Raw genomic sequence first — 113,779 nt, forward strand, 5'->3', positions numbered from 1 at the left:
TAAAATAGGTAAAACAGTATGTTTTTATAGATTTAATCGGTTTTTTGAATTATTGAGGCTATTAATAAGTAAGATCAATAATTTATCTCTAAAATGTTCTTTTTTATGTTTTGTAGTGTTTTAAAGTGAAAGTATTTAAAAATTTATATATGTTATATGGCTGTAAAGATTTTATGTCATAACATTAAAAGGTACTTTCATGTCATTGCAACGCGGCATTTATCAGCATTATAAAGGTAATCTCTATCAAGTTTTTTCTGTAGCAAAACACAGCGAGACTGAAGAAGAGTTAGTCGTTTATCAGTGTCTTTATGGTGACTATTCAACTTGGGTACGTCCGCTAGAGATGTTTACTGAAACGGTGCAAATGGCTGATGGAAGTATCGTGCCGCGTTTTAAGTTAATTCAAAGCACTTAACGCAAACGACTTTTATATAAAATAACGATTTTAAAGGGTGAATATATGCCAAATACTTTTTTCTTACAAAGAGTTGCCGATTTATATGACACCTTTAAACGACATGATGCGCAGCAGACAGATCGTTTGCTGCGGTATCGTAATATTGAGGCGGAGTCTGCAAAATTACTATCGCAATTTATTCGGATGCAGCAAGCCAAATCAATTTTAGAAATCGGTACTTCAACAGGTTATTCTACTTTATGGCTTGCCGAGGCGGCACAAGCTACTCATGGAAAAGTAACCACGCTTGAAATTGATGCCAATCGTAGTAATGAGGCTAAACGCCATGTGACTGAACTGGCATTAGATGAATTGGTTGATTTTTGGGTTGGAGATGCAGCCGATTACCTAAAAGAAACTCAGGAAACTTTCGATTTTATTTTGTTAGATGCTGAGCGACCTGCTTACGAGAATTATTGGCCAGATTTAAAACGTTTAATGAAGCCAAAAGGTGGCGTACTCATTATTGATAATGTTATTTCACATGCGGCTGAAGTCAGTTCATTCTTAGCTTTAATTAAAAAAGATGAGAATTTTATGAGCAGTATTTTGCCTGTAGGCGCTGGTTTATGCATTGTAGTGGCAAGGTAAGCCATTTAAAAATCTGATTTATTCATTCATAAAGGCCTGTTCAAAGCAGGCCTTATTTCATTATGTTATGAAGCATTTACTAAAGATAGGCGAGTAAAGTGTAAGTCGAATTCTAAATATTTATGTACAAAAGCAGCTTTGTCTGTTGATCGTAATAAGTTGTCATAAATAAATTCTGGTACAGGATGATAAAGTTCGCCTGAACCATCGCTATAAAATATTTTTAGATGACGTGAAGTCGCATTGTATTTCCATGAAGTGACTGCCACAGTATTCGTCATAAATTTTTCCCCTTTTATTTCATATTACTTAAGCTCAAAAAACATCGGTTATTTATTCGACATTACTCAAACTTCATGTAATGGGGAAGGGCATAATTGTAAAAGTATCAGTAGAAAATGTGATGTGCTTATTCAAAACAAAAGAACCATCCGATGAGGGATGGTTCTTTGAGTTTTTAAAATCTAATAAGAGATTAGATTTTACCAACTAGGTCGATAGATGGAGCAAGAGTAGCTTCGCCTTCTTTCCATTTAGCTGGGCAAACTTCACCTGGGTGAGCGTGTACGTATTGAGCAGCTTTTACTTTACGAAGAAGTTCAGATGCGTCACGGCCGATACCACCAGCGTTGAGTTCAACGATTTGGATTTTACCTTCTGGATCGATAACGAAAGTACCACGGTCAGCTAAACCTTCAGATTCGATAAGAACGTCGAAGTTTTTAGAAAGAGTCCAAGTTGGGTCACCAACTAATGGATATTGGATTTTTTTGATTTCTTCAGAAGTGTCGTGCCAAGCTTTGTGAGTGAAGTGTGTATCAGTAGATACAGCATAAATTTCAACACCAAGTTTTTGGAATTCAGCGTAGTTGTCAGCTAAGTCACCAAGTTCAGTTGGACAAACGAAAGTGAAGTCAGCTGGATAGAAGAATACAACAGACCATTTACCTTTAAGGTTAGTTTCGTTAACTTCAACAAATTGGCCGTTGTGGTAAGCAGTTGCTTGGAATGGTTTAACTTCAGTATTAATCAAGCTCATCATTGTCTCCATGATTGAGGTTTATATTTAAACTTGTTTACGAGATGTAGAATAAATAAAAATTCTTTATTGGGGAAATAGTATTTTTACATGACTAAAATCGGAAAATCGAATAAGTGATAAATTTACGATTTTTAAGTCCCCAAACACTGTATTCGATTTGACTGCAAAAACATGTAAATCAAATGACAGTTATCGTAAAAGAAACTTGCCTAACAACATGAAGTCTCGTTAGTCAAAATTCAAGGGTAAAATTTTAAAAAATTAAAAATATATAAAAAACCAACTGTTTTACCTGAAGAGCATTAAAGCGTAAAATAGAGGATTGTTGTATTTTCAGGAAAATTTATCTGTGCTGAATGGTTTAAATATAGATCAATGGGTGATGGCAAGAGATCGTTACCGTTTAAATCGTTTGCGTAAAGATAAAAAAGCCGATACTTCAGAGATTGAAAAATTATTTGAACAGTCTAATGCAAAAGTTAGACAGCGTTTTGAACGTCTCCCTAAAATTAAACTGAATCAGGATTTACCTGTTTCGCAATATGCTGACCGTTTAATTGAAGCGATTCAAAAGCATCAAGTTATTATTGTGGCAGGTGAGACAGGTTCAGGTAAAACCACACAGCTTCCTCAGATTGCAATGTTAGCGGGACGTGGCTTAACGGGAATGATTGGTCATACCCAACCACGTCGTTTAGCTGCACGTAGTGTTTCTCAGCGTATTGCAGAAGAAGTCGGCGAAAAGCTTGGCGAGTCTATTGGTTTTAAAATCCGCTTTAATGAACAAGGTTCGCAAGATTCAATTGTACGGTTAATGACCGACGGTATTTTGCTTGCCGAGTTAGGTAATGACCGTTATTTGTCTAAATATGACACGATCATTATTGATGAAGCGCATGAACGCTCACTCAATATCGATTTTATTATGGGCTATTTAAAGCAGTTACTGCCAAAACGCCCAGATCTAAAAGTTATTGTGACTTCGGCAACTTTAGATGTAAATCGCTTTAGTAATTACTTTAATGATGCACCTATTTTTGAAGTAGAAGGGCGTAGTTATCCTGTCGAAGTGCTTTATCGCCCAATTTCAGAAATGAATATTGGCGGAAGTGATGACGATGAGTTTGATGATTTCGAAGAAAACTTACCTCGAGCAGTCGTACAGGCAGTAGAAGAATGCTTTGCTGACGCAGAAGCAAAAGGTCACCCCGAACATGCCGACATTTTAATTTTTTCAAGTACAGAACAAGAAATTCGTGAGTTGCAGGAAACCTTACAAAAGTACGGGCCAAGACATACCGAGATTTTACCTTTGTATGCGCGTTTAGCTGTTTCTGAACAACAGAAGATCTTTAGTCCGGGTGGAAAAGGCCGTCGTATTATTATTGCGACCAACGTAGCCGAAACTGCACTTACGGTTCCAAACATTCGTTATGTGATTGATAGCGGTTTTGCTCGTATATCGCGTTATAACTATCGTTCACGTGTACAACGCTTACCAATTGAAGCAATTTCTCAAGCCGCAGCCAATCAGCGTAAAGGGCGTTGTGGCCGTATTGCTCCGGGTGTGTGTATCCGTTTATATAGCGAAGAAGACTTTTTAAGTCGTCCTGAATTTACCGAACCTGAAATTAAAAGAACCAACTTAGCATCTGTTATTTTGCAAATGCAGAGTTTAGGGTTAGGTGAGTTAGAAAACTTCGATTTTATTGAGCCGCCAGATTTCCGCCTTGTAAATGATGGTCGTAAGTTGCTGATTGAGTTAGGCGCACTTAACGAGAAGAAAAATGAGCTGACTAAAGTCGGGCAAATGATGGCACGTATGCCAATTGACCCACGTTTGGCACGTATGATCGTGGGCGGTGCTCATTTTGGCGTACTCAAAGAAATCTTAATTGTGGTAAGTGCTTTAGCGGTTCAGGACCCGCGTGAGCGTCCAGCAGATAAACAAATGCAAGCTGACCAAAAGCATGCATTATTCAAAGAAGCTGATTCAGATTTTCTGTTTTATTTGAAACTTTGGGAGACTTTAAATCCTAAAGGCGAAGCAGGAATGTCTGAAAATAAACGGCGTCAATTTGCCAAGCAGCATTTCTTAAGCTGGTTGCGTTTACGTGAATGGAAACAGACACACCGGCAATTGGTTGAGTTAGCCGAAGGCTTAAAACTCAGTTTTAATGAAAAACCTGCGAATTATGAAAACTTGCATCGTGCATTGCTGACAGGTTTATTATCGTTCATTGCCAATAAAACTGATGAACGAAATACCTTTATGGCAGTGCGTCAGCAAAAGGCTAAAGTTTTCCCTGCGAGCACTTTGCATAAAACCAATACCTCTTGGGTGATGGCTTTTGAGATGGTCGAAACCTCTCAAGTGTACTTACGTACTTTAGCCAAAATTGATCCCGAATGGATTTTACTTGCTGCACGCGACTTGTTGAAATATCACTATTTCGAGCCACATTGGTCTAAGAAAGCGGGAATCGTAAATGCATATGCACAAATTTCCCTGTTTGGTTTAATTATTGAGCCAAAGCGGTTAATTAATTTTGAGAAAGTTGACCAACCTGCTGCCCATGAGATTTTCTTACGTGATGCATTAACCACGGGTAACTTGGGTACGATTCCGCCATTTTTAAAACACAATTTACTTAAGCTTGAAGAAGTAGAGCGAGTTGAAGATAAATTGCGTCGCCGTGATTTAGTGGTGGATGAAGAAACGATTTATCAGTTTTATGCTTCTAAGATTCCGGAAGAAATTGCGAGCCGCCGTAGTTTTGAAGACTGGCGTGCGACAGTAGAAGCAAATAATCCTCGTTATTTATTTATTGAGGATGATGCGCTCTGGCTCAATGACCGACCAACAACACAGCAATTCCCAGATCATTTACACAATGGGCAGCTGCGTTTAGCAACTACATATCATTTTGACCCGAGCCATGACGAAGATGGTGCTACTGTTCAAATTCCTGTACAGGCTTTACCTCAAGTGGATGAAAATATTTGGTCATGGGGAATTCCGGGTTGGCGCCAAGATTTAATTGAGGCTTTACTCAAAGCTTTACCTAAAGACAAGCGTCGTAATGTGGTGCCAATTCCTGATACAGCTCGTAAGCTCATGCAAGGGGTTGATGCAGTACATTTACGTGAACATATTTTTAGTTATTTAGCTTTTGCCTTACGTGGTGAGCAAATTACCGAAAAAGATTTCTCGTTTGAACGTATTGATCCATATCTGGTGCCTTTCATTAAAGTGATTGATGAAAAAGGCAAGCTTATTGCGAAAGGTCATGATTTACCTGAGTTAAAAGCACGTTGCCGAGTGGAAACACATCGTCCAGTTAAACAGCAAAAAGGCGAGTTTAAAGACTTTCCTGAAAACTTTACTTTTGAGGCTTCTCATAAAGTCACGGGCGTTGTAGTTAAACAATATCAGGCTTTAGTTCCGACCAAGGCTTTTGCTGACCTCGAAGCTAAAGATGAGTCAGGCATTGTTATTCAAACGTTTAACGATCAAGCTGAGGCGATTAAACAGCACCGCGAAGGTATTATTCGTCTGGTACATATGCAACTGGGTGACTTGGTCCGCCAGTTGAAAAAGCAGATTTCAAAACCGCTCGCATTGGCTTATTCACCTTTGGGCGATAAAGCTAAGCTTGAGCAGATGTTGGTCTATGCAACGTTGCAGATGGCAATTACGACTTTGCCAATTAACGCTGATGAATTTAATAAGCTGCTAGATCAGGTCAAAAAGCAATTTTTGAGTTATGGTCAGCAAGCACTTGAGCAATTAAGTGATATTTATATTCAGTGGCAACAAATTCGTCGTCAGCTTTTAGTACTTGATCCAGACGTATTTGGACGCAGTATTGATGATATTGAAGATCAGTTAGATTTAATGTCACTTGGCAATTTTGTTTACTGTCAACCAGTCGATCTTTGGCAGGAATACCCGCGTTATTTAAAAGCACTGCTATTGCGTTTAGATCGATTGCCAAATAATCTACAGCGAGATCATGCTGCAATTGACGATGTCGATCCATGGATGGACAAGGTATTTAAATTCAAAAACGATCCAAAAATCAAAGAATTGTATTTGATGTTGGAAGAATTCCGCATTTCTTTATTTTCTCAACCGACGAAAACCAAGATGCCTATTTCGCCAACTCGACTGCAAAAGTTATGGGATCGTTTGGGAATCAGTTAAGATAGATCGGGGTCTGTTTATGCTGTTGTTTAGCCTACAACGCAATTTATAAATGAAAGATTAACAGACCCTATTCATTTTTTTAGGAGTTTTACATGGGCATTCGTATCACAGGTACTGGGTTATTTCACCCAACAGAAATCATTTCTAATGAAGAACTGGCCGACAGTTTAAATGCTTATGTGGAACAATATAACCAAGAGAATGCAGAGAAAATTGCAGCAGGTGAGCTAGAAGAGTTACGTGGTTCTAGTGCTGAATTTATTGAAAAAGCGTCTGGTATTAAGCGCCGTTACGTGATTGAAAAATCGGGTATTCTCGATCCAAATCGTTTGCGTCCTCGTTTGTCTGAACGTTCAAATGATGAACTTTCACTTCAAGCAGAGTGGGGCGTCATTGCTGCGAAACAGGCAATGGAAAATGCAGGCGTAACTGCTGAAGATATCGATGTTGTGATTTTGGCATGTTCAAACATGCAGCGTGCTTATCCAGCAGTTGCAATTGAAATTCAGTCGGCACTTGGCATTCAAGGTTATGCCTACGACATGAACGTTGCATGTTCAGCTGCCACTTTTGGTTTGAAACAAGCAGCAGATGCAATTCGTTCGGGTGCTCGCCGTGTTTTATTGGTGAACGTTGAGATTACTTCTGGTCATTTGGACTATCGTAACCGTGACTGTCACTTCATTTTTGGTGATGTTGCAACGGCTTCTATTATTGAAGAAACCACTACTAAAACTGGTTTTGAAATTTTAGATATTCATTTATTTACTCAATTTTCAAACAACATTCGCAATAACTTTGGTTTCTTAAACCGTAGTGAAGATGCGGTAGTTGATGACAAATTATTCCGTCAAGATGGCCGCAAAGTATTTAAAGATGTTTGTCCACTTGTGGCAAAAATCATTAATGCGCAGTTAGAAAAAATGCAGTTAACTGCAAACGATATCAAGCGTTTTTGGTTACACCAAGCCAATGCCAACATGAATGAATTAATCTTGAAATATGTGGCTGGTAAAGAGGCAGATCTAAGCCGAGCGCCTATTATTTTAGATGAGTTTGCCAATACCTCATCAGCAGGTGTGATTATTGCTTTACATCGTACAGGCCACGAAGTGGATGATGGCGAATATGGCGTGATTTCATCTTTCGGCGCTGGTTATTCAGTAGGTTCGATTGTTGTACAAAAGCACGTTGCTTAAGTTGCAAAGTTAATAAAAAAACGCTCGTAAGAGCGTTTTTTTATGAGCGAAATAATATAAAAAAGAAGGCCAAAATTGACCCGCTTCAATTGAATCAAAAATGATTAAAACTTTTTGGTGTAGTTTACAAATAAGCGGTCTTCACCAAAGTCATTGCCGTGTTTAACGTTGTAATCAATACGAATATATTGCAGGGCAACACCCTTTAAGAATGGCTGTTGAAACGCATAGTTTAAAATTACATTCGACTCAGTTTCATAATTTTTTTCGCCATTGGCCGCTTTAAAATCATGGCCATAGACATATTTAACCATTGTATTTAAGCCCGGAACATAATCTTTAAAGTCATAGCCATACATCACATGGTAAGACTTTTCGTCTTCTTTAAAGAAACCAGTAGCATTCCAGTTAATGAAATAGGTCTCTGGTAAAAAGCCATCTGGTAGAGGGTAAGCCGACTCACCGATAATCTGTTGATAACCCAAACCAAAGGTATGATTTTTTACTTTAAGTGTTTCTAGCACTCCAATGTTTCGAGCATCAATATCAAAGGTGTTGCCGTCATCTTTTGCATTAAAGTACTTAAACTTAGAGGTCAGGGCAAAATTAGGTTGTTTCCAATTATGCTCAAGTCCAACATAGTGTTTGTTGTAGAGGTCTTCTAAATTACCAAAATAATATTCGCCCTTTAAAGACGGCGTAAATTGATAGCGCAGATCTATGTAATTTAAACCATTAGATTCTTTGGTAATGCCGTTCGCTGTAAAAGAAAACTTTTTAAAATCTTCTTCATTTCGTGGAGAGACTTTTTCAACCCGACCAATTTCTGCATAGAGCTGATCTGAAAGTTGCGACTTAAGATTGGTTCCCCAATAAGAGGCAAGTAATTGTCGGCTGGCATCCACAGCCGTTACAGGCAGGTCTAACCAGAGTTCACCGACACTTAAAAGGGTTTTATCATAACCTAGTTTTAAAGTTGCGCCGTATTTTAAAAAGTCAGATGCTTGTGATTGAGTTTCTTTATTAAAAGGCAAAACTGTGTCCGCAACATGTTTATCTGAACTCAAGCGCACAGCATATTGGACAGAAGCATCGGCACCAATGGTAATGGGCTTATCTGCAATTTGCAGCGGAGTGTCATGCATTTTCGATTTATAAAATAGCGATGCTGCCTGAGACCAACTGCCCGTATCTTTAAGGGCATCATTATCAAAATTACGATTGATATAGGCATTTTTTAGCGTGAATTTCCATTCATCTTCACTTTGTTGAGCCGTATCTGCTGCCCATAAACTTGAGCTAGTTAATAAACCTAATAATGTGGCTATTGCTAAATTACATGGTTTAAAACGGTGAAATAATTCCATAATCCATTTCCAAAAAAGATGCGCCAGTCCTCGGCGCATTTAATTTACTGCTGGGTAAGCGTGTTTTGAGGGTTAAAAGTTGATGGCGTTTGTGCAGCAACTGAGGCTTTGAGATTGACCATAAATATTGCAAGTGCAGCAATCACGCCAGGGATTGCAATCGCTAAGAAATTCATTTGGTGAGGAAGCTCAAGTGTGAGTAGGGCTCCAGTTAAAACTGGTCCAATAATCGCACCGATACGACCAATGCCAGATGCCCAGCCCATGCCAGTTGAACGAAGTGCTGTCGGATAGAACTGTGCAACGAAAGTGTAGAGTAAGATTTGCGAACCAATGGTGGCAGCACCAGCAATCGCAATCAGGCTATATAAAATAAATTGTGGACTATTAATGCCAAGCAGAATTAAAGCTGCTGATCCGACAATGAACATGATCGTAATAACAGGTTTTAAATGGAATCTGTCTGCTAAAGCACCGCCACCAATTGCACCGACCATGCCGCCAATATTGAGTGCAAACAGGAACAACATGCTTGCACCTAATGAGTAGCCCGCTTGTAGCATGAGTTTAGGTAACCAGCTTCCTAAGGCATACACCATGAGTAAGCACATAAAGAAAGCAATCCAGAACATAAATGTGCTGAAGGTACGGCCTTGCTGGAAAAGCGCACGGACAGGTGCATCTGTTGTTGTGCTTTCGTTTAATACCAGTTGAGTATTGGCGTTTACCTGAGTTTGAGGTGCAATTTTACTCACAATACTTTTTGCCTGTTCGCCATGGTTAGATTTCACTAAAAAGGCAAGAGATTCTGGCAAAAATTTCCAGATGAGTGGGAGCAGCAATAGGGGAATACCCGCAATTAAAAACATGATTTGCCAGCCCATATCTTTCACAAGCCATGCGCCGAGTAGTGCAGAGGTCATGCCACCAATTGCATAGCCACTAAACATGATTGCGACTAATGTACTGCGGATTTTTTTTGGTGCGTATTCAGTCATAAGTGCGACCACATTTGGCATAACGCCACCAATCCCAAGACCTGCGATAAAGCGCAAAATAGCAAACTCTGTTGGTCCTTTGGCAAAGGCACCCATAAAGGTAAATCCGCTAAATAAGGTGACACAAATCAGGATGGTTTTTTTTCGTCCCAGTTTGTCTGAAAGCGTGCCGAAAATCATGGCACCAAACATCATCCCGAATAGAGCAGCACTGGCGAGTAAACCAGCTTCTACCGCAGTTAATGACCATTGCTGCATTAACAGAGGAAGAGCAACCCCATAAATAACTAAATCATATCCATCAAAAATAATAATAAGTAAGCACCAGATTAAAACTTTCCAATGAAAAGATGTAAAACTGGCTTTATCAATTAACTCATTAATATTAACCTTGCTCGTATCCATTTTCTTCACCTCCAATTTGTGAAGCATCGCGTTATTTTTTAATAAACTATTTTGTTATTTGATTAGAGTCAAAAACCTAATTGATATATCTTTATGTCTTTAAGGTATTGTACTTTTATTGATTTAATTATTTGAAAATATGTATTTATTTTTATTGTTCTAGTTGGCTTTGTTGTGTCTTTAAAATAGGGTTAAATATTGTATAGTGAGAATTTTAAGGATTTTATAGATACTTTTTTATAGATTTTATTGATGAGAATCACGCTTGAAAATATTGCTAAATTTATATTAAAAATTGAGGTGGAAATATAAAAAAAATACTAAAGTCTATTATTTAATTATTTTGGAAATTGATCTTAAAAATGAAATTTAATTTATATTAAATAAAATCGCCAAATCAGGGTTAGCGAATTATTTGCATCCTGATGTGGCGGTTGAGGTTTTATTTTAGTGGCGGGCGCTTAGATAAAAAACTTAATTTGTAGTTGGCGTTGATCGTGGTGTGAGAATAAAATGTGCGATTACACCAATACAAATTCCCCAGAAAACTGAGCTTAATCCAAGGAAATGCATGCCTGATGCCGTGGCTAAAAAGGTAATAAGTGCAGCATCACGTTGATTGTCATTTTTCATGGCAACAGAAATATTGGTGGCAATTGCTCCAAGCAAGGCTAAACCTGCCAATGCTGCAACCAACTCTTTAGGAAGTAAGCTAAATAGCATGACAATACTGCCAGCAAATAAGCCTCCTAAAATATAAAAAATTCCATTGGCAATTCCTGCGATATAGCGTTTTTCTTTCAGTTCATGTGCATCTTTGCCCATACATAAAGCGGCGGTAATTGAGGCAAGCACAATGGTAATACCACCGACGCAGGCAACAGCTAAAGAGGCAATACTAGTGACAGTAATAATGGGTTTGGCTGGGGTATCGTAACCGCTGAGTTTCATAATCGCCATACCCGGTAAAAATTGGCCGGTTAGACTGACTAAAATGAGAGGAACGGCGAGGTTCAATGTTGAGTTCCATGTCCATTCTGGGCTAATCCACTGTGGAATAGCTAAACTAAAACTCACATCAACCGGATTCATTTTGCCCAAAATGAGGCTTAATAAAACTCCTGCAGCTAACACCCAAATCATGGTGTAGCGCGGCATTAAACGTTTGGCAATTAAAAAGACAATAAGCATGCTAAAGACAATAAAAGGCATGCTATCAGACGCGGTAAATAGACCAATACCAAATTGAAAAAGAATACCCGCCATCATGCCTGCAGCGACATCTTGCGGAATCCACTTTAGTAATTTGTCGAAGTAACCTGTAACACCAATTAAAAAAATAACAATGGCAGAAGTAATATAGGCGGCTACTGCTTCATTCAACGAGACGTTTGGAAATAGGGTAACTAATAGGGCAGTGCCCGGTGCAGACCATGCGGTTATGACAGGAGTTTTATATTTAATTGAAAGATAAATACCTGAAACGGCGGCACCAATTGAAATTCCCCAAATCCATGACACCATCATATCGGTGGACACATGAGCACGCTGAGCAGCTTGGAAAAAAATAATCAGTGGGCCTGAGTAAGAAATTAAAACCGCAAGAAAGCCAGCAACTGTTGCTGATATGGACCAGTCATTTTTTAACGTCTTTAACAGGGTTGCCATGTGTGATTGCCTCCATGCAAATCATGTTATTTACCCAATCATGCAAAAAGATCAGGGTTAACCCTGATCTCCACCTCCGACCGGAATGACCGATCCCGTCATATACGATGCGTCATCTGATGCAAGAAATAAAATTGCATTGACTTGTTCTTGAATTGTGCCATAACGGCTCATAAATGTTCGATCTATTGTTTGATCAACTACTTGCTGCATCCAGTCTTTTTCATTTTGACTTAATGGATTGGCATTGCGTGGTACTTTCCGAGGTGGTGCTTCGGTTCCACCAGTCGCAACAGCATTGACTCGAATTCCATCTTTAGCATGTTCAAAAGCAAGCGATGCCGTTAAAGCATTTACTCCACCTTTAGATGCCGAGTAGGGAATACGATTAATACCACGGGTTGCAATTGAAGACACATTTACAATCACCCCCGATTGTTGCTTAATCATGGCAGGTAACACAGCACGGCAACACCATAACGTTGGAAACAACGAGCGATTTACTTCCTTAATGATCTCTTCTTCGGAAAACTCTTCAAAAGGTTTCATCCAGATCGCACCACCCACATTATTAATCAGAATATCTATCCGACCATAATGTTCAATGGCTCTTGCAACTACTGCTTGCGCGCCTGCATAGGTTTCTAGGTCAGCATTAATCGTGACGGCATCACCACCTGCACTCCGAATTTCTTTAAGAACGTCTTCAACATATTCAGAGCGGTCAGCCATGACGACTTGTCCACCCTCAGCCGCTACTTGTAGTGCCACGCCACGACCAATGCCTTGAGCACTACCCGTAACAATCACGACCTTATCGGTAAATCTTTGACGGTTTGACATAGATAACTTCTCCACCTGTTAATTCGCAGAGAATTTTTCAAACAAGAAATTAGCAGGTTTGATATTTTCAGTTTCTAACCAGCCACGTACAGCTTCTACCATTGGTACCGGGCCACATAGATAAACATCAACATCGCCACCGTTTAACCATTCACTTTCAATATGACCAGTGACATAGCCTTTGCGTTCATGGTTACTTTCAGGGCTTGCAACCACAGTTCGATATTCAAACCATGGGAATTTCGCCTGTAACTCATTGAGTTTTTCTAGAGCAACCAAATCAAAGTCATTGGTGACGCCAAAGACTAAACGAACAGGTTGTTCTGAACCTTTTTCTTCAAGCACTTGTAACATCGACATAAATGGGGCAACGCCAGTACCGCCTGCAAGCATCAGCACTGGGCGCGCTACATTACGCAAATAGAAGCTACCGAATGGTCCGGTAAATGTCATCTTGTCACCGGCTTTAGCATTTTTACTTAAGAATTCACTCATTTTACCGTTCGGTACGTTACGGACCACAAAGCCCGTTAAGCGATTGCCCGGTTTTGAGCTAAATGAATATGAACGGGTTTCGCCAGTTTCAGGAATTGCAACATTCACATACTGACCTGCAAGGAAATGAATATCCGGTTGGCCTTCATCAAGTTGAATATCAAACGTGATGGTTGAATCTGATAAGTTTTCAACGCGAGCTAATGTACCTTGGAAGCTATGAATTTCTGTTTTGCAAACATCTGACGACGCCTGAATCTGGAATACCGCATCGGAAGTTGGGCGACATTGGCAAGCAAGAATATAACCTTGCTCAGCTTCTTCAGGGGTTAATGCATCTTCAATATAGGTTTCTTCTGGCATGTCATAACTACCGGACTCGCAAAATGCGCGGCAAGTTCCACATGCACCATCACGGCAATCCAAAGGAATATTAATTTTTTGGCGATAGGCTGCGTCAGATAGGGTTTCGCCTTGAGCTACGTTAATGAAACGTGTAACACCATCTTCAAATTGAAGTGCGATATTGTGGTTTGACATGGCATGTATCCTACAAAATATTTGAAACTTTTACCCTCAGCCAACAGTCCGTTTAGCTGAGGGGGTATGTCTTAAAGGTGGTAAATATCAATCACTTGATTGATGTAGTCATTTTTCAAAACGACATACTTGCTCAAGATTTTTGGTTGATCACCTGAAAAATCGATCACATAACGTGACATACCGAAATAGCTGTAATTTGTCTTGTAACGGAAACTCAAAGTATTCCAGTTAAAGCGAACAGTAACTTTGTCGCCGTCGCGATCGAGAACTTCAACGTTGGCAATATTGTGGCTTGTGCGTGTGTCCGGCATGGTTGCAGATGAGCGTTCAGTTTTGATACGGAACACCCGATCTTCTAAACCTTGACGGTCTGGATAATAAATAAGTGAAATTTCAGATTGCGGGTCTTCAGTTAATTTATCGTCGTCATCCCAAGCTGGCATCCAGAAAGAAGCTTCTGGTGCATAGCATTCAAGCCAGTCATCCCATTGTTCATCATCTAAAAAGCGAGCTTCACAATAGAGAAACTGAGCAATATTTTCTAAAGTTGCTTTGTCTTGAGTGCTCATGCTGTTTCTCCCTGATCAGCAATTTCTTTCTCTGATGCAATCGCGTGTTTCATGGTGTGTAACCAATATTGATGTTGGGCAAGATAAAGTCCCTCATCTTCAGTTTTAATCCCACTTAACATTGGTTTTAAACCGATTTCGTTCGCTGCATCGTCTGGTCCATAAATCCAGTGTTTTGAACCGCGGCACATGTCATTCCATTCAAGTGCAATCCCTGCATAGCCTGCCTGACAAGCACGGAATTCTTCTAAATCGTCTGGTGTTGCCATGCCTGAGGCATTAAAGAAATCTTCATATTGACGGATACGACGTGCACGAGCTTCAGGTGCTTCACCTTTAGGCGCGATACAGTAAATGGTGACTTCAGTTCGATTAACCGAAAGTGGGCGAAGTACACGAATTTGCGAACCAAACTGATCCATCAAATAAACATTTGGATAGAGACAAAGATTACGTGAGCGCTCAATCATCCATTTCGACATCGCTTCACCGTATTTTTCGGTGTATTCGTCTGCTTTCGGGAAGTTTGGACGGTCTTCTGGGTTTGCCCATTGTGTCCAAAGCAACATGTGGCCATTTTCAAAGCCATACGAGCCACCGCCTTGTTTACCCCAAGAACCTGCACTCATGGCACGAATGTTATCGGCAGCTTGAGTTTCTTTACGGTGTTGAGTTGTTGCTGCATAGTTCCAGTGAACAGCAGAAACATGATAACCATCGGCACCATTTTCAGCGGTGAGTTTCCAGTTGCCTTCATAAGTATACGTAGATGAACCACGTAAAACTTCTAAACCATGTTCAGACTGGTCAACAATCATGTCGATGATTTTGGTGGTTTCTCCCAAGAATTCTTCAAGTGAAGGAACATCGGGATTTAAGCTACCAAATAAGAAACCTTTGTAACTCTCAAAACGAGCCACTTTTTTAAGGTCGTGTGAGCCATCTTGGTTAAAACAGTCAGAATAGCCTGCTTCACTTGGATCTTTAACCTTAAGCAATTTACCTGAGTTGTTAAAAGTCCAGCCGTGGAAAGGGCAAGTATACGTTGCTTTATTACCACGTTTGTAACGGCAAAGTTGTGCTCCGCGGTGTGAACACGCATTGATCATGGCATTCAATTCACCGTTACGGTTGCGGGCAATAATGACCGGCTGACGACCAATGTGAGTGGTGTAGTAGTCATTATTATTTGGAATTTGGCTTTCGTGTGCTAAGTAAACCCAATTACCTTCGAAGATATATTTCATTTCGAGGTCAAATAGGGCTTCGTCAGTAAACACTGAGCGATGAAGTTTAAATTCACCTGTATCGATATTATCGACAAGTAATTCATCAATACGGTCAAGATGGCTAGTATTGATTACAGGAATACGTGGCATGTCCGTTCTCCGACTTTCCAAAAGTGTGGAAGTCACCAAGGCCTTAGCTACGGTCTAAAAGGTCTTGATATCCTAATATTGTCAATGAAGCGCATGAGTGCGCTGGGTGTTTAACCGTGAATTGATGAAGATGAATAACTGGAAGATTGGCAAGAAGGCTTGTTCACAAAGCAATTCATCACTTCATCGGTTTGTTGCTTGTATATACCTTAAAAGAATGGTTAAACTGTGTCTAAGACTGAATTTGCATTTTTTTATATCTTAAAGGTATGGAAGCCTTATGGAACTAAGACATTTACGGTATTTTGTGGCGGTTGTTGAAGAGCAGAGCTTTACAAAGGCAGCCGAAAAACTATTTATTGCTCAACCACCTTTGAGTCGACAGATTCAAAATCTGGAAAGCGAGCTTGGCATTCAACTGTTTGAGCGTGGAAGCCGTCCTTTACAAACTACACAAGCAGGGCATTTCTTTTACCAGCACGCCGTTAAACTTTTGTCGAATGCTGAAGAAATAAAAAGTATGACCAAGCGTATTGGTCTCATCGAAAGAAGTATGACCATTGGTTTTGTTGGGTCTTTACTCTATGGTTTGCTACCTCGAATCATTTATTTATTTCGCCAACAACAACCTCATTTGAATATTCAGCTTATGGAGTTAAGTACAACCGAACAGTTACAGGCATTAAAAGAAGGACGTATTGATGTCGGTTTCGGGCGTTTAAGAATTAGTGATCCTGCTGTGAGACGAATTCTTTTACGTAAAGAGCGTTTGGTAGTTGCTGCACATACCAGCCATCCAATTGCACAGCGCACGGAAGGGGTATATCTAGCTGACTTGATTGATGAAAAGATGTTTATGTATCCCACTTCACCGAAACCCAATTTTTCGACCCAGCTTTTAAATATTTTTGCCGAGCATAGTTTGGTTCCAAAAAATATGCATGAAATACGAGAAATTCAACTGGCTTTGGGCTTAGTGGCAGCGGGAGAAGGGATCTGTATTATTCCGGCAAGTGCCGATACCATTCGATTTCCACACTTAAACTATATTCCGATTTTAGATAACGGCGCGGTCAGCCCAATTTTTATTACAGCACGGGCAATGGACAGAAGTGAAGATTTACAGTCACTGTTTGATTGTATTTATCAGGTTTATGACTTAGAAGGGATACCTTATCAACGGACTGTCTTTACACTCGATCAGAACCCGATAGATGATTCAAATGGTATCGACTTTTAAATAAAGGAGGTGCATAGCCTCAAAGGATGAAGCTATGCAGTTTTATATTTTATTGCACTTTCGCTGGGAAACCATCTTCTTCAAGTGCTTCGGTAATTTTATCGACGCTTTCACTGCTTTCAACAGTCACGATTTTGGTCACTAAGTCTACATCTACTTTTGCATTTGGATCGACGTCCTGAATCGTTGCAGTCACACCACGAGCGCAGCCACCACAAGTCATATTTTCAATAAGTAGTTTCATGTTCATACTCCATCAAGAATGAGATGTTTGTTTGGATAACACTGAGTCTAAACCTTGTCATGATTGTAAGGTCAAGACCAAATTTTTAAAAAAATATGCTTGACCTTCCCATGATGGGAATCTGTATGCTCAATACAGAATATTAAATTTTGCAGATTTGTAGAGGTGTTTGATGGACTCAAAAACCACAAAATTGCCAGCATATAGTGAAACACTTCCAATCGAAGGCATGACTTGTGCCTCCTGTGTAGGACGTGTCGAAAAAGCACTTAAGAAAGTTGAAAATATTGAGATTGCCAACGTTAACTTGGCAACAGAAAAAGCGGTTGTTTATTCAAATCAACCGATTCAGCGTGAAGCACTGGTTAAAGCAGTTGAACGAGCAGGTTATGATGTTCCTAAAGCTTCGCCAGTTGAGTTATCTATTGAGGGTATGACCTGTGCATCTTGTGTTGCACGTGTAGAAAAAGCCCTTAAAAAAGTAGACGGCGTTCAACAAGCTACGGTTAACTTAGCAACAGAGCAGGCTTGGGTACAAGCAGATGCATCAGTCAATGTTGAAGACCTAATTCGTGCTGTTAAAAAAGCAGGTTATGACGCGAAAGCATCTGAAAAAAATCAAGATGAGCAGCTCGACAAAAAAGCGTCAGAATTAGATCAGCTTAAAAAAGATTTGATCATTTCGATTGTGTTAGCCTTACCTGTGTTTATCCTGGAAATGGGTTCACATCTCATTCCAGCTTTTCACATGTGGATCATGGACACGATTGGTCAATACAATAGCTGGCTTTTACAGTTTGCTTTGACTACATTAGTTCTCGTTTTTCCAGGTCGCCGTTTTTACCAAAAAGGGATTCCAGCCCTATGGCGTTTAGCGCCAGACATGAACTCTCTAGTGGCAGTTGGAACCTTGGCTGCCTACAGTTTCTCGGTCGTAGCAACCTTTATGCCGCATGTGTTACCACAAGGCACGGTCAATGTTTACTTTGAAGCGGCTGCCGTTATTGTCAGTTTAATTTTGCTCGGACGATATTTTGAAGCTAAAGCTAAAGGGCGTACTTCACAAGCGATTCAACATTTAGTGGGAATGCAGCCAAAAACTGCTCGTATTCAGCGTGACGGTCAAGTGGTGGAAGTTGCTGTTGCCGACGTGGTCAGTGGAACTATTGTAGAAATTCGTCCGGGTGAACGTGTACCTGTCGATGGTGAAGTGATTGAAGGGCATAGCTACATTGATGAATCTATGATTACGGGTGAACCTGTTCCTGTTGAAAAAATAGTAGGACATCAGGTGGTCGGTGGTACAGTCAACCAGAACGGTACTCTAAACATTCGGGCAACCGCAGTGGGTAGCTCATCTGTACTTTCACAAATTATTCGCATGGTTGAACAAGCCCAAGGTTCTAAACTTCCAATTCAGGGCTTGGTCGATAAAGTCACCATGTGGTTTGTACCGGCTGTCATGTTAATTGCTGCAATTACTTTCTTGGTCTGGTTTATCTTTGGGCCAGAGCCTGCGCTGACTTTTGGTTTGGTCAACGCCGTTGCAGTACTGATAATTGCTTGTCCTTGTGCGATGGGGCTTGCAACGCCAACTTCGATTATGGTCGGTACTGGACGTGGTGCTGAGCTCGGTATCTTGTTCCGTAAAGGCGAAGCTTTGCAGCTTTTACAAGAAGCGCAGGTGGTTGCTGTTGATAAAACTGGAACGCTCACTGAAGGCAAACCAACACTGACAGACTTTAATGTGCAATCTGGTTTTGAACGTGAGCAAGTACTTACTTTGGTTGCCTCGGTTGAAGCCAAATCTGAACACCCAATTGCTCTCGCTATTGTTCAGGCTGCTGAGGGCGAGGGAATAACTTTATTACCAGTAACAGCATTTAACTCGATTACAGGTTCAGGTATTGAAGCTGAAGTGTCAGGTCAAAAAGTACAAATTGGCGCAGACCGTTATATGCACCAACTTGGTTTAGACACCAACTCTTTCCAAGCGATTGCTGCTCAGTTAGGTGAAGAAGGCAAAACCCCGCTATACGTTGCTATTGATCAAAAACTTGCGGCAATTATTGCTGTGGCAGATCCAATTAAAGAAACAACCTATGCTGCGATTGAGGCCTTGCATCAATTAGGTCTCAAAGTTGCCATGATTACAGGAGACAACCGTCATACGGCGCAAGCAATTGCCAAAAAGCTGAACATTGACGAAGTTGTGGCAGAGGTTTTACCCGAGGGCAAAGTGGACACAGTCCGCCAACTGCAAAAACAGTATGGGCGCTTAGCTTTTGTTGGTGATGGTATTAACGATGCACCAGCCTTGGCACAAGCAGATGTTGGCTTGGCCATTGGTACAGGAACAGATGTTGCCATCGAAGCAGCTGATGTTGTGCTCATGTCAGGTAGTTTAAAAGGCGTACCGAATGCAATTGCATTAAGTAAAGCCACCATGCGAAACATACGTCAAAACCTGTTCTGGGCATTTGTATATAACGTAGCCCTAATTCCAATTGCAGCAGGTGCGCTATATCCAGCATTTGGCGTTTTACTCTCGCCAATGTTTGCAGCAGGGGCGATGGCACTTTCTTCGATTTTTGTTTTAGGCAATGCATTACGTTTAAAACGCTTTCATGCGCCAGTAGAGTAAGCGTGCTGAAAATCAACTTTTGGTTTAAGATCATGACAGCAGGTCTTAAACCAAATTTAATATTTGAGGTGTGAGATGAATATCGGTCAGGCATCCAAACATTCGGGCATTTCGGCGAAAATGATTCGCTACTATGAAGAAATCGGTTTACTTGAAGCAGCTCAGCGTTCTGCTTCTGGCTATCGTATTTATTCAGAAACAGACCTTAAAACTTTGAACTTTTTAAAACATGCTCGAGAGTTAGGTTTTTCATCTGAACAGATGAAAGAGCTTATTTCACTTTGGAAAAATACTGATCGGCATAGTGCAGAGGTGAAAGCCTTAACCGTCAAACACATTGCCGAATTAAAGCAAAAAATTGCCCACCTACAAGAAATGGTTAATATTTTGCAGGCTTCTGCCGATGATTGCTGTGGCGACCAACAGGCTTCTTGTGCCATTTTAGATCATATTGAAAAAGGGGTGGGTGTAAGCTAAATCCCATAAAAATAAAAAGGTAAAATCATGATTTATACAGCTTCTTGTCTTTGTAATGGTGTTCAACTCAGCATTAATGCTGAATTAAATCCCATTATGGTTTGTCATTGTAAGCAATGCCAAAAAGCACAAGGGGCTGCTTTTGCAGCTATTACACAGGTACAGAAAACTGATTTAAACATTGTACAGGGTGAAAATCTTTTGCAAGCGTATTTTGCTTCTCCAAACAAAAAGAGAGTGTTCTGTAAAACTTGCGGTTCACCGATCTGGAGTGAACGTTTAGATAAGCCAGAAGTGGTACGCCTGAGGGTCGGACTTATTAATGAAGAAATATCGATGCCAGTCATCTCTCATGCTTTTGTCAATTCACAAGTGAAGTGGTATCCAATTTGTGATGACGCTCGCCAATATCCAAATGGGGCAGAAAACCCTTAAATATTAAGGTTAGATCGTATTTTGTTCATTTGTAAAAAAACGTGAACAAGACTAGTCATGAATAAATAATGTGCTATAACTGTACCTAAGGTAATCGTAATATCTCCTCGCTCCACAGGGAAACTTGGGACAGGGCAAAAGATACGATAAGACCTTACATATAGCTAGCAAAGAGCAAACAAGAGTTGGATAGACACAACGCTTACATTGCTCACCGTTGCAGAAAAGCCCGTGAAACGGGCTTTTTTAATGCCTGTAAAAAAGATATTTCTTATTTGGAAATATCTTATACTTTTAAACTATTTATGAAAAAGTAATGTAAAAATAATAAAATATTTCAAATATACAGACTTTTCTGTATTGAAATTTGTTTTTATTAAGGGTACATTTGGTTAACGGTTTAAAGTTCAAGTTTAATAATGAACTCATGGTCGTTGTGGGAGATCTAAGAGCCTGCATTTTCCCCAAGATGCGGGTTTTTTTTATGCCTGTAAAAAAGTAAAAATTGTAATCAGCTTAAATAAAAAATATCTAATTTACTGTTATCTAAAATATTTTAATTAGCCTACGATCTAAAGATTGCGTAGGCTTAAAGTTGTGAATACCACTTAGGAACGATATGCCAGACAAGCTTGTGCGCAAGCAAGACATGCTTTAGCACAAACTTGGCAGTGTTCGTGGTCATGTTTACTGCATTCTGCTGCACAAAGTTGACAAGCGTTCGCACAAAGTTGCATGGCTGATTCTGCTAGTTCAGAGTTTCTTAGTTCTAAAGACGTACAAAGTTGGCAGGTTTCTACACATGTCATGCAATGCTTAATACATTCACGCATCATGTGCACATGTTCTTCTTGCAAACATGCAGCTGCACATGTTTTGCAGGCAATCATACATTCAATACATGCTTGAATTGCGGTAGAAGCATTACAAAATAAAGAAGAGTTGGTTTCTAGTTGAGTTTCCATAAAAGTTCTCCTGTCGAAGACTATTATTAAAAAACAGAATATTGTTATCTCTTTTCATTTTATAAAATCATTTCTTTGGTAGGTGAGTTTGAAATGAAAGGTCTACAAACGCTCAATAGGGTTTAACCTCGTATAAGAATGTTACATCTAGCTACTTCAGTTATAAATTTCAAAACTACTTGCCCAGCATTAGATTTAAAATTTGATTCGATATAATACTTTTGGCTAATTTCTTATTGTGTGAAAATTGTGCAAATTATCAGTGTGAACTTTAAGGGCACACGAAATGGAAAACGTTAATCAATTTGCTCACGGAGCTGAGCATGAAGTCCACATACATTGCAAACGATCATTAAGCACTTTAATACTGAGTATGCTCGTATTAATTACAACTGGTCGTTAAAAGAAAAAGCACCTAAGGGTGCTTTTTCTATATGAGTTTAAAGTGAAACCTTTACTTAAGAGTCTATAAAGCCACGCCGTTTTTTGTAGGCTTTACGGTCATAAGAAGGGATGTTTGATTGCTGGAGATCAATCGCAAGTTGTTTCTTGCGTTGAAACTGAACTTCACTTAGAAGAGCAGCATAAATTTTGGGGCGATCAGTTTTAAACTTTTCTACATCCAACGGAATCGTATCTTCGTTCTTAACAATGTACAGCACAGAGCCATTGCCATTCGTTTCATAAACCGTCCAACCTACTCGTACAATGTAGAGTCCGGTTTTCTGATTCTTACCTAAATAAGATTTAAAACCATCTGGATGAGGGCGAACATAAGCATTCATCATGCATCCTCCATCATCTGATTTATTTGATGAAAGCGACAATCAAAGAATTGATGGGGAACGGGACATCATATTCAGTAAAATCACGATTTCTAGTTGTTTATATATTGATCAATTTTCAAATTTCAAGTCAGAAAAAAGCGTTTATTAAATAAGCTAAATAAGGGGTAAATATTAAAAATAACGGCTTATTTTTCTGTGAAAAAAAGCTTGATTTAATTGTTTAGCGAGCATAAAAAATAGCGCTTATTCTATGTTTCTGTGATCGATTTTGCATATTTAAAATTATTGAAATAGTAAGTGAATTTGTAGTCAGGTGGAGTTAATTATTTGTTTTAAAATTAAAAAAATAAAATTCAATATTTCTTGTTACAACCATTATGTCGACAATAGATATTCCTTTTTGACATATTTCGCCTAGCATAACTAAAGAGTTCGTTGCCTATGGTGTCATTTATGTTTATTGGACTTGTGGTCACCATTTTGTTGACTCCAGGCCCAACAAATACATTGTTAGCCTCGGCTGGAATACAAGCAGGGGTGAAGCAGTCTCTTAAACTTATTCCTGCTGAAGTGATGGGTTATCTCATTGCAATTACTTCATGGGGTGTTTTGCTTGAGTCAGTTTCACATTTTATCCCTTGGCTTCCTGCCTTATTAAAGTTAATAAGTGCAACTTTTATTCTCTACCTTGCATTTAAACTTTGGATAACATCAACAAATGATATCAAATTAGACAGCCCACTAATTACGCCTAAGGCTTTATTTGTTGCAACACTTTTAAATCCTAAAGCTTTACTCTTTGCTTCTGCTATTTTTCCACATGCAGCATGGGAAGTGCTTCACGTTTATTTTGTGCATATTGCTATTTTTTTATCATTAATTACACCCATTGCATTTTTATGGATTGCTTTTGGAACCGTATTAATTTCAAACAAAGTAACTTGGTTAAACCAACGTAATTTACAACGTACGGCTGCATTTATTTTAACTTTTTTTGCGATGCCAATCGGCTATTCTGCGATTAGCTCATTTTAAACTTAACCCTTTATTTATATTAAAAAATTTAATTTTCAGGAGATTTTCATGACAAGATTAAAAGTAATTATCAAGGACCAGTTTGATAAAGAATCAATTGCTTTGGCAAAAGTTAGACCAATGAATGATCACGCGCTCGAACTTCATAAAAGTGTTGAACATATTGAAATTAATGACGATATTATTTTACCCAATATGGATTTGCTCTATGAAAACCCTAAAGACGGCAAAATTTATCAGTTAATTGGTCCATTCAGTGAGGAATAACTTTTAAATTAAATTTAACAATAACCATGAGCAGAGTTTGTGTTTCGTATGGTCTTACTAGAAGTCATTTAGTTAAGAGATGGTGAAAATTAAGTCAAACTAACGTATAGACACAATTAAAATATTGAACATCTAAAATGGTTATGGGACTATGCCTGTGTAAAAATGTGACCTAATCCACATTTTTGCATTTCAGGATTAAGTGGATTTCACTAAGCCCATTCCTTCAATGAGAAGTAGGAGTGGGCTTTTTTTATTCTTTAAATGTCTCATCTAAAGCCTGTTGAACGGCTTCAATACGTGATTTACACGCTTTATAAGCCGTAATAGATTCTTCAACAATTTTCATTAAATTATCGATATCCGGGCTTTCTTGAGATTCTAATAATTCGGCATTTTTCCTCAAAATGTCATGACCATCTTTAAACGTTAACTCTTCATTCTTCATTTGGAATTACCTGCGTAATGTTGGCTTCAAGCACACCATCTTGCATCTCAATAGCAATGGCGGGGCTTGAAATTTGATGTATAGAGCGAATCGCTTTTCCTTCTGATCTAACAATTGCATAGCCTTTGGCCTGAACCTGTTTTGGGTTTTGCAAAAGGATTTCTTTCATCAAAGATTCGATTTGGGCTAATGAAAATTTAACTTGTTGCTGTGAGCTAAATTGAATACGTTCTTTCATCTGATCAAGCAAACGATGCGCTGAGCTAAGTTGACTCTGTGCGGATGACTTAATGTGATGAAGCAGTTGATCATTTTTGCTTTGATAGGTTGTGATTTGATGCTGAGAAAGTAGCTTAATCGTTTGTAGGCTATCTACAGCTTCTTGGACGCGTTCAACAATGTGGTTTCGGATGCCAGCAATCACTTTACTTGGTGTATCAAATGAGCGATGGGCAATTTCATCAAGAATAGTACGGTCTTTTTCATGACCAATACCTACCCAAATCGGTACACTGCGTTTGCAAAGTAGGGCGGCAAGTTCATAATCATTTAAATAAGCTAAATCATTCACCGATCCACCACCGCGAATAATCACAATCAAATCAGGTGGAAAGTTAAATGTACTGGCCCATTGTCTTAAACCTGAACCTAAAGATTCAATCAAACTAGTTGCAGCCGTGTTTCCTTGAAAAGTAGCGGTCTGATACACAAAATGGCAAACCCCATTTCGCTCAAGTGCATCTGCATCTTTTTTAAAGTCACCAAGGCCCGCAGCATTTTGAGGAGCAATGACTAAAACATTTTGAATATCAAAAGGAGTGGGAAGAAGTTTATTTTTATGGATTAAACCTTCTTGAGTAAGTCGTTCAATAATTTGCTGATAACGTTTAGCAATTTCACCCAACGTAAAGCTTGAGTCAATCTCTTCGATGTTGACCGAAAATCCATATTGAGGATCAAAACGTGCTCTAATTTTGATGAGTACATTTAAGTCGCTCGAAATCTCAATACCAGTTTCACGTTCAAACTTTAAAACAATTTTACTCGCTGAAAATTTCCAGATCGTGGCTTTACAGCTGGCAATGACTTTATCAGTCTCTGCATCTTTTTCTGCAAGTTCTAAATAGTAATGGCCGCCCTTAATATTTAAATTTCGAATTTCTGCTTTTACCCAAACTGGCTCATCAAAAGCCACACGTATGACTTCCTGAACTGTGCCGAGATATTCACTAAGGGAAAACTGAGGTTCAGACATACGAACTAAAAATTAAAGGACCAATCTAGATAGTATAAAAGCCATCCAACCAAGGCAATTGTTGTCTATGAATATCGGGTTCTATTAAAAATAAATACAACAATTTAAAGAATTAAAAATTGAAATTGATAAGTGAATTTAGACTGAATGGTTAAAATGAAAAAATAATAAAAAGAGAATTGTTAATAATTACAACCGATTAAAAAATAAAGTTTGCTTTATAAAATATATGAGCGTATAAAGCTTACTTCCAATTGCGGGGTGGAGCAGTCTGGTAGCTCGTCGGGCTCATAACCCGAAGGTCGTTGGTTCAAATCCGACTCCCGCATCCAAAAATATTATGCTCTGTGATGTACCACTTTTCATAATACGAAAATTATGAAAAGCAATTAGCTTATAAATAACCCTATATAAAGCTAAATATTAAATTCTAGACGAACTGTCCATACCCTAAATCTAGCGTTCTAATTACATACCGTAAAATCACATGAGCTCAGTGATGAGTGAATGATTGTGAATATAGTAAATGAGTGGCACATTGCCACAGCCGTAAATGGCAACGAAATTAATGTGAGGATTGTTCCTCACGTGCGTAAACAAAACTCTCTCGTTGGATATCGTTGGGTCGAAGTTGGTAAAAAAATTCAACTTCAATCTGGTGAAGAAATTGAGTTAAACCAAGATGGTAAAAGCTTCTATACCGGGTTTAATCAACTTTATCGTTTAAATACATATTGTTGATAAAACCATGGTAATAAAGCGAGAGAACCTATCTCTTTTAAAGGAGATAGGTTTTTTTATGTCTACAGGTTATATAAATAATTAAAGTTATAAAAAGGCTGAAATGATTAAAACGCTCGTATTATTATTTTAATTATATTTAATAACTAAATTAACCTGCTCGCCAAAACTGGCGGCCCATAACCTTAAAGTTTTTACCGTTCTCTTCTGTTACACGTCGGTCTCTAAATTTTTCATTTAAGCTATGCAAAATTAAAGAGCCATCTGCCTCTTTAAAAATCTGTTTAATCATTCCTTCGCCAGCAAAGTAAACCGCATAAATCTCGCCATCAATGACTTCTGTTTGAGAGATATCAATACCCACCAAATCTCCGTCTTTAATGTAGTCGGTCATGCTATCGCCTTTAGCTTTAATAATACGCATGCATTCTTGAGCAACGCGTTTTTCTTTAAAGAATGAAGCAGGGAATGGAATTTTTCCATTAATAGCATCAAAGTGAAATTCAATAGATTCACCTGTCCCGCAAGAAAAGTTAGCTTCTACAACTTCAATCCAGACATATTGATCGGTAGCTTCTGCACTTACTACAGTCGGGCTAAATACATCACTTTCTCTAAAAGAATCTTCAGTATTCCCTGTCGTTAACCAATAACCATCCACTCCTAAAAATTGAGCAATTAAAGGAAGAAATGCAGATTTTAAATTTTTCCCTGACTCTAAAGCCTGATAGGCAGGTTGCGACATCTTTACAGCTTCTGCCACTTCAGCCTGAGTTTTTTTGGCTTTAATTCTAGAGTCTTTTAAACGGTCTTTAAGAGCCATAATGGTTACACCAGTAAACTTATAACAAATATATAACTTAAGTTATATAGAGTAAAACAACTATAGTTATTGACTAATAATAACTATAGTTATAATATCAGTTATATCTCAAGATGAATAGAGAAAATTTAAATGGTACCTAAGTCACTATTTATCGCTTTATCAAAGCTTTGAGATGGAAGCTAAATTTATTTTGTTTCTACAGGTAGCAGAATAAAAGGGAGATAGCTCAATTATTATTTGCAAACAGGCTATCAAAACAAAAATTGGAATAAAAAAAGCCCGATTCCGTGGATCAGGCTTAATGTTCGTCGATAAAGGGTATCAAGAACATGAAGAATTTAACAAAGATTGTGAGACCTAACAAAAGTTTCCGATATACGGCAAAGCTTTATATGAACTTTTTGGTCAAAAAATTAAGGCGTGTAAAAAGCTTAAATCCACAAAATTTAATACTTTTTTACATTTTTAGAAAAGGAAATATTTGTTTATAAATTAGTGGCTTAATTGCATATAGTTGGGCTCTTTATGATTGTTGTACCAGATGAAACGTTTTGAACACACATTTGTAGTCATAGCTTAGCTATATTGCTCAAAGAATGTATCAAAACCTCAAGAATAACAAACGATAAAGACGCCTTACTAACGAGTACATTGAGTTGGAGATAGTGAATGACTACAGCAATGCAGAACAGAGCTAAACAACTTAAAAATGCAAAACGTGGAGGGTATATCCCGACAATTGCCAAAGACGTAAACAAATATAAGGTACAAAAAATAAAAAGGGCACTTGAGGAGGCCAAGCAGATTGTAAATGAGCTTGAAGATGACGCATTCGAATTCGATGATCAAGTCTCTATGCAAAAAGCGATTGGTGCAATCACAGTGATTGAGTTGATTGAACAAGCCTTAAACGGTGCACACTAACAGACTTTAGCATACAAACATTCTTTCTCGGACCCCTGAAATAAATGGGGTCAAGGATAAGTTCGTCTTGCAATTTAGCGCTGCTTTAAAGCGTTAGTGTTTTTTATTGACTGTAATAAAGAAAACGAAGGAATTAATAAACATTGAAAACCACAAGCTGGTCAACGTGATGAGTTTTCAAGTTTTACCCTTTAGCGCAGGACAAAGTCATGGAAACAGTTTCTAGCAGTGGGTTAGCCACATTTTTAAATTTTTATAGTATTGCAATTATGGTGGCTTTGGCAGTCAGCTTAGTTGTCGCAGTTGTATTGATGATGCGTTTTCCTCGTTCTCCACAAGAATGGATTGTTGCTCTCATCTGTACAGTAGTTTCAAGCCTGACAGGCGGCTCATTCATTATTATGAAATGGAACCTGCATGAATGGGTATCCGATATTTGGGGAATGATCACCCTATCTGGATTTTTCTTCATCTGTGGTTTACCGGGCTGGGCTATTGTGAGATGGATATTTAACTTCATCAATAAACAAGAAGGTAAAACGATTGTAGAGGTCATTAAAGACCTAAAAAAAGCAAAAGATGATCTCCAAAATAGCTAAAGACAGCTTTAAATATAAAGGTAGAATAAAATGAATATTGATCAATACTTAGAAAAAGTTATCAGCCGAGAAGGCGGATATGTTAACCATCCATCAGATCATGGCCATGCGACTAAATTTGGCATTACAGAAGCAGTCGCTCGATCGAACGGATATCAAGGCAACATGCAAGACTTGCCCTTAAGTGTCGCCAAATCTATTTATAAGCAAAAATACTGGCTTGAACCACAGTTTGACCAGATTAATGCGATTAGCCCAGCTATTGCAGAAGAGTTACTGGATACAGCTATAAATTGTGGCATCAATTTTACAAAGCCTTTATTACAACGTGCTTTAAATCTGCTGAATAAGCAGGGGAAGGAAGGTTGGTCAAATCTTGTGGTAGATGGCCAGTACGGACCTCTTACTTTGCAAGCACTGGCTACGTACTTAAATAGACGTAATAAAGAGGGTGAAAAAGTACTCGTGCGCATTTTAAATATTATGCAAGGGCAGCATTATATTGAAATTACCGAGAACAACCCTAACTACGAAGATTTCTTTTATGGTTGGATATTAAACAGAGTAACACTCTAAAAATGTATTAGAAAAGAACATGCTTAAAGATCTAATGAGTTAAAAAGCCTAACCATGAGTTAAGGCTTTTTAACAAATAATAGGTCGAGCAATGCTTTATTGTGCGATAAGTAAAATGGCAAGTAGAAAGAAAATAGCACCACTAATTTTATTGAGTATCGTGAAATTATTTCCAGCTAACATTTTCTCTTTAAAAATTGAAGAGAAGTTTGCGTAAACTAAATGAATTAAAAAACCAATAAAACAAAAGGTTAAAGAAAGAATTAAAAATTGATTTAAAATCTCTTTCTTGATATCAATAAATTGAGGGAAGAGTGCGATAAAAAATACGATTGTTTTAGGATTAAGCAAAGATGCGAATAGGCCCTGATAAAACAATTTAGATTTACTTACAGCTTTATCTTTTTGTTGATCGGTCATTAACTCTTGGGTTGCAAGTTTTTTAGTAAAGTTTTTATATCCGAGATACATTAAATAAAATGCACCAATAAATTTTAAAACCGTAAAAATAGTAGGGTTACTAGTAATAATAAGTCCTACACCGCTGGCAGAAATTACAGCAATCACAAACATACCAATAATTAAACCACTTATTCCAAACAAAGCAGTTTTAACACCATAGTTAATTGAATTTGTGACAGTAAATAAAACTCCCGGTCCTGGGCTTAATAGGGTAAGAAATGCTATTGTTATAAATACTAAAAGACCGCTCACGCTGATATATCCTATTTATCAATTGAGGCAAGATTGTGCGGTTACTTTAAATGAGAAAATAATCGTTGTATACAGAAGGTTATGTATATTTAAGTCTTACATAGATTAAATATTTAAAATATAGATTTGTATAAATAAATAGGGCATATAAAACTATAAAAGTGAAAGCAACATAAACACACAACGTTAAAAATTGAGCATGTTAGTATACTAAGTCTATACCTCAAGAAATCTATAGTATGACGAAAAATGAACGGCAGTTTAAATCTGGCGAGTTTCAATTTTCCTTTTTAGCGTTTAAATATTGGGGTATATGGTTTTTAGCTTTTATTCTAATGTTATTTGCGATGTTACCTTGGGCTATTCAATGGCGCCTTGCTGACTTACTATCAAAAATAGCGTGGAAATCTTTAAGTTCTCGAAGAAAAACTACACTACGTAATTTACAAGCATGTTTCCCAGAAAAAACACCTTTGCAAATTGAGGCAAAAGCTAAACAGGTTTTTGTTGATACTTTAACGGGTGTATTTGAAGCTTTAAATGCTTGGTATTGCCCAAATTGGTTTAAAAGTCGTGTTCACATAGATGGTTTAGAAAATTTAACCAATAATCAGGAAAATGGCGTACTTTTATTAGGTACCCACAGTACGCTTTTAGATGCAGGTGGAGCGGCGTGTACTTTATTCTTTAATATGGACGTGGTTTACCGACCTCAAAACAATCCGTTTTTAGATTTTCTGATTCATCGTAGTCGTGCGCGAGTGTATAAAAACCAAATTGCTCGAGACAACATGCGTGGACTCATACAAAACCTTAAACATGGGCATGCGATATGGTATAGCCCAGATCAGGATTTTGGCTTAAAACAAGGCGTAATGGCATCATTTTTCGGTATTCAGGCAGCTACCGTTACAGCGCATCGCAGACTAATGGATATCTCAAAAGCAGCAGCCGTGCCTTTATATTTTTACCGTAGTGGTGATATTCGTAATCCGCAATATCATGTTTTAGTAGAACCTAAATTAGAAAATTTCCCGAGTGGCTGTGAAGTCAGTGACGCTGAAAGGGTAAACAAGATTATTGAAAACCAAATTCGCATTGCCCCTACACAATACATGTGGTTTCATCGACGCTTTAAAACACGTCCTGCTGGTGAACAGAAATTCTATTAATGGCGTCAGTAACTCAAGAATTAAAAGTACTTCTTTCAATTAAAATATAGAATATTAGATTTTTAATTGAAAGGATCTTTAATCAAATCAAGATGAAAGATGTAGAACCAGCAGTATAGAATTTTTCTTGCTTTAATTATTTTGAATATCGATTGCAAATGATTTTGAAGCGTGTATAGTCGAGCATAACTAACAAAATATTCTTGTCATCATAAATTTCTATTTCGCAGTTTTATTTATAAGTCTTCGGTTCATTCAGATATTTAAGTTTTCACGTCTATTTTTTAGTTAAATTGGTTTCCCCAATAATAAGTTATAATATTTTAAAATTTAGGATAAATATATGTCTACTTCTACTGGTACAGTAAAATGGTTCAATGAAACTAAAGGTTTTGGTTTTATTGCGGCTGATGAAGGTAAGGATATTTTCGCTCATTTTACCGATATTCAAACACAAGGTTTTAAGGTTCTCTTAGAAGGCCAACGTGTTGAGTTTACTGTAGTACAGGGTAAAAAAGGCCCACAAGCTTCAAATATTGTGATTCTTCAGAATTCATAATTTCATAGAGCGACTAGAGTTGTTTTAAATATATTATTTAAATAGAATGTGTTTAAGGCTAAAGCGCTTTAGAAGAGTTTAAAAACCCACTCTATCTTGTGGGTTTTTTATAAGTTTTAATTAAACTTATCTTTAAAAATAAAAAGCAGAATAAAAATATTCTCTTAAAAGTGCTTCTAAATTTTTTGTTAAAATATAAGTAATTAGGTGTATGGTACTAAAATGGATATTTGTATTGGCGGTATTTTAGACGGTCAAAAGATAGAAAATCATAATGATGTTTTTAAGATAGAAGAGCACTATTCAGACAATAGCTCTCAGTATGTTAAACAGCATTTCCACTTATTTGGAAAAATTTTTACCTTTTGGGTGTGCGAAGATATTGATTTACAACAGGCAATCAGAAAAGCCGAGAGAATTTTAGCGAATAAGAAAGAAACTCTTTAGTTGTTTGAACTAGAACACTTCCGTGCCTTAATTTGGTTTAAAGATTTTCTTATTAAGTAATAGATATTTTTTATATTAGCTTAATAGAATTCGTTACAGAATTTTTTACAATACTCTTGTATATGTTACACAGCTTAACATTTTTTTTGTGGTATTTACTAACAATAGTAATACATTAGGCTTAATCTAAAGTTGTTTTATTTATTGCGCGAATAAAACAAAACCCACTTTAATAATATATCTTATTAAAGTGGGTTCTTTATTCAGACGGTCATCATTAATTCAATATACATAATTAAATTATAGATAATATTTGTTGTTATAAACCTCTCTTAAGAAAGGAAAACATTTTAAATGTTAAGTGCAGTACAACCTAATATTTGTTTTATTGGCAGTAGTAATCTAGCTTTAGCGTTAATAGGAGGGTTGGTTTTAAAAGGATTTAAAAAAGAAAAAATACACCTCATTGAAGAGAAAAAGATTAATGATACAAATGCTTTAAAGCAAAAAGAAAATGGACTAAAAAAAGCTGAAATTGTTGTTTTGCTACTAGAGCCTAAACAGTTAAAAGAGACACTTATACCGCTAAAAAAATGGTTAGCTAGTAAAATTATAGTTTCTATGATGGCGGGAGTAGATATTGCAAACTTGACTCGTTTTACGGGTTCGAAAAAAATTGTTCGTGTAATTTCAAATCCACCTGTGCTTACGCATACCGGGACGCATGTGCTTATTGCTTCAGAGCAAATGGACCAGCTTGATAAAGACCTAATCGAAATGCTGTACTCTGCAACGGGTCAGACTTTTTGGGCGCCGTCTGAAACGCAGTCAGACGCAATTATTGCTTTGTCTGGTTCGGGACCTGCTTACTTTTTCTATATTTTAGACAGCATGATAAAGACAGGGGTTTCTTTAGGGCTCGATAAACAATTTGCTCTAGATTTAGCACTCCAAGCGGCTAGTGGTGCAGTTGAAATGGTCCGTAAAAGTAATGTCCCGCCAGCGGATCTGTGTGGCAAGGTGACGTTGGCTAACGGGATTACCGAATCAGCACTCAGAATGTTTGAGCTAGGAAATGTATCTGATGATATACGTTTAGCTATGAAGGCCGCATATCATCGTAGTAAAGAAATCACTTCAGAAATTATTACTGAGGTGAGTTAAGTATTCTTTAGCAAACTAGGCCTTTAAAAAGTATTCCCAAATAACGAAGCCTAAGCCAAACCCAATAAACGAGTAGAGAGTAATAATAAAGAATACAAAACTGGCCTTATTTTTTTTCTTCAAAATGTTCATGGCGATGCCTCCAATTCAGATTAATTACATTTTGAAGAAGTGAAGGCTGTAATCATAGATACAGAATTTTTTAAAAAAAATATAACAGAGCTATCATCTGTTATATTTGCTAGGTTTTCCCTTAATAAAGATTTTTAAATCAATAAATTAAAGAATTATCTCTAAGTGTTTAACTCTTCTATTCAATTAACATTAAATCGGCTGTATTAGCAGATTTGAGAGGGCGTAGGGCAAAGGTCGAACGAGTGTGGCGTATTCCTTTAATTGAATAAAGTTTTTTTCTTAAAAATCGCTCGTAATGATCAGCATCTTTGACTGCTACTTTAACCAGATAATCATAGTCACCTGTGACGAGATGCGCTTCCACTACTTCAGGTATATCTGCTAATGCTTCACTGAAATTTTCTAGCATTTCGTCATCATGGCGCTCTAAAGTAATTTCAATAAAAAAGACTTCATGAATGCCAATCGCTTTTTGGTTTACGTTTACCGTATATCCTTCAATAATTTTTAAAGTTTCCAGACGTTTCAGTCGAGTCCAGCACGGAGAAGATGAAAGCCCTACTTCTTCGGCCAGTTGAGCAACGGTTAAACGGCCATTTCCACGTAATGCAGATAAAATTTTCCGATCTATACGATCTAGTGTGTATTCTGTTCTGTTCAAAATATAAACCAAAGAAGAATCTTCTGATAAAAATCAATATACTTCATTTTTATGCTATGAATGTTTAAAAATTTTAAAAAATACAGGAAACATTTTGAGTCAAAGGTACATACACTATTTCTATGCATCGAACCTTTCTGGATAGAGGTTGGGATGGAGCAAAGAGCACTGTTTCAGTAAGGGTGACTAAACAGTGCTCTTTGCGGATTTCTTGTTAATCTTTAAATCTATTTTTATTAACTGGCATGATATGTCAAAACAAATCAAATAATAACTTTTATTTATCAATTGAAGAAAAACTAATCATTATTTTTTATCTAAATTTTCCTTTAATGTAATTCCATTACAAAGGAGGAGCAAGGTTATGATCACCCAGCATGATATAAATCAAAAACAATATCAAAATAAATCTCTCGACTATTTAAATAGCCAAGCTCATTCTGAAGGTATTGAATTTAATAAATTTATTAATGAAATTCAGAAAATTGAAAAGGCTGTAGTCCTTGATTTAGGCTGTGGTGGTGGGCATGTTTCCTACAATGTTGCTCCGCATGCGGACCTTGTTTTTGCTTACGATTTATCTCATGAAATGTTAGACACCGTGTCTAAGGCTGCCAGCCAACGCAAATTAAAAAATATCTTTGTGCAGCAGGGCATTGCTGAAGATATGCCTTTTAGTGATCAGCAGTTTGATGTAGTCATTAGCCGATATTCTGCGCATCACTGGCAACATGTTCCGACTGCCATGAAAGAAGTAAACCGTGTGCTTAAGCCAGATGGTATTGTTATTTTTGTAGACATTATTAGTTCTAGCTCGCCCATATTAGATACTTTTTTACAGACCATCGAAACGATTCGAGACCCAAGCCATGTACGAAACTATAGTGTGAAAGAGTGGGTCTATTTTATTGAAGATGCAGGCTTTGATTTGGTGGGTTTAGATAAACAAACGCTTGCGTTAGACTTTGATAGTTGGGTAAAGCGAATGAAAACGCCTGAAGATCAAATCAAAACTTTACGTTATTTGCAGGAAGGTTCATCTGACCTTGTGAAGAAATATTTTAAAATTCAAAATGACGGTAGCTTTGAAAGCCATGTGGGCTATTTTGTCTTTAAGAAATTAGGATTTTAAAGCGCTGAAATGAGTAAGGGGTTTAGTAGATTAGAAATGGATTAAATATCACTAAAACTCTTTTTCCGAATAACTCGAATAATATTAAAGATGGTTATAAAACAAATTTAATATCATTCACTTGATAAAAATTAATCACCCAATTTTATTAAGGTGATTAAGTATTCAAAAGAGAGGAGGGTTATCCCATTTTCTTTATTATTAATAGACACTTATAAATAATTATTATTTAATACGCCCGCAATATTATCACTAATACTTTTAATAACTTTGTCGGGGAAATAATGCGTAATATTTTAGTAACGATTTTCACTTTATTCTTAGCAACATCAATTTATGCTGCTCAAGAGTCTAGAAATCTTCTAGAGCAAACTCAGTGTGAGAAAGCAGTGGAACTACATGGTTTTTTAAGCCGTGCTCAGCTCGATTGTAATTATCACTATTACTCAGAAGAGTTAAAGGATGCTGCCGCAAAATGTACTAAACATGACCTTGGTGAAAAATACGGTAGAGAGGTTATGAAATTTGGTATGAAGGAATTTGAGGAACGCAAGAAAGAGGATACACAGGGCCACTTTTGTCATAAGGTTTTAAAAGAGTTCCCAAAATATATTAAACAATAAAAAATAAGGTTTTAAAAACCTCTTCTAGCAAGCCGATAAAATGGATTTAATTATTCATTTTATCGGTGTATCCCCACATATAATTCCCTAATTAAACTAGATAATTAAATTTAAGAATCCACCCAATATCCGATTGACACTTGAAATCTCTCTTATTATTCTCTGCGGCGGAACGGAGGCGGGACGCTTAGTGCGTGCCAGTTCCTAGATGACTGGTCTGTCAACCCACCTCCGTTCTTTCATCATGATTTCATAAATGAATTAATTGTTTTTAAAAATAGTCTGAATAGTATTTATAGCTTTTGAAAAGTTATTAAAAGGAATAGTCTTTTTAGAGAGTTGAGCATTACTACTCAGAAATTTTTCTAAACGTTTATCAAAACTATGTGAAAACCAAATCAGCTCTAATGTATTTTTTAGAGTTTCTTTGGGTTTCTTGCGTGTAACTATAGACTTTAAATAACGTTGTAAAAGCCTTATTGTTCTTAAATAAAAAGGAACTTCCATTTTTAAAATTAAAGAGCATTCAAGAAGTAATGGAAGTAAGCGTTTATCGTAAGCTCCTTCTACAATCCAGCTATCCTGTAAGGCGATTTCTTGAGTACCACTTGAGATTGCTTCTTCAGAATTCTTTATAAACTCAGTTCCACTTATATTCCAGTAGATCTCATCAAACTCATAAGTTGATATCTTTAATTCATCAGCTAATTTCTTAGTGATAGTTGTTTTACCAGCGCCAGAAGGGCCTACAATACAAATTTTCATGGTTTATCTTTTTAAAGGGATATTTCAATAAAATAGTTATAAATAGAAACTAGACTAAAGTTTATAAGTCACTCATCTGTTTTATCAAAGCTTAATAATTTTATTTTGTACAATAAAAACTCAATTATAATTCCGACTTGAAGGAAATAAACTCATGAAAAAACTTTTATTCATTTGTCTAATCGGTTTAGCAGTTACACAGGTTAATGCTCATTCTGGGGGTACAAACTCTAAAGGATGTCATACGAATAGCAAAACTGGTGACCATCATTGTCATTAAATAAGGGTATGAAAGAGTAAGCTGATTTCTGGTTTACTCTTTTTAATATCTTTAGTTTTATATTTTTTATGAATAATAAGAGGAAAAAGAATGGAAATGATATTGGGAGTATTTGGCTTATTGGTTTTATTTTTAATATTAAGTAAAAAACATAAGAAGAAAAATCTCACTAGTGAAAGATCAATAATCTATTTGGTTGATATTGTTGGGGAGCAATCCTATCAAGCAAATTTAAGAAAGATTGCTGGGCCTAAACAAGAAAAGTCAAAATATGTAGAAGTAATGGCTAGAGTTGTTTCTGAACCTTTTAATGCTTATGACAAGAACGCAGTTAAAATTGAAATTAACGGTTTAACAGTTGGCTATTTAAGTAGAAATGATGCCAAACTATTAGCTGGAAAAGTGATAAATAAGACTGTGCCAGCTTTAATTAATGGTGGTTGGCTTGATAACGATAGTGAAGGTAGCTATGGCGTAAAACTCGGTATTCAAAGTCTTAATGAATTAATATAACGAATTGCATTTTTAAGTTTTACTTAAATTTTAAAATCTAAAAAAATAAAAGCATTCTCTAAGGTATTAATAAATCTTTTTACTCATGTTTTTAAAGCTTTATTTGTAGCCAATATCACATTGACACCTAAAACCCCTCCGATTATCCTTTGCCTGCTGGCCACATTGCCAGTCGGTTTTAGCAGGCCGTATTTACCCAACGCACACGAAAAAGTCTCTCTTTTTTGTGGGCATCCCTACGTGTCTCCCTCTGCGGCGGAACGGGAGGGGGACATCTTCGGATGTGCTGATTTTTGGGTAAATCAGTCTGCTAACCCCTTTTCGTTTCGCCACCATAATCATTTAGCAGTGATGTGGCGAAACTTCTTTATTACCCAAAGGAGTCCGCTATGCGTACTATTTCTTCTTTATTGGCTTTTGCCAAAGTCTCTCTATTCATACCACTCGAGCAATCTATAAAGCGGTTCAATCGACTCTAGGTTTTCTACAACCTTAGCTCGTTACGACTAAAAAATCATAGCAACAATAAAACCTGAGATAGCTTAGGCACATTTTTGTGCTGCTTTTGCATGCCTGTTTTTAGCACTCATTTTAAGAGTGACGGCATTTCTATCTCTTTTAGATACAACAAAAAATTATTTAAACGGTATTCCTATGCCAAATTTAGAATCTTCATTTAGAGCACTCAGAGTGCTTCACACCGCAAAAGACTTATTTAATCAATATGGGTTTCATAAGGTCGGGGTCGACCAAATTATTGCAGAGGCCAAAGTTGCCAAGGCTACTTTTTACAACGACTTTCACTCAAAAGAACGGCTAATCGAGAGGTGTATCACTTTCCAAAAAGACACGCTAAAAGACAAAGTGTTTTCAATTCTCTATTCTTACAATGAACTCATGGTGCTGGATAAACTTAAGCAAATTTACTTTTTACATGCGAGTTTAGAAGGGCCATATCATTTACCCTTTAAGGCATTGTTTGAAATTAAAAGAGTCTATCCCAAGGCCTATGGCGTTACGATTGAGTACCGAACTTGGCTCATCAATGAAATTTATAAACTACTTTTAACTGTCAAAACTACCGCCTCAGTCGAAGACGCTTACATGTTTTTATGTATGATTGACGGGGCGATGTTCCGACTTTTTGAAAAAAACAGCATTGATGAAAGCGCGCTAGTTCGATTGTTTCTTTTTAATCTGTGTCGGTCTATATAACTCTTAAAGGAAAGAAAGCCTCTCAAAAAGAGGCTTTACTTTGTATTGAAATAAGCGCTTAGCTTGATTACACAGGTTTTGCGGCCTGCGCCATTCCTTCAAAATATTGAACCGCAGGCGAGCGAGCCATATAAGCTAAAGCTTGCTCGGTGTCTCCCTCATGAATTGGGTTAAATTTTGGAGAAACCCATCTTAAGGTCGCTTTCCACAAATATTTAATAGTCGGTAAGTTGTCTGAGCGAGTCGCGGTTTTTTCAAATTCACGAATAATTTTGAAGTAGCCACGGCGCATCAATTTTTGAATATCTTCGTGCTCTAAATCTTGCTTACCTAAACTACGGGCAAAGTCAGCAAGGAAATAAATAAACAGTGGGAAAACAGCAGCCATAATCACTTGGCGTGACACATAAAACCCAAACTTGTTTGTTAAAAGGTGCTCAAATAAATCGTAAGCAACACATCGATGTTCCACTTCTTCAGCCAAATGCCAACGGAACAAATCTGCCATAGCAGGGTCAGCTTGGTCCCAAGATTTACTGTCCAGTGTCCACTGACCAATGGTTCCCGTAAAGTGCTCGATTGCAGCAATCACGCCTACTCGGAAAAGTAACCAATATTCATCAAGCTTTTCGCCTTTTAAAAAGGGCATGCCTAGAGGTTTGTCACCCAACAAAATATTAAAAACAAAATGGGCACGGTTGAGTGTTTCTTGAATGTCGTAACCATTTTCACGTAAGAAGTCCTGTGCTTTTTCATGGGCACGTGCATGAGCAGCTTCTTGACGGACAAATCCAATCACTTCTTGTTTTAATGTTTCATCGGTAATTAAGGGCAGGGTTTTATTAAAGACACGGCAAAACCAAAATTCACCAGCCGGCAAGAGCATGTTGATGCCATTGGCGACATGCGAGCATAGAGGATCATTCGGCATCCAACAGACCGATGATTCGGTAAAATCGAAATGGACCTTTCTTGCTTTAAGCTGATGATTCCCTGTGATCATATACGTCACCCTATTCATAATTGTTCATTTAATGCGAATGGACAATTTTTAGCATTAAGTAAAATCGATCACCATGTGCTTAAGGGACAAAATGAGCCTCAAAAAGGTTTATAGAGATAAAAGCAGCTCTCTTAAAGATTGGATATATTTAACACAACACGAGGGTAAGCTTTTTTATTTTAAATATGAGGAGAATAAAAAAAGCTCCTTAATAAAAAGGAGCTTTGGTTTTTATAATTTAAATTTTTAATTATAAATTTATTTTATTTTAATCTAGCTAAAACTAGCTAGCTTAGAAGTTTAGATCGCTTGCCACTGATCTTTAACTTCTTCTGAGTTTTTATTCAAAATAACTTGGTCTTCTTTTACCTCCCCAATCCATCCAGTAGGAATGAGGTGATGTTGACCACTTTCGTCTCGGGTGAGTTTTAACTGGTTTTCACCTTCAAGATGATCGACAGTACCTACTTTAGTACCACAAGAAGCAATAACATCTGCGTGTTTTTTAATATCATTAATATTTAAAGTGTTCATTTTAGACCTCTTCTTTGGAAATAGAAAAACGGTAAGAACTAAACTACTTTAAATAATCGATTAAATGTTGAGTTTTTAATAAACCTTACATGATCGGATTATAAGTTCACTTAATCGTGATATTTGAGTAACAATGAAATAATTAGATATAAAACTAATAATATTTTTCTTTTTATTACAATTTACATGTTTATCTATACAGAAATCTTTAGTTATGGTTGGGTTAAGTCTTATAAATAATTATTTGCAATGAATATTAAAATACCTATAAACATGACGATACTGAGCAGTTTGAGTGAATTTGAAGCTGCCTTAGCTGAAGATAAAAGTAAGCTTCGTATAAATTTACTTTTTCAGCTTGTAAATTTAACTCAAAATTTGCCTCATCCAGCTTCGGGTCAAACCTATCAACGTTGGCAACTTTTCGCGCAGATTGCTGGAGTCGACTTAAGTCTAGCCAAGCTTTTTGAGTCTCATTGTGATGCTTTAAGCATTTTAAATGAATTGGGTTATCAGCAAGAAATAGATGACCAGACTTGGGCAGTTTGGGCAGCAGACGGTGGACCAGCACCATTGCAAATAAAAGATAATCTTTGTAATGGCATAAAACCTTGGTGCTCTGGCGCTGAGTTTATTCAAAAAGCCCTAATGAGTTATAAAGATCAACAAGGGCAGGCGCAGCTTTGTATTGTCGACTTAAGTCATCCATCCATTACAACCGACTTAAGCCACTGGCACGCTGTGGGCATGCATGTGACACAGACTGCGCAAGTAACTTTTAAAAATACACCTGTTAAATTGATTGGTCAGCCAAATAGTTATTTAAAACGCCCAGGTTTTTGGCATGGTGCAGCAGGTGTAGCGGCCTGTTGGTATGGTGCCGCCGTGCGTCTAGCTAACTTTTTGCAAGAAAGCTGTCAGGCAAATCCGAATCCTTATAAAAAATTGTATTTAGGTGAGGTCGCTCAGCAACTAGAAATCACTAAGCAGTATTTTCAATATGTGGCCAAGCTGATTGACCAGAAACCAACGCTAAGTCATGAGCGGGAAATTCGAATATTGCGTGCCCAAACAGAACAATGCTGCCTGAGCATTATTGAGCGAGTAGGGAAAGCTTTAGGCGCACGTCCTTTTTGTGAAGATGCAACATTTGCTCAGCTCATGGCTGATCTGCCTGTGTTTATTAGGCAAAGTCATGCTGCTTTTGACTATGAACAAATTGCGGAACTCTGTGTATCGGAGCAAAGCCTATGGGAACTTTAAAACATCCTTTGGTTGAAGACCGCGTTATTTTTGGTGAGGGTACGGCCAAAGAGCAATGGTTAAGGGCATTTAAAGAACAACCGTTAGCAGCTTTAGATCTTGAGCTATTTCGCTCAAAAAGAGTAGTAATTGTTGCGCCACATCCAGATGATGAAGTGCTTGGCTGTGGCGGATTAATGCAGCAGCTGATTGCACTGAACTGCAAGATTTTGGTGTTAGCGGTAAGTAACGGCACTCAAAGTCATCCTAACTCTACAAAATATTCTCCAGATCAGCTCAATATTCTTCGCCCGCAAGAAAGCTTGGCAGCCTTAAATTGTCTAGGCATAGCAAAGTTCACCGAGCATATAGAGCTTAATTTGTTAGATGGCCAGATTCATTTGCAAACCGAACAACTGTGGCAGAGTTTAGGCAAGTTAGTTCAAGCCGACGATATTCTAATTTGTAGTTATGAATTTGATGGTCACCCAGACCATGAAGCAGTAGGTAAAACCGTACAAGCCTATGCAACCTCAAAGCAACTCTTATGTTTACACGTATTAATTTGGGCTTGGCATTGGGCAGAGCCTTTAGACCCACGCATTGATTGGCACCGAGCAAAAGCATTTTCCTTAACACCCGAACAGCTAGCTAAAAAACATCAAGCAATTTTGCAGTTTAAAACCCAACTTGAAGCAGATGAAACTACGGGTAATGCCGCCGTTCTCTCTCCAAATGCGATTAAACGTCTTTTAATGCCTTATGAGGTTTATTTGAGTGATTCATTCTCGCGTGTACTTTGAAGATTTATATCGTCATAACTGTGACCCATGGGGCTATGACTTTCATTGGTATGAAGCTCGTAAAAGACAAATTTGTCTCGCGCTGCTGACAAAACCCCGCTACCCAAAAGTGTTAGAAGTGGGTTGTTCAAATGGACATTTAAGTTTTCATTTGGCGCAAAGAGCTGAGGAGTTAGTGTGTATAGATGTCTCTGAGTGTGCTGTTCGTTTAGCTTCCGAGCGGCTACAAGAGTTCGAGCATGTTGTGATTGAAAACAGAAAAATACCCGAAGACTACTCAATTCAAAAGTTTGATCTGATTTTAATTAGTGAGATGGCCTATTACTTATCCAAGGATGAATTACATCAGTTTATTGAAAAATTAAAGCATAGTTTAAATGATGACGGTGAGATTCTGTGTTGTCACTGGCGTCATGAAATTCAAGATTTTGAGTTAGACGCTGAGCAAGTCCATCAAGCATTTCAGCAACATTTCCCATTTCATCACTACCTCAGTTTAAACGATCCAGATTTTATGATTGATCTGTGGACGGCGAACACCTCCTCTTTAGCGCAGCAGGAAAAACTAAGATGAAAATAGGTATCGTTATTCCAGCGCATAACGAAGAGCACTATCTATCGGCCTGCCTGCAATCTATTCAGGTCGCCATAGATAACATCGGCGGTTATGAGGTAGAAGTGCTTGTTGTACTTGATAGCTGTACAGATCAGTCGCGGTTGATTGTACAAAGCCATCACATTAACTGGATTGAATGCAACTATGCATGTGTCGGCAAGGCGAGGGATTTGGGAATCCGTCATCTAATCGGGTGTGGTGTAACTTGGATTGCCTGTACCGATGCAGACACCGTAGTGAGTCCTGATTGGCTGCGCTATCAAATCCAGCACCAACCAACAGATGCAATTTGCGGTACTGTAACGCTAGACGATTTTAGTCATCTCTCTATAACGAAACAGCAAAAATATTTAGCGCACTATAAAGATCAGATGGACCACGCGCATATTCACGGGGCAAATTTAAGTTTTAGTGCAGAGGTCTATCTGTTGGTTGGTGGCTTTGAGCCTATTTCATGTCATGAGGACGTGTCTTTAATCAAAAAATTGATCAAGCATTGTTGTAATATTACTTGGAGTAATCTGGTACGAGTAACCACAAGTAGTCGTTTAAATGGACGCGCACCTCAAGGTTTATCGTACTTTTTAAATAATCTCTAATGACCTAAATCATCACTTCGCCCAATATCGAAATATTCTTTAAGTTTTTAGGGTCATATTTAATATTAATAATACTACCGACTTTATATTTATAGTGATCTTGCTTAGCAATAAGCACCTTTAGATTTTCAGTAATGACTTGGCCTTGCTCAGTTTGAAATTTCAATTTGACATAACATAAAGGGCGATATTGCACCTTAGCTAATGAGTCTTGAAAATATACGACCTCGGCAGAAGTCATCTTTCCTCGTTTATAAATTAAAAATCTTTGAACCTGATTTTTAAGAAAAAATGTCCAAGCAATATAGATAAACAATAAGCTGAACCAGACTGTTCCAATAAAAGTCAAAAAAACAGAAAATTTCACTCACTCAAACCAGAGTTATTCGTTTAACGGATTATTCTAAATGAACTGATAAGCCCGATCTAGCTTATATAATTGGTCTAAAACATAAGCAAATGAAGCTTTAAAATTAACGGATCATAATTAAACTTGGGCAGGGTATATAACTTAGTTGTTGTATTTATGACTACATATGTAAACAAACCTTATGAGAAACGTTCTTAACCCCTAAAATTCTACAAAAGAAATTTTAAAGGTGTATAGGTTTGGATTTTTTAAATTTTTTCCATGATATTCGGGGTGAGTTAAGTCAATATCCTTGGCTAGAAATGTTGGTTTCACTCACGATTTTGATTTTATTTGCTGCAATAGCAAATTTTATTGCCAAACGCATTATTGTTCGGGGCGTTCGACATTTAGTCACAAAACTCAAATCACCAAATCAGTCTATTTTCGCTCAGCATAGCGTTATAAAGAAATTTGCAAATATTGTTCCTGCCGTTGTGATTATGAACGGTATTGCAACGGTTCCTCATCTATCTCCGAAGTTTATTGCTTTTGTAGAAATGGCTGCGCAAGCATTCATTTTTCTTACACTCGCGCTTACGGTTAGCGAGCTGTTAAATATCTTTAATCTTATTTATCAGCGTAATCCAAAATCTAGAAACAAACCGATTAAAGGTTACTTGCAACTGGTTAAACTCATTTTATTTGTTGTCTGTGGCCTCATGATTTTGGGAACATTCCTTAAAAAGGATGTGTTCACTTTACTCGCTGGTTTTGGTGCAATGGCAGCGGTATTAATGCTGGTTTTCCAAAACACTATTCTGTCTTTGGTGGCGAGTGTACAAATTGCCTCTTATGACATGGTGCGTATTGGCGACTGGATTGAAATGCCATCACTCAATGCAGATGGTGATGTAATTGATATTTCACTGCATACCGTGACTGTTCAAAACTTCGATAAAACCTATACCACCATTCCGACCAATAAGCTCGTGACCGATACATTTAAAAACTGGCGTGGTATGAGCAATTCGGGTTGCCGTCGAATGAAGCGTTCACTTTTTATCGATCAAAGTAGCGTTCATTTCATGAGTGATGAAGAGCAACAAAAGCTCAAAGACTTTTTATTGCTAGATCAATACTTAAATGCAAAGAATTCTGAAATTGAAGAATTCAATAAGCATTTAAGCAATCAATCTCGTTACAACAAGCGCCGTCTAACCAATATTGGTACATTTAGAGCCTATGTTGAATTTTACTTACGTCAGCACAAGGGCATTGCTCAAAATCAAACTATTATTGTTCGTCAGTTACAACCGACAAGCCAAGGTTTGCCACTAGAGATTTATGCATTTACCAACACGATTGCGTGGGTTTCTTATGAGGCAATTCAGTCAGATATTTTTGACCATTTAATTGCGATTCTTCCCGAGTTTGGTTTACGTGTTTACCAAGCACCTTCGGGTCATGACTTGCAAAGATTGACGGCAGAAATTCACCCAAGTTAAGTTTTTAAGCTGTAAATAACAGCGCATAAACTATTTGGAAAAAGCTCCCAGACGGGGGCTTTTTTACTCATACTCTTCACAAAAGATTATCCTGCAAACCAAATATTCTGATGATCACACATGGGACTCAAATGTTTAATCCGTAGATTGTCTTGCTCAAAATTACCAATACCTCCAGCAATATCTAATATGCCCCCTAAGCCGATCTGCTGACCTTTATAACTTAAAGTGCTTTTTTCAGCATCCCACTGAGCACTATGTTCTGGAAAGACAATGAGTATATCTTTCACATAAAGACATCCTTGCTTTAACTCTAAGTTTCCTTTTAAGCGTGCTGAACCAGAGAAACCATCGTACTGATAGGCTGGGAGTTTCATAGCATTGGTACTGTCGTTTGCTTCTTGCTGGTGGCATCCTGCAACAAGGGCAAATACAGCCGTGTAAAGTAATTTATTATTAATACCCAATTTTGTTCCTATAGGGATTTGCATATATTTGATAGTAATTGTCTAAAGTTGCATATCAATCTTTAGATTGTTAATGAAGATTTCATTCTATTACCGTTCGAACTTAAGATTTAAAGACTAAACTTTCTTATTCATGGGCTTATAAAACTTTGGGTTATTATATTTTATTTATTTGTATATTGTTATCTTTTTCATGAGTGATTTGAGGCACGATATGACGGGTCATCCACCAAAATAATAATGCCAGAAGGCTAACACATGCACCGAGTGCACACACGCCAAGCCAACCAGCATAAGCATAAGTCGCTGTTGTGCTGATTGCACCCAATCCACTACCTACTGCATAAAAGAGCATGTATAGACCAACAAGACGGCTATGCGCTTCTGGACGAGTGCGAAAAATCATACTCTGGTTGGTCACATGCAAAGCTTGCCCACCTAAGTCTAGTAATACGATGCCAATCACAAGTGCCCAGAGCGAGTAGGCCATGAGTGAAAGCGGACCCCATGCGAGCAGTAATATTAACAGTGCTGCCAAGCTTGTACGCTGAGCATATCCACGGTCTACCCAGTAACCCGCACGTGCAGCAGCCAGAGCACCTACAACTCCGACGAGTCCAAAAGACCCAATTACAGTATGCGAGAAGCTATAAGGCGGGGCACTTAACGGCAGTACTAATGCGCTCCAGAAAATATTAAATGCCGAGAACATGAGTAAAGCTAACACACCGCGCACTTGTAGCACTTTTTCTTGGCGTAGTAGTTTTAACATAGAGGCTAGAAGCTGCGGGTAGCGCATGGCACTAGGTTGAATATTTAAATGAGGCAGACGTTTCCAAAGCGGCAATGCAATCATGAGCATGATGATAGCTGCGCAGAAGTACACGCCGCGCCAACCCGCCACATCACTAATTCCCCCTGAAAATACACGGGCAAGCAGTAAACCAATGAATACACCACTTTGTGCAGTACCGACTACATGTCCTTGCTCATGTGGGAGAGCAGCACTTGCAGCATAGGCAATAAGTCCTTGAGTCATGGCTGTACCGAGTAAACCCACCGCAAGCATTCCTGCCAAAAGAATAATCGTAGAATGGGCAAAGCCAACCACGAGCAATGCAGATATTAAGGCTAGTAACTGTAGGGCCATTAACCGACGCCGATTTACCAAATCACCCAAGGGCACTAAAAAGATTAAAGCTAGCGCACAACCTATTTGAGTGGCTGTCACTACACCACCAATAGCGGCATGACTAACATTAAAGTCACTCGCCAAAATGTCGAGCAAGGGCTGCGCATAATAGACATTTGCTACGCTTGCACCACTTGCTATAGCAAATAGCAAAATTACGCCACGAGGCATACTTGAAAGCGGTTTATCACTTTCGGCGGATGAAGTTGAAGATGCAAGAGAAGCTTTCATTGTCCTAAATCCAATTAATCTAGTTTTAAAATGCAACTGGTTGAATATTAAGTCTACTAGTTTTAAAATGCAACTAGGTGGCTTATTGCTGATGATTGGTAAGGAAACTCGATGGCGAACTCTACATTGTTAAAAGACGAGCCTTGTCCTGTTGCGCGTTGCGTCAATCTGATAGGAGACCGCTGGTCACTGCTGATTGTGCGCGATGCTTTTGATGGAATGCGCCGTTTTGGAGATTTTCAGCGGAGCTTGGGAGTGGCGCGAAATATTCTTTCAGATCGACTGAAAAAATTAGTTGATGCTGGTGTTCTTGAACTACAAGATGCTTCGGATGGCACGGCTTATCAAGAATATGTATTGACCGATAAAGGGGAGAGTCTGTTTCCAGTGATTGTGGCTTTACGACAATGGGGAGAGCAAAACCTATTTGAAAATGGTGAGCGCCATTCTCTGTTGATTGATAAAAATACAGGACAAGAAATTCCATTTATGGCACCAGTCGCGGCGGATGGAACAGTGCTGAGAGCTTCTAATACTCAAGTGCAAAAGGTGAAATAAAAGAAGAGAAAACAAAAATAACCGTTTTTAACTTAAATTTGGGCAGATTAGTTGGTACCCTTGCGCGTCAAATTAAGGTGAGATTATGAGATTTATATTCCTCTTTATCAGCGCAATTTCAATTCAATGTTATGCAGCATCAGAAGCAATGGAACTTCATTACTGTGAAACTGTGAAAAAAGCAGCGAGTGGAGTGATGGATGCAAGACAACATAAAGTGCCCGCTAAAGAGTTACACGACATAGCCAATCATCTTGAAGAGCAACAAGCCAAACAACTTTATCAAGAGCTTATCAAATCTGCATATTCTTCAAAGCTATTTGAAGACCCTCTCATTAAGTCAAAAGCTGTCGAGAACTTTCAAACCACGTGGCATGAACAATGTTTGGCAAAAGAATTAGCTAAAAATATTTGAGGGTGGTAATGGGAAATGTGGAAATCGATTATTAACCTATGAAAACATAATGAAACTAGGACTGCTATTCCATAAATCTGCTGATTTAAGAAAAGTTAGACATTGTGCTGAGGTATATAGACGACATGTGTTTGGAGGAAGCGCAGTAAGAATATTGTTAAATCTAGTAATGTCAAAAATTAGCAATTTTTAGTTGAGAATTGTTAAAAACAAATGAAAATCCAGCGGTTGTTACTTTTTAAGAGCTACAAAAGCTTGACAAATGGTTTCTATTTCTTATTGACAAAAATGTCATTAGTACATACCATCTTTACAGACCCTATTATCATTTGATAACAGGGTATTTTTGTCTATATAAGTTTCTGATTATGAAGATTTCAAATCTTTAATTTATAAAGCTATCCACAAAATTTTTTAGAAAGAAGAAAGTAATGAATATCCATCTATATTTTTAAATCTTAAATCCTATTTTTGACAGATTTAATGATTTATTAATTTTAGTTATGTGAGGTGGGTTATGAATAATTATAGTGCTATGGATGTTGCAAACTTTATCGTTTGGTATGCAAACAATGTTTTAAATAGAAAAAGTTTGACTCCATTAAAATTGCAAAAAATACTTTATTATGTGCAAGGGACTTTTTTAGCAGATCATAATCGCCCATTGTTTAATGAAGCTATACAAAAATGGCAATATGGACCTGTAGTCCCTTCTGTTTATTTCGAATTTAAAGATTACGGAATTAGTCATATAGATAGACCACGGAGTACATTTTCATTTCAACAAAGTGAAGAAGGTGGGTTGGGTTTTAAATTTGATGATTTTGACCATACTAAAATTGCTGTAGATTCATTGGTTTTTAATCATATAAGTAAAGTAGTAGAACTTTTAATTGATGAACGACCTTTTGATCTTGTAAATAAAACACATGCTGAAATTATGTGGTCGAGAGATCAAGAAAAAATTTTAAATGGTATAAGAGATATTGAATATTGTAATGAAGAAGTTGCACAATACTTTAAAGAGAATCCACTTTTTTAAAATATAAATGTCTCAATCACTTCCTAATGATGTTAAAACCGTAACACAGGTTATAATCACTGAGTTATTGAAAAATTTCAATAACTCAGCTGATAGTATTCGTTCGACAAACACAGTAGCTGATTTATTTATCCAATCTGTTTTAAAATTTAACTTATTTAAAGAAAATAATATTTTTCTCGTGAAATACAAATTGTTAGTGAAGAGGAGTTTTCTTCTGCAATTCTTAAAATGAGAAATGGAGATTTGGAAAGCGTAAAGTGTATTGCTGAATATATAAGTCTTTCAGAATCAAGAAGATTTGAGTTTGAAGTTCCTTATGAGTATATTACTGATTATGTTTATTCAAATGACTTACAAATCGAATATGTAGTCTTAGAAGATAGATTAAATCTTTTTGCTCAATGTATTGAAAGTAAAATTATTGACTATGATAATAATGATATAAAAACCTTAGAAAAGGTTTTTAGAAAGTTCAGAAGACATTTATTATTGGCTATCTTTCAAAAAAAATATATTGATGAAGTAACAAAAAAAGAAGCAAGAAAAGCAGGAGTTATTGCTAATAATGCTCAAACTATTGCTAATAATGCTCAACAAATCTCAAATAAAGCAAAGGATGACTCTGAAAGAGCAGAAAAGCTAGCAACTAAAGCTGAAGAGCTAGCAGGAAAAGCTGAAGACCTTGCGAGTGAAGCGGATGCTCAAGCTAAATCTACAATTGCTAATTATATCGCAATTTTGGGGATTTTTGCCTCAATTATTTTTACACTTTTTGGTGGCGTAAATTTAATTAGCGCAACTGTGAAGTTATTAGAGGCTAATTCAAGATGGCCTTATTTAACTTTTATTATCGCTTTGTTGATGATTTGCTTATTAACCTTACTTAATATGCTGATTAAATGGGTAAATTCTATTAATAATCTTAAAGAGGAATTAGAAAAGAGAGGAATTAATTCAACGTCTAAATCAAATAATCATAAACAAGGTAAAAATATTTTAGAAAAAAATTGGGGAGTAGATTTCTATACAAAATCGATAATTTGTTTCTCTGCAATTTTATTGATTAGTTTAGGGGGAATGTATAAAATTAAAAAGGAAAATTTCTTTAGTTTTTCTACTGAAACAACTTCAAAGCATTTGGAAAGTAATAGTGTTAAAAACTCAAAAAATACAGAAGATAAGTTAAATAGTAAAGATGATATAGGCAATATAGAAAAAACAGTATTTGAAAAGTACACTATTTCAAATAAACCTGATAATAATGAGCCTGATAAAGCTGAGCAGTCAGACTAATCTAAAGAACCCTCATTGGATGGTTTTTAGTTCTTGAAATGCTGAATTTTAATCATATATAACGATTAAAATAAGAGGTAGTTTACTTAAAAAATTCTTATAGGAGCATAGGGTGATAGGGTGGAAGTATAAAGGGCGGAATTATTATTTTAATCATTTTAATGCTCTAACATTCATTGGGATGTTTGTCGTATTACCTTTATTATATGGTTGGATAGAAGGAGTTATACCAGATATTTTTTACGATAACTATTTTTTAATCATTTTCAGTCTTACTATGCTTTTTTATAGTTATGCAATTTATAAGGTAAGTATTGATTCATATGAACCATATTACTATGACGAGAAGGGTAAAAAAATAGAGGGCGAAGAAACACTTGAACAAAGAGCTAAACGCTTAAGAAAGTTTAAAAAAAGTAAATAAAAATTAAAAGCACCCTAGGGTGCTTTAGCCAATCGATTTACTGCAGCTTGAATAATATCGGGTAAAAGCTCTTTTTTAGGACCTTCGCGGTCAGCAATAATTTTTACAATATTCTCACTAGTCAAAATCCAACAATCATTCGGAATGAATTGAAGCTGAGGTTTTCCATCAAAATGATTAATAGTTAAAAACATCCTTTGAGAGTGCATTATTCTAGTAATTATTGCTCTTACAATCTCTTCTTCAGGATAATTTGGCTTTTCTGGCACGTCACCACCTAACCGAGCGATCTGATCATGTAAACTCCAATAATAAGTCATGATTTGATTGTGAGTTTCCCTCTCAAGTAAATCAAAAGAAGAGGGAGTATTCGTTTGGATAGATACCTCATTTGTTCCTGTTGAATATACTGTTGGTGCACCACACTTAGGACATGCATAAGCAAGATTGCTAAATTTTTTCTTACATTCTTTACAATTAATTAAGGCCATTTTTTTCTTTCTATAAAGTGGTTCTAGAACCTATAAATTTACTTTGAAATAGTTTCAGATTAATTTTTTTGGTTATGTCAGAATAATTTTAAATATTAGTTATTAAGATCCATTAGATAAGAAACAATCAGATGTAGTCTGATTTTAGTTAATTGAAAAGCAATAAAAAAACCACCTAATTCTTTCGAATTAAGTGGTTTTTAAATTTTGGAGCGGGAAACGAGACTCGAACTCGCGACCCCAACCTTGGCAAGGTTATGCTCTACCAACTGAGCTATTCCCGCAATGTGAGCACATTATAGAGTGTTTCATTAAAGTGTCAACACTCTTGTGATCTAATTGAACGTTTAATCAGCACGACGCCAAACTGTACCTTGACGTGTATCTTCAAGTACCACACCTTGGTCGAGCAAAGACTGGCGAATACCATCTGCTTTCGCAAAGTCTTTTGCTTTTTTCGCATCCACACGTTGTTGAATAAAATCTTCAATTTCAGCATCAGACAAAGCAAGCGCTTCTTGTCCAATATCTGATTTTAAGAAATCATCTACATTGTGTTGTACCAAACCTAAAATGTTGGTGAGGTGACGTAATGTCGAATAAAGCACAGTCGCTTGGTCAGCTTGCTCTTCTTTTACAGCACGGTTTAACTCTTTGTTAAGTTCAAACAATACAGCCATTGCTTCAGCAGTATTGAAATCGTCACACATTGCATTGTTAAAACGTTCAATAAAGCTTTGATCAAGCGTTTCAGTTGTCGTTTGACCGTACACTTGTTGGTAAGCTTTAAATGAATGGTAGAAGCGAGTTAAAGAAGTTTTTGCTTCTTTAAGTGCCACATCAGAGAAGTTCACAGGACTACGATAGTGTGAAGACACAATAAAGTAGCGGATCACTTCAGGGTGGAATTTCTCCATCACGTCACGAATCGTAAAGAAGTTGCCTAAAGACTTAGACATCTTTTCACCATCAACGTTAATGAAGCCAACATGTATCCAGTAGTTTACATATTGCTCACCAGTCGAAGCTTCACTTTGCGCAATTTCATTTTCATGGTGCGGGAACATTAAATCTGAACCACCACCATGAATGTCAAAGTGATTGCCTAAGCAGCAAGTCGACATTGCAGAACACTCAATGTGCCAACCCGGACGGCCATTACCCCAAGGAGATGCCCAAGACGGTTCATTTTCTTTTGCATGTTTCCAAAGTACAAAGTCAAACGGATGTTTCTTTTCAACTTCTACATCAACACGCTCACTTGCGCCAGCTTGCATATCATCAAGCTTACGGCCAGAGAGGCGACCATATTTTTCAAATTTGGTCACTTCAAAATAAACATCGCCGTTTGAAGCAGGGTAAGCAGCGCCTTTATTAACCAAATTGCCAATCATATTTTGCATCTGGTCGATATATTCAGTCGCTTTAGGTGCTTCATCAGGTGCTAAACAGCCTAAGTTCGCTGCATCTTCATTCATTGCATCGATGAAACGAGTGGTGAGTTGTTGGATTGTTTCACCATTCTCATTCGCACGTTTGATGATTTTGTCGTCAATGTCGGTAATGTTGCGAATGTAGCGAACATTCCAGCCTTGACTACGTAAGAAACGAATAATGTAGTCAAATGCAACCATAACTCGAGCATGCCCGATATGACAGTAGTCGTAAACGGTCATACCGCAGACGTACATATCGATGTGACCTTCTTTGCGAGGTACAAATTCAACTTTTTTTCGTTGCTCAGAGTTATATAAAACAAACGGTTGCATAAGGGTTTTCAAACACTCAACAAAAACAGTGTTACATCATAACTGATGCATCATTTTTCACAAAGGTTTATGCAAGAATTTTATAAGCTTGTGAAATCTTATACATTTAAAAACGTGTAGATGATTGAGTTATGTTAGAATGCCCCCAAATCTTTTGATTAAAATCACCGATCTTCACAAGAGATCAGATCAATTATTTTGAGTCAAACTCGTATGCCCAATCCTACAGATTTCCAAAGCAGCGCATTAGCAACATTGCGTATTGAGCAACAAGCCTTAGACGTGTTAGCAACACAAATTGGTGACAGTTTTAACCGAGCTTGTGAAATATTGTTACAGTGTAAAGGTCGTGTTGTGATCACTGGCATGGGTAAGTCAGGGCATATTGGCCGTAAAATGGCTGCAACTTTCGCCTCAACTGGTACTCCATCGTTTTTTATGCATCCGGGCGAAGCTGGGCATGGCGATTTGGGAATGCTGGTTCGTGGTGATGTTTTAATTGCGATTTCCAACTCTGGAAAAAGTGATGAAATCATGATGTTGATGCCTTTAATCAAACATCTTGGCGTTCCTCTTATTACGATTAGCCGTGATGATAAAGGCCCAATGCCACAAAATGCTGACATCGCTTTAACTTTAGGTGAGTCTGACGAAGCGTGCCCATTAGGTTTGGCGCCTACGTCGAGTACGACAGCAACTTTAGTATTGGGTGATGCACTGGCCGTTGCTTTACTTGAAGCACGTGGTTTTACCGCAGATGATTTTGCTCGTTCGCATCCAGCAGGTGCGTTGGGTAAACGCTTACTTTTACATGTAAAACATCTGATGCATACAGGCGATGAACTGCCAAAAGTTTCACCAGATACACCAATGAATCAAGTGCTTTATGAAATTTCTAATAAACGTTTAGGCTTGACGACAATTGTAGATGAACAAGAACATTTACTTGGTATTTTCACCGATGGTGACTTGCGCCGTTTAATTGATAAACAGCAAGGTTTTGATGTGAATTTGCCTGTTTCAGAAGTGATGACAAAAAAACCATCAACGATTTCTCAAGAGGCACGTGCGGTAGAAGCTCTACAACAGCTGAACCTGAAAAAAATTAGTCAGTTTGTGGTGGTAGATGACCAAAACAAAGTGATTGGTGTAATTAGTATGCATGACCTTATTCAGGCAGGGGTAAATTAATCAATGGCATCTTATGCATTGTTAGAACAAGCACGTCATTTACAGGCATTGGTTCTGGATGTTGATGGTATTTTGAGTGATGGCTTCGTAACCTTAACTAATAGTGGCGATGAAATTAAATCATTCGATATTCGTGATGGTTTAGGAATGAAGCTTGCACAGCAAGCCGGCATGAAAGTTATCATTATTACTGGCCGAAAAAGTAATATTGTTGAAAAACGTATGTCTGATTTAGGCGTAGACCTCGTTTTTCAAGGCCGTGAAGACAAAGGCTCAGCACTTCGTGAAGCTTGTGCGCAGTTTAATATTTTGCCATCTGATTGCTTGTATATGGGCGATGATTGGCCTGATTTATCTGCTTTTGCAATCGCAGGTATGAGTGTTACTGTGCCAAATGGTCACGAAGAAGTACGTCGCCGTGCGCATTTGGTTACGCAATCGATGGGTGGGCGTGGTGCTGTTCGTGAAGTCTGTGATATGTTGCTGATCGCAAAAGGCATTTACCAAGAACTTCTTGAAAAATATCTTGCAGTACCGCATTAATAATAAGATTACTTAAAAAGGTAGGCTATTCCTGCTCATGGATACCAGAGTTTTATCAATTGTTGCTGTAGTGGTTGCTGCTATAAGTGGTGGTTACTACTACTATAGTGGCAAGGCAAAAAAACTAGACATTGGTTCTGCGAAGAATATGACATATTCAGCGCAGGGCGTCCATTTGACTCAAACTGATGATCAAGGCAATTTGTATATCCGTGCTGAAGTTCGTCAGCTTGAACAGGATATGCAACAAAAAACATCAAAGTTGGATCAACTTAATGCCTCGATGTATAAAGATGGCAAAGTTGATGCGACATTCTTTGCAAAACAGGCAAATGGCTACGATGATAACCGTAAAGTTATTTTATCGGGTGATGTGGTCGCAACTAAATTGGCGCCACAAGGGAAGATTGAATTCCAAACTGATGAGTTAACTGGATATCCAAAAACCAGAGAAATTGAAACAAATCACCAAGTGGTGGTTCAATCTCCGCAAGCCGAGTTTGTCAGCAAAGGGTTAAAAGCTAATTTGAATAATGGTCAGTACGAATTTTTTAATATTCGAGGAAAGTATGCACCAAAGTCTTAATTTAAAACGTTCTTCAGCTTTCCTAAAACAAGCTGCGGTAATTACATTCGTTGCTTTATCATCTGCTTCGACTTTTGCGTTACCGTCTGACCGTAATCAACAAATTTCGTTAGTGGCAGACCGTGCAACTTATAATGAGAAAACGGGTTTAACGACTTATACGGGTAACGTCGTGATTGAGCAAGGTACGATGAAGCTTCAAGCCGACTCAATTGTTGCTACGCTAAACTCTAAACGTGAAATTCAAACGATTACTGCCAAAGGTAGACCGTCTAAATTCCAACAGCAAATCAGTGCTGACAAGGGCGTTGCACGAGGCGAGGGTCAAACCATTGTTTATAATGCAGATACAGGCATTATTACTTTGACTGGTGGTGCATATCTATATCAAGATGGTTCAAGCATCCGTGGTAACTCATTGAAATATAGTATGAACAAAGGCGATGTTGAAGCTCAAGGTTCATCGTCAAATCGTGTTCAAATTATTATTCCGCCATCAACTTCAAAAAGTTTCCCAGGAGCGCGTGACTAATGCAACAAGCTCTTCAACCCCAAACTTTGTGTATTAAGCACTTAGCAAAAAACTATAGTAAACGTTGGGTCGTCAAAGACGTATCTTTTAGTATGCAAAGTGGACAGATTGTTGGTTTGCTTGGTCCTAACGGTGCAGGAAAAACAACAAGCTTCTATATGGTTGTTGGGCTAGTGCGTATGGACAAAGGTGAAATTCACCTTGATGATCTTGATATGTCCGATTTGGCAATGCATGAACGGGCACGTAAGGGAATCGGATATCTTCCGCAAGAAGCTTCTATCTTTAGAAAGCTGACAATTGCTGAAAATATTATGTCTATTTTAGAAACACGCAAAGACTTAAATAAGCAACAGCGCCAACAACGTCTTACTGAATTATTGAATGACTTTAAAATCAGTCATATTAAAGATTCATTGGGAATGAGTGTGTCTGGTGGTGAGCGTCGCCGTGCTGAAATTGCACGTGCATTGGCTGCTGATCCTAAGTTTATGTTACTTGATGAACCGTTTGCCGGTGTCGATCCAATTTCGGTGGGTGATATTAAAGATATTATCCAGACCTTAAAAGATCGTGGTATTGGTGTGCTTATCACAGACCACAACGTACGTGAAACTTTGGCGATCTGTGAACGTGCATATATTGTGAGTGAAGGTGCGGTAATTGCAGAAGGCACTCCACAAGAAATTCTGGATAACGAACAGGTACGTAAAGTCTACTTAGGTGACGATTTTACAGTTTAAATAAAAAAGTTAATCTATTTGGCTAAAAAGAGGTCAATGCTTCTTTTTAGCTTTTTTATATTTAATTATTAAAAAACAATAAATTATACGGTTCACTTGATGAAAAAATAATGTGTGAATTATTCCTGCATTTATGCTTCTTTATGCAAAAAAATATGTAGAATGTAAAAGCTTTTAAACGATAACAAACAAGATCAACAAGACAAGCATGATTGGATATAACCAGAGAAGAGTAAAAAGGACATGTAAAAAGCCAACTTTCCTGAAAGGGTTGATGCTTTTAACTTCACTGCATGTACCTATGGTGATATATGCCGCTAAACCAAGTGAGCAATATCACACATTAAAAGACAACTTATCACAACTTTTTGCCCCTAAAAGTAGTGATGAATTTAAAGTCGCTAAGATGCAAGAGTTGAGTAATTTTAGGCTAGATCGTTCTAGAGTGCAGGAGTTCCCGACTGTTCAACTCAATGATAGAGCAGCTTCATCTTATTCAAATTTGCCATCAAGGAAAATGACTCTGCAGGAAGCGGTGAAAATCGCGATTCAGCGTAACCCTGATATTTCCCAAGCCATTTCAACTTTAGCTGGCCAAAACGCCGGTATTGATGTTGCAAAGGCAGGTTACTATCCTCAAATTTCAGGTGGTATTACCACAGGTGACTTGAGTAGTGGCGAGCGTGGTCGGCAGTTATTGACTTTAAACGCAACTCAAATGCTTTATGATTTTGGTAAAGTCAAATCAGGTGTATCGGTTGAGAAAGCCAAACTTCAAGTCGAACAGGCGAATGTGTTGGTCAGCATTGACGATATTGCACTTGATGTGGCTCAGTCGATTATCAACATTCAGCGCTATCTTCAATTAAATAAAATTGCCGAGCAACAAATTGCGGGTATTCAGCGAATTCAGGAAATCGCTAATTTACGTGCAAATGCTGGTATTAGCAGTCAGGCTGACCCAATCCAAGCTCAGTCTTATTTACAAGCTGCACAGTCCGGTTTGATTGCACAGCAATCTTTACTACGTCAGTACCAACAACATTTAAGAACATTGTTGGGTGGTGATGTTTCACGTACAGGTTGGATTATTTCAGATGATTTGGTGAAAGTGTCTGACCTATATGGTGAACCTGAGTTTAATACCATTCCAAAAATGATCGCAGCACAAGCGGGCATTGAAGTGGCGAAAGCTCAAAAGGAACAGACCCGTTTAACTCGCTATCCAACTTTGGCAGTGAAAGGCTCGGTGAGTCAGGCCATTAATGGAAAAAACCCAAACAATGATGAAGATGACGGTTTATATAGTTCCATCATGCTTGAAGCCACCAGCCAGTTTTATCAAGGTGGGGCAGTTTCTTCTCAGGTAAAAATGGCGAGTTATGCAGAGGAAGCCGCTAAATCTAAAGTGAATTCTGTGTATCTGGATGTGCTCGATCAGATCAGAACCAGCCGTGAGCAAATTGAAAATAAACAACGTCAAATGCAGGTTTTAGCCAACCGCCAAGCGACAACAGTTCGTACACGCGAACTTTATCAAGAGCAGTACAAACTCGGTACCCGTTCATTGGTTGACTTATTGAATGCTGAACAAGCGATTCATAGTGCCAATTCAGAACTTGAAACTGCACGTTATGACATCTACAGCAGTATTGTTCAGTACATTGCAGCAACAGGACGTTCCCGCCAAGCTTATGACTTAAATAATATTTCAATTCAGGGGTTCGAAGTACAACCATGATGACAAAAATAAATTACCAGCCCTGGTTACAGGCGGTCTTAACGATTGCTAAACATTATAGAATTGAGCCTTCAGAAGAAAGAATTCGTTTACAACTTGACTGGAACCAAAATCAAAACCTTGATGATGTTTTGCAGTTAATGACCCGTCAGGTTGGACTCAATTTACGTAAAGTACCTTTTTCATTAGATTTACTTAACCCATGGCGTTTACCGGTCATGGTCGAGTTTAACGACGGACAAGTTGGTGTAATTGATAAGGCCGATACTCAAGGAAATGTTAGTATCCAGTTTAGTGGAGATCACGGCCTTTCCCAAAATTTAAGCTTAGATGTCTTAAAAACAACGATTAAGAATGTCTATATCCTACGTCCTGAAACGTCTATTCCCGATGCACGTATTGACGAATATATCAAACCATACGAAGCAAGTTGGTTCTGGTCGATTGTTTTAAGAGACTGGAAACGCTACGTTGATATTATGTTTGCCTCACTGATTGCCAACGTATTGGCACTGGCAACCATTATTTTCTCAATGCAAGTGTATGACCGTGTTGTACCTTCACAGTCTATCCCGACTTTATGGGTGTTGGCAGGTGGCGTACTGATTGCAGCACTTTTTGAGTTTACCTTACGTATATCACGCGTGTACTTATCCGATATTATTGGTAAGCGTGCTGACTTACGGGTGTCTGACCGTGTATTTGGTCATGCCTTACGTATCAAGAATAAAGACCGTTCAAAATCTACAGGTAGTTTTATTTCCCAGATTCGTGAGCTCGAAGGTGTTCGTGAGCTGGTGACTTCAACCACCATTAGTGCAATTGCCGATTTCCCGTTCTTTTTCCTCTTCCTGATCATTTTTGCGATTATTGGTGGAAAACTGTTTTGGGTGATGCTGCTGGTTGTGCCACTTATGCTTTTGCCGGGTATTCTGGCACAGAAGAAGCTAGCGCAACTCGCACAAGAAGGTATGAGAGAATCTTCAATCCGTAACGCTATTCTTGTTGAAGCGGTGCAGGGTATTGAAGACATTAAGCTATTACGTGCTGAGTCTCGCTTCCAAAACCAGTGGAACCACATGAACGAGGTTTCAGCCGATATCGGGATGAGACAGCGTAAAATCGTCGGTACCTTAATGGCATGGACTCAAATGCTTCAAGGTTTGACCTATGCAATTGTGGTGTTGGTAGGATGTTTTGCCGTAATGGACGGTGAAATGACCACAGGTGCGTTAGTGGCTTGTTCAATTTTATCTTCACGTATGTTGGCACCGATTGCACAAATTACAGGTGTGTTAGGTCGTTTACAGCAAGCAAAAGTTGCCAAACAAAGCCTTGATGAGCTTATGCAACGTCCGATCGATCAGGCAGACCGTTCGCATCTGGTACACAAAGCAGTTTTAAATGGCGATTACGAATTAAAAAATGTCTTGTTCCAATATGGAGAAGAAGACCCGAAACCAAGTTTGGCAATCCGTCATTTAAAAATTCGTGCTGGTGAAAAAATTGCCATATTGGGGCGTAACGGTGCGGGTAAATCGACACTGCTCCAGCTTTTATCTGGTATGCAAGTTCCAACTCAAGGCGCAGTACATTTAGATGGTCTCGATCTTTCATTAATTGATCCGTCTGATGTACGTCGTGATATGGGTTTATTGAACCAGAATGCGCATCTTTTCTACGGTACGATTCGTGAAAATCTCACTTTAGGTGCGCCGCTTGCAACGGATGAAGAGATTCTTCGTGCGCTAGTAGTGACAGGTGCATTACCTTTTGTTCAAGAGAAAAAAGAAGGGTTAGATCACCTGATTTTAGAAGGTGGTGTTGGTTTCTCTGGTGGTCAGAAACAAGCGCTGTTACTGGCTCGTCTATTGATTCGTCAACCGAACATTTTATTGTTAGACGAACCGACAGCAGCCATTGATGACGTGGCAGAGAAACAACTGATTGATCATTTAAAAGGTTGGCTGGCACATCGTACTTTGGTCGTTGCGACCCACCGCCGCGCTGTATTAGAACTGGTGGACCGTATTATTGTCGTGAATGAAGGCAAAATCGTGATGGACGGTCCAAGAGATCAGGTACTCAATCAATCAACAGCCCAACAAAAACAAGTGAGCCAAGGGGGTAATTCATGAGCGAACCACAACAAGAACAACAACTCACCCGTTCAATGAATGTATCTTATAGTGAGCCACCCTTACCACGTGCCAGTTTAGTGATCTGGATTGTCGGCATTGGCTTGGTTATTTTCTTTATCTGGGCTTGGGTATTTAAACTTGAAGAAGTTTCTACTGGTACAGGTAAAGTCATTCCATCATCTAAAGAGCAGGTCATCCAGTCTTTAGAAGGCGGTATCTTAACTAAGCTGAATGTACAAGAAGGTGACATTGTTCAAAAGGGCGAAATTCTTGCGCAGCTCGATCCAACCCGTTTTGCCTCTAATGTTGGTGAATCAAAATCTTTACTGATCTCTGCTCAAGCGACAGCAGCGCGTTTGCGTGCGGAAGTAAACGGTACACCTTTAGTTTTTCCTGAAATTGTGATGAAAGAACCAAAGTTAGTACAAGAAGAAACTGCTTTATATCGCTCGCGTCGTGCTGATCTTGAACAAACCCTTGCAGGTTTAAGACAGGCGTTGCAACTTGTGCAACAAGAACTGGCGATGACAGAACCGCTCGTGGCTAAAGGTGCAGCTAGTGAGGTTGAGGTTTTACGTTTACGTCGTGAAGCAAATGATTTGCAAAACAAAATGAATGATGCACAGAACCAGTACTATGTGAAAGCCCGTGAAGAGTTATCGAAAGCCAATACCGATAGCGAAACGCAACAACAAATCGTACTGGGTCGTAGTGACAGTTTAGATCGTGCAGTGTTCAGAGCACCGGTACGTGGTGTTGTAAAAGAAATTGCAGTCACTACCCGTGGTGGTGTTGTTCCACAAAACGGTAAACTAATGACCATTGTACCGATTGATGAGCAATTGCTGATTGAAGCGCGTATTTTACCGCGTGACATTGCCTTTATTCGTCCGGGACAAGAAGCACTGGTTAAGATCACTGCCTATGACTACTCAATTTATGGTGGTTTAAAAGGTAAGGTTACGGTTATTTCACCAGACACCATTCGTGATGAAGTAAAACAGGACCAATTCTATTATCGTGTTTATATCCGCACTGATTCCGACAAGCTTTACAATAAAGAAGGTAAAGCGTTTGGTATTACGCCGGGTATGGTGGCAACAGTAGATATTCGTACTGGTCAAAAAACAGTACTCGATTACTTACTTAAACCATTTAATAAAGCCAAAGAAGCGTTACGAGAAAGATAATAAAAAAAGCCCCGAGATTCGGGGCTTTTTTTATAGGTTTGATTCTATTAAATTCACGTTATAATTTGATTTTTATTGTGCTTTATCTTATTTATGGCTTTTACGATTGCATCACAGATTACATTTGAAGAAGAAATTAAAAAAAGTAGATTTCAGGCGATTGCTGCGCCAATAGAAAATGAACAGCAGGTTAAAGAATTTTTAGAATACAACAAGGATATCTCGACCACTCACCAATGTTGGGCGTGGAAGATTGGGCATAACGTACGCTTTAACGATGATGGTGAACCGTCAGGAACAGCAGGCCGTCCAATCTTGGCGACCATTGAAGGGAATGACCTGACGAATATTATTGTAATGGTTAACCGCTGGTATGGCGGTATAAAACTGGGAACGGGTGGCCTTGTTAGAGCATACGGTGGCTGTGCTGGACAATGTTTATTGTTGGCTGAACGTATTGAATTGATTGCAAAGAAGACGATTCACTTTTCTTGTCATTTTAATGAGTGGGCGATATTTCAATATGAATTGACTCAACAACAGATTGAATATCAGGAAACCTACACAGCAACAGGTGTAGATATCGAAGCGAGACTACAGATACATCAAATTGAACCGCTCGCCTTAAAACTCAGAGACGTAACACGTGGTCGTGAAGAATTAAAAATTGAAGAGGAATTAACTGATGACTGATTCCTTACTGAAATATCGTGAGCAACATAAGCACCGCTTAAACTATATGCCATGGTTATATTGGACTTTAAAACCTAAAAACCGTGCTTGGGCTGAAGAGTGGCAAAAAGAATATCAAGCTTATTTAATGGATATGGAAACCGTTGAGATTGGTGAAAATTGTTTTATTTCACCGCTAGCACATATCTTTGCTGAACCAGGCCGCAAAATTATTATTGGGGATAATAGTTTTATTGCGGCTGATTGCACATTGCATGGACCGCTGGAAATCGGCAATGAAGTCGCGATTAACCATCATTGTATTTTAGATGGGGGACGAACGGGCATAAAATTGCATGACCAAGTCCGTATTGCCGCGTATTGTCATTTATATGCATTTGACCATGGGATGCAACTAGACCGTCCACTTTACCAGCAGCCAGTTACGTCCAAAGGAATCGAAATTGAGCAAGATGTTTGGTTGGGTGCACATGTGGGGATCAAAGACGGTATTAAAATCGGTAAACATGCTGTAGTCGGGATGAATAGTATGGTGACTAAAGATGTTGAGCCGTACCATATTGTCGGCGGAAATCCCGCAAAATTTATTCGCTTAAGAGAATAATACAGTCTTAAGAATGTAATAAAATGTTTGATCTTTAAACAAAAAAGTTGGTTTTTATACATAAACCTTAACATACCAATTTTTATCTATGTTAAGTTAAAGCTAAGTTTTAATAATAATCTCCAAGGCAAAAGACCTGAAGAAGAGAGGCTAACATGAATCGTGTTATTGCGTGTATTGACTCATCACCGTGTATTAATGCTATTGCTGATGCAGCAGCATGGGTTGCTAAAGCAACCGGACGGGAACTTGTATTATTACAAATTCTGGACTATTACCCAGCCAGTTATCATCTTGGTGAAATTAGTGGGGTAATCGGCTTTGAAAGCAATGCAATGCTGCTAAAAGAGTTAGCTGAGCTAGAGCAAAAACAAAGTGAACTCGCGTTAGACTATAGTAATAATTTACTCCGCCATATTTCTGATCTTATTCAAGAAAAACACGGAATTACCAGTTCAAAAATTCAAGAAAAAGGTGATTTTTTAGAACAAAGTTTTAATCTCTTACATGAAAATGACATCGTTATTTTAGGTCGAGTCGGGGAAAGAGCAGCCGAGAAACATAAACCAATCGGTAGTAATGTTGAAAACTTCATTCGTGGTGCAAATTGTACGGTTTTGACTATTGGTGAAAACTTTAAAGTGCCAACACGATTTATCTTTGCTTATGAATATTCGCCAACTTGCCAAAAAATGATGCGCCGTATTGCCCAAAGTGACTTATTGCGAACACTGCAATGTCATTTGGTGTATGTAGGTGATCATCCAGAAATATTAAATGAACCAGAACATTATCTTAAACAAGCGGGTCTAGATGTAGTCACCGTTTACCGTTATGGCGATGTTGCACAAAATATTTTAGAGTACCAACAAGAACACGGTATTCAAATTATTGTGTTAGGGGCATTTAGTCATAGCAAAATTCATCAATTCTTCTTGGGAAGTATTGCGACAACCATATTCCGAAACGCGACTGTACCATTACTTGTGGCTAAATGATGAGATTCGCATATAGTTATCCGCAAATCTTGTGGATAACTATATGGAAAAGCAACAGTAATAAAAGTAATTAATTGATTATAAATAATAAAATAAAAAAGATGATTTTTTAACCATTATTTCACAATTGCAATTGCGAACCCATCATGACCTTTTGAGCCAACTGTTTGCAGAGCTGTACAAGACAATATTTGCGGATGATTTTCTAAAGCTTTAAACATTTCACGGATGCCTTCAATACTCGGTTTTTTATTGTCAGGATTTAAAATATCACCTGCACGAATTACATTGTCGAGTACGATAATCGTACCTGATCTTGAGAATTTCAGACTCAATTCTAAATATTCAGGATAACCCTGTTTATCTGCATCAATGAAAATAAAATCAAAAGGCTTGATAGATTGAGGATCAATCGCAGAAAGGATATCTGCAGCACGGCCAGCTCGAAGATCAACTTTTACAGGAAGATTGGCATGATCGATATTTTTCTGTGCCATTTCTGCGTGAGTAGCACGGCCTTCTATGGTGAGTAAATAACCATCTTCAGGTAAGGCACGGCCTAACCAGATGGTACTATATGCAGCAAAGGTTCCGATTTCTAAAACTCGTTTGCATTTATTCATTTGAATAAGCATCTGCAAGAACATACCTTGGTTAGGTGCTACTGCAAGATGATTTGAAAAGCCGTGTTCATCGGTATTCTTTAATGCATATTCGAGTCGCGGGTCTTCGGGAATTAAATGTGAATCGATATATTGGTCAATGTCTGTCCACATCTGCTGCATAATCAAATTTACCTATATGTTGATCGGGCTATTTTAAACGTTTATGCCTAGAGTGCAAAAATCTTCGGTTCAAGAAATTTTGGTTGATTGGGAAATGAACAATAAAAAAACTCCTTTCAGTTGAAAGGAGTTTTTTATTAGAAATTACACATTGAACTGTTGCGGGTGAGGTCAGGTCCCCAAGTACGATAGCCTTGAGTGTCGATATGAATTTGACCTGAACTATATAGACCAATACCCATATTTAAGCTTTGACCATGCTGAGCCCAGAACTGACAAAGTTTAAACTTGGTGTTTTCGATAAATGCATAATCTTGAGCTTGTGGGAACTCAGGACCAATACGGAAATCGATTGCCGAGTTAAATAAATGTTTAGATGAGCTTGCGCCGCCTGCACATTCATTTAAAGGTAAGTCTCGGTAAACCGAGGTCACTTCAAAGTCGGTAAGAACTTTTGCTGCAACTAAATATTTAAATACGCGTAGGGTAGATAAAGAATTTCCCCATAGCTCGCGATTAGGTACAGCATATTCAGAACGGCCACATTTTTGCCAATCACGTGCTGAACGTAATAGCTCAAAGCTTGGCACAATGCCTGCAACGTTATTTCGGGTTAAGAATTTTTCGTATTCACGAACACGTTGGTAATTTTCACCAGAACTTAACCAACTTCGATAAGATGCAGGCTCAACTTTAGGGGGAATTGGGCGCTCGATAATAACGCGCTCTTGTGGAATAAAGATTCGTTTACCACTTGGAGAGGTTTTGCCTGTTGTTGTGTGTTGGGGAGAGCTGACACAACCTACCATAACCGCTGGGATTATGCATAAGGGCGCCAGACTCTGCAAAAACTTCCGCATAAGAAAAATTAAGCACTTATAAATATTGCGGGTATTTTAATGCAAAACAGTGCACAAATTACGAGGAATTTGCAATGAAATGTTTGAATAGGGTATAAAAAAAGATCAGCAGTTGCTGATCTTTTTATAAATTACTTTTCAAGATATTGTAATTTATCAGGTTTGCCGTTCCATTCTTCACGGTCAGCTGGTTGATCGCCAATTTGAGTAATGTTAGGCCATTTTTGAGAAAGTTCAGCATTTAATTCAATAAATACTTCTTGGCCTTCAGGTAACTCATCTTCAGAGAAAATTGCATTTGCCGGGCACTCTGGTTCACATAATGCACAGTCAATACATTCATCCGGATTAATCACTAGGAAATTCGGACCTTCGTAAAAACAGTCTACAGGACAAACTTCTACGCAATCTTGGTATTTACATTTAATACAATTTTCAGTGACAACAAAGGTCATGGCGACAGCTACCTAAAAAATATGGTTTCATTTCGAATAGCTTATTTTAGGCAAAAAAGGGGTAAACAAACAATTGCTTTTATTGATATTCTTTATTCATGCATATGAAGATAAGTTAATACGTTGATAATCAAACATATCTTGTAAACTTAGCAGAGCGTAGTCTATAAAATTAAAATAATAATATATTTTATAAAACAATAACTTAAAAAATATTTTATTTAATTATTTAGATGTCATTTAAGTCAAGGCATCTATTTTAATAAATACCTTAACTTTTCATTTTTTGTTTTACAAATTTTGATTTACGGCTTTTTTGCTTAGAAAACCTTAAATTTTTAGAGCTAAAGCTTACATAGTAAATGAATATCTTCAGGTTCGAGCTGCCAAAGTTGTTGATCTGGAGCACTTAACGGTTGCGCGCCATGCTTCATATAGAAGTCTACAGTGCGTCGACTTGGGGTTGCTGAAATATACAGTTGGTCTGCACCGAGTTGCTTGGCGGACTCTTTTGCGGCTTGCATAAGCTTAGCACCAATGCCTTGACCTTGCTGGTCTGCATCGACATAGAAATAATGGAGTAATTTCGCTTGGGGGTAATTCGCTATAAGTTGATTTGAGACTACACTCACACCAACGAGTTTTTCAGAGGCGTCAAATGCACCGACAAATATTGAACCTTGTACAAAGAGCTGTTTGAGTTTAGGTGGGTCATTTTCTAGATGGTATGAGTCCCAATTTTGTACATCAAAAAAACAATCAACCAATTCTAGATTTTGCTTTTTTTGTATGTAGTTTTGAGTGATTAATTCACGGCGGCTAATCTGTTGCCAAATAAGATCGATTTCTGAACTTTGTAAAGATCTTAAGATCATATAAATATTATTCTCCGATATGAATAAGCAGACCTAAGCCTGCTTATTCGGAAGTGCTTTATTAAGATTTGAGTGCAGCTTTTAACTCGTAGAGTTGTTCAAGCGCCTGACGAGGCGATAAGTTATCGACTTCAATTTGCTTAAGCAAATCTAGAGCAGGGGATGAAACTTCGATCTCGACAACTTTCTCTATGATTTGTGAACCAGAGTTTGCATCTGGTGGAGCAAACAAATCATTTTGAAAGCTGGTTTGTAGATGTTGTTGCTGCTGTTTTTCTAAAATGCGTAAACGCTTCTGCGCTTCTTTAATAACATTGGCAGGAATACCTGCTAATTTTGCAACTTGTAAACCATGACTTTGACTCGCAGGGCCTTGCTGAACTTTATGTAATAAAATCAGATTGCCATTCAGTTCTTGCGCCGTGACATGATAGTTATCGATTCCTGCTTCACTACCAAGTTCGGTCAACTCAAAATAATGAGTCGCGAATAAACATAAACATTTTACGCGCTTGGTTAAGTCGACCACACATGCCCATGCTAAAGATAAACCGTCATAGGTACTGGTTCCGCGGCCAACCTCATCCATTAACACCAACGACTGATTGGTGGCATGATGCAGAATTTGCGAAGTTTCTGTCATCTCGACCATAAAGGTAGATTTGCCTGTAGATAAATCGTCGGCTGAACCAATACGGGTAAAAATGCGGTCAATTGGACCAAGTTTGACGGCTTTAGCCGGAACATAGCTACCGCAATAAGCAAGTAAACTGATTAATGCCGTTTGGCGCATGAAGGTTGATTTACCGCCCATGTTTGGACCAGTAATAATTGCCATGCGGTGCTGAGCATCAAGGAAAGTATCATTTGGGGTAAATGGTGCTTTATTTAATGCTTCAACGACAGGATGACGACCAGCCTGAATTTTAATGCCCGTTTCCGGAGTAAATTCAGGGCGCGCCCAATTGTTTAAACGTGCTTGATGAGCAAAGTTTGCAATGACATCAATTTGAGCAATTGCTGAACTCATCATTTGTAAGTGAGCGATATTTTCGCGAAGGTTTTCAAGCAAAGCTTCGAATAATGCTTTTTCACGAGAGAGTGCACGTGACTCACTCGACAGGACCTTATCTTCAAAACTCTTAAGTTCAGGGGTAATGTAGCGTTCAGCATTCTTTAAAGTCTGACGACGGATATAGTCGGCTGGCGCTTGTTCTGCTTGAGCACGAGTCAGTTCAATGTAGTAACCGCTTACACGGTTATAACCGATTTTAAGGGTATTAATCCCTGTACGTTCACGCTCTTTAATTTCTAGATCAATTAAGAATTGACCTGCATGATCACGAATTTGGCGTAATTCATCAAGCTCAGCATCATGTCCTTCTGCAATTACATTGCCATCACGAAGTAATACCGGTGGGTTTTCAACGATCGCTGCCATTAAATGTTGATGAAGTGCTTTGAAATCTCCAAGTTCTTCATCTAGTTGAACTAATAATTTAGATTTCTTCGCTTGAATGACTGGAGTTAACGCCGTTCTTAAAGCTGGAATTTGTGCGCATGCATGACGAAGTTGCACCAAATCACGTGGTCGTGCACTGCCTAGCGCAACGCGGCTAAGCACACGTTCAATATCACCAATTTCTTTAAGCACTAACCGAACTGGGTTTTCGTGATATCCCTGAATGAGTTGCTCAATCGCATCTAAACGAGCATCAAGCAATGCAGTATCACGCACAGGTTGCATGAGTGTGCGGCTTAATAGACGGCCACCCATTGCAGTTTGGCAGTCATTTACTAGTTGAAATAATGATGTTCCGTGTTCAAATAATGGCTCGATAATTTCTAAGTTGCGACGTGTAATTGGGTCGAGCGCAATAAAGTCTGTACTTTGTTCAAGTTGGATTGAACGAATATGCGGTAATGCAGTTTTTTGGGTTTCTTTTGCATAGTGAATAAGCGCAGCGGCAGCAGCCTTGGCTAAAGGTAATGGGTCTAAACCAAAACCTGAAAGTGTTGATACTGTAAACTGGTCACATAAGGTTTTTTGTGCATTATTTAGGTTGAAGTCTACATTTGGACGTTTAGTAACAGGGCAATCTAAATGCTTTTTAATTTGTTCAATAATATTGGTATCGACCAAGTCTTCATCAATCAAGATTTCACTTGGCATTAAACGCGCAAGTTCAATAGGCAATTGCTCTGGCTTGTAATCTTGTTGTTGAACTTTAAAAATGCCTGCACTCAAGTCGAGTAAAGCAAAACCAATCTGGTTTTGATGAATGCACAATGAAACGAGATTAGATGATTGATAACTGCTGAGTAATGCATCATCAGTTAATGTACCCGGGGTCAGAATACGAACAACTTTACGTTCAACAGGGCCTTTACCTGTTACTTCTCCAACTTGTTCACAAATAGCCACCGTGCGCCCAGCTTTAACAAGTCGCGCCAAATAACCTTCTGCCGAGTGATAGGGAACACCCGCCATTGGAATAGGTCGGCCACTGGCTTTACCACGATGGGTTAATGTGATGCCTAAAAGCTTGGCTGCTAAATGAGCATCTTCAAAGAAGAGTTCATAAAAGTCACCCATACGGTAGAACAGCAACGCATGTTGATAGTCCGTTTTAACTTTGAGATATTGCTGCATCATAGGTGTGTGAGAAGATAAGTCAGCCATGATTTCAGCGCTATTCATGCGTATTAAACCCTTAAAAAATCAGTAATATTTTACGTTTGGTCATCTAACCAATTTCAAGTCTTTTAAAAATGAATGTCATTCAAGAAAAGAACACAACTGGATGAACTTTGAGAATTGGCATCCATAGTATAAAGCGATTTGGAGTCACTCCAGATGTGTAATGGTAACAAATTTGAGTTATTGAAAAAAAGAGTAGTGAAACCCTGAAATATAAGACCAATAAGTTGACTTCAAATTGTGGCTTAAGTGGTCTGAGGTCAAGTTTTTTTCAAGATACTTAAGCAATATGGTTTGCGTAACTTCAATCAAATACTGAAATATGTTGAATCAGAGTATGAATTGCCTACGTCAGTCATTGTCTTGTGCAAAAGTATGCTGAATATAAATAGAGGAGTCATTCATGGGTACGCGTTCAACCATTATGGATACCAATAGCTTTCGTCCAGAACATGCTGCTGAGCTGGACCATGCTACCCGCAAACTGACCGATAAAAGAAATAAAATTTTAGGTGAATCCTATCGCTTGTTTTATCGTAATCCCGTGCATCTGGTGAAAGGACAGGGGCAATATTTATGGGATGCAGCAGGTCATCAATATCTGGATGTTTACAACAATGTTGCCAGTATTGGTCATTGTCATCCTGCGGTGATTGAAGCGGTAAATGAGCAAATGAAAATGCTCAATACGCATACCCGTTATTTACATGAAAATATTTTGGATTATACCGAAGAAATCTTACAAACCACTCCCGATGAAATTGACCGTGCCATGTATATGTGTACAGGTTCGGAAGCGAATGATTTAGCGATTCGTATTGCCCGTGAATATAGCGGCGGTACAGGAATCATTGTGTCTCAAGAGTCGTATCATGGAACCAGTAGCTTAACCTCAGGATGCTCTCCAGCACTGGGAACTGAGCAGCCTTTAGATGCTACAACTCGCCTAGTTCCGGCACCTGATTATTATCGGATTCAAACTGATGATTTAGGTGAATGGTTCGCACAGCAGATTCAACAGCAAATTGACGATATGAACGCAAAAGGTATTAAGTTTGCAGGTTTTTTAGCGGACTCAATATTTTCTTCTGATGGGGTCATGCCTAATCCTGTTGGGTTCTTACAAAAAGCGGTTGATGTTGTGCATGCCAATGGCGGTATCTTTATTGCCGATGAAGTACAGCCAGGTTTCGCGCGCACTGGCGATTCTTTCTGGGGCTTTGGTCGCCACAATGTTGTACCTGATATCATTACCACAGGTAAACCAATGGGTAATGGTGTTCCAGTGTCAGGGCTTTTAGCCAAGAGTGAAGTCCTTGCTGCTTTTAGCGATAAAATTCCATATTTTAATACCTTTGGTGGTAATCCTGTTTCTATGGCAGCGGCACAGGCTGTACTTAAAGTCATTCAGGAAGAAGAATTGCAAACCCATAGCAAATATGTGGGAGGGCTACTTCTAAAAGAACTCACTAAACTTATGGATAAACATGAGATGATCGGTGATGTCCGTGGCGCTGGTTTATTTATAGGATTTGAACTAGTTAAAGATAGAGCGACAAAAGAACCAAATAAAGCATTGGCTTTGAACCTTATTGAAGAGCTCAGAAATACTCATCGAGTTTTAACATCAGTTGCAGGTCCTTATGGCAACGTATTGAAACTACGCCCACCTTTGGCTTTCCAAACAAAAGATATCGATTGGTTAGTTGGCGCTTTAGATCAAGCCTTAACAAAATTAAAGTAAGACCTTCTATAAAAAATACCCTTCAAGTTGGATGTTAAATCTAATTTGAAGGGTATTTTATTGTTCATATCTTATGTGTCGTTAGAAGTTATCTCGATTTGCTTAAATAATAAAAAGGCCTTTATTCAAGGCCTGTATTTGCGATGTTTTAGTGTCTTAATTGACGTGGGGTAACACCAAACCAACGTTTAAATGCACGAGATAAAGCACTTACTTCTGAGTAACCTAATAAGAATGCCATTTCTGAAATTGGAATATTTTTCTGCTTAATATAATGTTCGGCCAATTCACAACGAACCTGATCGACTAAATGGGTAAAGGTCAATCCTTCATTTTTTAAACGGCGGGTAAGGGTGCAACTCGTTAAACCAATATCATGAGCGATTTTTTCAAGATTTGGTTCACCTTCACTGAGTTCAAGTTGGATGTGAGAGCGAACTTGATCAGCAAGACATTGACTTGGTGAAGCGCGATTGAGTAGGTGCAACGTATCTAGAATCACTGTTAATAAAATAGAATCACGCCCCGGCATAGTATGCTGGACGTCTTTTTTTGAAATGATGATGGAGTTAAATGGTTGATCAAAATAAACAGGCGCGTTAAATAATTTGCTATGTTCTTGCCAGAATTCAGGTCGAGTATGCTCAAAGTGAATTGCGCGTGGTGAATAATGAGGGCCCATCACTTCACGGATCACATTCATAAACATGCCCATGGTCAGTTCTGCATCTTGGCGGCGAGTTAAAATCGCGCCGTGTTGGACCTGATAATCTATGCGCCAGCTATCTCCTAAATCGACCATCCGATTGAGGGTATCTTTCTGATGCAAATAAAAGTTATTGGTCATGTTCATGAGTGCAGATTCTAAGGTGTTTGAACAAAGACCAATGTACCCAATGAGTCCTAAGGATTTCGGTTGAAACTGTTGACCATAATGCAAACCAAAATTATCACAACCTGAAACCAATGCTGCCTGTTCTAGCACCTTGCAATAATTGGGTAGTTGTAAGCTCAAAGTTGGGCTGATTAGAAGTTCAGGATTAATACCACTAATTCCTAAAACACGATCAACATCTGCACCTTTTTGATGAATAAATTCGCTTAATCCAGAGGCGGCTGCAGACAATACACCTTGATTACACATATTTGAATCGACAAGATGAGCTGGATTGAGATGTAACATGTCAAGTCTCATGATATTTATTCCTAACTATTATTATATTAAGCAAAAGCCATACCAGTTTTTGCTTACGTCCATGATTTTGTTTGGTTAAAACTATTTATAAAATAATGGTTTATGTGTTGCTGTTTTAAGTTTCAGATTTGACTCTTTAAGAAGACATCAATCATTGTATTTAAGGTTGGGTAGCGAACTAAAAGAAGGCAGAAAATGCATTAGAGATAGGCAAAAAGGGCAGAACTAAAACAAAAAATTAAGCGGCTTCTCATGCATACAACATGTATTGTAGGCATGAGAAAATAAGTGAAAATATTAATTTTTTGTAGTTTTCGCCGTTTGAGCCCCATAACTTAAACTGGCCATTGAGGGTCTAAATTGACCTGTATTGGCATCGCGGCCCTGTAGTAAAAACTTAGGATTGGCTTGACCATAGCTCTGTACAGCCTGCTGAGAAAACTTTCCAATATCAGAGCTTGGGCTGCGCAATCGGTTGATAATCAGAACCTTCTGAGTCGTTGCAAAATCTTGCATCATATTTTGATCGCCCTCACTGTCACCTGCGATAAAAATTGGCCCATAACCATATTTAGAGACTAAAAAACGCTGGATGGTTGCGGTTTTGCCTTTACCTTGTGTTTGCGCATAGCCATGACGAAACTCGGGTAAAATTCGATTTTGTGCATCTCGTTCTAGCTCCATGGCGTAGGCATTTTTTTCATTAATGTTATAGCCGATCTCTGGATTAGAAATAATTTCCTTAATCACATCAATAAAAGATGCCGAACAGACATAGACATCAATGCCATTGTCCTGAAAGGCCTTAAATAGATTTTGCATTTCACGGTATGGTCTTAAACCATTTTCCCAAGTGGTTTTCACAACGCCTGCTTGACCTGAAAGCGCTGCTGGGGAAGTCCATGTTACAGGTCCAATCGGTTGCTGCATTTGCCAAGCCACCGTTGCTTTTACTAAATTACGAACTTGTTGTTCGGTAAACCCAGTAAATAAATAAGTGACCCATGGATATGCAACTTCATGATCAAACGTGTCTCCAATCGCTGCATATAGATATCTCATTTTAGTAATGAAATCGAGATAATGTGGATCTTGCTTAATTTGATCCAGACTCTGCTTGCCTTTTAGACCGCTATAGTGGTGATAAAGCCATGAGTAGCTGGCAATAATATCTGGGGCAATTTTATCAATATTTACCGCTTGACCTTGCCGGTTATTGTAGGCCGCTTCAAAATTTTGCGAGCTAATTCCTTTACGAATAATTTGATTAAGCTGTTCTGGCGTGACATTAAACGCTAAATGTTCAAGCTGATAAATTAAAGTTGCTTCTTCGATGTCTAAAAATACCGAAGTATTGTCAAAGTCAGTGACAATATATGGGCGTTTTTCAGGGTTATAGTTAGGGCTATCTTTTCCATAAGTAGCAATCAATTGGTTAAGTTGGTCAAAGTTAAAAGCGTCCCATTGACCTTTTTGGATATATTCCTTTTTGGGAATAGTGACTGCGGGAGATGTGCTTTGTAGAGGGTTGTAGTTACATGCGCTTAGAGCAATCATACTTGCCAGACTACTGGTGAGTAATAGTGTTTTGGCAACTTTGCTCAGTTGATGGGTAGCTTGCATAAACCCTTCCTTTAAATTCTATAAAATTTAAAAACTAAAAATTGAAAATGAAGAAAAGCGATCTAAATCACTTTTCAAATTCCGACAGGCATTTGACCGTTTAGATATTTTTTACAAAGACGCACAGTTTCATTGGACCATTGATCACCAAGACTTTGAGCCATTTCTGTTTGTGCGTGAGAAACATTCCAAGCCATCATTTGAATGCGGCGTTGCATGATAAAAGTCGGGATCATTTCATATTCTTCAGACTTAATATGACCTACGCGCTCGTAGCCTTTTAACCAGTAATCAACCCAATGAGGTGCATTTGCATAATGTTCATTGAAGCTAATTGCAGCAGCGAGGTCATGCATAAACCAGCTCATGCCGCAGTCATCAAAATCGATCACACCAATATGTTCTTGTTGTAGTAATAGATTGGTTAAACGCAAATCGGCATGAATCAGGCCATAACGTTCTTGGGTTTTACCAAAGAAATTTAAATCTTTCGAAATCTGTGCAATCGCTTCTTCAATTACGCCGTGATCTTGAGGTCTTAAATGAGGTGCATTTTTCCAGTTTCCCCAGTGTCCATCTGCACCGATCATGGTTTCATGATTCCACACAATACGTTGAAAGTTTTCAGGCGCTTGCCATGTCTTACTATGTACGTGCAGCTTTGCAGTAATTTGTCCTAGTTGCTCAAATGCAGTGGGGTCAACTTCAACAGTTGGCATATCGCCCTCCACCCAGTTGAAAAGTACCGCATAACGATAAATATCATTCGATAGTTTTAAAGTGATGACGCGCTCACCAGATTGATCTGCAATCGCAACAGGAACTTGAATACCACTCGCATTTAAGGCATCTAACCATTCAAGCTCACTTTGTATATCGAGTTTGCTGTGGTAGTTGGGGCGGTGAATTCGAAGTGCATATCGGGCAGATCCAGTCGAAATCTGAAAGGTTGCATTTTCAGACTGACATAGCAGTTTGACCTGTCCTTGATAGTCTGATGGATATTGCTTAATTGCTTGTTCTGCCAGTATTTGTAATTGAACTTGGCTTAAAAATTCATTTTGTTCTACAGACATAACCCAACTCCTCAATTTAATTTTTAAACACGTTCTGTGTTGAGATGCCGTCGATCTTATAAAAGAAAAAATGAATCAACTTGACTTCAAGTGGTCGGGGAGATGTTTTGCTGTCAAGTTTTATGAATATCTTTTGCGCAACTATTGGTGGTGTAAATTTAGTCGATAAGGCAATACGACAATGAAAGAGTCTGAATTAAGCGTAGATGTTGGTGCTCTACAACAGGACGCAGAGTATTTTGCAAAACGTCAGTTGAAAAAGGGGGCAGTAGGTTGGTTACTTTTAGTGGGGCTAGGTGTTTCTTACGTCATTTCGGGTGACTTTGCGGGTTGGAATTTTGGACTGGCACAAGGCGGCTGGGGAGGACTCTTTATTGCAACAGTCATCGTCGCGTTTATGTATCTCTGCATGAGCTTTGTAATGTCTGAGATGTCAACGATGTTGCCCACTGCTGGCGGTGGTTATAGTTTTGCCCGCGTTGCATTTGGTCCTTTTGGAGGCTACCTCACAGGGACTGCGATTTTAATTGAATATGCAATTGCACCTGCTGCCATTGCCGTATTTATCGGTTCATATTGCGAATCACTCTTTGGAATTGGCGGTTGGGCCGTTTATTTAATTTGCTATTTAGTTTTTATGGGTATTCATCTCAAAGGTGCAGGTGAAGCACTTAAAATCATGTTTGGAATTACCGCCGTTGCTTGTATTGCACTGGTCGTATTCATTGTTGCGATGCTTCCACATTTTGACAGTGCGCGTTTATTTGATATTCCAGTCAGTTCTCATGCAGGTGCAAGTAGCTTTTTACCATTTGGCTATATGGGAATATGGGCTGCAGTACCTTATGCCATCTGGTTTTTTCTTGCAGTTGAAGGGGTACCACTAGCTGCCGAAGAAGCAAAAGATCCAGTACGTTCATTGCCACGAGGTTTGATTGGTTCAATGTTAATATTGGCATCGTTTGCACTTTTAATCTTATTTTTAGGTGCAGGCGCTGCGGGTTCAAATGCTTTAAAAAATTCGGGAGCACCTTTAGTTGATGCACTCATTGCTGTGTATGGTCAGCACACATGGTTAGCGAGCTTTGTTAACTTTGTAGGTCTTGCTGGACTTGTCGCAAGTTTCTTCTCAATTATTTATGCATATTCGCGTCAGATTTTTGCATTGTCACGTGCGGGATATTTGCCAAAAAACTTATCGCTTACCAATGAAAATAAGGCGCCGTATTGGGCCATTATTATTCCCGGAATTATTGGCTTTTTACTCTCTTTAACAGGTGAGGGTGACTTGCTCATTTTAATGGCTGTATTCGGTGCAACAATTTCTTATGTGTTGATGATGCTCTCACATATTAAGTTGCGTTTATCTCGTCCTGAATTACCACGCCCGTATAAAACGCCTGGTGGAATGTGGACGTCTTGTATTGCCTTGATTCTTGCTGCTGTTGCTGTAGTGGCAGGGTTAATGGTGAATCCAAAAGTTTGGTTATTGGCTGCGCTGATTTATGTCGGATTTATACTCTATTACTTGTTATATAGCCGTCATCATTTGGTGAAAGGTACGCCTGAGCAAGAGTTCGCCATGATTGATGACTAATTTTAAATGGGTTAAAAATAAAGAGGCTTCGGCCTCTTTTCTAAACTTTATAAAATGATTGAAACGTTTAAAGCCAAAATTGAAAAGTTTAAATATTTAACTCAAAGGTTACTTTTACACGGTCTAAAACAATTAAGGTTCGATATGTTTTTACATCTTCATTATCAGCAAAATGTTTTCTAACTAAGCTTTCAAAATGAGATAAGTTGTTGCTCAACATAATAATGATAAAAGAGACACCACCATTCACAAAGTAACACTGTTGAATTTCTTCAACAGAAGCAAAGTATTGCTTCGCTCTATCCATCACTACAGAGCGGTCTTCGCTAAGGCGGACTTCAATAATAGACGTAATTTTTTCACCAAATTTAAGCGGATTTAAAATAGCGCAATTTTTTAAAATTATTTCCTTTTCTTCCATACGAGATATACGTCTTTGTACGGAAGCGGACGATAGACCAATTTTTTCAGAAATTTCTCGATGAGAAGTCTTATTGTCTTTTTGCAGTATTCTTAAGATTGCGTAGTCAAAATTATCTAAAGAAATATCTGACATGAGTAAATCTCTCATTAAGCTTTAAATATAGAGTTATTTAATCGTTTTATTGAGGGAAATAGAAGAAATATATTGATTATATAGAATTAAAATTTCAATCATTCCCAGAGCGGTAAATATGATGATTGAGACAAACTCCAAGCAAGGCATGGCATTTGCAGCCGCATTTCTATCTTTAGTTTCTGTGCAAATAGGAGCATCAATAGGAAAAGCCCTTTTTCCAATTCTGAGTGCAGAAGGAGTGACCTTAACTCGACTTGCTTTAGCAGCATGTTTCTTGTGGATTGTTTATAAACCTTGGAGAGACTGGAACAGACAGACCAATTGGAAAAATCTCATTATTTATGGGGCCATCCTCACTTTAATGAATACTTTAATTTATAAAGCATTTTCTTATATGTCTGTGGGGATCGCGATTTCCATTGAAGTGTTGGGACCGCTTACGGTTGCTATTTTAATGTCTAAAAATAAATTAGATTATTTTTGGGGAGCATTATCTCTTATTGGTTTGCTTCTTTTACCCATGGGTAATTCAAATAATAACTTTAGCTTTATCGGTATGACGTATGCTTTAGTAGCGGCAGTAGGTTGGGGGCTATATATTATTTACGGCTCTAAAGTTGCAAAAGGTGGTGGAAGTTCTGTTGCGACTGGAATGTTCTTAGCAGCTCTGTTTGCAACACCATTAGGGGCTTCTCACATTATCCATATTTTTGATAGTTATACGATTCTTTTGACATGTTTACTCATGGCGATGCTAGCAAGTGCGATTCCTTTCATATTAGATATGATTGCGATGAAAAAACTGCATCCACGCGTTTTTGGAATTTTATTGAGTGCATCACCCGCGGTAAGTGCTTTGGCTGGATGGCTGATTTTAGATGAACGATTAAATCATTTTCAGATCATTGGAATAATAATTATTATGGCATCGTGTGCGGGATGTTCTTATTTTTCTTATAAACGTAATACTGCAAAGCCTACTCATCTATGATGCCGCATCTCTAAAAGCTGGATGAGTCGTTTTGAAGGGGGATAAATAATAAATAGAGTCCCCTTAAAAAGGCTGCCTCTGTACAAAAAGAATATAAAAACAGTAAGTAACACTTACTCAAGTATCATTTTAATCTGATTGATATTTATACAATATAGTTACCAGATCACAAGGATATGAACTCATGAAATTTCTAAAATTTCTAACTTTTAGCACCATTCTTACTTTATCCGCACATAGTTATGCGACAGTGGGCGGTGGACAAAAAATTGAAGTGTTGGGCTATCAGCAAAAAGAGAAGAAACTTTATGTATTAAGACATTATGAAGATGGTCGAGGGCGTCTACCACAACTCTATTATTATCTATTAAATAGTAAATCGCCTGATAAGCTGATTGAAGTTAAATCGCTCTATATCAATCCAAAAACACATAAGATTGATTATGATCAAGATAGTAGAGCATTTGATAAGGCTCTAAATAAAATTAAAAAGAATTTAGTCCCTTTGATCGTAAGTAATAGTAAGACCGTAAAAATTCAAACAATAAAAACTCATCAGAATCAAGTATCGTCTTGGTTTGATCCTTCAGGAAAGATCACGCAATATAAAACAGACTATGTTGTAAAATCGCCGTCTTTACAAAGTAAGACCCATGTTGCGGTTCATTACACCAAAGCAATAAAAATTTCCCAAAATTATAAGGTGCCTACACACAATAAGAGACTAGTTGTAGTTAAATATCTGGGGGTTCCAGAAGAAACTGGTTACGATATTGAAGACCCCGTTTTACTACTGCCTGTGAAAAAATAAGTTTAAGCGCAAATTATTTTCTTGGTTCAAAGCGGCAATATACACAACATCTGTGTATATTCAGCTCAAAACTTATCACCGCTCGACTGCTTTTATCTGGGTTATCTGTCTATGTCTAATGCTTTGCCTCGACAGCTTAAAAATAACTGATTTTGATGCCAAGCCAATTGCCCTGACACAATAGTTGTATCGACGTCATAGCGGAAGGTTTTATTTTGAAATGGCGTCCAGTTACATCGCATATAGTTTTTTTGATCTTTAACTGCAATAGCTTCTTTATTTTCTTTAAGTAGAACCAAATCTGCCCAATAACCTTCACGGATATATCCACGATTTTTGAGTTTAAATAAATCAGCGACTTGGTGTGATGTTTTCTTAACCATTGTTTCTATACTTATTTTTTTATCTGCCACAAGTTCCATGAGTGCTGGAACAGCATGTTGAACCAAAGGCAGGCCAGCGGGTGCTTTTAAATAAGATTGTTGTTTTTCGTCCCATGTATGCGGCGCATGGTCTGTACCAATAATATCTAAGCGATTGGACTGAGCAATCGCAGTGATGAGTGCATCTTTGTCTTGTTGAGTTTTAATGGCTGGATTACATTTTATTAAATGTCCAAGCGCAGCATAGTCTGATTCATCAAAACTAAGATGGTGAATACATACTTCAGCAGAAATATGCTTTAGATTTAAAGGTAAATCTTTAAACAAACACAATTCTTTGGCTGTACTTATATGTAAAACATGCAGTTGGGTCCCATATTTTTCCGCTAAAGACACCGCTAAACGTGAACTCTCAAAGCATGCTTGTTTATCCCGAATTTTAGGGTGAATATGTGCTGGAATATATTCACCATATTTCCCGAAATATAAATTTTCTCTTTCTTTAATGCGAGGGGTATATTCGCAATGCGTTAAAAGAATAGTCGGGACATTAGCAAATAAACGCTCAAGCACTTGTGGTTCATCAACTAACATATTCCCCGTAGATGCCCCCATAAAAACTTTTACACCACTAATCAGCTTGGGATTAAGCTGTTCAATAATCTCTAAATTTTGGGAACTTACGCCAAAATGAAAAGCATAATTTGCCATGCTATATTGGGCGGCAATTTGCTTTTTTTGCATTAAGGCATCTAAAGATAGGGTTGGGGGATTGGTGTTTGGCATATCCATATAACTTGTAATACCCCCAATGACCGCTGCCATAGATTCTGATGCAATACTGCCTTTATGTGGCAAACCCGGATCTCTAAAATGAACTTGATCATCGATCATTCCGGGAATTAACCAATTCCCGTTTGCATGAATGGTTTTAGCATTAACAACATGAGAAATTGATGGAGCAATTTTTTCGATTCGACCATCTTGAATGAGCACATCTACAAATTGCTGTTTTCCCTCATTCACTAAATTGGCATCACGGATAATAATTTTAGAATAGGGTTTAAAACTCATTGTGCAATGCCTTATAGCCTTTGACTAATTCAATATTTGTTGAGACGACACTCTCTGAAAATTCACTGATAGAAATATCAACCGGAGGATATTGGTTTAAGTCAGTTTTAGAATTGATGTAGCTCATTGCAGGGACATAAAAGTGGTTCGGTAAATCACGCCCGTCGACCACTGCGTTGTGACGGATAGCGCTGTGATTGCCGACCTTACAGTTAAATATGACACTGTTAAAACCTACAAAAACATGGTCACCAATTTCACAAGGCCCATGAATAATGGAGCGATGGGCAATTGATGTATTTTCACCAATTACAACTGATGCACCAGCTTTGGAATGAATCACAACACCATCTTGTATGTTGGAATTTGCTCCAATAATAATAGGTTCCATCTCTCCATTTTCGTCGGTTTCATCGGCACGAATTACCGCATAAGGACCAATAAACACATTTTCATGAACAATGACTTTGCCGCAAATAATAGCGGTCTGATCGACATAAGCTGATTGATCAATCACAGGGAGATGACCAGATGGATTTTTACGTAGCATTGGATAACCGTTTAAATATATTTACTTAAATTGAATTAAATGAGTGACCTAGAGTTACCACTGCCATGTCCCTTGGGCCACAGCATCATGTGCATGTAAACTTTCTGCATGAGTCACTTTAAATTTGAAACCATGAATATTTTTGTGATGTATAAACGAGCCATAAAGACGTCTTAAAGCATCTTCGCAAAACATTAGATTTTGACCGTTGGCAACGGCAAAAGCCTGTTCATCAATACGTTTCACCGCCGTTTGCACAGGAGTCATTAATGCCAGTTCAGCTCGGTTTATAAATTCAATGAGAGGAATGTTTTGAAGATTTTGATCTAATTTAAATTGAAGGAGGGCAAAACTTCTTTGGCTATGGGGCGTTGCTGCAATTGCATCTGTGGTATTTAACCAGTTCATAATGTCTTGTTGGTCAAGTCGAATTTCTTGGTTTTGTAAAGCCGACTCAAACCGTTGTTGAATAATATTTCTTGAAAGTGCCGCAGAGCATGGGCAGGTTGAAGAATAGGGGATCTCGACTTTTAATTCTGCCTCAAATTGATCATTATAAAGTTGGCCTGACAAAACAAAAGGATAGCTTTTCCACCCTGAAAGCTTGCTGACTAAGGCTGGTCGCTCGATATAAAGTTTACTGTGAATTTCAATTTTGGCATGCTGCGATAAATCTTGATGGCTGTCTAAAAAGTCTTCTAAAACTAATTTTAAATCAGGCATATTTATATTTTCGAGTGATGTTAACTCTAAAAGTCGTGTGTATAGACGCGACATATGAATGCCTTTTGCTAAAGGGTCATCCAGACTGACATAAGCATTTATGTGGCTTGGGCATAAGGTATTTTCAATTCGAACTGGTAATGCAATGTTTTCCATGCCAACCCAATCAAGGCGGTGGCTATAGGCATTTGGTAAAGTTGGCTCGGCAGATATATCTGGGAGAACAAGGTTCATTTATTAGCGGCTTATACTGTGATATTAATGTTATGTTATAACATAACGTTAATAAGTGGCAAGTTTGCTATAGACCTTAATGGAGTTAAATAACATTGAATAAGTAAACATAGATATATAAGCTCCTTGTCTCTTTCCGTAATGGTAGGACGGGAGAGGGACACCTTCGGGTGTGCTGGTTATATCTTTCACCAGTCTGCTAACCCTCTTTCGTTTTGCCACCATAACTTTGATGTCTTGGCAGAACTCCTAATTAAAAGGAATCTAACAGTTATTTATTAAAGCCTAAGTTCAAATATTCACTTTAATTTTCAATTCCAATTTAACAATAACTTATTCATTATTTAGCCTTACTTTTTTAATGATCTATTTTAAAACAAATGGCATTTTGTGTGCTTGACTGCAAAAGGGTTGGACACTATCCTTTGCCTGCTGGCCTACATCGCCAGTCGGTTTTGACGGACCGTATCATAGAAGCATTAAAGGTTTTATATCTTTAGTGTCTAGCCCCTCGTGCCCCCTCTACGGTGGAACGGGAGGGGGACACCTTCGGGTGTGCTGGCTCTATGACCAGTCCGTCAACCCTTTTCCGTTCTGCCACCATAATTCTTAATTAATGCTCTGGCAGAACTCCCAATAAAAAGGAGTTGGCTTTGCACATCCATTATTTCTTGGCAGCCCTTGCCATAAGCTATTACAACACAGCTTAAACGTTTAAAGCAGTTTGATTGCCCTATAGTTTTCAAGCTTTAAATCGTCACGACCAAAAAACTTAATCAACAATAAAACTTGAGATGTGCCAAGCACAGTCTTTACGGCTTTGCTGTGCCTTTTTTTTCTCCCAGAAAGGGCACAGGTTTTTTATCTCATTTATAGACAACAAAAATTTTTATAACGGTAAAACTATGCCAAAGTTAGTTCTCTCAACACGTGCTATTCAAGTCATTAATACGGCGATTGATTTATTTCAGCATCACGGCTTTCATACGGTTGGGGTCGACAGAATTGTGAAAGAGTCAAAAATTACAAAAGCAACTTTTTATAATTTTTTTCATTCAAAAGAGCGGTTTATTGAAATTTGTCTGATCGTACAAAAAGAACGTTTAAAAGAAAAAGTGGTTTCAATTGTTGAGTACGACCAAGGCTCAAGCGTGAAGGAAAAACTTAAGAAACTTTATCTTTTACATACCGATTTAGAGGGACTGTACTATTTATTGTTTAAAGCCATGTTTGAAACAAAGCTGACCTATCCAAAAGCCTATCAAACAGCGGTGAGATATAGAACGTGGCTCATCAATGAAATCTATAGTCAACTTCGAGCACTTAAAAAAGATGCAACTTTTCAAGACGCTAAGCTATTTTTATATATGATTGAGGGTGCAGTTATTCAGCTTTTAAGTTCAGATGGGGCAATCGATCGAGAAAAGGTGATAGATTTTTATATAATTTATGTCTAACAGAGACGAATTAATCTTTATTTTTTGTGGTCTATTCGCCATTAATTTTTATCCCTGCGGACGGTTTGGGGTAATAGATTGCAAAAGGTTCCTATTAATTACTTAATCACCTAAATCCCTTACATTTTGTAATGATTAATTCATCATAATTTCTTAAAAGGCAAAAGATATAAGAATGCCTATAATAAAAGGAAATAGGGATGACAAAATTTATAGCTATCGCCGAAAAGGTTTACGAAGAATTCGAGAAAAAAAATTTATTTTCTGAAAGCACTATTGAACAACTCAATAACTTAGTGAGTGCGATAAGAAAAGAACTAAAGGGTTCTTCATGTAAACTAAAAAGTAATTACTTTGATTTCGAAGCGTGTTTAAACAAACCGCCCGATCAATGCTTAGTTAAGTTAGATATCAGTTTAATGCCCAAATATAAAAATAAGCTTGAATACATTATGTGGTTAGCCAGCTTTATTGAAAAAATTACAGTTGGAGGTAGACCTAAGCTTCCACCACTCACTAGCTTGGTTCCTGCTGAATATGAAACCAGACAAGAAGTTAAAGTTGATTTAGAAGAAGAAAAAAGAAAGTCAGAAGAAAGTGCCAATATGATTAGGAGCTATTTTGATTCTGACGATTATAAAAAAAATGAAAAAAGTTTGGCTACTTCATGATGAGAAGCGCTAATTTTTATTTATAAATGAAAAATCTCAAGCAGCTGTTTATGAGAACAGTTGCTTGATTATGTTTAAAAAATCTAAAAACTATTATCAGCCGTAAAAGATGATGAGGACCTGTAAGTGGGTGCTTACCTTATATGATCGGGAAATAAATATTATATTAAGGCTTATCTCTATTGGATCCAGAATTTTCGGGATTTTATTTACTGAGCTAATTTTGAACGTGATTCCATCAATGTAAGTAAGTCTCTTTTGACATGATCAAACTCTTTTTTAGGGATGCAGCCATACAATTTACACAGGATGAAGAATGAATAATTTGAATTTTAAAACTCTAAAGAAGTATTGGCTGCGATTCGTGGGTATTGCTGTAATCGCGGGCTCCTTAGTATTGGCATTTGCTTGGGTCGCCGGTCTATTTGGACATCGCACCACAAGCAAAACTTTTTTGGGCGACTCATTAAGTAAATTTGATCCCGGATATCGACGTGCACACGGTAAGGGTATTTGTTTTGATGGTACTTACCACAGTAATGGCGCGGCGGCGGCAATCTCTAAAGCCACTGTATTTGCCAAGTCTGATATACCCGCGATTGGCCGTTTTTCTATTGGAAGTGGTAACCCGCATGCGGCAGATAATTCGACAGCAACAGTAAGTATGGCTTTATTACTTTCCGCAGCTGATCATTCACAATGGCGCATGAAATTAAACAACTTTCCCTATTTCCCTACACGAAATGCTGAAGGTTTTTTGGCGCAGCAAAAAGCATTTAAACCAGTTCCAGCTACTGGCAAACCTGATCCAGCCCTAGTTGAGGCTTTCTTAAAAGAATATCCAGAAGCACGTAAGTCTATTGAGCAAAAGGCAAAGATGCCATTAACCGGTAGTTTCAGCGGTGCAGAATTTTATGTCGTAAATGCTTTTATATTGCGAGCCGCTAATGGACAAGAACAGCCAGTCCGTTGGTCTATGCGTCTTCATTCAAAATTTATTAGTCTGACCAAAGAACAACGTGATCAAGCTGGCCATGATTTCTTATTTAAAGACATCAAAAAACGTTTGGCTGAAGGGCCGCTCTATTGGGATTTGGTTTTGCAACTTGCCGAGCCGGGAGACCCAGTGAATGACCCGTCTCAACCTTGGCCAAAAGAACGCAAAGAAGTGATAGCAGGAACATTGGAAGCCAAAAATGTAACTGAACAGGTAAATGGCGTTTGCCGTGACATTAACTTTGATCCAACACTAGTTCCACCGGGAATTGAGTTATCAGATGATCCAGTACTCGCCGCACGAGCAGGCATCTATTCACAATCTTACAATGCTCGCTTACGTGAAATTGGATTTGGCAAAGCAACGGATGCCGTGGGCAAATAGGAGAGATCAGCCATGCAAAACAAATCTAACAATAATGCTCCACGTCATTTTAATTTGACTGCTCGAATACTACATTGGCTTATGGCGGTAGCGATTTTGGCCATGCTATTTATTGGTGTGGGAATGACAACCTCAATCACTTGGCGTCCGTGGTTAATCGATATCCATCGTCCTTTAGGAATCGCAATCTTATTATTGGTCATCATAAGATTAATAAACCGACTCTATTTTCCAATTCCACCTTTGCCGCCGACTGTACCGCGCTGGCAGGCATTTGTGGCCCATGCATCACATTGGCTGCTCTATCTTTTGATGTTTAGTTTGCCATTGCTCGGATGGGCAACGCTATCAGCAGGTAATTGGCCTGTAACTCTATTTCCGGGTTGGGATCTTCCACCTATAGCACCCACCAGCTCTACGCTTTACGCTTGGTTCCGTACTCTACATGGAATTTTGGCTTGGCTACTATTTGCTGTGGTTATTGGTCATCTGTCTGCTGCGTTATTACATGCATGGATTTATCGCGATGGCGTATTCTCAAGTATGGCTTTGGGCTCTTCTGCTGGGTCAAATAGAGATAATGAAAAGAAGAATGCTGATTGAGGGGAATTATTTAGCTCAGATCAGGCGGCTGAGAGGGAAAAGATTCTCGATTATTTTTTAAATCATCTGCTTGAATCTAAAAATAATTTAAATAATAGGATGTATGGTTTGCTTGTTTTTTGTTAGATGAGCAGACCATAGACCCTGTGCAATAAGGTGAGTTCATTACTCAGCTAGAATCAAATCATCCGATCTAACTTTTTGTTTATATTGTAAAAAATAATATTTTGACTTTATTGGCATATTGTTGCTATTTTATTTTACGTTAATCGTAAATTGATTACGTATTGCATAATTAAAATGAATTAATTTAAAGCATGTCATGGAGAAGGGAATACCATGAAAGAAGTTGCATTAAGTGATTTGATCAATCAGCAGAAAGTTGGACGTTATCAAAAATTTATTCTGATCACCTGTTTATTACTCATGATTATGGATGGCTATGACATCCAGTCTATGGCTTACGCGGCCCCAATGATTATAGAAGAATGGGGCGTTCAAAAATCCATGCTAGGCATTGTGTTTAGCGCCAGCTTATTTGGTTTGTTTGTTGGATCATTTTTATTAAGTTCACTCTCTGATCGTTTTGGCCGCCGTCCCATCTTACTGATCTCGACTTTTATGTTTTCGGTATTGATGCTGGTGACACCACATGTAGGCAATATTGAGCAATTGACTGCAATCCGCTTTGTTACAGGAATTTTTTTAGGAGGGATCATGCCAAATGTTATGGCTTATAGCTCCGAAATTGTTCCATTCAAATCTCGTATTTTCACCATGATGGTCATTTCTTGTGGCTATACGGTAGGGGCAATGTTGGGTGGCGGAATATCCGCCTTATTAGTTCCTTGGGGAGGTTGGCAGGCGATTTTCTATTTTGGCGGTATTGTTCCTTTAATTATTTTCTTTATCACATACTTTAAGCTGCCAGAATCTTTATATTTTTTGAGTGAAGATCATAAAAATAATCCTAAAATTTTGTTTTGGTTAAAAAAGTTTTATCCTGCATTAACATTTAATTCGGAAATAAAAATTATTAATAACACTGAAGTTGAGGTTAAAAAGTCGCCGCTTGAGTTGTTTAAAAATCAGCGTGCATTTTTTACCTATTCCATCTGGATCATCAGTATCTTAAATATGATCAGTCTATATTTTCTGGCGAACTGGCTACCGACTTTGGCCAAAGAGTCAGGGCTCTCACTAAATCAGGCATTGATGATCGGTTCAACTCTACAATTAGGCGGTACGGTTGGTAGTGTTGTGATGGGCCTTAAAATCGATAAGACAGGATTTTATAAAGTATTAATTCCTGTTTTTTTGGTAGCAGTGATTAGTGTTGCTTTAATTGGCTATGCTGTTAGCCATATTGTTTTATTATTTATTATCATTTTTATTGCTGGCTTTGCAATTGTTGGCGGACAACCTGCCATTAATGCATTGTCTGCTAGTTATTACCCAGTTTCACTTCGTACTACAGGGGTGGGTTGGAGTATCGGAATTGCCCGTTTGGGTTCGGTCATTGGACCGTTATTTGGTGGCTACCTTTCCCAATTTCTGGTCATTACCCATTTATTCGTGATTGCTGCAATACCTTCGCTCCTCGTCATTATTATGCTGATGATTCAAGCTAAGTACCGATCATAAAAACTATTACATACATCACGCACATATTGATTGTAATTATGATCGGTGAGTAGCTACAAAGAGTTGGTTACTACTAGTTCATAAGCTATTTAACTCGATACCATGTTTGATTTCGGCCAATCGCAGAGATACCAATGTATCCACGCGCGGTAAGTTTTTCACCATCAGGTGATACTGTTAGGCTAAAGCGATAGGTCTTATCTGACTGTGGGTCGAGAATAGATCCTTTGTCATATTTATTTTGACCAACACTTTTTAAATTTTTGACGATGGTTAAACCAATCAAAGATTTATTTTTATAAGTACCTTCACACATCGTACATTTGTTGGCTTCACTTGGAACAAGTATTTTTTCGATGTTTGCAGAGAGGTTGCCATTTTTATCTTGGTTAAATCTTACCAGCGCTCGAGGTTGATTGGTTGCATCATCAATGGTTTTCCAAACACTGCCATGTAATTTGTCCGATGCAAATGAATGAACTGAATAAAAGCTAAGTAAAAGTAAGAGTAAATATTTTTTCATATCAATGTTTTCTCGAATTAAAAATAAATGGTTTCAAAGGACAGAATTATTCATTTTAAATTTAACTTCACAATTTTCTTAGTATTGAATCTATAAGCTAAACAATATGTAAAGTTATAATCTATATGTTTGGATATTATTTTGATCAGTTTTTTTATGCAATTGCGAGAATGGACAGAATGATTAAGCAGGGTTTAAAACCAAGTTATAAATTATTGATAATTTTTAGAAGTAGTGGGGTGATTAAACTACATACAGTTTGATAAATAATGACAAATTTTATGCTTAGGAGAAATAAAAAACATCCACTACTTTTTAAATTAGTTAGATTGCGTGTAACTCATCACAAATAATAAAAATAATATGCAAATCATGTGATTAGTATAGATTGACACTGTGCAATATTAAGTCTTATAACTAAACAATCCTGAAAGCTGTTTCTTTAATAGGAACAGAAAAAACACAATATAAAGATGAATAGACATTAGAACAAAAAGTTAAGGAGAGAAGAAATGAAAGTCATTAGACATGCTTTATTTTCTCTGATGGGAATGTTGACAATAAATAGTGCAGATGCTGGAAATGCATCTACATCGTTAAGGGTCAGTTTAACCATTCTAGAAACTTGTGAAGTTTCCACACAAGGAAACTTAGATTTTGGTTCGGTTGAACGTGCTCAGCCAGTTCCTACTGCAAGAACGGATGTAACTGTGCAATGCAGCAAAAATACACCTTATCAATTGGCAGTAACTTCAGACAATAATTTTGAACTTAAATCTGCTGACAGCCCAGCATCTGTTGCATATGTACTGTATCAAGATGCGGGCCATACTCAAATTTGGGGAGGAGCGGCAGGTAAAATACCTTCACGAATCGCGACAGGGATGAAAGAAAATATTCCTATTCATGGAGCGATCATATCAAGTACGAATGTTCAGGCAACCAAATATGAAGATTGGGTTCGTGTGAATGTTATATATTAATTTTGAAAACAAAAATAATCATAAATATCAAAACTAATTTATCAAAAAACTGTTTTTAGGGGTGGATAGAGTATTTTAAAAAGCTACACCAAATTATGGTGTAGCCAACTGCTTTGATAGAACTAAGCACCACGCATTAGTGCTGCTACTGCTTTTTCCAGAAATTGTAGGGTCACTGGTTTGAGCCAAGTACCGTCAGCAAGGCTTGGTTCACTTTGCATTGCTGTACGGATTTTCTCTTGAGTACTTGGATTTTTGCCAGCATAGCCTTGTAGCATAGAGAGCCATTGTTGTGCCAAACGCTTTGCTCCATCACTATCTGGTGTGACCTCGGCATCAATCAATTTTTCAATATCGACCAATAATTGAGGCCATTTTTTCATCTCACGAATGTAATTTCCTTTTAGAAAAGTAAACTCATCGTCAGATAAATAACGGGCAAAAATACTCAGCTTACTCTCAGAAAAAGCTTTAAGTAAAAACTCAACAACTTCTGGCGTTACGCCTAATTTTTCCTGAAATTCAGGTGCGGCTGAGTTTATGGCATTTAGTTTAACTAACCATTCTGGGTTAGCTCGCGTATTGTGCTCAAGAGTTTTCATCCACTTTCGAGCTAGGTCTTGAGCTGCTTCACTGTTAGATGGTTCACCAGCATTAAATAGTGCATTTGCTGCTTGAGTTAACTCTTGCCATTCTTGGTGGCTTTTAGTGCCTGCTTGTAAGAAAGTCAGTTTTTCAAGCTCTTCTTTTGTAAAGTATTTTTCAAACATCGCTATAAGCTCCAGTGTTTTTAGCCAATCCTCCAAACCAAGCTCTTCACCACTTATGATCTGAGATTTAAGTTTGCTGAGCTGATTTCGCAATTTCTTTTGCTCTGTCAGCCTTTGATCAATTGCTTGAATCTGCTGATCAATAATCGGTAAAAGTGCAAGATTGGGGTCTTCAAGAACCGTATGGATTTCGGCTAACGACATTCCCAGTCCTCGTAATGCTTGAATCTGATGCAAACGAGTAATGTCTTTACGGGTGTATAGTCGATAACCAGCATCGGAACGGACCGAAGGCTGAAGTAAACCGATATCGTCATAGTGATGAAGAGCACGGACAGTAAGTCCTGTTTGCTTAGCCAATTCACCAACTTTTAACAGCATCTTTTTAGCTCCTTCTTCCTTAGGCGTGTTTTATGCTAGGGGCTTACGTTACGTGAGGGTCAACTACTTTAAATCATATTTTTCATTATTTTTGCTTTGGTAGATATCCGAATTTATTTGATCCGTTTTCGGAATATCTTAAGAGATTAGGTAAACCAGTTTTTATTTGATAAAAATGATTTCAAGCTATTCCAGTCATGGAGTGGCAATATATTTAACAAATCAACAGCAATCGATACTCGCCATCTTTTTCAACTGGAGCTCGATGAACACAAGGTAAAACCTTTTGAGTGGGATGATCTACTGCTAAACGCCAAATATGTCCCGTGCCTAAATTTACAGGTTGAGCATCGGGTTTAGGCTGATAATGCAAATCAAAAAAATACTCTGCCAAAAAAGCTTCAAAGTCAGCATCAGAACCGTCATGTAACTCTTTGAGCCTTTCTCTAATTTCTGGAATTAAAACTTTTTGTTCAACTTGATCATTGGGCACAATATCACTGGCAGCGCCGTGATAGGTACATAAGAATGTATCGGTTTCAATGGGGGAGCGGTCAACATGAAATGAATATACATCTGTTGAAATGAAATCTAGCTCTTCATCGCGTTCATAGTTTTTAAGCAAATTAAGTACAGGTGATGCGCCAAAATCACTTAACAGCTCGATATCTTCTAAAATAGTTGCTCTCGCCAAATTGCCTTTTTCTGAAAGTTGTAGGGCTAACAAGTCTTCAACAGAAACTTCTGTAATATTTTCTTTTAACTGAAGTTTATTCACAATTTCTTTAAAGTCGCCCACCAAATTTCTGTGCCAACAAATCGCATTTGTCTCTCCTTGAAAATGTGTATTTACAAGTTCAGAGAAACTAGACACTTTTCTAATTTGATTGCTGTCAGAAAATGCGTTTTTCATATGAGAATTAGATAAACCAGAAGCCGAGTCGCATAATATACACTGAGCTAACTGTAGTCGCTAAATAGTATTTCTCATTAATAAGCTAATCGCTGTTCGCACTCAAACCTTGTGTAGCCTAGTAGAGACATGTATCGTTAGAGGATAATACTTTAAAATAATAAGGTGACTGAAAAACAAAATTATTCAATTAAACAACCGGACTGTGCCACCACAATTAAAACAACACCCACCTCAAGATGAGTCATATAAAAATAAATAAAACATTAGATTTTATTGGTGAAAATTGACCGGGTATATCACTGTTCAAGCTTGGGGTTTATGAAGAAATATTTTACGGTTGATTTATTTATGATAGCTTCGTCTTACTTTAAAAAACGCAAAAAAAATTACCGTACCGTAAAGGACCAGCAGCTTACAATCGCCGCAAAAGCAAATATCTTCATTTGTATTATTTTTTTGTTTGTTTTGGACCACATATTTTATATTTGCAAAAATGTGGTTAATTGTGGGTATGGATATCATTTTTACACTGATCTCTATATTTAGCCTTTTTCTTATTTATATAAACCGCATTTCAGCGGGTATTCTTTTATCTCAAGTCGTTCTGCTTGTTTTTCCAGTCATTTTTTGCTTATTTTTTGATGTCGCTACAAGTGACCGTCCGCAAGTGGCTCAATTGTTTTTACCCGCTGGGGCGATATTGGGATATTTGAATTACCGTAGAAATCCAAGCTTTTTACAAGCTGCTTTAATTCTTTTGTCGATTGGATGCTTTATATTTTTTAGTGGCAGCTCTTTTAATCTGGAGAGCGCCATACCTTTACCGGAAGATATTCGTGATCATGGGGGATGGATTGCAACTTGTGTCGCTACGCTCATGATCTGTATTTCAATTTACACCATGCAATTAGAGATACAAACCGAAAGCACTATGGTGCAAGACTTACGCTTAGCGCTTATTAAAGAACAGTTTGAGCTTTTTTATCAACCGCAAATTAATGCTTCTGAAACGCTAATTGGCGCGGAAGCTTTATTAAGATGGCATCATCCTGTTTCAGGATATATTCCCACAAAAGATTTTATTCCAGCAGCCGAAACTTTTGGGTTAATGCCAGAGATTGGGGAATGGGTATTGGCTCAAGCCTGTAAAGTTTTACAAGATTGGAGTAAAAAAGCCGAGACTAAAGATCTTACACTTTCAATCAATATTAGTCCTGATCACTTCATGCAACCAAACTTTGAACAAACTGTGATTGGGCTGATTCAGAAATATGAGGTCAATCCATCTCGGCTCACACTAGAAATTACTGAAAATATTGCTTTAACGAATTGTGTAAGCATGATCGAAAAAATGCAGTTCTTATCTAAACAAGGAGTTCAGCTTTCTCTTGATGATTTTGGTACTGGTTATTCATCTTTAAGCTATTTACAAAAAATGCCCATCAGCCAAATCAAAATTGATCGTAGCTTTGTACAGTCGGCATTGGATGATAAACGCAGTAATAAACTCGTCACTGGCATTATTAAAATTGGTCTGGATTTGAACCTTCGCGTGTTAGTTGAAGGCATCGAAACGACTGAACAATTTAGTGTTTTTAAAAATAATGGATGTACTGAGTTTCAAGGATATTTGTGGGGCTGTCCGATGCCGTTAAATGACTTCGTAAAACAGATAGCCCATTTCAAAAAATAGGCAAAAGGATAATTAAAAATCTTCATTTAACAGCAGAACTCTAAATATAAGAGATCTGCCTTACATTGATTTTTTAACTAATCAAACTTAGTAATTTCTGGTACTGACTCTAAATAATCAAAAAATTGCTGTATTTGTTCTTCTGTTACCCGTGCTGTAGAAATAGGTGGTAACTCATCTCTACTAAAGAATCCAACCTCGGGTGTTTCAATACTAGGTGTCAGCTCACCATCAATAATTTCACACCAGAAGAAAGCCTTATACACATGTAAAAACATCGGAGGGTGTGGGTGCTTGGTTCTATCTGTTAAAGCTAATAATTTAATGGCTTTAACTTGTAAACCTGTCTCTTCTAGAACCTCTTTTTCAGCATTTTCCGATGCTGAGTAACCTACGTCAGCCCATCCACCTGGAACAGACCATTTCCCATCTCCAATTTCTTTTGCTAATAATAATTTATTTTCTTTAAAAACAACTGCTCTGACATCTAGTTTTGGGGTGGCATAACCTACATTTTGGAGCACGTTATTAATAAAATTTTCTGTTTTGATTTCTTTTAATTCTAATAAATACTCAATGTGCCCTAAGAGTTGTTCATAACGTTCTTTGTCATAAACATCTTTTGAATAATGTAAACCTGTTTGAGCAATACCAGTAATTTTATTTAAAGTTTCTAACCACTTCACTGAGTCATTCATTGCAACAGAGGCCTTCATGCTTATATCTTTCAGCTATAGTAAGACATAGTCAGCCGAAGAACTATTAAACAGTTGTTAACTGAAATTTCAAGCAAAGTCTTGAGTGATTTTTTACGATTAATAGCTCTAATTAAATTTACTCTTTATATAAATTTGATTTAATCATGAGCGGTAAACCAAGACTATTTAATAAGCTAGTTCGAGAATTTGGTACATTCTTACTTTCTAAATCAATAAGCTCAATAAATTCTTTATTAAATTGTTTTCTAGGATATTTTTCTAAAATTTCCTTTTGAAAAGATAAGGGGAGTTTATATAGACCGTCACTAATCACATCACAGGATGCACCTTGCTGTAATAGCGTAATTTCTGCTGGGTCAGAGTGATCTATATAACCGTTCATATGTAAGCAGATAGCATCTTTAATAACTCCACTTTTCTTCTCATCAAAGCTATGTTCTTTAGCCTTTAGCTCAAATTGTTTAGCACTCTCATAAGTAAAACAGTTACAACCTTTACTATGAATATGTTGCTCAGTTAAGCCAATATCATGAAAAAGTGAGGCTATTAAAAGTGACTCATCATCAAATTGCTGTTTTTGTATATTGCCTAAAGCAGCGCCCCAGAAATAGGTGCGCCATGAATGATTATAAATAGATATACTTGCTTTAGCTTCGAGCTCATCAAGCGCGACTTTAACCATTTGAGTATCTGGTATCACGATCTGATCAATATCAAAATCATCTAAAGTTTTGAACCGAAAGTAATTTATTTTTATAGAGGCCATAACACTTGGCAGCATAATTTTTTGAATTAACTTAACTTTCTCTTTGAAGCTGAGCTGACCATTTGTAGCTTGCATCCAGTGATATGAACCAATTCTTTTAGTTTTCATTATTAGATCTCATTTTAGAGTAATTACTCTAAAATATTGCCATAGATGTTTTTTTGCAAGTTGTATCTTTTAAAACACCGATAGAGCTTTGATTAATAGCTTTTTATAAACCCCAATTTAACAATAAATTTTAATTATTTATCCTTACTTTTTAATGATCTATTTTAAAACAAATGTCATTTTGTATGCTTGACTGAAAGAGGACTGAATATTATTCTTCGCCTGCTGGCCACATTGCCAGTCGGTCGTCGCGGACCGCTTTTTTCGACCACATCAGGATTATTTCTTCTGAGGAATAGTCTTGTGTGAGCATCTCCTCGTTCCCTCCCGTAGCGGTAGGACGGGAGAGGGACACCTTCGGGTGTGCTGGAGTCGAAACCAGTCCGCGAACCCTCTTCCGTTCTGCCACCATAATTTTAATGTCCGGCAGAACTCCCAATAAAAAGGAGTTGGCTTTGCACATCCATTATTTCTTGGCAGCCTTTGCCAAAAGCTATAACGACACAACTTAAACATGTAAAGCAGTTTGATCGCCGTAAGGTTTTCAGGCTTTAAATTACTTCGTCTAAAAACTTAATCAACAATAAAACTTGAGATGTGCCAAGCACAGTCTTACGGGCTTTGCTGTGCCTTTTTTCTCCCAAAAAAGATGGCCGATTTTATATCTCATTTATATACAACAATAATTTGATAACGGTAAGACTATGCCAAATTTAGTTCTCTCAACACGTGCTATTCAAGTCATCAATAAGTCGATTGATTTATTTCACCACCACGGATTCCATACGGTTGGAGTCGACCGAATCGTGAAAGAATGTGAAGTGACCAAAGCAACTTTTTATAACTTTTTTCATTCTAAAGAGCGGTTTATTGAAATCTGTCTAATTGTGCAAAAAGAACGTTTAAAAGAAAAAGTAGTTTCAATTGTTGGGTACGACCAGAACACAAGCGTGAAGGATAAACTCAAGAAACTTTATTACCTCCACACCGATTTAGAAGGGATCTACTACCTTTTATTTAAAGCCATTTTTGAAACGAAACTGACCTATCCAAAAGCCTATATCACCGCGGTGAGATATCGCACATGGCTACTTAATGAAATCTATAGCCAGCTTATAAAACTCAAAACAGATGCTACCTTTCAGGATGCCAAGCTATTTTTATATATGATTGAGGGCGCAATTATCCAGCTTTTAAGCTCAGATGTGACAATCGAGCGGGAAAGAGTGCTTGAGTGTTTTTTGCTGGGGTTTGGGTAAAGGAGTACGGACTCTAAGTTTGTTGATCAAAGTTAGATGAAGATATATCAATCGTGAAGCAAATTTAAATATGCAGAGATTTGCTTATAAAACTAAGTCTGAACGAGGCTGCTGTTCTAATAACTGAGATATATTATTTTCAAGCCAATCCGTTAAATCAAAAAGTCTATCGGAAGCTTCTCGGCCAAAGTCTGTTAATTGATAATCTACTCGAGGGGGCACTTCAGCATAATCCTGACGATAAATAAAACCATCTTGCTCGAGTAACTTTAAGGTTTGTGCCAGCATTTTTTCACTAATCCCATCAATTAATTTTTTTAATTCATTAAAGCGCAAACGCTGATCACGTAATGCAACTAAAATTAAAACGCTCCAACGGCTTGTTAGTGTTAATAAAATTTTTCTAGATGGACAATTTGCTGCAAAAACTAGACCTTTCATTGCTCATTACCTGCATTACAAAAGTTTACATTTAATGCTGAACTTACTTTTAGGTAAGTACTTACTTTTAGTAAGTGAAGATACTACGATGATTGAAATATTTCAATTACATCAGATGGAGATCACCATGCGTATTGCAGTTACTGGTGCAACAGGTCAACTTGGTCAATTCGTTATTTCTCAATTACTTGAACGGACCGAAGCAAAAAATATTGTGGCATTAGTCCGTAATCCAGAAAAAGCTTTAGATTTAAGTTCAAAAGGGATAGAAGTTCGTCCTTTTGATTATGTTAATGACGTAGAAAAACTTTCAGAACAACTGCAAGGTATTGATAAGCTTTTATTAATTTCATCAAATGAAATTGGTCAACGCACAGTACAACACCAAAATATTATTAATGCAGCAAAACTCGCGCATGTAAAATTTATTGCTTACACAAGTTTATTAAAAGCAGATGTAACACCGCTGTTACTTGCACAAGAACATGTTGAAACTGAACAATATTTAAAAGCGTCGAATATTCCCTACACGTTATTACGCAATAACTGGTACAACGAAAATTATGCAATGGGTCTTAAACAAGCAGTTGAGCATGGCAAAATTTTTGGGGCAACTCATCACGGTAAAGTTTCTTCTGCTTCACGTCTAGATTATGCAACAGCGGCTGCTGTGGTATTAACGCAAGATGGGCATGAAAATAAGATTTATGAGCTGGCAGGTGATACAAGTTACACGCTTGATGATGTGGCAAAATGGACAAGTGAAATCACTAAAAAAGATATAACTTATCAAGATTTACCCGAAGAAGAATATAAAGCATTCCTAGTACAAGTTGGTGTACCAGAAGGATTTGCTCATATATTGGCAGATTCGGATGAAGGCGTGTCTAAAGACGGTTTATATAGTGATAGCAAAGATCTGCATCAGCTCATTGGCCGCGCAACGACAAGTATGCAAGAAACTGTGAAAGAGTTTTTAAAATAAGCTGTTTTTCTATCGCTTAGACTGACACGAAATTTTAACTTGATATTTAACAACGGTAATTTTAGAATCCGCCCAACTAATTTTTAGGAGCTTCAATGTGAGTACTTGCTCGAGTGACAGTAGTCGATCGATAATAGTCTAAGTATCCACTGAAGTCCTGACAGACCTCTTTTTGTGGATGCAAGAAGAGGTTTTTTATTTCCATCTTTTCATTTCTATTATTAACCCATGATTTATTCATGACGGGTTGCAGTACTTGCATGTGCTCCATGACTTATGGGAGTGATGCCAGTGTTATTTACTTTAAAGAAACGCTCACTTATTTCTGGTTTCTGTTTATTCGCATTATCTAGCGCGAGCCATAGTGGACGACCTATGGTTGTTGACGATGCTGCTCTAGTTTCTCCAAAAACCTGCCAGCTAGAAACATGGGCGCAGCATAACTCTGACAGCAAAGAATATTGGGCAACACCAGCCTGTAATTTTGGTGGTAATTTTGAATTTGCTGTAGGGATGGGGAGAGTAAATGATGATACTGAGCATGTCAGTTATGCAACTCTACAAGGCAAGACCTTATTAAAACCTTTAGAAACTAATGATTGGGGAATCGGCTTTTCTTTTGGCACTCAAATCAATACTAAGGATTCTTCAAAGAAAGATTGGACGGTTAATGTTCCTTTAAGTCTTTCTACTTTGGATGATAAATTTTTAATCCATGCCAACCTTGGTTGGTTACGTGAAAATACCACACATAAAAATCAAACCACATGGGGAATTGGAACCGAAACACAACTTACCCATCCATTAACATTCACTGCCGAAGTATATGGCAATGATCGAAATGATGCTTTTTACCAAACAGGTTTTCGATACATGATTTATAAAGACTTTGTTCAATTAAATGCAAGTTATGGCGACCAAATTTCTCATCACGATAATGCTTTTTTCTCTGTCGGGTTTGTATTTTTAACAAAACCGTTTTTACATTAATAACTTAGAAATGTCTCAAAGTTCCCTTTAAAAAGTGCTCTTTTGAATATAAAGAGCACAAGTAAAAATAAGTATATATTTCATATAAGGAAACTTTCTCTCTCATCTTTTGATTTTATCTAAAACATAGAGTAAAGTTCGTTCACAAGATATTAAATAAAATGAATGACTTTTTATGAATACTATAAAAGCTTTTAATGATTTTTATAAGGTTAAAGAAGTGATTCCAAATTGTAAAATATAGATATGGCTTCTAAAAATTTTCTTTCTACGCTTGCACGGAAAAGTAAGGAGAACAAAGGAAATATAGCTATATGTTCCATTCTTTTTATTATTCCTTTATTTGTATTTCCTGCTTATCCAAAAAATGAATGGCAGTACGAGCTATATCAATACATCACACAAACTATGCATGTGACTGTTGGTACGAAAGGTCCACTACCGTTTTTTACGATTCTTTATAGCATTTATATAACCATAGTCATGTTCTTTGTGGGTTGTGTTATCTGCTATTTTTTTATTAAAAAATATGGGGTTAATAAATCTTATCAAGAGGAAATTTATAAAATATTTTTTAAAGCCGAATTTGAGTCTTCAAAAAAATACCCTTGGTTAGAGAAACCTTTAATCAAAAAGACATTAGTCTCAAGTTTATTTGCCCTATGTTTTGTCATGGGAATACTTCACTTTATTTATGATGATATTACTCAGCAGAGGCCCAGACGTAGAGGTGGGCTTATAGTATTGGGGTATAATTACAGAGTCGGAGTGATGTTTTGGGAAATAGTAACAACTGTCTTTAGTATTTTTCCGATTTTTTATTTTGGCTTGTTATTCTTATATATCATTAATTATTTTTTCCGCGGGTTGGGTACAGGTAAGGTGGCAATTCCTTTAGAAGTGCCAAGCAAAAAACGAAAGAGAATTAGGAAGGTCTGATATTTTCCTTTTAATTGATTAAACACATTTCACGTAATCTATCAATAAATGTGACAGAATCTAACTTTTTAAAACCTGTAAATACGACTATCCTAACTGGACTTGAGCACATCCTTTTGAAGTGTTCGTCTTTTGGTTAGATTTTTAGGTATTTAAAAAATGAATAAAATGCACGTAACTTTAGCGGTCATTATTGGTTTAATTGTTGGTGGTGTAATCGGTGCTCTTGGTTACTCTAAAACTGCTGCACGTTATGACGCGATGACGACAGCATGTGTCATGGTAAACCAAGCAGTTGAACATGGCATCTTAAAACCAGAACAGGTGAAAGAGCTTGGTGAGCTCACAGGCCAAAGCCTTAAAAAAGATTATGAGTCAGTTGCTTCCAAATTTAAATTCTCTGAAAAGCAATTAGGTAATGCATATGAAGGTTCTAATTGTAGTCAGTTTATTGTTGGGGTAAATGCCGCACAATAACCATTTAGAAGCCCACAGTAAGTGGGCTTTTTTTATGATGTTTAGTTAGGGCAACTACAATATTAACTGAACATACCATTTATAGACTGCTATAATAATGATCAATTCAAAATCTGAAATATAAGCTTGCCTAAAGGCAGGCTTTTAATATGTGTAATTAAGTCTGCTAGGAAATATGAAACGCTATTTAAAACAAACTGAATCGGCTACGACTAATTGGACAACAGAGCAAGACTGCTTTTTGATCGAAAATAATTCTCTCTCAATTTGCGAGCTCATCGAGCATTTACCTTTTTCTGAAGAAGAAATACGAGTACGTCGAGCTGTTCTGGGTTTAGTGAGACGAGATAAGCAAATGAAAGCATATTAATTTTACCAAATGGTAAAAATAATATGAAAATAAATGTTTCAAACTTTCTCTATTCAACCATGCATTTTTGCGGATGAGTTATCAAAACCATAATTTTTTTCGGTATTTTATTGGTGCGATTTACATAAAGCGCCAACTACTTACAAACAAGTCTAATAAGGTTACCTTTAATTACACGCGTTTAAGCATAATCAAATACATAAGACATTCATAGATCAGAACTTTATAACAATAGGACGGAGAGAGGTTAATGCCAAAGTATCTAGCTGTAGCCGAAAAGGTTTATAAAAATATAAAAAAAGATGGCTTATTCACTGATGACATTACTCAGAACCTTAACTGTTTAATTAGTCAGATCCGAAAAGCCATCAAGGGAACTGAGTTTAAGCTCAAGTTCAACTATATCGACTTTGAAGAAAACCTAACGAAACCGTTAAGTGAATGCAAAGTTAAAATTGATTTGAGTGTCATGCCAAAGTTTGCAAACGAAGGTGAATATCTTCTTTGGTTAGCTGGTCTTATTGAGCGAATCACAGAAGGGGGAAAGCCTAAATTGCCACCAATTTCGCACTTTTTACCACCAGGTTTTAAAATGTCGAAAGATTCGTTTCCGGTCACTGTTGCTCCTCCAAAAGAAGAGCATGCAGACATGATTATCAATTATTTTAAATCTGAGGATTTTATTAAAACTAATAAAACTCCTTCATAAAAGAATATAGAAGTAAACGTCCACCTTACTTCTATATCTGCTGGTTTAAATTCAGCGACCGCCTTCTGGGGCGGTTTTTTTTGACTTAAAATTGATCATTACTTAATTGTGATAACTAGAAAAATTTAACTTCAACAAAAGTCTTAAATGTATATAAATATGAAAATAAAAAATGTTTTTAATAAATATCAATTGCTTAATTATATTTGTCGGTAAAGTAAAAAATACATTTTTCACATTACTAATGTACCAAGTAACGCAATTAAACATTTAGCAGTTCATAATCTTTAAAAAAAGAGAAAGTGAACGATATGAATGAAAATGCAGAGCTTATAAAATACATTGACGTTGCTGAAAACGTCTATGAACGTGTCTATGAGAATAATCAAATTTCAAATAATTTGATTGTTAACCTTAACCGCATCATGGCGGAAATCAAAAAACAGGCCCAAGAAAAAGACCTAAAGTTAAAATATAAGTCGATTGACTTTGAATATTGCTTGAGTTTGCCTTTGGCAGATAGAGATATAAAAATTGACCTTAGTTTGATGCCTCACTTTGAACATCGTGATGAATGCATTTTATGGCTAACCAACTTTATTGGAAAAATTAGTGTGCCTAAAAAGATGACGAGACAAAAGCTAAGTTTTCATTAAAGTTTTTTAGATTTAAAGCGATATAATTCATTACTAAAAAACTAACTGCCTCTATGCTTAAACAGTTATGCTTTATTACAGATCGATATTTCATAATTAGAAAATGACAGAGCGCTTTAAAATGAAAACGTTTGCATTAACCTTTGCTGTTTTAGCTTCGCTATCTACCTATGGTCTAGCCAATGACTCTACGGGTTACGTGGGTACAGGTGGGATTCAATATCTCAAAAACTCACAGATTGCCATGCAAAGTGAAGATCTATTCATCAGTAAAAAACTGATTAAGGTCGACTACCTCTATAAAAACTTAAGCAATAAAGACGTAACGGAAACCATCTTATTCCCGTTACCACGCATTGATAATTTTTTTGAGTCTGATTTTGCTCACACTGAACAGCTTTTAAAAAGTTTTAAAATTGTGGTGGATGGTAAAAATATAAAACCTGAGATGCATGTCAGAACTTTTATTCAAAAAGATGAAAAATCGCCACTGATTGATGCAACGGATGAGTTTAAGCAATGCGGTTTTAGTGAACAAGAAATGCTAAATCCGTGGACTCGCACTAACTATGATTATGAATATTATGTAGACAAGCTAAAACAATGTAATAAGCCGAAAATACAGAAAATTTTAGCTAATTTTAAAAAAGATGATGTGATTCCGTGGTCATCTCAAGTGATTTATAGTTGGAAGCAGACCTTTAAATCCAATAGTTTGACTAAGATTCATCATGAATATAAACCTTTGGTCGGTGGCTCTGTAGCTCTCTATCCAGATGAATATAACCAGCAATTTTGTATGGATAAACAATTTAAGCAGGGCTTAAAAAAAGCCAGTGCAGAAAATTCGCCGTTTAGTGCTTTGGGCTATATTTTGACGACGGGTGCAAATTGGGCAAAACCAATTGAAAACTTTAAGCTCACCATTGAGCGCGATAAAGACGAACTGGTTTCATTTTGTTGGGATGGGCCAGTTAAAAAAATTAGTCCAACTCAATTTCAAATGACCAAGACTAAGTTTGTACCCAAAAAAGACCTAGATATTATTTTTGTGAGAGTTCGATAATTTGATACCAGCTTCTGGTTTGACCAAATTGCCTCAGTATTGATTGTGTGTCATGAACCAGACATGGCACACAATAAGAAAAAGATGCCCTATGTTGCTGCATGTAGAATTGTTGGCGTAATGAGTAATTAGAGCAGCTTCTTTTTAATCCAATAATCTAAACTGAAATAACGACCGCCTCCAAGAACAAGCAGTGCGAGAAGCATGACTAAATACGTAGCGGCAAACTCAATTCCATTATTTAAAATTACAAACGAACCACTAGACGTGAGCCAGTCGTAATTGCCGTAGGTTTGTAATATTTCACGAGCTTTCTCTAACTTTTCAGCCGAGGCCAAGACCTGCATGTTTGCAAAGGGCGCATTCGGATCAGCAATGGCTTGCCATCCGTTCGGTAGATGGACCGTAAATATGGCAACCAACATGGTAATCATGAGTGGAATACTAATTAAGCGAGTAAAAAGGCCAAATGTTAATAGTATTGCACCTGCTAATTCAGCCGTTGTTGCAAGTAATGCCATTAAATATGGAAAGGGAAGTCCTAAACCTCCATCTGAGTTGCCAAACCATTCTACAATGTCATTAAAGTGCATTAATTTATTTGTGCCAGCCATCCAAAATATAGGAACTAAATATAATCGAAGAGCCAGAGCTGCGATGCCGTCCGCATGTTGTAGAGTTTTGCCCAGTTTTTGATAATATTGAGATAAGCCATAAATAAAATTCTTCATGATAATTTCACATCCGATGCGATTGAATATTAATTAGTCGGATAAAAACTGTATTTCTTACATAAAAAAAATTTTATTTACGGTGTAATAAAAAAGGATTTGGTCCGTCTAACTATACGTACAAATGTACAAACCGAGAATTTATCTTTAAAGGAATACTAACATGAACAAGCTCAATTCAATGACTTCAGTGGCGGCATTATTAGCACTTTCAGTTGCTGGCGCTACACAAGTGGCGGTAGCAGCAACCCATACAACAACCGAAGCACATGCAACCAAAGCAGCAGATGGAAAATGCGGTGAAGCAAAATGCGGTGCTAACAAAATGAAAAACCACGAAAAGTCTGCCGAAGCAAAATGTGGTGCAGATAAAAAAGCAGCTGATGGTAAATGTGGAGCAACCAAAAAAGCAGCGGACGGCAAGTGCGGTGCAGATAAAAAAGTCACTGACGGTAAGTGCGGCGCTAAGTAAACGATCTGATCATGGATGATGTCGGCCTTCTGGTAAGTGTCGGCATCGTTTCCAAAAGGAGAAATCACCATGATGGATTTGTCAGGCGTAGGGCTGGGTTTAAGGCGTGATTTTATAGATTCGTTTTTAGATGCAAAAGCATGTCCCGATTTTATCGAAGTTGCTCCTGAAAACTGGCTAGGTTTTGGTGGTCGACATGCGAAATTACTCGCACAGTGTGTTGAAAAAGCCCCATTAATTTGTCACGGCCTGTCATTGTCTATTGGCGGTCCTCATCCACTCAATCTTGAATTTATCGGAAAAATAAAAAGCTTTTTAGAACAATATGATGTCTCTATTTATTCTGAACATTTAAGTTATACAAATGATGGGGGCTATCTATATGATTTGTTGCCAATCCCCATGACCGAAGCGGCTGTTAAATATGTCGCTGAACGTATTTTACGTGTTCAAGATATTTTAGGAAGAAGATTAGTCATAGAGAATGTTTCTACTTATTTAATGCCCAATGCCCAAATGAGTGAAGCGGAATTTATTCGTGAAGTTCTTCAATATGCAGACTGTGATTTGCTTCTGGATGTAAATAATGTCTATGTCAACAGTATTAATCATGGCAGTGATGCATTTGCATTTATTCGGGACATGCCAAAAGAAAGAATCCGTTATTTACATATTGCTGGACATGAAAAAGTTCAGAAAAATTTATTAATTGATACGCATGGCGCAGAAGTTTGTGATCGCGTATGGGAACTATTGAGATATACCTATCAAGTGTGTGGTGTGAAAGCAACTTTACTTGAGCGCGACTTTAATATTCCATCATGGCAAGAGCTAGAAGAGGAGCTAGCCAAAATTAAAATAATTCAACAACAGGAGAGTGGCTATGAAGGAAAATCAAATATCCTTCCAAACCATGCAACAACAGTTTTGTGACTGGATTAGAGATCCTGATTTAGAATTACCTCAAGCTCTTCCTGCCGAACGAATGCATATTTATCGAGATTTACTTTTTAATAATGTCTGTTCATTTATTGATTTAGTTTATCCCGTGGCTCGTGCGATGTTGCCAGAGTTAAAGTGGCAACAATTACTCTCGGAATTTTTTCAAAAAGCCCAGTGTCGCTCACCTTTGTATAATGATATTTCTCTGGAATTTAGAGAATATTTGACAAATCAGCAGCACCCGATATTGCAAGAATATCCGTGGTTGGCTGAGTTGTTGCAGTTTGAATGGCTTGAGTTGTATTTAGACACTGTTGAAATTGAAAAAGTAGTCTTGCAGGAAAACTGTGATTGGCAGTTAACCACGAAGGTATGGGTATTGGTTTATCAATATCCCGTTTATACGTGGACAACTTTAATGACTCCAGAACAAGTCGAGCCTATGCCTGGAGTAATTATGGTCTGGCGAGATGAACAAGACAAAGTATGTATTGAACAGCTTTCGCCTTTGTTTGCTATGGTAATTGAACAGTTGACTCAAAATGTAAAGTTAACTGACCAAGATATTCATACACTCATTCAATCTGTACTCACTGATTTGTCTGAACATGATATTTATCTGCAAATTCAAGAACTAAACGCACTTTTAACTCGAATGCGATTGATTCAAACTCCCCATGATTTTAAAGAGGTATAAGGATGACTTCAGCCGTGGCATCAGATCATGAAGAAATAGGGGATCAGCTGCATAATCCAGCCTTTTTACAAGACTTAAGACAGCAAATGATAAAATTTGCTTTTTTACAGCTTTCTTCTCTTCCTCAAGCTGAAGATGTGGTGCAAGAGGCATTAACGAGTGCTTTCCAGCATTTAGATTCATTTAAAGGACGTGCTGCGTTTAAAACATGGGTATTTGCCATTTTAAAAAATAAAATTATTGATGTGATTCGGCAAAAGTCACGCTTGGTCGCAATGACTGAATTATTTAAAGATGAGGAAAGTGAACTGAGTATTGATGCACTGTTTGATGCTTCTGGACATTGGCACAAATATGAAGCGCCTCAAGCGTGGCAAAGCCCTGAAGAGATGATGGAGCAGGCAGATTTCTGGATAATTTTTGAAGCTTGTTTAAATCATTTACCTGCCAAATATGCTCAAGTTTTTATGATGAGAGAGGTGATAGAGCTGAGTTCTAATGAGATTTGTAGCAAGTTGGAATTATCTATCTCAAACTTTAATGTGTTGATGTATCGGAGTCGTACCCGACTACGTGAATGTTTAGAAAATAAATGGTTATTGAAGGAGGATTGTTCATGCTGACATGTCGACAAGCCACTCAACTGTTGTCTGAAAAGCAAGATAGACCATTGTTATTACGTGAGCAAAGTGGTTTACAACTGCATTTATTGGCGTGCCGCTCATGCCGCCGTTATTCAAAACAGATCAAAACAATTAGTCAGCTTTCTAAGGCATTTAAAAGTTTTGATGGCTAATTTTATTTAAAAATTTATTTATTGCTAGCCTAATTACGCTAACAACTCCCATACTATAAAAGTAAAGGAGTTTTTTAAGACAGGATGACACGTGAATTTAAAGAATCTTGAAGCATTTTATTGGGTTGTGACTTTAAAGAGCTTCAATAAGGCCGCGACTAAATTACAAACCACCCAGCCTGCGGTCTCTCAAAAAATCACATCTCTTGAAAATGAATTAGGCTTTAAAGTTTTAGATCGAAGTTATCGGCAGCTTAAACCAACACACAAAGGTTTAACTTTATTTAAGTACGCCGAAAAATTTATGCGACTAGAGACCGATCTGGTGGCTGAACTGACTGAAAATCAGCACCTGACTGGCACCATTCGTTTGGGAGTTTCCGAAACTATTGTTTATACATGGTTGGTTGAATATATCGAAAAGGTTCAGCAAGAGTTCCCCAAAATTTCAGTAGAAATTGTAGTGGACCTTACGCCTAACTTACAAGAAGGTGTTCGGACAGGTGACTTAGACATGGCTTTTTTACTTGGGCCAACTTTAGCTTTTGAGTGTATTGAACAAGCTTTGTGTGACTTTGAACTCAGTTTCTTAGCTTCACCTTCATTTAAAGGTGGAGTTGCTCAAATGTCTTTTAAAACATTAATGTCACATACCATTTTAACTTATCCAAAAATTACCTATCCCTATAAAGAATTGAAAGCACGAATGAAAGAGCAAGGGATTGATGAACCACTTTCAATTACCAGTTATTCATTGGCAACGCTGTTGCGTTTAGCCGAGCAGGGCTTAGGTATTGCGGTGGTGCCGACCTTAACGGCGTTAAAAGAAATTACTGATGGGCGACTAGAAATATTAAATACGCCTATTCAGTTAAAAACCTTTCATTTCACCTCGATTTACATTCAAGGAAATGATGTTGCCTTAAAAGAGAAATTGACCGAAGTCGCGGTTAAAGTATCTGAATGCGCTATGAAAAGACTCAATGAGCAAATAAAAAAATAAGCTGTTTTGTATGTAAAACAATAAAGGCAGCTTATTAACTTCAATAAGTAAAGCTTATCCTGATCTTCTAATAATTAATAAATTATTAAAAATCAAATATTTGAATTTTTAATTTTATGTAAAAAGTCTTATTGTCCGTAGGGATTAGCTATGTTTTTATTTTAGACACAAGATTTGATCACCGATTGTGTTGATTGGGGAGCAGGGAATCTTTGTCATTTTAAAGGATTAAAGAATATCGTTTGGGACAAAAAATGGTGTTCTTGGTTCAACTTGAAAATAGCGTTGTTAAGCTCAAATGGATGAGGAACGCATTAATATGTCTTTACTGAAATCTTCTTTTTTATCTGATCGCCAATGGGCCATTGTGGCCTCGATCTTTATGATGGCGACCTCTGCAATGGGGCCCGGATTTTTAACCCAAACTGCTGTATTTACAGTCAAGTTAGGCGCGGCATTTGGCTTTGCCATTTTAGTTTCCATTCTGATTGATTATGTGGTTCAACAAAACATTTGGCGTGTGGTGACACTTACTCAAATGCGTGCATCAGATATTGCCAATAAAGCATTACCGGGTAGTGGTTATTTACTGGCGTTTCTGGTGATTTTAGGCGGGTTTTTCTTTAGTGTCGGTAACATTGCCGGTGCAGCTTTAGGTTTAAATGCGCTTTTTGGCCTAGACACAAAGTGGGGCGGTATTTTAAGTGGTGCATTAGCCATTTTGATTTTTGCCTCAAGAAAAGCAACGCTTGCCATGGATAAAAGCATGATCGTGTTGGGATTGCTTAAAATCCTCCTGATTATTATCGTTGCTGTCATTGTGATGCCTCCTGTTGGGCAAGCTGTACATCAAACCTTTGCGCCAGATCAGATCGACTTTGCCATTATTACCACCATTGTTGGCGGTACGGTTGGTGGCTATATCTGTTACGCGGGAGCACACCGTTTACTCGATAAAGGCGCTGTTGGCCCTGAAAATATTGATGAAGTTGCTAAAGCTGCGACCAAGGGCATTGTTGTAGTCGGCATCATGCGCTATGTGCTGTTCTTGGCTTTTTTAGGTGTGGTGGTGAGCGGTGCAACGATTGATTTAGCCAGCCATGACGCCAATCCTGCAGCTCAAGCATTCCAATATGCAGCGGGTACATTTGGTTTTAAATTATTCGGCTTAATTTTCTGGGCAGCCGGGATTAGTAGCACCATTGGCGCAGCATATACTTCGGTGTCATTCTTTACTGCATTTAAAAAGAACTTAAAACCAAAACAAACCAACTATACGACCATTACCTTTATTGCATTGGCTTTATTGCTCTATGTGTTATTGGGTGCAACTCCGGCAGGTCTACTTATTTTTGTAGGCGGTTTTAACGGTTTGGTGTTGCCAATTGGCCTTACAATTTTTGTGTATGTTGCCGCGTGCCGTAAAGATTTGATGGGTAATTATAACTATCCAAAATGGTTGCTTATTTTGGGTGGGTTAACATGTCTGTTAACGTGGTGGATGGGCTACATGTCGTTTACGACTGTGTTTAACTATTTGACCAAGCTTTAAGCCAGACTGCGTGAAGTGATAAAGGAATAATGCCATGTTTGTAGATTTAAATAGTGATTTGGGTGAAAGCTTTGGCTCATGGAAAATGGGTAATGATGACCAGATTTTACCTGTCGTGACCAGTGCCAATATTGCTTGTGGCTTCCATGCTGGCGACCCACTCGGCATTTTAAAAACGGTTCGTAAAGCCGTTGAGCTTGGTGTGACCATTGGCGCTCACGTGTCTTATCCAGACCTTGTAGGCTTTGGCCGCCGTAATATGGATTTGTCACGTGACGAATTGATTGCCGATGTGCTTTACCAAATTTCTGCACTCGATGGTTTGGCTAAAGTGGCAGGCTCAAAAGTGCAATACGTTAAACCACATGGCGCGCTTTATAACACCATTGCACATGACCAAGCTCAGGCAGCAGCCGTGATTGATGCCATTAAAATGTATAACCCTGAACTGGTTTTAGTGGCTTTGGCAGGTTCTAACTTAGTCGAACAGGCACGAGCAGCGGGTTTAAAAGTTGTATCAGAAGCATTTGCTGACCGTGCTTATAACAGCGATGGTTCATTGGTTTCCCGCCGTCTAGAAGGTGCGGTTTTACACGACTCGGCATTTGTTGCAAGCCGTGTGGTGTCTATGCTCAAAAATGGTGGAGTTGAGTCAATTGACGGCGTATTTACCCCAATTCAAGCCGACACCATTTGCCTACACGGCGACACTGACGGTGCGCTAGAGATGTCGGCAGCCATTAAAGCTGAGCTTGTAAAAAACAATATTGAAATCCGCCCATTTGTAAATAAAGCATAAGGATGAGCACCATGTATAAGGATATTAAAGTCGACCCAGCTCAGCTTGAAGCCGCATTAGATGCGCGTTTAAAAATCCGTGCTGGCTTTGATAAACCGACAGCAGGCATGGCTGCGGGCATGACGCAGGTCAACATGATTTCGGTGCCAAAAGAGTGGGCGTATGACTTTTTACTCTATGCACACCGTAACCCGCAAAGCTGCCCAGTGCTTGATGTGCTCGAAGAAGGCATCTATGCAACTAAGCTTGCGGCAGACTCAGACATTCGAACCGACTTCCCACGTTATCGCATTTGGAAAGATGGCGAAATGGTCGATGAAGTGACCGATGCAAGAGAGATTTATAATGCTCATCCTGATTTGGTGACTTTCTTAATTGGTTGTAGCTTTTCGTTTGAAACAGCTTTGCAAGAAGCGGGTATTGAAGTTCGCCATATTCATGACGACACCAATGTACCGATGTATCTGAGCAATATAAAGTGCGAACCAGCAGGGCGTATTTCAGGAAATATGGTGGTTTCCATGCGACCAATTCCATCGCATCAAATTAGTGAAGCGGTAAAAATTACAGCACGTATGCCGAGTGTACACGGCGCACCTGTACATATTGGGCACCCTGAAAGCTTAGGAATTTTAGATGTAAATAAGCCAGATTTTGGTGATGCTTCTCGCATTGAAGCGGGTGAAATTCCAGTGTTTTGGGCATGTGGGGTAACACCGCAAGCGGCAGTCATGAACTCAAAAATTCCTTTTGCGATTAGTCATGCACCGGGTCACATGTTTATTACCGACATTCCTGACCGTGCTTGGATTGGCTAACTGGACTAAAGAAGAATTAAAAGGATAAGCAAATGCGTTTTTTATCGGTAAACGCCGATTGTTTTCTAATTGAGCTGGCGAGCTTAGAGGAAACTTTGGCGTTGTACAATAAATTGCAAAATACGCAATTGAATGGAATTAAAGACTTAGTCCCTGCTGCAAAAACAATTTTGGTTTTTTTTAACGAGATCGAAACCAACTTTAAAACGCTAGTTGCTTCAATTCAGAGTCTCAAAATTGATTCTGGATTTGTGCGTAGCGGCCAAGAAGTGATTGTGCCGATTTGCTATAACGGCGAAGACCTTGCTCAGGTTGCCGAGCTGCAAGGTTTATCTGTTGCCGATGTGGTTAGAAAACATCACCAAAGTGTGTGGAATGTGGCTTTTATTGGTTTTGCGCCGGGCTTTGCGTATATGAGCAGCCCCGATAAGCCTTTTACCGATATTCCACGCTTAACGGTTCCTCGTAAAAAAATACCGTCAGGTTCTTTGGGCTTGGCTGGAAAATACTCTGGTATTTACCCAAAAGACAGTCCGGGTGGTTGGCAGCTGATCGGGACAACATCAGAAAAAATGTGGGATTTAGAGCGTAAAAATCCAGCACTACTTTTACCGGGTATGACCGTACATTTTGAAGATGTGACGCATAACCCAACGACAGTGACTGTACCGCAGCAAATTACGCCTAAGGTTGAGCCGAAACAATCGGTGCCACTGTTTAAAATCACTGCGCCAAGTTTACAAATGCTCATTCAAGATGAAGGGCGCTTAAACCAGACCAATATTGGTGTTGGTGTAGCGGGTGCAATGGACTTGTCTGCCATGCACAGTGCTAACCGTATTGTCGGGAACCCAACCGACACACCTGTCATTGAAGTTTTAAATGGCGGCCTAAAAGCCAAAATGCAGCATGCGGGTGTTATTGCGGTGGCTGGGGCCATCTCAACCATTCGTGTGAAATTTGCAGATGGGCAAACTATAGACTTTGTAAGCTATCAACCGATTGATTTGGATGAAGGCGATGAATTCCAAATTCAGCCACCAACAGCAGGTTTAAGAAATTATTTGGCAGTTCGTGGTGGTATAGACGTTGAACCAGTACTCAATAGTGCCTCGTTTGACAGCTTGGCAGTGTTAGGTCCAGAACCTTTAAAGCTTGGAGATACCATTTACCAAGGGCAGGTAAAGGCAACCAACATTAGCGTAAATGAAGTAGGTAAAACCGACTTACCAAAAACTGGCGAAGTCGTTGAGCTAGATATTGTGATGGGGCCACGTACAGACTGGTTTGAACAAGACAGTATTGAAATGCTCTGTCAGCAAGAATGGCTCGTGACCAATGAAAGCAACCGAGTCGGGCTAAGACTTTCAGGTGCACAGCCTCTAACTCGCAAAATTACCTACGAGTTGGAAAGTGAAGGCACATGTATTGGTGCTTTGCAGATTCCACCGAGTGGTCAGCCTGTTTTGTTTATGAATGATCATCCTTTAACGGGCGGATATCCGGTCATTGGTTCTGTTGCTAAACACCATTGGGATTTGGTGGCACAGATTCCAGCAGGTTGCCGCATCAAATTTAAAAAAATTGCCGAATTTACAGATTTTGAGAATGAATGATGAATACAGAAAAATTATTGATTGCTAACCGTGGTGAAATTGCCGTTCGTATTATCCATGCTTGCCGTGATATGGGAATTTCATCAGTCGCGTTATATGCAGATGATGATATTGGCAGCATGCATGTCGAACTTGCAGATGAAGCATGGGGCTTGACTGGTGCGACTGCCAGCGAGACTTACCTAAATATTCCTGCGATTATTGAAGTTGCAAAGAAATCAAAAGCGACTATGGTGCATCCGGGTTACGGCTTTTTATCTGAGCGTGCTGAGTTTGCTCAAGCTGTGATTGATGCAGGTTTAAAATGGGTCGGGCCATCACCAAGTGCCATTGAAAAACTAGGCGATAAAATCGAAGCACGTAAAATTGCAGCTTCGGTTGGTGCGCCGTTGGTTCAGGGTACGCAAGATCCACTCAATAATGCAGATGAAGCTTTAGAGTTTGCCAAACAATATGGTTTACCAATTGCCATTAAAGCTGCATTTGGTGGCGGTGGCCGCGGCTTAAAAGTCGCGTGGAAACTCGAAGAAGTCAAAGAGCTTTATGAGTCGGCAGTACGTGAAGCAAAAGCTGCCTTTGGCCGTGGTGAATGTTTTGTCGAGCAATATTTAGATAAACCGCGTCATGTAGAAGCGCAGGTGATAGCAGACCAACATAACAATATTGTGGTACTTGGTACACGTGATTGCTCGTTGCAACGCCGTAACCAAAAGTTAGTCGAAGAAGCGCCCGCGCCATTTATTAGCGATGAGATTTACCAACAAATTTTAACCTCGGCAAAAAATATTTGTCAGGCTGCAAACTATGTGGGTGCAGGTACAGTTGAATATTTACTCAGTTGTGACGGCAAGCTTTCATTCTTAGAAGTAAACACACGCTTGCAAGTTGAGCATCCTGTTACCGAAGAAACGTCGAAAGTCGATTTGGTGGTGGAACAAATTCGTGTTGCACAAGGTGAAGCGCTTTCTATTAAAGAAACTCCAAAAGCACAAGGCCATGCCATTGAGTTTCGTATTAATGCCGAAGACCCAGCGCGTGGTTTTATTCCGGCCTTTGGTGTATTGAGTTTATTTGAAGCGCCGTTTGGTAACGGTGTACGAGTCGACACAGGTGTTCGAACTGAGTCATTGGTGTCGAGTCACTTTGATTCACTTATGGCAAAGCTAATTGTGACTGGTCCAACCCGCGAAGTTGCAATTGCTCGCGCTAAACGTGCTTTAAAACAATTTAAAATTGAAGGCGTAGCTTCGGTTTTAGATTTTCACCGCGCGGTACTTAATGAACCTGACTTTACAGATGAATTTAATGTACACACGCGCTGGATTGAAAATGACTTTAAACAAGAATTAAAGCCAACTAAACGTGGCATTCCAAACCATCAACAATCGATGTTACTGAGCTACATTGAAATTGATGGTAAGTTACACCGTTTAGGTTTACCTGCGGGGATGTTTGCACAAGGTCCAGCAACCGCAGCTCCAGCCCAAACAACCGAG

Annotated in this window: 118 protein-coding genes, 2 tRNA genes and 3 pseudogenes (1 of these 123 cut by a window edge); 77 read left to right on the top strand and 46 right to left on the bottom strand. The window is 37.9% G+C overall.

Annotation, left to right across the window (positions count from 1 at the left end):
• The first annotated feature begins 199 nt into the window (after positions 1-199).
• Complete coding sequence (locus tag WBW42_RS01690) at positions 200-418, top strand: DUF1653 domain-containing protein (RefSeq protein WP_002119929.1); 219 nt, start codon at positions 200-202, stop codon at positions 416-418.
• A gap of 45 nt (positions 419-463) precedes the next feature.
• Complete coding sequence (locus WBW42_RS01695; protein WP_002119940.1) at positions 464-1,051, top strand: O-methyltransferase; 588 nt, start codon at positions 464-466, stop codon at positions 1,049-1,051.
• A 65-nt stretch (positions 1,052-1,116) separates the two neighbouring features.
• On the opposite strand, the gene WBW42_RS01700 is transcribed toward WBW42_RS01695, so the two are convergent.
• Together WBW42_RS01700 and ahpC are read right to left on the bottom strand one after the other, a co-directional pair.
• Positions 1,117-1,332: a KTSC domain-containing protein gene (locus tag WBW42_RS01700; protein WP_002119898.1), complete on the bottom strand. Its 216-nt coding sequence runs from the start codon at positions 1,330-1,332 to the stop codon at positions 1,117-1,119.
• A gap of 194 nt (positions 1,333-1,526) precedes the next feature.
• Positions 1,527-2,090 carry an alkyl hydroperoxide reductase subunit C gene (gene ahpC / locus WBW42_RS01705; protein WP_003652649.1) on the bottom strand — a complete coding sequence of 188 codons (564 nt, stop codon included), beginning with the start codon at positions 2,088-2,090 and terminating at the stop codon, positions 1,527-1,529.
• A gap of 352 nt (positions 2,091-2,442) precedes the next feature.
• Here ahpC and hrpA point away from each other — a divergent pair, with 352 nt between their 5' ends.
• Together hrpA and WBW42_RS01715 are read left to right on the top strand one after the other, a co-directional pair.
• Positions 2,443-6,300, top strand: coding sequence for an ATP-dependent RNA helicase HrpA (hrpA, locus tag WBW42_RS01710; RefSeq protein WP_032056618.1), 3,858 nt, complete (start codon positions 2,443-2,445; stop codon positions 6,298-6,300).
• 95 nt (positions 6,301-6,395) lie between these two features.
• Complete coding sequence (locus WBW42_RS01715; protein ID WP_032004013.1) at positions 6,396-7,502, top strand: beta-ketoacyl-ACP synthase III; 1,107 nt, start codon at positions 6,396-6,398, stop codon at positions 7,500-7,502.
• 104 nt (positions 7,503-7,606) lie between these two features.
• On the opposite strand, the gene WBW42_RS01720 is transcribed toward WBW42_RS01715, so the two are convergent.
• The 7 genes and pseudogenes from WBW42_RS01720 to benA form a co-directional block, all read right to left on the bottom strand.
• Positions 7,607-8,869 (bottom strand): OprD family outer membrane porin, encoded by a 1,263-nt coding sequence (locus WBW42_RS01720; protein WP_032056617.1) that lies wholly within the window; start codon positions 8,867-8,869, stop codon positions 7,607-7,609.
• Positions 8,870-8,913: 44 nt separating this feature from the next.
• Positions 8,914-10,272, bottom strand: a complete 1,359-nt coding sequence (locus tag WBW42_RS01725; RefSeq protein WP_032056616.1) for an aromatic acid/H+ symport family MFS transporter — start codon at positions 10,270-10,272, stop codon at positions 8,914-8,916.
• Between the two features lie 474 nt (positions 10,273-10,746).
• Positions 10,747-11,940 carry a benzoate/H(+) symporter BenE gene (gene benE, locus WBW42_RS01730; protein ID WP_032056615.1) on the bottom strand — a complete coding sequence of 398 codons (1,194 nt, stop codon included), beginning with the start codon at positions 11,938-11,940 and terminating at the stop codon, positions 10,747-10,749.
• Between the two features lie 57 nt (positions 11,941-11,997).
• Positions 11,998-12,783: a 1,6-dihydroxycyclohexa-2,4-diene-1-carboxylate dehydrogenase gene (locus WBW42_RS01735; protein ID WP_032056614.1), complete on the bottom strand. Its 786-nt coding sequence runs from the start codon at positions 12,781-12,783 to the stop codon at positions 11,998-12,000.
• An 18-nt stretch (positions 12,784-12,801) separates the two neighbouring features.
• Positions 12,802-13,818: a benzoate 1,2-dioxygenase electron transfer component BenC gene (gene benC, locus WBW42_RS01740; protein ID WP_032056613.1), complete on the bottom strand. Its 1,017-nt coding sequence runs from the start codon at positions 13,816-13,818 to the stop codon at positions 12,802-12,804.
• Positions 13,819-13,870: 52 nt separating this feature from the next.
• Positions 13,871-14,390 (bottom strand): annotated as a pseudogene (gene benB, locus WBW42_RS01745) (benzoate 1,2-dioxygenase small subunit).
• On the bottom strand, positions 14,387-15,769 hold the full coding sequence (gene benA / locus WBW42_RS01750; protein ID WP_032056610.1) for a benzoate 1,2-dioxygenase large subunit: 1,383 nt from the start codon (positions 15,767-15,769) through the stop codon (positions 14,387-14,389). Before benA ends, benB begins: the two are co-directional and overlap by 4 nt.
• A 106-nt stretch (positions 15,770-15,875) precedes the next feature.
• Between benA and WBW42_RS01755 the strand changes: the two are divergent.
• Positions 15,876-16,005, top strand: a pseudogene (locus WBW42_RS01755) (hypothetical protein).
• Positions 16,006-16,049: 44 nt separating this feature from the next.
• Positions 16,050-17,009 (top strand): LysR family transcriptional regulator, encoded by a 960-nt coding sequence (locus tag WBW42_RS01760; RefSeq protein ID WP_017386346.1) that lies wholly within the window; start codon positions 16,050-16,052, stop codon positions 17,007-17,009.
• 49 nt (positions 17,010-17,058) lie between these two features.
• Here the strand turns inward: WBW42_RS01760 and WBW42_RS01765 are convergent, their stop codons facing one another.
• Entirely contained in the window at positions 17,059-17,259 is a 201-nt protein-coding gene (locus tag WBW42_RS01765; RefSeq protein WP_080776980.1) for a heavy-metal-associated domain-containing protein, read from the bottom strand.
• 166 nt (positions 17,260-17,425) lie between these two features.
• Here WBW42_RS01765 and WBW42_RS01770 point away from each other — a divergent pair, with 166 nt between their 5' ends.
• From WBW42_RS01770 to WBW42_RS01780, 3 genes are all read left to right on the top strand, one after another.
• The gene (locus WBW42_RS01770) at positions 17,426-19,897 is read left to right on the top strand and encodes a heavy metal translocating P-type ATPase (protein WP_032056607.1); all 2,472 of its coding nucleotides are present in this window, start codon (positions 17,426-17,428) and stop codon (positions 19,895-19,897) included.
• A gap of 75 nt (positions 19,898-19,972) precedes the next feature.
• Entirely contained in the window at positions 19,973-20,374 is a 402-nt protein-coding gene (gene cueR, locus WBW42_RS01775; protein ID WP_001020650.1) for a Cu(I)-responsive transcriptional regulator, read from the top strand.
• Positions 20,375-20,401: 27 nt separating this feature from the next.
• Positions 20,402-20,809: a GFA family protein gene (locus WBW42_RS01780; RefSeq protein WP_032056606.1), complete on the top strand. Its 408-nt coding sequence runs from the start codon at positions 20,402-20,404 to the stop codon at positions 20,807-20,809.
• Positions 20,810-21,417: 608 nt separating this feature from the next.
• On the opposite strand, the gene WBW42_RS01785 is transcribed toward WBW42_RS01780, so the two are convergent.
• Positions 21,418-21,774 (bottom strand): four-helix bundle copper-binding protein, encoded by a 357-nt coding sequence (locus tag WBW42_RS01785; RefSeq protein ID WP_032056605.1) that lies wholly within the window; start codon positions 21,772-21,774, stop codon positions 21,418-21,420.
• A 458-nt stretch (positions 21,775-22,232) separates the two neighbouring features.
• The gene (locus WBW42_RS01790) at positions 22,233-22,562 is read right to left on the bottom strand and encodes a hypothetical protein (RefSeq protein ID WP_005070242.1); all 330 of its coding nucleotides are present in this window, start codon (positions 22,560-22,562) and stop codon (positions 22,233-22,235) included.
• Positions 22,563-23,003: 441 nt separating this feature from the next.
• Between WBW42_RS01790 and WBW42_RS01795 the strand changes: the two genes are divergently transcribed.
• Together WBW42_RS01795 and WBW42_RS01800 are read left to right on the top strand one after the other, a co-directional pair.
• Positions 23,004-23,597: a LysE family translocator gene (locus WBW42_RS01795; protein ID WP_005802640.1), complete on the top strand. Its 594-nt coding sequence runs from the start codon at positions 23,004-23,006 to the stop codon at positions 23,595-23,597.
• A 48-nt stretch (positions 23,598-23,645) separates the two neighbouring features.
• On the top strand, positions 23,646-23,864 hold the full coding sequence (locus WBW42_RS01800) for a hypothetical protein (protein WP_016141649.1): 219 nt from the start codon (positions 23,646-23,648) through the stop codon (positions 23,862-23,864).
• A 253-nt stretch (positions 23,865-24,117) separates the two neighbouring features.
• On the opposite strand, the gene xseB is transcribed toward WBW42_RS01800, so the two are convergent.
• A complete protein-coding gene (gene xseB, locus WBW42_RS01805; RefSeq protein ID WP_032056603.1) occupies positions 24,118-24,312 on the bottom strand; it encodes an exodeoxyribonuclease VII small subunit in 195 nt (64 codons plus the stop codon).
• A complete protein-coding gene (gene xseA, locus WBW42_RS01810) occupies positions 24,302-25,567 on the bottom strand; it encodes an exodeoxyribonuclease VII large subunit (protein WP_032056601.1) in 1,266 nt (421 codons plus the stop codon). The genes xseB and xseA overlap by 11 nt, the downstream gene beginning before the upstream one ends.
• A gap of 255 nt (positions 25,568-25,822) precedes the next feature.
• On the opposite strand from xseA, the gene WBW42_RS01815 reads away from it, so the two are divergent.
• A tRNA-Met gene (locus WBW42_RS01815) sits at positions 25,823-25,899 on the top strand.
• A gap of 175 nt (positions 25,900-26,074) precedes the next feature.
• A complete protein-coding gene (locus tag WBW42_RS01820; protein ID WP_032056600.1) occupies positions 26,075-26,308 on the top strand; it encodes a hypothetical protein in 234 nt (77 codons plus the stop codon).
• 151 nt (positions 26,309-26,459) lie between these two features.
• On the opposite strand, the gene WBW42_RS01825 is transcribed toward WBW42_RS01820, so the two are convergent.
• Positions 26,460-27,131 carry an XRE family transcriptional regulator gene (locus WBW42_RS01825; protein WP_032056599.1) on the bottom strand — a complete coding sequence of 224 codons (672 nt, stop codon included), beginning with the start codon at positions 27,129-27,131 and terminating at the stop codon, positions 26,460-26,462.
• Between the two features lie 672 nt (positions 27,132-27,803).
• On the opposite strand from WBW42_RS01825, the gene WBW42_RS01830 reads away from it, so the two are divergent.
• The 3 genes from WBW42_RS01830 (at position 27,804) to WBW42_RS01840 (ending at position 29,233) form a co-directional block, all read left to right on the top strand.
• Positions 27,804-28,058, top strand: coding sequence for a hypothetical protein (locus tag WBW42_RS01830; RefSeq protein WP_002119927.1), 255 nt, complete (start codon positions 27,804-27,806; stop codon positions 28,056-28,058).
• Positions 28,059-28,267: 209 nt separating this feature from the next.
• Positions 28,268-28,657: a hypothetical protein gene (locus tag WBW42_RS01835; RefSeq protein ID WP_002119864.1), complete on the top strand. Its 390-nt coding sequence runs from the start codon at positions 28,268-28,270 to the stop codon at positions 28,655-28,657.
• A gap of 30 nt (positions 28,658-28,687) precedes the next feature.
• On the top strand, positions 28,688-29,233 hold the full coding sequence (locus WBW42_RS01840) for a glycoside hydrolase family 108 protein (RefSeq protein ID WP_032056598.1): 546 nt from the start codon (positions 28,688-28,690) through the stop codon (positions 29,231-29,233).
• Between the two features lie 96 nt (positions 29,234-29,329).
• On the opposite strand, the gene WBW42_RS01845 is transcribed toward WBW42_RS01840, so the two are convergent.
• A complete protein-coding gene (locus tag WBW42_RS01845; protein WP_017399418.1) occupies positions 29,330-29,947 on the bottom strand; it encodes a LysE family translocator in 618 nt (205 codons plus the stop codon).
• 239 nt (positions 29,948-30,186) lie between these two features.
• Between WBW42_RS01845 and WBW42_RS01850 the strand changes: the two genes are divergently transcribed.
• From WBW42_RS01850 to WBW42_RS01865, 4 genes are all read left to right on the top strand, one after another.
• Positions 30,187-31,119: an LpxL/LpxP family acyltransferase gene (locus WBW42_RS01850; protein WP_032056596.1), complete on the top strand. Its 933-nt coding sequence runs from the start codon at positions 30,187-30,189 to the stop codon at positions 31,117-31,119.
• A 343-nt stretch (positions 31,120-31,462) separates the two neighbouring features.
• Complete coding sequence (locus WBW42_RS01855) at positions 31,463-31,678, top strand: cold-shock protein (protein WP_005070223.1); 216 nt, start codon at positions 31,463-31,465, stop codon at positions 31,676-31,678.
• Positions 31,679-31,900: 222 nt separating this feature from the next.
• Positions 31,901-32,125: a hypothetical protein gene (locus tag WBW42_RS01860; RefSeq protein WP_002117453.1), complete on the top strand. Its 225-nt coding sequence runs from the start codon at positions 31,901-31,903 to the stop codon at positions 32,123-32,125.
• Positions 32,126-32,479: 354 nt separating this feature from the next.
• Complete coding sequence (locus WBW42_RS01865) at positions 32,480-33,289, top strand: pyrroline-5-carboxylate reductase family protein (protein WP_017403101.1); 810 nt, start codon at positions 32,480-32,482, stop codon at positions 33,287-33,289.
• A gap of 15 nt (positions 33,290-33,304) precedes the next feature.
• On the opposite strand, the gene WBW42_RS01870 is transcribed toward WBW42_RS01865, so the two are convergent.
• Both WBW42_RS01870 and WBW42_RS01875 read right to left on the bottom strand, forming a co-directional pair.
• Positions 33,305-33,421, bottom strand: coding sequence for a hypothetical protein (locus tag WBW42_RS01870; RefSeq protein ID WP_002117441.1), 117 nt, complete (start codon positions 33,419-33,421; stop codon positions 33,305-33,307).
• A 178-nt stretch (positions 33,422-33,599) separates the two neighbouring features.
• The gene (locus WBW42_RS01875) at positions 33,600-34,085 is read right to left on the bottom strand and encodes an Lrp/AsnC family transcriptional regulator (RefSeq protein ID WP_031944142.1); all 486 of its coding nucleotides are present in this window, start codon (positions 34,083-34,085) and stop codon (positions 33,600-33,602) included.
• 364 nt (positions 34,086-34,449) lie between these two features.
• Here WBW42_RS01875 and WBW42_RS01880 point away from each other — a divergent pair, with 364 nt between their 5' ends.
• Together WBW42_RS01880 and WBW42_RS01885 are read left to right on the top strand one after the other, a co-directional pair.
• A complete protein-coding gene (locus WBW42_RS01880; RefSeq protein ID WP_032056595.1) occupies positions 34,450-35,217 on the top strand; it encodes a class I SAM-dependent methyltransferase in 768 nt (255 codons plus the stop codon).
• A gap of 284 nt (positions 35,218-35,501) precedes the next feature.
• A complete protein-coding gene (locus WBW42_RS01885) occupies positions 35,502-35,840 on the top strand; it encodes a hypothetical protein (protein ID WP_017481398.1) in 339 nt (112 codons plus the stop codon).
• A gap of 261 nt (positions 35,841-36,101) precedes the next feature.
• On the opposite strand, the gene WBW42_RS01890 is transcribed toward WBW42_RS01885, so the two are convergent.
• Entirely contained in the window at positions 36,102-36,605 is a 504-nt protein-coding gene (locus tag WBW42_RS01890) for an AAA family ATPase (protein WP_032056592.1), read from the bottom strand.
• Between the two features lie 154 nt (positions 36,606-36,759).
• Between WBW42_RS01890 and WBW42_RS01895 the strand changes: the two genes are divergently transcribed.
• The 3 genes from WBW42_RS01895 to WBW42_RS01905 all read left to right on the top strand — a co-directional run bounded on the left by WBW42_RS01895 (position 36,760) and on the right by WBW42_RS01905 (position 38,613).
• Positions 36,760-36,885, top strand: coding sequence for a YHYH domain-containing protein (locus WBW42_RS01895; protein ID WP_005076872.1), 126 nt, complete (start codon positions 36,760-36,762; stop codon positions 36,883-36,885).
• Between the two features lie 90 nt (positions 36,886-36,975).
• Entirely contained in the window at positions 36,976-37,398 is a 423-nt protein-coding gene (locus WBW42_RS01900) for a hypothetical protein (RefSeq protein WP_032056591.1), read from the top strand.
• 654 nt (positions 37,399-38,052) lie between these two features.
• Positions 38,053-38,613, top strand: coding sequence for a TetR/AcrR family transcriptional regulator (locus WBW42_RS01905; protein WP_032056590.1), 561 nt, complete (start codon positions 38,053-38,055; stop codon positions 38,611-38,613).
• A gap of 67 nt (positions 38,614-38,680) precedes the next feature.
• On the opposite strand, the gene WBW42_RS01910 is transcribed toward WBW42_RS01905, so the two are convergent.
• Entirely contained in the window at positions 38,681-39,616 is a 936-nt protein-coding gene (locus WBW42_RS01910; protein ID WP_032056588.1) for a metal-dependent hydrolase, read from the bottom strand.
• Positions 39,617-39,916: 300 nt separating this feature from the next.
• Positions 39,917-40,150, bottom strand: coding sequence for a DUF2171 domain-containing protein (locus tag WBW42_RS01915; protein ID WP_014206240.1), 234 nt, complete (start codon positions 40,148-40,150; stop codon positions 39,917-39,919).
• 249 nt (positions 40,151-40,399) lie between these two features.
• Here WBW42_RS01915 and WBW42_RS01920 point away from each other — a divergent pair, with 249 nt between their 5' ends.
• Genes WBW42_RS01920 through WBW42_RS01935 form a run of 4 tightly spaced genes read left to right on the top strand, consistent with a single transcriptional unit; the run spans position 40,400 to position 43,410 of the window.
• Positions 40,400-41,413, top strand: coding sequence for an acyl-CoA dehydrogenase family protein (locus tag WBW42_RS01920; protein ID WP_045126506.1), 1,014 nt, complete (start codon positions 40,400-40,402; stop codon positions 41,411-41,413).
• Positions 41,401-42,195, top strand: coding sequence for a PIG-L deacetylase family protein (locus WBW42_RS01925; protein ID WP_045126505.1), 795 nt, complete (start codon positions 41,401-41,403; stop codon positions 42,193-42,195). Before WBW42_RS01920 ends, WBW42_RS01925 begins: the two co-directional genes overlap by 13 nt.
• The gene (locus WBW42_RS01930) at positions 42,170-42,769 is read left to right on the top strand and encodes a class I SAM-dependent methyltransferase (protein ID WP_032056583.1); all 600 of its coding nucleotides are present in this window, start codon (positions 42,170-42,172) and stop codon (positions 42,767-42,769) included. Before WBW42_RS01925 ends, WBW42_RS01930 begins: the two co-directional genes overlap by 26 nt.
• Positions 42,766-43,410, top strand: a complete 645-nt coding sequence (locus WBW42_RS01935) for a glycosyltransferase family 2 protein (protein ID WP_032056581.1) — start codon at positions 42,766-42,768, stop codon at positions 43,408-43,410. The genes WBW42_RS01930 and WBW42_RS01935 overlap by 4 nt, the downstream gene beginning before the upstream one ends.
• A 4-nt stretch (positions 43,411-43,414) precedes the next feature.
• Here WBW42_RS01935 and WBW42_RS01940 read toward each other — a convergent pair whose 3' ends face one another.
• Positions 43,415-43,777 carry a DUF3592 domain-containing protein gene (locus tag WBW42_RS01940; RefSeq protein WP_032056580.1) on the bottom strand — a complete coding sequence of 121 codons (363 nt, stop codon included), beginning with the start codon at positions 43,775-43,777 and terminating at the stop codon, positions 43,415-43,417.
• A gap of 242 nt (positions 43,778-44,019) precedes the next feature.
• Between WBW42_RS01940 and WBW42_RS01945 the strand changes: the two genes are divergently transcribed.
• The gene (locus tag WBW42_RS01945) at positions 44,020-45,267 is read left to right on the top strand and encodes a mechanosensitive ion channel family protein (RefSeq protein WP_032056578.1); all 1,248 of its coding nucleotides are present in this window, start codon (positions 44,020-44,022) and stop codon (positions 45,265-45,267) included.
• 86 nt (positions 45,268-45,353) lie between these two features.
• Here the strand turns inward: WBW42_RS01945 and WBW42_RS01950 are convergent, their stop codons facing one another.
• Together WBW42_RS01950 and WBW42_RS01955 are read right to left on the bottom strand one after the other, a co-directional pair.
• Entirely contained in the window at positions 45,354-45,758 is a 405-nt protein-coding gene (locus tag WBW42_RS01950) for a hypothetical protein (protein WP_032056577.1), read from the bottom strand.
• A 133-nt stretch (positions 45,759-45,891) separates the two neighbouring features.
• Complete coding sequence (locus WBW42_RS01955) at positions 45,892-47,157, bottom strand: MFS transporter (RefSeq protein ID WP_032056575.1); 1,266 nt, start codon at positions 47,155-47,157, stop codon at positions 45,892-45,894.
• A gap of 111 nt (positions 47,158-47,268) precedes the next feature.
• Between WBW42_RS01955 and WBW42_RS01960 the strand changes: the two genes are divergently transcribed.
• From WBW42_RS01960 to WBW42_RS01980, 5 genes are all read left to right on the top strand, one after another.
• Positions 47,269-47,715 carry a winged helix-turn-helix transcriptional regulator gene (locus tag WBW42_RS01960; RefSeq protein WP_032070619.1) on the top strand — a complete coding sequence of 149 codons (447 nt, stop codon included), beginning with the start codon at positions 47,269-47,271 and terminating at the stop codon, positions 47,713-47,715.
• Between the two features lie 85 nt (positions 47,716-47,800).
• Positions 47,801-48,130, top strand: coding sequence for a hypothetical protein (locus tag WBW42_RS01965; protein WP_032056572.1), 330 nt, complete (start codon positions 47,801-47,803; stop codon positions 48,128-48,130).
• A gap of 517 nt (positions 48,131-48,647) precedes the next feature.
• Positions 48,648-49,172, top strand: coding sequence for a Panacea domain-containing protein (locus WBW42_RS01970; protein ID WP_032056571.1), 525 nt, complete (start codon positions 48,648-48,650; stop codon positions 49,170-49,172).
• A gap of 231 nt (positions 49,173-49,403) precedes the next feature.
• Positions 49,404-50,468: a hypothetical protein gene (locus WBW42_RS01975; protein ID WP_284105154.1), complete on the top strand. Its 1,065-nt coding sequence runs from the start codon at positions 49,404-49,406 to the stop codon at positions 50,466-50,468.
• 112 nt (positions 50,469-50,580) lie between these two features.
• The gene (locus WBW42_RS01980) at positions 50,581-50,892 is read left to right on the top strand and encodes a hypothetical protein (RefSeq protein ID WP_032056568.1); all 312 of its coding nucleotides are present in this window, start codon (positions 50,581-50,583) and stop codon (positions 50,890-50,892) included.
• 14 nt (positions 50,893-50,906) lie between these two features.
• Here WBW42_RS01980 and WBW42_RS01985 read toward each other — a convergent pair whose 3' ends face one another.
• From WBW42_RS01985 to cysS, 3 genes are all read right to left on the bottom strand, one after another.
• Complete coding sequence (locus WBW42_RS01985; RefSeq protein WP_032056567.1) at positions 50,907-51,383, bottom strand: hypothetical protein; 477 nt, start codon at positions 51,381-51,383, stop codon at positions 50,907-50,909.
• A 208-nt stretch (positions 51,384-51,591) separates the two neighbouring features.
• Positions 51,592-51,667: transfer RNA gene (locus WBW42_RS01990), tRNA-Gly, on the bottom strand.
• Between the two features lie 63 nt (positions 51,668-51,730).
• Complete coding sequence (cysS, locus tag WBW42_RS01995; protein WP_032056565.1) at positions 51,731-53,152, bottom strand: cysteine--tRNA ligase; 1,422 nt, start codon at positions 53,150-53,152, stop codon at positions 51,731-51,733.
• A 213-nt stretch (positions 53,153-53,365) separates the two neighbouring features.
• Here cysS and WBW42_RS02000 point away from each other — a divergent pair, with 213 nt between their 5' ends.
• From WBW42_RS02000 to WBW42_RS02050, 11 genes are all read left to right on the top strand, one after another.
• The gene (locus WBW42_RS02000) at positions 53,366-54,343 is read left to right on the top strand and encodes a KpsF/GutQ family sugar-phosphate isomerase (protein ID WP_002122342.1); all 978 of its coding nucleotides are present in this window, start codon (positions 53,366-53,368) and stop codon (positions 54,341-54,343) included.
• A 3-nt stretch (positions 54,344-54,346) separates the two neighbouring features.
• On the top strand, positions 54,347-54,886 hold the full coding sequence (locus WBW42_RS02005; protein ID WP_002122322.1) for a KdsC family phosphatase: 540 nt from the start codon (positions 54,347-54,349) through the stop codon (positions 54,884-54,886).
• Between the two features lie 37 nt (positions 54,887-54,923).
• Positions 54,924-55,472, top strand: a complete 549-nt coding sequence (lptC, locus tag WBW42_RS02010; RefSeq protein ID WP_045126504.1) for an LPS export ABC transporter periplasmic protein LptC — start codon at positions 54,924-54,926, stop codon at positions 55,470-55,472.
• Entirely contained in the window at positions 55,456-56,004 is a 549-nt protein-coding gene (gene lptA / locus WBW42_RS02015; protein ID WP_002122334.1) for a lipopolysaccharide transport periplasmic protein LptA, read from the top strand. Before lptC ends, lptA begins: the two co-directional genes overlap by 17 nt.
• Positions 56,004-56,747 (top strand): LPS export ABC transporter ATP-binding protein, encoded by a 744-nt coding sequence (lptB, locus tag WBW42_RS02020; protein WP_002122331.1) that lies wholly within the window; start codon positions 56,004-56,006, stop codon positions 56,745-56,747. Before lptA ends, lptB begins: the two co-directional genes overlap by 1 nt.
• Before the next feature lie 274 nt (positions 56,748-57,021).
• Positions 57,022-58,488: a TolC family protein gene (locus WBW42_RS02025; RefSeq protein WP_005076852.1), complete on the top strand. Its 1,467-nt coding sequence runs from the start codon at positions 57,022-57,024 to the stop codon at positions 58,486-58,488.
• On the top strand, positions 58,485-60,626 hold the full coding sequence (locus WBW42_RS02030; RefSeq protein WP_032070621.1) for a type I secretion system permease/ATPase: 2,142 nt from the start codon (positions 58,485-58,487) through the stop codon (positions 60,624-60,626). The genes WBW42_RS02025 and WBW42_RS02030 overlap by 4 nt, the downstream gene beginning before the upstream one ends.
• Positions 60,623-61,819 carry a beta-barrel domain-containing protein gene (locus WBW42_RS02035; RefSeq protein WP_017399974.1) on the top strand — a complete coding sequence of 399 codons (1,197 nt, stop codon included), beginning with the start codon at positions 60,623-60,625 and terminating at the stop codon, positions 61,817-61,819. The genes WBW42_RS02030 and WBW42_RS02035 overlap by 4 nt, the downstream gene beginning before the upstream one ends.
• Before the next feature lie 93 nt (positions 61,820-61,912).
• On the top strand, positions 61,913-62,512 hold the full coding sequence (locus tag WBW42_RS02040; RefSeq protein WP_002115804.1) for an IMPACT family protein: 600 nt from the start codon (positions 61,913-61,915) through the stop codon (positions 62,510-62,512).
• A complete protein-coding gene (locus WBW42_RS02045; protein ID WP_002115833.1) occupies positions 62,505-63,116 on the top strand; it encodes a chloramphenicol acetyltransferase CAT in 612 nt (203 codons plus the stop codon). Before WBW42_RS02040 ends, WBW42_RS02045 begins: the two co-directional genes overlap by 8 nt.
• A 155-nt stretch (positions 63,117-63,271) precedes the next feature.
• Positions 63,272-64,114: a universal stress protein gene (locus tag WBW42_RS02050; RefSeq protein WP_002115820.1), complete on the top strand. Its 843-nt coding sequence runs from the start codon at positions 63,272-63,274 to the stop codon at positions 64,112-64,114.
• A 116-nt stretch (positions 64,115-64,230) separates the two neighbouring features.
• Here WBW42_RS02050 and WBW42_RS02055 read toward each other — a convergent pair whose 3' ends face one another.
• The 5 genes from WBW42_RS02055 to mutS all read right to left on the bottom strand — a co-directional run bounded on the left by WBW42_RS02055 (position 64,231) and on the right by mutS (position 69,790).
• Entirely contained in the window at positions 64,231-64,899 is a 669-nt protein-coding gene (locus WBW42_RS02055; protein WP_032056562.1) for an O-methyltransferase, read from the bottom strand.
• A 137-nt stretch (positions 64,900-65,036) separates the two neighbouring features.
• Positions 65,037-65,759: a D-Ala-D-Ala carboxypeptidase family metallohydrolase gene (locus WBW42_RS02060; RefSeq protein WP_191113159.1), complete on the bottom strand. Its 723-nt coding sequence runs from the start codon at positions 65,757-65,759 to the stop codon at positions 65,037-65,039.
• Between the two features lie 131 nt (positions 65,760-65,890).
• Complete coding sequence (fdxA, locus tag WBW42_RS02065) at positions 65,891-66,214, bottom strand: ferredoxin FdxA (RefSeq protein ID WP_002051033.1); 324 nt, start codon at positions 66,212-66,214, stop codon at positions 65,891-65,893.
• A 344-nt stretch (positions 66,215-66,558) separates the two neighbouring features.
• Positions 66,559-67,089 (bottom strand): GNAT family N-acetyltransferase, encoded by a 531-nt coding sequence (locus tag WBW42_RS02070; RefSeq protein ID WP_032056561.1) that lies wholly within the window; start codon positions 67,087-67,089, stop codon positions 66,559-66,561.
• A gap of 61 nt (positions 67,090-67,150) precedes the next feature.
• Positions 67,151-69,790: a DNA mismatch repair protein MutS gene (gene mutS / locus WBW42_RS02075; protein ID WP_032056559.1), complete on the bottom strand. Its 2,640-nt coding sequence runs from the start codon at positions 69,788-69,790 to the stop codon at positions 67,151-67,153.
• Between the two features lie 403 nt (positions 69,791-70,193).
• On the opposite strand from mutS, the gene WBW42_RS02080 reads away from it, so the two are divergent.
• Complete coding sequence (locus WBW42_RS02080; protein WP_032056558.1) at positions 70,194-71,534, top strand: aspartate aminotransferase family protein; 1,341 nt, start codon at positions 70,194-70,196, stop codon at positions 71,532-71,534.
• A gap of 148 nt (positions 71,535-71,682) precedes the next feature.
• On the opposite strand, the gene qhpR is transcribed toward WBW42_RS02080, so the two are convergent.
• The 3 genes from qhpR to WBW42_RS02095 form a co-directional block, all read right to left on the bottom strand.
• Complete coding sequence (qhpR, locus tag WBW42_RS02085) at positions 71,683-72,717, bottom strand: AraC-like transcriptional regulator QhpR (protein WP_031944595.1); 1,035 nt, start codon at positions 72,715-72,717, stop codon at positions 71,683-71,685.
• A 309-nt stretch (positions 72,718-73,026) separates the two neighbouring features.
• The gene (locus WBW42_RS02090) at positions 73,027-74,352 is read right to left on the bottom strand and encodes an HAD family hydrolase (RefSeq protein ID WP_032056557.1); all 1,326 of its coding nucleotides are present in this window, start codon (positions 74,350-74,352) and stop codon (positions 73,027-73,029) included.
• Positions 74,353-74,426: 74 nt separating this feature from the next.
• Positions 74,427-75,428, bottom strand: coding sequence for a phosphotransferase enzyme family protein (locus WBW42_RS02095; RefSeq protein ID WP_284105155.1), 1,002 nt, complete (start codon positions 75,426-75,428; stop codon positions 74,427-74,429).
• A 181-nt stretch (positions 75,429-75,609) separates the two neighbouring features.
• On the opposite strand from WBW42_RS02095, the gene eat reads away from it, so the two are divergent.
• Positions 75,610-77,025, top strand: coding sequence for an ethanolamine permease (gene eat / locus WBW42_RS02100; RefSeq protein WP_032056555.1), 1,416 nt, complete (start codon positions 75,610-75,612; stop codon positions 77,023-77,025).
• 88 nt (positions 77,026-77,113) lie between these two features.
• On the opposite strand, the gene WBW42_RS02105 is transcribed toward eat, so the two are convergent.
• Entirely contained in the window at positions 77,114-77,581 is a 468-nt protein-coding gene (locus WBW42_RS02105; protein WP_032056554.1) for an Lrp/AsnC family transcriptional regulator, read from the bottom strand.
• 118 nt (positions 77,582-77,699) lie between these two features.
• Here WBW42_RS02105 and WBW42_RS02110 point away from each other — a divergent pair, with 118 nt between their 5' ends.
• Positions 77,700-78,575: an EamA family transporter gene (locus WBW42_RS02110; RefSeq protein WP_032056553.1), complete on the top strand. Its 876-nt coding sequence runs from the start codon at positions 77,700-77,702 to the stop codon at positions 78,573-78,575.
• 184 nt (positions 78,576-78,759) lie between these two features.
• Positions 78,760-79,386, top strand: a complete 627-nt coding sequence (locus WBW42_RS02115) for a hypothetical protein (protein ID WP_032056551.1) — start codon at positions 78,760-78,762, stop codon at positions 79,384-79,386.
• 101 nt (positions 79,387-79,487) lie between these two features.
• On the opposite strand, the gene WBW42_RS02120 is transcribed toward WBW42_RS02115, so the two are convergent.
• Genes WBW42_RS02120 through folE2 form a run of 3 tightly spaced genes read right to left on the bottom strand, consistent with a single transcriptional unit; the run spans position 79,488 to position 82,350 of the window.
• Positions 79,488-80,843, bottom strand: a complete 1,356-nt coding sequence (locus WBW42_RS02120; RefSeq protein ID WP_032056550.1) for a dihydroorotase — start codon at positions 80,841-80,843, stop codon at positions 79,488-79,490.
• Positions 80,833-81,393: a gamma carbonic anhydrase family protein gene (locus tag WBW42_RS02125; RefSeq protein WP_032056548.1), complete on the bottom strand. Its 561-nt coding sequence runs from the start codon at positions 81,391-81,393 to the stop codon at positions 80,833-80,835. Before WBW42_RS02125 ends, WBW42_RS02120 begins: the two co-directional genes overlap by 11 nt.
• Before the next feature lie 54 nt (positions 81,394-81,447).
• Positions 81,448-82,350 carry a GTP cyclohydrolase FolE2 gene (gene folE2, locus WBW42_RS02130; protein WP_032056546.1) on the bottom strand — a complete coding sequence of 301 codons (903 nt, stop codon included), beginning with the start codon at positions 82,348-82,350 and terminating at the stop codon, positions 81,448-81,450.
• A gap of 905 nt (positions 82,351-83,255) precedes the next feature.
• Here folE2 and WBW42_RS02135 point away from each other — a divergent pair.
• From WBW42_RS02135 to WBW42_RS02155, 5 genes are all read left to right on the top strand, one after another.
• Positions 83,256-83,807 carry a TetR/AcrR family transcriptional regulator gene (locus WBW42_RS02135; RefSeq protein WP_032056544.1) on the top strand — a complete coding sequence of 184 codons (552 nt, stop codon included), beginning with the start codon at positions 83,256-83,258 and terminating at the stop codon, positions 83,805-83,807.
• A 200-nt stretch (positions 83,808-84,007) separates the two neighbouring features.
• Positions 84,008-84,478, top strand: coding sequence for a hypothetical protein (locus WBW42_RS02140; RefSeq protein WP_032056542.1), 471 nt, complete (start codon positions 84,008-84,010; stop codon positions 84,476-84,478).
• Positions 84,479-84,794: 316 nt separating this feature from the next.
• Positions 84,795-85,859, top strand: a complete 1,065-nt coding sequence (locus tag WBW42_RS02145) for a catalase family peroxidase (protein ID WP_498478245.1) — start codon at positions 84,795-84,797, stop codon at positions 85,857-85,859.
• Between the two features lie 12 nt (positions 85,860-85,871).
• On the top strand, positions 85,872-86,462 hold the full coding sequence (locus WBW42_RS02150; RefSeq protein ID WP_032056539.1) for a cytochrome b: 591 nt from the start codon (positions 85,872-85,874) through the stop codon (positions 86,460-86,462).
• Positions 86,463-86,801: 339 nt separating this feature from the next.
• Positions 86,802-88,106: an MFS transporter gene (locus tag WBW42_RS02155; RefSeq protein WP_032056538.1), complete on the top strand. Its 1,305-nt coding sequence runs from the start codon at positions 86,802-86,804 to the stop codon at positions 88,104-88,106.
• An 85-nt stretch (positions 88,107-88,191) separates the two neighbouring features.
• Here WBW42_RS02155 and WBW42_RS02160 read toward each other — a convergent pair whose 3' ends face one another.
• Positions 88,192-88,629, bottom strand: a complete 438-nt coding sequence (locus WBW42_RS02160; RefSeq protein ID WP_005076813.1) for a DUF2147 domain-containing protein — start codon at positions 88,627-88,629, stop codon at positions 88,192-88,194.
• Between the two features lie 512 nt (positions 88,630-89,141).
• On the opposite strand from WBW42_RS02160, the gene WBW42_RS02165 reads away from it, so the two are divergent.
• The gene (locus tag WBW42_RS02165) at positions 89,142-89,612 is read left to right on the top strand and encodes a Csu type fimbrial protein (protein WP_032056536.1); all 471 of its coding nucleotides are present in this window, start codon (positions 89,142-89,144) and stop codon (positions 89,610-89,612) included.
• Between the two features lie 122 nt (positions 89,613-89,734).
• Here the strand turns inward: WBW42_RS02165 and WBW42_RS02170 are convergent, their stop codons facing one another.
• Entirely contained in the window at positions 89,735-90,763 is a 1,029-nt protein-coding gene (locus WBW42_RS02170) for a MerR family transcriptional regulator (RefSeq protein WP_032056534.1), read from the bottom strand.
• A gap of 214 nt (positions 90,764-90,977) precedes the next feature.
• Positions 90,978-91,676 carry a DUF1826 domain-containing protein gene (locus tag WBW42_RS02175; RefSeq protein WP_032056532.1) on the bottom strand — a complete coding sequence of 233 codons (699 nt, stop codon included), beginning with the start codon at positions 91,674-91,676 and terminating at the stop codon, positions 90,978-90,980.
• 321 nt (positions 91,677-91,997) lie between these two features.
• Here WBW42_RS02175 and WBW42_RS02180 point away from each other — a divergent pair.
• A pseudogene (locus WBW42_RS02180) lies at positions 91,998-93,372 on the top strand (putative bifunctional diguanylate cyclase/phosphodiesterase).
• 77 nt (positions 93,373-93,449) lie between these two features.
• Here WBW42_RS02180 and WBW42_RS02185 read toward each other — a convergent pair.
• A complete protein-coding gene (locus WBW42_RS02185; RefSeq protein ID WP_032056528.1) occupies positions 93,450-94,070 on the bottom strand; it encodes an NUDIX hydrolase in 621 nt (206 codons plus the stop codon).
• Positions 94,071-94,206: 136 nt separating this feature from the next.
• Positions 94,207-94,965, bottom strand: coding sequence for an HD domain-containing protein (locus tag WBW42_RS02190; protein WP_032056527.1), 759 nt, complete (start codon positions 94,963-94,965; stop codon positions 94,207-94,209).
• Positions 94,966-95,669: 704 nt separating this feature from the next.
• Between WBW42_RS02190 and WBW42_RS02195 the strand changes: the two genes are divergently transcribed.
• Positions 95,670-96,224 (top strand): TetR/AcrR family transcriptional regulator, encoded by a 555-nt coding sequence (locus WBW42_RS02195; RefSeq protein WP_032056526.1) that lies wholly within the window; start codon positions 95,670-95,672, stop codon positions 96,222-96,224.
• Positions 96,225-96,308: 84 nt separating this feature from the next.
• Here the strand turns inward: WBW42_RS02195 and WBW42_RS02200 are convergent, their stop codons facing one another.
• Positions 96,309-96,665, bottom strand: a complete 357-nt coding sequence (locus WBW42_RS02200; protein ID WP_032056524.1) for a winged helix-turn-helix transcriptional regulator — start codon at positions 96,663-96,665, stop codon at positions 96,309-96,311.
• Between the two features lie 127 nt (positions 96,666-96,792).
• Here WBW42_RS02200 and WBW42_RS02205 point away from each other — a divergent pair, with 127 nt between their 5' ends.
• From WBW42_RS02205 to WBW42_RS02240, 8 genes are all read left to right on the top strand, one after another.
• Positions 96,793-97,650 (top strand): SDR family oxidoreductase, encoded by an 858-nt coding sequence (locus tag WBW42_RS02205; protein ID WP_025468432.1) that lies wholly within the window; start codon positions 96,793-96,795, stop codon positions 97,648-97,650.
• A 285-nt stretch (positions 97,651-97,935) separates the two neighbouring features.
• Entirely contained in the window at positions 97,936-98,640 is a 705-nt protein-coding gene (locus WBW42_RS02210) for a PA4824 family protein (RefSeq protein WP_016806307.1), read from the top strand.
• Between the two features lie 246 nt (positions 98,641-98,886).
• A complete protein-coding gene (locus WBW42_RS02215; RefSeq protein ID WP_005076769.1) occupies positions 98,887-99,579 on the top strand; it encodes a hypothetical protein in 693 nt (230 codons plus the stop codon).
• A gap of 159 nt (positions 99,580-99,738) precedes the next feature.
• Complete coding sequence (locus tag WBW42_RS02220; RefSeq protein WP_284105156.1) at positions 99,739-100,056, top strand: hypothetical protein; 318 nt, start codon at positions 99,739-99,741, stop codon at positions 100,054-100,056.
• 175 nt (positions 100,057-100,231) lie between these two features.
• Complete coding sequence (locus tag WBW42_RS02225; protein ID WP_005070097.1) at positions 100,232-100,426, top strand: hypothetical protein; 195 nt, start codon at positions 100,232-100,234, stop codon at positions 100,424-100,426.
• A gap of 250 nt (positions 100,427-100,676) precedes the next feature.
• Entirely contained in the window at positions 100,677-101,135 is a 459-nt protein-coding gene (locus WBW42_RS02230) for a hypothetical protein (protein WP_005070095.1), read from the top strand.
• 311 nt (positions 101,136-101,446) lie between these two features.
• The gene (locus WBW42_RS02235) at positions 101,447-101,791 is read left to right on the top strand and encodes a hypothetical protein (protein ID WP_005070094.1); all 345 of its coding nucleotides are present in this window, start codon (positions 101,447-101,449) and stop codon (positions 101,789-101,791) included.
• Positions 101,792-101,912: 121 nt separating this feature from the next.
• Positions 101,913-102,857 (top strand): DUF4424 family protein, encoded by a 945-nt coding sequence (locus WBW42_RS02240; protein ID WP_032056521.1) that lies wholly within the window; start codon positions 101,913-101,915, stop codon positions 102,855-102,857.
• A 128-nt stretch (positions 102,858-102,985) separates the two neighbouring features.
• Here the strand turns inward: WBW42_RS02240 and WBW42_RS02245 are convergent, their stop codons facing one another.
• Positions 102,986-103,588, bottom strand: a complete 603-nt coding sequence (locus WBW42_RS02245; protein WP_032038324.1) for an HvfX family Cu-binding RiPP maturation protein — start codon at positions 103,586-103,588, stop codon at positions 102,986-102,988.
• Positions 103,589-103,751: 163 nt separating this feature from the next.
• Between WBW42_RS02245 and WBW42_RS02250 the strand changes: the two genes are divergently transcribed.
• The 11 genes from WBW42_RS02250 to WBW42_RS02300 all read left to right on the top strand — a co-directional run.
• Positions 103,752-104,060: an HvfA family oxazolone/thioamide-modified RiPP metallophore gene (locus WBW42_RS02250; RefSeq protein WP_032056520.1), complete on the top strand. Its 309-nt coding sequence runs from the start codon at positions 103,752-103,754 to the stop codon at positions 104,058-104,060.
• Between the two features lie 69 nt (positions 104,061-104,129).
• Positions 104,130-104,993: an HvfB family MNIO-type RiPP peptide maturase gene (locus WBW42_RS02255; RefSeq protein WP_032056518.1), complete on the top strand. Its 864-nt coding sequence runs from the start codon at positions 104,130-104,132 to the stop codon at positions 104,991-104,993.
• Positions 104,944-105,699 carry an HvfC family RiPP maturation protein gene (locus tag WBW42_RS02260; RefSeq protein ID WP_032056516.1) on the top strand — a complete coding sequence of 252 codons (756 nt, stop codon included), beginning with the start codon at positions 104,944-104,946 and terminating at the stop codon, positions 105,697-105,699. Before WBW42_RS02255 ends, WBW42_RS02260 begins: the two co-directional genes overlap by 50 nt.
• A 2-nt stretch (positions 105,700-105,701) precedes the next feature.
• Positions 105,702-106,322 carry an RNA polymerase factor sigma-70 gene (locus WBW42_RS02265; RefSeq protein ID WP_032056514.1) on the top strand — a complete coding sequence of 207 codons (621 nt, stop codon included), beginning with the start codon at positions 105,702-105,704 and terminating at the stop codon, positions 106,320-106,322.
• Positions 106,316-106,495 (top strand): zf-HC2 domain-containing protein, encoded by a 180-nt coding sequence (locus tag WBW42_RS02270; protein WP_002163210.1) that lies wholly within the window; start codon positions 106,316-106,318, stop codon positions 106,493-106,495. The genes WBW42_RS02265 and WBW42_RS02270 overlap by 7 nt, the downstream gene beginning before the upstream one ends.
• Positions 106,496-106,586: 91 nt before the next feature.
• Positions 106,587-107,498 carry a LysR family transcriptional regulator MumR gene (gene mumR / locus WBW42_RS02275; protein WP_014206319.1) on the top strand — a complete coding sequence of 304 codons (912 nt, stop codon included), beginning with the start codon at positions 106,587-106,589 and terminating at the stop codon, positions 107,496-107,498.
• A gap of 298 nt (positions 107,499-107,796) precedes the next feature.
• Positions 107,797-109,050, top strand: a complete 1,254-nt coding sequence (locus WBW42_RS02280; protein ID WP_079377711.1) for an NRAMP family divalent metal transporter — start codon at positions 107,797-107,799, stop codon at positions 109,048-109,050.
• Positions 109,051-109,084: 34 nt separating this feature from the next.
• The gene (locus WBW42_RS02285; protein ID WP_000496072.1) at positions 109,085-109,849 is read left to right on the top strand and encodes a LamB/YcsF family protein; all 765 of its coding nucleotides are present in this window, start codon (positions 109,085-109,087) and stop codon (positions 109,847-109,849) included.
• Between the two features lie 2 nt (positions 109,850-109,851).
• Positions 109,852-110,667, top strand: coding sequence for a putative hydro-lyase (locus tag WBW42_RS02290; protein ID WP_080776972.1), 816 nt, complete (start codon positions 109,852-109,854; stop codon positions 110,665-110,667).
• A 32-nt stretch (positions 110,668-110,699) separates the two neighbouring features.
• Positions 110,700-112,283: a 5-oxoprolinase subunit B/C family protein gene (locus tag WBW42_RS02295; RefSeq protein WP_032056509.1), complete on the top strand. Its 1,584-nt coding sequence runs from the start codon at positions 110,700-110,702 to the stop codon at positions 112,281-112,283.
• Positions 112,283-113,779, top strand: the 5' portion of a protein-coding gene (locus WBW42_RS02300; RefSeq protein ID WP_032056507.1) for an acetyl/propionyl/methylcrotonyl-CoA carboxylase subunit alpha. The gene runs 222 nt beyond the window's last position; the window shows 1,497 of its 1,719 coding nt (coding positions 1-1,497); its start codon is at positions 112,283-112,285; its stop codon lies beyond the right edge, outside the window. Before WBW42_RS02295 ends, WBW42_RS02300 begins: the two co-directional genes overlap by 1 nt.

The organism is Acinetobacter sp. LT1, from assembly GCF_059800965.1.

Excerpts from the sequence above, each read along its gene's own strand:
- WBW42_RS02135 (WP_032056544.1), top strand. The coding sequence starts at position 83,256 with ATGCCAAAGTTAGTTCTCTCAACACGTGCTATTCAAGTCATTAATACG.
- WBW42_RS02080 (WP_032056558.1), top strand. The coding sequence starts at position 70,194 with ATGGGTACGCGTTCAACCATTATGGATACCAATAGCTTTCGTCCAGAA.
- cueR (WP_001020650.1), top strand. The coding sequence starts at position 19,973 with ATGAATATCGGTCAGGCATCCAAACATTCGGGCATTTCGGCGAAAATG.
- WBW42_RS01780 (WP_032056606.1), top strand. The coding sequence starts at position 20,402 with ATGATTTATACAGCTTCTTGTCTTTGTAATGGTGTTCAACTCAGCATT.
- WBW42_RS02220 (WP_284105156.1), top strand. The coding sequence starts at position 99,739 with ATGAATAAAATGCACGTAACTTTAGCGGTCATTATTGGTTTAATTGTT.
- WBW42_RS01795 (WP_005802640.1), top strand. The coding sequence starts at position 23,004 with ATGGTGTCATTTATGTTTATTGGACTTGTGGTCACCATTTTGTTGACT.
- WBW42_RS02250 (WP_032056520.1), top strand. The coding sequence starts at position 103,752 with ATGAACAAGCTCAATTCAATGACTTCAGTGGCGGCATTATTAGCACTT.
- xseA (WP_032056601.1), bottom strand. The coding sequence starts at position 25,567 with ATGTCTGAACCTCAGTTTTCCCTTAGTGAATATCTCGGCACAGTTCAG.
- WBW42_RS02035 (WP_017399974.1), top strand. The coding sequence starts at position 60,623 with ATGAGCGAACCACAACAAGAACAACAACTCACCCGTTCAATGAATGTA.
- WBW42_RS01885 (WP_017481398.1), top strand. The coding sequence starts at position 35,502 with ATGCGTAATATTTTAGTAACGATTTTCACTTTATTCTTAGCAACATCA.
- WBW42_RS01890 (WP_032056592.1), bottom strand. The coding sequence starts at position 36,605 with ATGAAAATTTGTATTGTAGGCCCTTCTGGCGCTGGTAAAACAACTATC.
- folE2 (WP_032056546.1), bottom strand. The coding sequence starts at position 82,350 with ATGAACCTTGTTCTCCCAGATATATCTGCCGAGCCAACTTTACCAAAT.
- WBW42_RS01820 (WP_032056600.1), top strand. The coding sequence starts at position 26,075 with ATGATTGTGAATATAGTAAATGAGTGGCACATTGCCACAGCCGTAAAT.
- WBW42_RS01840 (WP_032056598.1), top strand. The coding sequence starts at position 28,688 with ATGAATATTGATCAATACTTAGAAAAAGTTATCAGCCGAGAAGGCGGA.
- WBW42_RS01695 (WP_002119940.1), top strand. The coding sequence starts at position 464 with ATGCCAAATACTTTTTTCTTACAAAGAGTTGCCGATTTATATGACACC.
- WBW42_RS01765 (WP_080776980.1), bottom strand. The coding sequence starts at position 17,259 with ATGAACATGAAACTACTTATTGAAAATATGACTTGTGGTGGCTGCGCT.
- WBW42_RS02260 (WP_032056516.1), top strand. The coding sequence starts at position 104,944 with ATGAAGGAAAATCAAATATCCTTCCAAACCATGCAACAACAGTTTTGT.
- benE (WP_032056615.1), bottom strand. The coding sequence starts at position 11,940 with ATGGCAACCCTGTTAAAGACGTTAAAAAATGACTGGTCCATATCAGCA.
- WBW42_RS01970 (WP_032056571.1), top strand. The coding sequence starts at position 48,648 with ATGAATAATTATAGTGCTATGGATGTTGCAAACTTTATCGTTTGGTAT.
- WBW42_RS01975 (WP_284105154.1), top strand. The coding sequence starts at position 49,404 with ATGAGAAATGGAGATTTGGAAAGCGTAAAGTGTATTGCTGAATATATA.
- benC (WP_032056613.1), bottom strand. The coding sequence starts at position 13,818 with ATGTCAAACCACAATATCGCACTTCAATTTGAAGATGGTGTTACACGT.
- WBW42_RS02115 (WP_032056551.1), top strand. The coding sequence starts at position 78,760 with ATGAAATTTCTAAAATTTCTAACTTTTAGCACCATTCTTACTTTATCC.
- xseB (WP_032056603.1), bottom strand. The coding sequence starts at position 24,312 with ATGAAGAATGAAGAGTTAACGTTTAAAGATGGTCATGACATTTTGAGG.
- WBW42_RS01855 (WP_005070223.1), top strand. The coding sequence starts at position 31,463 with ATGTCTACTTCTACTGGTACAGTAAAATGGTTCAATGAAACTAAAGGT.
- WBW42_RS01920 (WP_045126506.1), top strand. The coding sequence starts at position 40,400 with ATGAATATTAAAATACCTATAAACATGACGATACTGAGCAGTTTGAGT.
- WBW42_RS01790 (WP_005070242.1), bottom strand. The coding sequence starts at position 22,562 with ATGATGAATGCTTATGTTCGCCCTCATCCAGATGGTTTTAAATCTTAT.
- WBW42_RS02155 (WP_032056538.1), top strand. The coding sequence starts at position 86,802 with ATGAAAGAAGTTGCATTAAGTGATTTGATCAATCAGCAGAAAGTTGGA.
- WBW42_RS02215 (WP_005076769.1), top strand. The coding sequence starts at position 98,887 with ATGGCTTCTAAAAATTTTCTTTCTACGCTTGCACGGAAAAGTAAGGAG.
- WBW42_RS01835 (WP_002119864.1), top strand. The coding sequence starts at position 28,268 with ATGGAAACAGTTTCTAGCAGTGGGTTAGCCACATTTTTAAATTTTTAT.
- WBW42_RS02025 (WP_005076852.1), top strand. The coding sequence starts at position 57,022 with ATGCTTTTAACTTCACTGCATGTACCTATGGTGATATATGCCGCTAAA.
- WBW42_RS02245 (WP_032038324.1), bottom strand. The coding sequence starts at position 103,588 with ATGAAGAATTTTATTTATGGCTTATCTCAATATTATCAAAAACTGGGC.
- WBW42_RS01910 (WP_032056588.1), bottom strand. The coding sequence starts at position 39,616 with ATGATCACAGGGAATCATCAGCTTAAAGCAAGAAAGGTCCATTTCGAT.
- WBW42_RS02270 (WP_002163210.1), top strand. The coding sequence starts at position 106,316 with ATGCTGACATGTCGACAAGCCACTCAACTGTTGTCTGAAAAGCAAGAT.
- WBW42_RS01785 (WP_032056605.1), bottom strand. The coding sequence starts at position 21,774 with ATGGAAACTCAACTAGAAACCAACTCTTCTTTATTTTGTAATGCTTCT.
- WBW42_RS02205 (WP_025468432.1), top strand. The coding sequence starts at position 96,793 with ATGCGTATTGCAGTTACTGGTGCAACAGGTCAACTTGGTCAATTCGTT.
- WBW42_RS01870 (WP_002117441.1), bottom strand. The coding sequence starts at position 33,421 with ATGAACATTTTGAAGAAAAAAAATAAGGCCAGTTTTGTATTCTTTATT.
- WBW42_RS02295 (WP_032056509.1), top strand. The coding sequence starts at position 110,700 with ATGCGTTTTTTATCGGTAAACGCCGATTGTTTTCTAATTGAGCTGGCG.
- WBW42_RS02225 (WP_005070097.1), top strand. The coding sequence starts at position 100,232 with ATGAAACGCTATTTAAAACAAACTGAATCGGCTACGACTAATTGGACA.
- WBW42_RS02055 (WP_032056562.1), bottom strand. The coding sequence starts at position 64,899 with ATGCAGCAGATGTGGACAGACATTGACCAATATATCGATTCACATTTA.
- WBW42_RS02145 (WP_498478245.1), top strand. The coding sequence starts at position 84,795 with ATGAATAATTTGAATTTTAAAACTCTAAAGAAGTATTGGCTGCGATTC.
- WBW42_RS02120 (WP_032056550.1), bottom strand. The coding sequence starts at position 80,843 with ATGAGTTTTAAACCCTATTCTAAAATTATTATCCGTGATGCCAATTTA.
- WBW42_RS01760 (WP_017386346.1), top strand. The coding sequence starts at position 16,050 with ATGGAACTAAGACATTTACGGTATTTTGTGGCGGTTGTTGAAGAGCAG.
- WBW42_RS02030 (WP_032070621.1), top strand. The coding sequence starts at position 58,485 with ATGATGACAAAAATAAATTACCAGCCCTGGTTACAGGCGGTCTTAACG.
- WBW42_RS01725 (WP_032056616.1), bottom strand. The coding sequence starts at position 10,272 with ATGGATACGAGCAAGGTTAATATTAATGAGTTAATTGATAAAGCCAGT.
- WBW42_RS02265 (WP_032056514.1), top strand. The coding sequence starts at position 105,702 with ATGACTTCAGCCGTGGCATCAGATCATGAAGAAATAGGGGATCAGCTG.
- WBW42_RS02125 (WP_032056548.1), bottom strand. The coding sequence starts at position 81,393 with ATGCTACGTAAAAATCCATCTGGTCATCTCCCTGTGATTGATCAATCA.
- WBW42_RS02000 (WP_002122342.1), top strand. The coding sequence starts at position 53,366 with ATGCCCAATCCTACAGATTTCCAAAGCAGCGCATTAGCAACATTGCGT.
- WBW42_RS01900 (WP_032056591.1), top strand. The coding sequence starts at position 36,976 with ATGGAAATGATATTGGGAGTATTTGGCTTATTGGTTTTATTTTTAATA.
- WBW42_RS02090 (WP_032056557.1), bottom strand. The coding sequence starts at position 74,352 with ATGCAAGCTACCCATCAACTGAGCAAAGTTGCCAAAACACTATTACTC.
- WBW42_RS01960 (WP_032070619.1), top strand. The coding sequence starts at position 47,269 with ATGGCGAACTCTACATTGTTAAAAGACGAGCCTTGTCCTGTTGCGCGT.
- WBW42_RS02255 (WP_032056518.1), top strand. The coding sequence starts at position 104,130 with ATGATGGATTTGTCAGGCGTAGGGCTGGGTTTAAGGCGTGATTTTATA.
- WBW42_RS02070 (WP_032056561.1), bottom strand. The coding sequence starts at position 67,089 with ATGATCTTAAGATCTTTACAAAGTTCAGAAATCGATCTTATTTGGCAA.
- WBW42_RS02040 (WP_002115804.1), top strand. The coding sequence starts at position 61,913 with ATGGCTTTTACGATTGCATCACAGATTACATTTGAAGAAGAAATTAAA.
- WBW42_RS02210 (WP_016806307.1), top strand. The coding sequence starts at position 97,936 with ATGCCAGTGTTATTTACTTTAAAGAAACGCTCACTTATTTCTGGTTTC.
- WBW42_RS02185 (WP_032056528.1), bottom strand. The coding sequence starts at position 94,070 with ATGAATGACTCAGTGAAGTGGTTAGAAACTTTAAATAAAATTACTGGT.
- WBW42_RS01880 (WP_032056595.1), top strand. The coding sequence starts at position 34,450 with ATGATCACCCAGCATGATATAAATCAAAAACAATATCAAAATAAATCT.
- eat (WP_032056555.1), top strand. The coding sequence starts at position 75,610 with ATGAAAGAGTCTGAATTAAGCGTAGATGTTGGTGCTCTACAACAGGAC.
- WBW42_RS02285 (WP_000496072.1), top strand. The coding sequence starts at position 109,085 with ATGTTTGTAGATTTAAATAGTGATTTGGGTGAAAGCTTTGGCTCATGG.
- WBW42_RS02150 (WP_032056539.1), top strand. The coding sequence starts at position 85,872 with ATGCAAAACAAATCTAACAATAATGCTCCACGTCATTTTAATTTGACT.
- cysS (WP_032056565.1), bottom strand. The coding sequence starts at position 53,152 with ATGCAACCGTTTGTTTTATATAACTCTGAGCAACGAAAAAAAGTTGAA.
- WBW42_RS02280 (WP_079377711.1), top strand. The coding sequence starts at position 107,797 with ATGGATGAGGAACGCATTAATATGTCTTTACTGAAATCTTCTTTTTTA.
- WBW42_RS01985 (WP_032056567.1), bottom strand. The coding sequence starts at position 51,383 with ATGGCCTTAATTAATTGTAAAGAATGTAAGAAAAAATTTAGCAATCTT.
- WBW42_RS02170 (WP_032056534.1), bottom strand. The coding sequence starts at position 90,763 with ATGCTGTTAAAAGTTGGTGAATTGGCTAAGCAAACAGGACTTACTGTC.
- WBW42_RS02230 (WP_005070095.1), top strand. The coding sequence starts at position 100,677 with ATGCCAAAGTATCTAGCTGTAGCCGAAAAGGTTTATAAAAATATAAAA.
- WBW42_RS01720 (WP_032056617.1), bottom strand. The coding sequence starts at position 8,869 with ATGGAATTATTTCACCGTTTTAAACCATGTAATTTAGCAATAGCCACA.
- fdxA (WP_002051033.1), bottom strand. The coding sequence starts at position 66,214 with ATGACCTTTGTTGTCACTGAAAATTGTATTAAATGTAAATACCAAGAT.
- WBW42_RS01700 (WP_002119898.1), bottom strand. The coding sequence starts at position 1,332 with ATGACGAATACTGTGGCAGTCACTTCATGGAAATACAATGCGACTTCA.
- WBW42_RS01825 (WP_032056599.1), bottom strand. The coding sequence starts at position 27,131 with ATGGCTCTTAAAGACCGTTTAAAAGACTCTAGAATTAAAGCCAAAAAA.
- mutS (WP_032056559.1), bottom strand. The coding sequence starts at position 69,790 with ATGAATAGCGCTGAAATCATGGCTGACTTATCTTCTCACACACCTATG.
- WBW42_RS02200 (WP_032056524.1), bottom strand. The coding sequence starts at position 96,665 with ATGAAAGGTCTAGTTTTTGCAGCAAATTGTCCATCTAGAAAAATTTTA.
- WBW42_RS01895 (WP_005076872.1), top strand. The coding sequence starts at position 36,760 with ATGAAAAAACTTTTATTCATTTGTCTAATCGGTTTAGCAGTTACACAG.
- WBW42_RS02165 (WP_032056536.1), top strand. The coding sequence starts at position 89,142 with ATGAAAGTCATTAGACATGCTTTATTTTCTCTGATGGGAATGTTGACA.
- WBW42_RS02105 (WP_032056554.1), bottom strand. The coding sequence starts at position 77,581 with ATGTCAGATATTTCTTTAGATAATTTTGACTACGCAATCTTAAGAATA.
- WBW42_RS01955 (WP_032056575.1), bottom strand. The coding sequence starts at position 47,157 with ATGAAAGCTTCTCTTGCATCTTCAACTTCATCCGCCGAAAGTGATAAA.
- ahpC (WP_003652649.1), bottom strand. The coding sequence starts at position 2,090 with ATGAGCTTGATTAATACTGAAGTTAAACCATTCCAAGCAACTGCTTAC.
- WBW42_RS01925 (WP_045126505.1), top strand. The coding sequence starts at position 41,401 with ATGGGAACTTTAAAACATCCTTTGGTTGAAGACCGCGTTATTTTTGGT.
- WBW42_RS01690 (WP_002119929.1), top strand. The coding sequence starts at position 200 with ATGTCATTGCAACGCGGCATTTATCAGCATTATAAAGGTAATCTCTAT.
- WBW42_RS01830 (WP_002119927.1), top strand. The coding sequence starts at position 27,804 with ATGACTACAGCAATGCAGAACAGAGCTAAACAACTTAAAAATGCAAAA.
- benA (WP_032056610.1), bottom strand. The coding sequence starts at position 15,769 with ATGCCACGTATTCCTGTAATCAATACTAGCCATCTTGACCGTATTGAT.
- WBW42_RS01905 (WP_032056590.1), top strand. The coding sequence starts at position 38,053 with ATGCCAAATTTAGAATCTTCATTTAGAGCACTCAGAGTGCTTCACACC.
- WBW42_RS02175 (WP_032056532.1), bottom strand. The coding sequence starts at position 91,676 with ATGAAAAACGCATTTTCTGACAGCAATCAAATTAGAAAAGTGTCTAGT.
- WBW42_RS02005 (WP_002122322.1), top strand. The coding sequence starts at position 54,347 with ATGGCATCTTATGCATTGTTAGAACAAGCACGTCATTTACAGGCATTG.
- WBW42_RS02060 (WP_191113159.1), bottom strand. The coding sequence starts at position 65,759 with ATGCGGAAGTTTTTGCAGAGTCTGGCGCCCTTATGCATAATCCCAGCG.
- qhpR (WP_031944595.1), bottom strand. The coding sequence starts at position 72,717 with ATGTTACATCTCAATCCAGCTCATCTTGTCGATTCAAATATGTGTAAT.
- lptA (WP_002122334.1), top strand. The coding sequence starts at position 55,456 with ATGCACCAAAGTCTTAATTTAAAACGTTCTTCAGCTTTCCTAAAACAA.
- WBW42_RS01770 (WP_032056607.1), top strand. The coding sequence starts at position 17,426 with ATGGACTCAAAAACCACAAAATTGCCAGCATATAGTGAAACACTTCCA.
- WBW42_RS01950 (WP_032056577.1), bottom strand. The coding sequence starts at position 45,758 with ATGCAAATCCCTATAGGAACAAAATTGGGTATTAATAATAAATTACTT.
- WBW42_RS02140 (WP_032056542.1), top strand. The coding sequence starts at position 84,008 with ATGACAAAATTTATAGCTATCGCCGAAAAGGTTTACGAAGAATTCGAG.
- WBW42_RS02240 (WP_032056521.1), top strand. The coding sequence starts at position 101,913 with ATGAAAACGTTTGCATTAACCTTTGCTGTTTTAGCTTCGCTATCTACC.
- WBW42_RS01860 (WP_002117453.1), top strand. The coding sequence starts at position 31,901 with ATGGATATTTGTATTGGCGGTATTTTAGACGGTCAAAAGATAGAAAAT.
- WBW42_RS02235 (WP_005070094.1), top strand. The coding sequence starts at position 101,447 with ATGAATGAAAATGCAGAGCTTATAAAATACATTGACGTTGCTGAAAAC.
- WBW42_RS02195 (WP_032056526.1), top strand. The coding sequence starts at position 95,670 with ATGCCAAATTTAGTTCTCTCAACACGTGCTATTCAAGTCATCAATAAG.
- WBW42_RS01915 (WP_014206240.1), bottom strand. The coding sequence starts at position 40,150 with ATGAACACTTTAAATATTAATGATATTAAAAAACACGCAGATGTTATT.
- WBW42_RS01850 (WP_032056596.1), top strand. The coding sequence starts at position 30,187 with ATGACGAAAAATGAACGGCAGTTTAAATCTGGCGAGTTTCAATTTTCC.
- WBW42_RS02050 (WP_002115820.1), top strand. The coding sequence starts at position 63,272 with ATGAATCGTGTTATTGCGTGTATTGACTCATCACCGTGTATTAATGCT.
- WBW42_RS01865 (WP_017403101.1), top strand. The coding sequence starts at position 32,480 with ATGTTAAGTGCAGTACAACCTAATATTTGTTTTATTGGCAGTAGTAAT.
- WBW42_RS02045 (WP_002115833.1), top strand. The coding sequence starts at position 62,505 with ATGACTGATTCCTTACTGAAATATCGTGAGCAACATAAGCACCGCTTA.
- WBW42_RS01735 (WP_032056614.1), bottom strand. The coding sequence starts at position 12,783 with ATGTCAAACCGTCAAAGATTTACCGATAAGGTCGTGATTGTTACGGGT.
- WBW42_RS02190 (WP_032056527.1), bottom strand. The coding sequence starts at position 94,965 with ATGAAAACTAAAAGAATTGGTTCATATCACTGGATGCAAGCTACAAAT.
- WBW42_RS02095 (WP_284105155.1), bottom strand. The coding sequence starts at position 75,428 with ATGTCTGTAGAACAAAATGAATTTTTAAGCCAAGTTCAATTACAAATA.
- lptC (WP_045126504.1), top strand. The coding sequence starts at position 54,924 with ATGGATACCAGAGTTTTATCAATTGTTGCTGTAGTGGTTGCTGCTATA.
- WBW42_RS01715 (WP_032004013.1), top strand. The coding sequence starts at position 6,396 with ATGGGCATTCGTATCACAGGTACTGGGTTATTTCACCCAACAGAAATC.
- WBW42_RS02110 (WP_032056553.1), top strand. The coding sequence starts at position 77,700 with ATGATGATTGAGACAAACTCCAAGCAAGGCATGGCATTTGCAGCCGCA.
- lptB (WP_002122331.1), top strand. The coding sequence starts at position 56,004 with ATGCAACAAGCTCTTCAACCCCAAACTTTGTGTATTAAGCACTTAGCA.
- WBW42_RS01800 (WP_016141649.1), top strand. The coding sequence starts at position 23,646 with ATGACAAGATTAAAAGTAATTATCAAGGACCAGTTTGATAAAGAATCA.
- WBW42_RS01965 (WP_032056572.1), top strand. The coding sequence starts at position 47,801 with ATGAGATTTATATTCCTCTTTATCAGCGCAATTTCAATTCAATGTTAT.
- WBW42_RS02160 (WP_005076813.1), bottom strand. The coding sequence starts at position 88,629 with ATGAAAAAATATTTACTCTTACTTTTACTTAGCTTTTATTCAGTTCAT.
- WBW42_RS01935 (WP_032056581.1), top strand. The coding sequence starts at position 42,766 with ATGAAAATAGGTATCGTTATTCCAGCGCATAACGAAGAGCACTATCTA.
- WBW42_RS02290 (WP_080776972.1), top strand. The coding sequence starts at position 109,852 with ATGAGCACCATGTATAAGGATATTAAAGTCGACCCAGCTCAGCTTGAA.